Source organism: Nonomuraea roseola (assembly GCF_039535395.1).
GTDB classification, from domain to species: domain Bacteria; phylum Actinomycetota; class Actinomycetes; order Streptosporangiales; family Streptosporangiaceae; genus Nonomuraea; species Nonomuraea roseola.
The window spans coordinates 2741332-2854535 of the sequence record NZ_BAAAXC010000015.1 but is presented as its reverse complement, the minus strand read 5'-3'; the positions used below and the strand labels follow the sequence as shown (position 1 = coordinate 2854535).

Genomic DNA, 113204 nt, shown 5'->3' with positions numbered 1-113204 from the left:
GACCGCGGTCAACGCGGTGCTCATGCTGGTGGCCTACTACACGCTGCCCGCCGCGTACGTGGTCATGGGGCTGGCCTTCGCCTACGCGGTGGCTTACGCCCTGGGCGCAATCGTGGCCTGGACGCTGGCCAGCCGCCGGGTGCAGGGTCTCGGCGGTTGGGCCGTGGGCTCGGCGCTGACCAGGATGTACATCGCCGCGCTGCCCACGGCGGTCGTGGCTCTGGGGGCCGTCTGGGGGGTCCAGGAGCTGTTCGGGGCCCTGAGCCTGGTCAACTCACTGATCATTCTGGCCGTCGGCGGCGGGCTCGGCGGAGCCCTGTATCTGGTCGTCGCCCACAGGATGCGTATCCCGGAGGTCACCTCGATCGTTGGAATGGTGGCCGGACGGGTAGGCCGTTAGGGAACCCGGTGGGAACTGGCGCGGCACTAGCATGGTGCACTAGAGGCGGCGAATGGAGCAGGAGGGGCGTGGGCGGATCCACCCGGCATAGCGAACCTGCGTGGCCTTCGGCCGCGCGGGTGATCGAAGCATGAGCGCCTCCACCGTGGAACCAGGCACCCGCCTCGCCCAGCGATTCAGGCTCGAGGACCGCGTCAGCGAGTCCGAGGGCGCCACCCTGTGGAAGGCGATCGACGAGATCCTCGCGCGCCCTGTCGCGGTGCACACCTTCGACCCCGACTTCCCGCGCGTCACCGAGGTCGTCACCGCCGCGCGCGCGGCGAGCAGGCTCACCGACCCGCGCCTGACCCAGGTCTTCGACGCGGCCGAGGACGACGGGCTCGCCTACGTGGTGAGCGAGTGGGTCACCGGCGAGTCCCTCTCCGACCTGCTGGCTGGAGGGCCCCTCGAGCCCGAGCGCGCCGCCGTCCTGGTGGCCGAGGCCGCGGAGGCGCTGGCCCACGCGCACGAGCACAACCTCCACCACCTGTGCCTGCGCCCCGGCAAGCTCGTCTGGACCACCGGCAACACGGTCAAGGTGCTCGGCGTCGCCGTCGACGCCGCGCTGGAGGGGCTCACCACCGACGATCCCGCGCTCGACGACGCCGAGGGCCTGGGCCGCCTGCTCTACGCGGGCCTGACAGGACACTGGCCTGGCGACGAGGAGGAGGGCGGGCTGCCCGCCGCCCCGATGAGCGACGGCCACTTCTGCACGCCCCGCCAGGTGACCGCGGGCGTGCCCGGCTACCTCGACACCATCACCTGCAGGGCCGTGCTGCCCGAGTCGCGCAAGAGCCACAGCGCGCTGTCCACCCCCGGACAGGTGGCCGAGGCGCTCGCCGACGTGGCGAGGCCGCTGACGATCCAGTACACGCCGCCGCCTTCACCGCCGCCCGCCCCCGCCGTCGTCTCCCGCTCCGAGGGTCTCGACACCCAGCAGCGGACGTACGTCTCCCAACCTCTTCCCCCCCAGCAGCCCAGCACCCTCAACAGGGTGCTGATGACGTTCGTGGTCCTTTTGGTGATCGCCGCGGTCGGCGTCGGCGCCTGGACTCTCGGCCGTAAGCTCGGCAATCCCGCGCCTCCCGAGGTCGCGCAGAGCCAGCCGCCCCCTTCGGCGACCGCCGAGCCGCAGATCGTCAAGCCGTCGAACGCCACGGGCTTCGACCCTCTCGGCGACGACGGAGCCGAACATCCCGAGCTGGCCGACGACGCCGTCGACGGCAAGCCCGACACCTTCTGGCACACCACCAACTACAACAACGCGACCCTCGGCAACCTGAAGCCCGGTGTGGGGCTGCTGCTGGACATGGGGAAGCCGACCAAGATCGCCGATGTGATCGCGACGCTGTCCAGCGCCTCAGGGGCCAGCGTCGAGCTCAAGGTGGGAGACTCCCCCGACCTGTCCTCCCTCAAGACGGTGGCCAAGCAGAAGGACGCGTCGGGAAAGGTCACCCTGACGCCGGACGAGGCCGCAACCGGTCAGTACGTTTTGATCTGGTTTACTCGTCTTCCTGCGGATGCCGGGAAGTTTCGTGGCACCATCTATGACGTAGTGGTGTATTCCCCCGGAACGGCATAAACCTTGTGAATTCCCCACCTGAGCCACTCTCTGACGCCGAGCTGCTCACCCGGCACCTCGACGGGGATCAGCATGCGTTCAGTGAGATAGTCAAGAGGCACCGCGACCGCATGTGGGCGGTCGCCCTGCGCACGCTGGGCGACCCCGACGAGGCGGCTGATGCCGTACAGGACGCGTTCGTCTCCGCTTACAGGAAGGCGCACAGCTTTCGCGGCGAGGCGGCCGTCACGACCTGGCTGCACCGCATCGTGGTCAACGCCTGCCTCGACAGGATGCGCCGCAAGTCGGTCAGGCCCGTCGCCGACGACGAGCTCATCGAGGCGGCCGAGCGTGACACGCCCATGCCCGACCAGACCGGCGAGCGCGAGGTCTCCATGGAGGTTTCGGCTGCCCTCAAAATGCTTCCAGCCGACCAGAGGGCGGCGCTCGTCCTCGTGGACATGATGGGCTATTCCGTCGAAGACGCAGCTCAAGTGCTGTCCGTGCCCAGCGGCACCGTGAAGAGCCGGTGTGCACGGGGTCGCGCGAAACTTGCCCCGATTCTTTCGCATCTGCGGAACCGAACAGACCTGACCCGCGTCTCATCCGCGAAGGGAGCAGAACTTCGTGACGGGTGACACGCACTACGATCTGGAGATCTTGGCCGAGCTGGCCGAGGGTCTCCTGGACGCTGCCACGGCCGAACAGGTCCGCGAGCATCTCGCGGTTTGCGACCCCTGTGGGGAGCTCCTGGCGGACCTGGCCGCGGTTCGCGAGGTGCTCGCGGCGACTCCCACACCGGCCATGCCGATGGGTGTCGCGATGCGGATCGACCAGGCCCTTGCTCGTGAGGCCGCAGGTGGAGGTCTCGACCTCCTCGACGGTCCTGACTGGGAGGAACTGACCAGACAGACCCCCGAGCCCGTACGGCTCGGCACGGCCGCCGACGACGGCGACCTCGTCCCTGCCTACTCTTCGGGACGCGCCGCCTCGGGACACGGCTACTCCGGACACGGCGCCTCGGGGCACAGCGGTTCAGGGCGACGCCCAGGCGCGCGGCGACCAGCAGGGCAGCGACCTCCTGCGCAGCGTTCTCCTGGACGGCGCAGATGGGGGATGCCACTGGTGGCGGCGGCCGCGGCAGCGGTCGTGGTCGGCGCCGCGGGCCTCTCGACCGGACTGCTGGCGGGCGGATCCGATCCGTCGCCAGGCAGAAGCCTGCAGGCGCTGCCCCAGCCCTCGGTGTCGAAGCCGGCGCTGAGCTACATGGTGACCGACACCGACTACAACTGGAGCTCCCAGGACCTCAAGCAGCCGCTGAGCACCTTCCTGGGTGCGGCTCCTGGCTCCAAGGACGCCGGCGGTGTCGATCCCAAGGTGTCGGCGTGTGTCGAGCGGGTGGCGGCCCGGAGCAAGCTCAGGCCGTTCACGGTGGACCAGAGCGAGTTCAACGGCCAGGAGGCGCTGATCATCGCCTCGTGGAAGGACCAGACCGCGCTGCGGGTCAGGGTCGATGTGGTCGACCCGTTCAAGTGCAAGAACATCGTCAAGCCCACGCTGGGTAACTGGAAGTAGATCCCCTTTCCGACGCGAGGAGCCCGCCCTGTGCGGGCTCCTTTCGTTTGCCCCTGGCGATGTGGGTAGGGCTGGGAATCACGGACGCCTAGGATCTGTTGACGCCACTGGCAAACAGAGAAGGAAGGCGTGGAGCGTTGAGCGACGTCCGAAATGTGATCATCATCGGTTCGGGCCCCGCGGGGTACACCTCGGCCGTCTACTCCGCCCGCGCCGAACTCAAGCCGCTGGTCTTCGAGGGTTCGGTCACCGCGGGTGGAGCCCTGATGAACACCACCGACGTGGAGAACTTCCCCGGGTTCCCCGACGGCATCATGGGCCCCGACCTCATGGACAACCTGCGCAAGCAGGCCGAGAGGTTCGGCGCCGAGCTGGTGGCCGACGACGTGGTCGAGGTCGACCTCGAGGCCAACCCCAAGGTGGTCAAGACTCACACCGACACCTACTACGCCAAGTCGGTCATCCTGGCGATGGGCTCCGGCTACCGCGAGCTGGGCCTGGTCAACGAGAAGCGCCTGTCAGGACACGGCGTCTCGTGGTGCGCGACGTGTGACGGGTTCTTCTTCCGCAACAAGGACATCGTCGTGGTCGGCGGCGGCGACACCGCCATGGAGGAGGCGACCTTCCTCACCCGCTTCGCGCGCATGGTGACGGTCGTCCACCGCCGTGACGAGCTGCGCGCCAGCAAGATCATGCAGGAGCGGGCCTTCGCCAACGAGAAGATCCGCTTCGTCTGGGACTCCGAGGTCGTCGACGTGCTCGGTGGCGACAAGGTGACCGCCGTCCAGCTGCGCAACCTCAAGACGGGCGAGGAGTGCGAGCTGGCCGCCGACGGGCTGTTCATCGCCATCGGCCACGACCCGCGCACCGACCTGGTCAAGGGCCAGATCGAACTCGACGACGACGGATACATCAAGGTCGCGGCGCCCACCACCGCGACCAACATCCCCGGTGTGTTCGCCGCCGGCGACGTCGTCGACCACACCTACCGGCAGGCCATCACCGCCGCGGGCACGGGATGCTCGGCGTCACTCGACTCCGAGCGCTGGCTCGCAAGCAACGAGAACTAACGAAGGAGCCCACTGTGAAGGCAGTCACCGACGCCTCGTTCGAGGCGGACGTCCTCAAGAACGACAAGCCTGTGCTTGTCGACTTCTGGGCCGAGTGGTGCGGCCCGTGCCGCCAGGTCGCCCCGATCCTCGAGGAGATCTCGAAGGAGTACGGGGACAAGCTGGAGATCGTCAAGCTGAACATCGACGAGAACCCCAACGTCCCCCGCGACTACGGTGTGCTCCAGATCCCGACGATGAACGTCTACAAGGGCGGCGAGGTCGTCAAGCAGATCATCGGCGCCAAGCCGAAGGCCATGCTGCTGCGCGAGCTCGACGGCATCATCTAGCCCGACCCGCTTCGCCGGGCCCCGGGGGCTTCGCCCCTCGGGGCCTTCGGCTGTACGGCGCGGGCAGGTGCCGTACAGGATGGCCCGGGGGCTCGCGAAGCCCCCAGATCGCTCAGACGGGGCGCAGGGCGCGTTCTGGACTCATGGATCCCAGGAGCCGCTCCAGCGCCACCTCGACGTCTTCACGCCACGACACGGCGCTCTTGAGCTCCAGCCTGAGCCGGGGGAAGCGCAGATGCGGCCGAACCGTCTTGAATCCCACGGAAAGCAGGTACTCGGCGGGCACCACGCAGCTCGGCTCCTCCCACTTCAGGTCGCCGAAGGCCTCGATCGCCCGCACACCGCGCCTGGTGAGGTCCTTGGCCACGCCCTGGATGAGCATCCGCCCCAGCCCGCCGCCGGAGAACTCGGGGATGATGTGCGCGGTCATCAGCAGGACGGCGTCGGCGCTGACCGGCGAGGTGGGGAAGGCCACCGAGCGGGGCGTGTAGAGCGGCGGGCTGTACAGCACGAACCCGGCGGGCACACCGTCGACGTAAACGATCTTCCCGCAGCTCCCCCACTCGAGCAGGGTGGACGAGATCCAGGCCTCCTTCTCCAGCCCTGGATCACCCGTCTTGACGGCTCTCTCGCCGCTCACGGGGTCGAGCTCCCAGAAGACGCACTGCCGGCACCGTCGCGGCAGATCGTCGAGGTTGTCCAGAGTGACGTTGGCCAGCCGACGCGACAACTATTGCCCCAATCGTTGCTGTGCGGAAAAGCGCGCGAATACCGCGTCCCCAGCTGGCATCGTAACTCAGGGACGATGTCGGCAGCGGACTGTCCCGGTCGCGGCCGGGTCAACGCTCTGACGTACTCTGGTATCTCGGTTCAATGCCACACCTAGGAGGTGGACCGTGACAGAAGAGACGGATCACGGTCGGACGCCCGCGACCCAAGGGTCGCGTATCGACGCCTACGTCGATCGGTACGCCGCGCGAGCTACCGGGATGGTCGCCTCCGAGATCCGAGCTCTCTTCGCCGTCGCGTCGAGGCCCGAGGTGGTCTCGCTCGCCGGCGGCATGCCGTACGTCACGGCCCTTCCCCTCGATGTCGTGGGCGAGCTGGTGTCCGATCTGGTCGCCCGCCGCGGTCCCGTGGCCCTGCAGTACGGCTCGGCGCAGGGAGACCCGCACCTGCGCGAGCAGATCTGCGAGGTCATGCGCATGGAGGGCATCGACGCCAGCCCTGACGACGTCGTCGCCACCGTCGGCTCGCAGCAGGCGCTCGACCTGATCACACGGATCTTCATCGATCCGGGCGACGTGGTACTCGCCGAGGGCCCCTCGTACGTCGGCGCCCTCGGAACATTCGCCGCATACCAGGCCAAAGTGGTCCATATCGCTATGGACGATCAGGGCCTCATCCCCGAGTCACTCGCGCAGACCATCTACGCGCTGCGCGCCGCGGGCAGCCGCATCAAGTTCCTCTACACGATCCCGACGTTCCACAACCCCGGCGGCGTCACCCTGAACGTCGCCCGCCGCCAGCAGGTGCTCGACATCTGCCAGCGCGCCGGGATCCTGATCGTCGAGGACAACCCGTACGGCCTGCTCGGCTTCGACGGCGACCCCATGCGGGCGCTGCGCGCCGACAACTCCGACGGCGTGGTCTACCTGGGCTCGTTCTCCAAGACGCTGGCCCCGGGGTTCCGCGTCGGCTGGGCGCTGGCTCCCCACGCCATCCGCGACAAGCTCGTGCTCGCCATGGAATCGGCCGTGCTGTCGCACTCGACCTTCACGCAGCTGGCCGTCGGCCAGTACCTCGCCACGCAGCCGTGGCGGGAGCAGATCAAGACCTTCCGCGAGCTCTACAGGGAGCGCAGGGACGCGATGCTCAACTCCCTCGAGGCCCTGATGCCGCCGGGCGTCACATGGACGCGTCCGGGCGGCGGGTTCTTCGTGTGGGCGTCCCTGCCCGAGGGGCTCGACTCCAAGGCGATCCTGCCGCGGGCGGTGGCCGAGCGGGTGGCGTTCGTTCCCGGAACCGGGTTCTTCTCGGACGGCAGCGGCGCCAGGCACATGCGGCTGTCGTTCTGCTTCCCCGAGCCGGATCGGATCCGCGAAGGGGTGCGGAGGCTGGCGGGGGTGATCGAGCAGGAAGTGCAACTGCGCGACACGTTCGGGACGGGGTCGATCCTGGGGCACCACGGGCTGGACACACCTGGGCCCGATCTGGCCTGAGAGCCGTCGAAAACGTGAGCACGTCCGCTGCGGGCGTGCTCACGTTTTTTGTGTGAGAGCGATTCTGCGGGGCGGGGGTTTTCGGCGGGCAGTGGGTGCGAGGCGACTGAGAGCGCTCCTGAAACCCGTTTTTTCGCCGCCAGACGGCCTGCCACCCAGATTCCGGCCCTCACCTCTTCGCCTCTTGGCGGTCGCTCTCGCCTCTTGGCGGTCGCTCTCATCTCTGAGTGATGTCTTCATCTCTTGGGTGGTCGCCTCTTGGGTCGTCGCCTCTTGGGTCGTCGCCTCTTGGGTCGTCGCCTCTTGGGTCGTCGCCTCTTGGGTCGTCGCCATATCTCTTGAGTGACCGCCCTCGTCTCTTGAGTGGCCGCCCTTGTCTCTTGGGCGGTCGCCATATTTCTTTAGTGGCGGATTGAGTTCGCGCCGCCCGGTTCGCGTCTCCTCGGCTCAAGAGCTCGAAACTTTCGCGTTCCTCTGGCTCCCGCTTCCCCGGGAGCCCGTCCTTCTGGCGCCCACGCTTCCCGGCCCCCGCGTTTCCTCGACTGCCCGCTTCCCTGGCTCAGGGTCCAACCGTCGCTTCTGCCTCGCGCCACCCTCGCCGAGTCTCCGTTCCCCGTCTCCCGTCTTCGTTTCCCCGTCCCCGTCCTCCCCCGTCCTCAGTTCCTGTCTTCGTGTCCCCGCCCTGTCCTCCCCCGTCCTCGATTCCCGTCTTCGTCTCCCCGTCTCCCTCTCCTCGCCGTCACCTCTCCCCCTCCGTGTCCCTCCGCCTCCCCTTGTCTACCCCTTCTCGCCGCCGCCTCCGCTCCACGCTTCTCCGCCCCTCCTCGCCGCCGCCGTCTGACCGCCAACGTCTCACCCGTCTCACCGCCCAAGGTTCTCCGCATCCCCTTTCTCATCGCCGCCGTCTCAGCCACCTCTACACCCCCACGATTCCCCGCACCCCTCACCGCCGCTGAGCCACCATCTCGCCGCCGATCTCTCCATCCGCGTCCCCTCAACCTCCTCACCGCCACCGGGCCACCGTCTATCTCTCCACCCCACGTTCCTCGCACCCCGACCGCCGCCGTCTCTCCAAGGCCCTACGCTGTGCCGCCCCCACCTCCCCGCCCCACGTTCTCGGCTCCTGTCTCCTGGTTCCCTCTCTCCGTCCGCTGTCTCACCCACCCTGTTTCTCTCGTCCATGTCCCCTTCTCTTCCTCCGTAGCCGCGTTCTCTCGTTCCTCGGTCCTGTCTCTCGTGTTCCTCCGCGCTCGTCCCCCTCCCCTGGCGGCGGGGTTGGCGGTATCCGGGGGCGCCGTTGGGGCGGAGGTCCACCGCGCACGGGGAGCGTCCCTTGGACGGGCGGTCAGCGGTGACAAGGGAGGCGCTTGGGTGGCTTGCCGTACAGGAGAAAGATGGAGAGGACGGACCGCCGCGGGGCTCTGGTCAACCGGCTGGACGGGTACGGTGGAACATCGTGCGACGCCGGCGATCTACGGAGGGGTTTTGATGAGCGACCTGGGACATGTGCTCGTGCTTGCCGGCGGACTGTCCTACGAGCGCGAGGTCTCGCTGCGGTCCGGTCGGCGGGTGAGCGAGGTGCTGCGCGCGGCCGGCATCGACGTCGAGACCAGGGACACCGACGCCTCCCTGGTGCCGGCCGTTCTCGCGGATCCGCCGGACGCGGTGTTCGTGACGCTGCACGGTGGGGCCGGCGAGGACGGCGCGATCCGTTCGGTTCTCGAGCTGTTGGGGGTCCCCTACGTCGGGGCGGATCCGGACGCCTGCCGGGTGGCGTTCGACAAGCCGACTGCCAAGGCGGTGGTGAGGTCCGTGGGGTTGCGGACGCCTGAGTCGGTGACGCTGCCCAAGGAGACGTTCCACGACCTCGGCGCCTCGGCCGTGCTGTCACGCATCGTCGAGCACCTCGGGCTTCCCCTGTTCGTCAAGCCCGCTCGTGGCGGGTCGGCGCTGGGGGCTTCCATTGTGCGTACCGCGGAGGAACTGCCCGCGGCGATGGTGGGCTGCTTCGCCTACGGTGACACGGCGCTCGTCGAGCGGTACATCGAGGGCGTCGAGGTGGCCATGTCCGTGGTCGACCTGGGCGACGGTCCCGTGGCGCTGCCGCCCGTGGAGATCGTCCCCGACGAGGGGGTGTACGACTACGCCGCCCGCTACACCGCGGGGCACACGGAGTTCTTCGCCCCCGCACGCCTGTCACCTGAGGCGGCTGCGGCTTGCGCGCAGATGGCGGTGACGGCGCACACGGCACTGGGCCTGAGGGACGTGTCGCGTACGGACCTCATCGTGGACGCGGCGGGCGAACCGCACTTCCTCGAGGTGAACGTCGCCCCCGGCATGACGGAGACGTCGCTGCTGCCGATGGCGGTGGAAGCGGCAGGCAAGGACCTCGGCGCGCTGTGCCGAGGCCTCCTCGAACGAGCCGCCCACCGCTGACCCCCTCGTCCACGCCCCTCCCCGCTGCGGCGTCCAAGCCTCTGGAGACAAAGGCTCGACGGCCAGCGGTTCAGAGGCGCCGCTGGTTCGGAAGACCCACCGGTCGGAGATTCCACCGGTTCGACGAGTTGCCGGCTCGAAGGGTGCCCATCGACCGGGGACGCCACCGGTTCGGCGGTGGACAGATTCGGCGGCGAAGCCTCCCCGTTTTGACGCGGACGGCAGCCCGGGACGCCAAGCCCCAGCTCTCGCGAAACGAGCGACCCACGGGGCAAGGCTCGATAGACAAGCCGAGCCGCTCCCAAGGACAGCTCGTCCATCAGCTCTCCCACTGCGGCCGGGCAGCCTCCCCACGGGATCCCAACCGGAGGCTGTGCACCCGCTCCCTGGACGACGCCACCGGTAACCGACCTTCCACTCCCAGGGATCATCGCCAGACGCTGGCCCAGCATGTCACGCGGCCCCTCACTTAGAGGACAGCCCTTCGACCTCTCCCCTCGAGGAAGTCGTCCCACCCCCTCCCGCGAGAATCGTCTCAGCCTCCCAAGGAGACCCTTTCGGCCTCTCCCACTTCTCGCCGTCACGGAAACCCCTTTCTACCCCCTCCCAAGGCACACGGAGGAGACCCCGCCAAGAACGCGGGCGTCGTCAGCTCATTAACCTGGCGATGTGCTCATCGACTCGCTGTATCCCAAGAGCTTCGCCAGCGACAACCACGCAGGCGTCCACCCGGCGATCCTCTCCGCCATCTCCACCGCCAACGAAGGCGACGCCCCTGCCTACGGTGGCGACTCCTGTACCGCCGTCTTCGAGCGACACATCAAGGAAGAGTTCGGCGACCACGCGGAAGGGTTCGCGGTGCTCAACGGCGCCGGTGCCAACATGGTGGGCCTGGCCCTCATGCTCGGCCGCTACGACGCCATCATCTGCGCGGACACCGCGCACATCGCCACCCACGAGGCCGGTGCCGCGGAACGCCTGCTCGGCGTGAAGCTCATCACCGTCCCGACGACGGACGGCAAGCTCACACCGCAGGACATCTCCTCCCGCCTGAGCGGCCTCGGCAACTCGCACGAATCGCAGCCGCGGGTGGTGTCCATCTCCGAGGTGACCGAGCTCGGCACCTGCTACTCCCCCAACGAGATCGCCGCCCTCGCCGAGACAGCACACGAAGCGGGTCTCTATCTCCATGTGGACGGCGCCCGCCTCGCCAACGCGGCCGCCTTCCTCGACTGCTCCCTTCGCGAGATCACGACAGACGTGGGTGTCGACGTGTTCAGCTTCGGGGGGACGAAGAACGGCGCACTGGCCGCGGAGGCAGTGGTGGTGCTGGAGCAGTCGCTCGCCCGTGGGGTGCCGTTCCTCCGTCGCCAGTCACTCCAACTGGCCTCGAAGATGCGCTTCATCTCGACACAGCTTTCGGCGCTTCTCACGGACGAACTCTGGCGAACGAACGCGGCCCGCGCGAACGCGATGGCGCGACGCCTCGCTGAAGGAGTGGCCGCGCTTCCCGGTGTCGGGATCACCTATCCGGTCGAATCCAACGCCGTCTTCGCCTCCCTCCCGGAGAAGACGACGGCCGCACTGCAGGAGCGGTACCTGTTCCACGTCTGGGACGAGCGCACCGGCGTCGTCCGCTGGATGACCGCCTTCGACACCACCCCGGCTCAGGTTGACGACTTCATCGAAGACATCGAGAGACACCTGAGCGCCTAGAACCAGGAAGCCGCCAACCCTCCCCCTCGGTGCATCCCCTACGCGCCACGCAGCGCAGCGGGAAGGGCGGCGCTACAAGACGGCACCATTACTCGGGGACGAGACACCCGGCACCACGCGGAGAGCACAACGCATGGCGCCGCTCCAGGAGTGCACCGCATCGCATCACGTGGAGAGTGCAACGCACGGCACCACATAGATCGCGCACCGCATCGCACCACCCAGAGAGCATGACCCACCGCACCACGCGGTGAGCACGACGCACAGTGGTGTCGGAGAGGGACCAAGGCGCACCTGCTGCCATGCCGGACTCGCGGCTCTCTGTTTCACGTGAAACGGTGTTCTCTGCTCAGCCATGCTCATCTATCTACGGTGCGGTTTCACGTGAAACGGAAGGCCACAGGCGCTGGGCCACAGGCGCTGGGCTGCGCACACCAGGCTGCGGGCGTCGAGCTGCGGGCGTCGGCAACGGGCAGCCGAAGACAACGCGGCAGCGGCCAGCAGTCGAGGGCAGCGGGCACCGGACAGGAGGCATAGGGCGAGGAGCAGGGGTGGGCCATGCGAGTCGATTCGACCGGCGATGGGAACCTGTCGATCCCTTGGAAGCTGCCCTGTGAGGGAATCCACCTTCGCGCCTCGCGTCGTTTCACGTGAAACGCGATCCCCGCGCGAGCTTCCCGGTGCCGACCGCGTAAAAGATTTAGGGGCGTGGTTTCACGTGAAACCACGCCCCCAATATCAACCGTCTACGGTCTCCACTTTGCCGCCTGTCTCAGAGCTGCGTTGCCTGCAGGAAGGCAGGCCCAGCCTCCACCCAGGTGGAGCGAGAGGGCGGGCTAGGCCACCTCGTCGCCCTCCCGCATGGCGTGTGCCGCTTCCGGGGCCATGGCGCCGATGATGCGTTCCAGGTCGTCGATCGTGGCGAACTCGACGACGATGCGACCCTTCCTTCGCCCCAGGTCCACCTTCACCTTGGTCTCGAAGTGGTCCGAGAGACGGTCGGCCAGGTGGACGAGGCCCGGCATGGACGGGCGCTTCGCCGGGCGTTCCTTGGGTGCCGTCCCCGCTGCCTTGGCGCCGCCTGTCGCCACAATTTCCTCAACCGTCCGGACCGAGAGGCCCTCTGCCACGATGCGCTTGGCGAGGTACTCCTGCGCCCGGGGGTCGTCCAGGGCGAGCAGGGCACGGGCGTGCCCGGCGCTGATGACGCCTGCGGCAACCGTCAGCTGGACATTGGGCGGGAGGTTCAGGAGGCGGAGTGTGTTGGAGATGTGCGGACGCGAACGTCCAACCCGCTGGGCGAGCTGCTCGTGGGTGGCGCCGAAGTCGTCGAGCAGCTGCTGGTAGGCGGCGGCCTCTTCAAGCGGGTTGAGCTGCTCGCGCTGAAGGTTCTCGATCAGAGCGTCGCGGAGGAGATCGTCGTCCTGAGTGTTGCGGACGATCGCAGGTACGGGGTCAAGGCCGACCAGCTGGCAGGCACGCCAGCGGCGCTCCCCCATGATGAGCTCGTAGCTCCCGCCACCGATCGAACGCACCACGATCGGCTGGAGCAGACCCACCTCCTTGATGGAGGCAGCCAGCTCTTCCAGACGTTCCTCGTCGAAAACGTCACGTGGCTGGCGCGGGTTCGGGGTGATGGCCTTGAGGGCGATCTCCCTGAAGTACGCCCCAGCGACCGGTTGCGGGCCGTTGTCCTGTGTCGAGCCGTCAGATGGTGACACCGCCCCAGTGCCGTCAACGATCGGGCCGGTCGGGATGAGCGCCCCGAGTCCCTTTCCCAGTCCCCGCCGCTGCTGACTCACTGCGTCTCCTCATCCACCCGGCCGCTTCCGGTCACATCAGGAGAGGTTACCGTCGCAGGCGCATCCGAGTGCCCGCTCGCCACACGCAGTTCGGTCGGGTTTGCCACATCCCGCCCAAGCCGTACCTGGAGCCTGCGACTTCGGCGACGCGCGGACGGCACTGGGCGGCTCCTCCGGCGCGGTGGAGGCGTGGACGGTGACACCGACCCGTGGTCACCGGTCTGGAGCCCAAGGATCCAAGACGGCTGCGGACCACCTGTAGCGCGAAGACCGCAGAGGACAGATCGATCGCGGAGGAACGGATCGCTAAGGATTCACGGATGGACGAATCGCGGACACGCGGATGACAGACGCTCGGACGACAGACGCTCGGACGACAGACGCGGGCCGCGGACGGACGAATCACGGATGGACGTACCGACGACGCGCGGACGACAGACGCGCGGATCGCGGTGGACCACCACGAACGCACGGATCGCGGAGGATCAAGGACCGCAGGGCGTCGGGATCGCGTGAGTGAGACGCAGAAGACCGGCGGGTCACCGAGACGCCAGGCGCCCGCAGGAGACCGCGACGGCTGCGAGCCGGCGCGGCGGGCCAGGCGGGCGAGCACCGGGCGAGGAGGCGGCCCCCGGCGGGCGGTCACGGGCGAGGTAAGGAGGTGGGAGGCGATCCTCGCCGGACGACACAGGTGAAGCGAAAGGACCTGGATGCGGCCCTAGCGCGGTCAGGAGCGAGGCAGGGAGGCTGGAGCCACCCCAGCGGACGGCCCAGCAGAAGCATGGGGGCGGGCCAGGCGCGGATGAGCACGGCGCGGGTGAGCACAGCCGCGGGGTAAGGCGGTGGACCAGACGGGCGAGCAGGAGCGGGGGCGCGGGCAAGCGGGTGGCCCCCCTCTGGCCGAGGGGACAGTAGGAGGCGGCTCAGGCGGGCTGGGAGGCGCGAGGCGAGGAGGCGCTAGGGCGAGTGCGCGCGCGGACGGCGCGACAGGCAGCAGACCCCGGCGAGCGAGATGAGGCTGCGGCTCGGGCGAGTGCGCCCAGGGGGGCGTGGTGCGGCTTAGGTGGGCACCGCTCAGCGCGAGGCAGCTCAGGTGCGGGGCAGCTCACGCGAATGCGTGTGGGCAGGCGAGGCAGCAGCTCAGGCGGGCAGACACCGCTCAGAAGCGGGCAACTCACGTGAGAGGTGGCTCAGACGGGTGATGGCTCAGGCGGGTGATGGGCTCGGGCGAGTGCGCGCGGGCCGGTCTCGGTGCGGCTTAGGCGGGCGGGCGCGGGCGGCGCAGGCGGGAGGTAGCTCAGGCACGGGGCCCAAGCGGGCGCCGGTCCGGTGCGGGGTAGCTCAGGCGGGTGGCGGCTCGGGTGGGTGGTGGCAGCTGCGGATGAGTGCCGAGGCTCAGAGGGGTGGTGGCGGCTGAGGATGAGCGTCGAGGTTTAGAGGGGTGACGGGCGAGGGGTGCAGGAAGGGGAGAGTCTCGATCGTGAAGACTCCCCCGCTCTCAAGCCGCTCAGACCGTCACCGCCCGGTAGGCGATCTCCCTGGCCGCATCCATGTAAGCCATCGCCCCGCTGGACCCCGGGTCATACGTCATAACCGACTGCCCATAGCTGGGCGCCTCCGACAGCCGCACGCTCCTCGGGATGACCGTGTTCAGCACCGTGTCACCGAAGTGCGCCCGCACCTCGTCCGCCACCTGCGACGCCAACCGAGTCCGCCCGTCGTACATCGTCAGCACGATCGTCGACAGGTTCAACGTCGGGTTCAGGTGCGCCTTGATCAGGTCGACGTTGCGCAGCAGCTGCCCCAGCCCCTCCAGCGCGTAGTACTCACACTGGATCGGAATCAGCACCTCGTCAGCCGCCACCAGAGCGTTGACGGTCAGCAACCCCAGCGACGGCGGGCAGTCGATGATGATGTAGTCGAACTCGGCCTCGTACGCCGACAGCGCGCGACGAAGCCGCGCCTCGCGGGCCACCAGCGAGACCAGCTCGATCTCCGCGCCGGCCAGGTCGATGGTCGCCGGAGCGCAGAAGAGGCCCGGCATGTCCGGAACCGCCTTGACGATGTCCGCCATGGGAAGGTCGTCGACGAGCACCTGGTACACGTCGGGGACATCGCCACGGTGCTCCGTGGCCAGGGCCGTCGAGGCGTTCCCCTGGGGGTCCAGGTCGACGACGAGGACGCGCTCGCCGTTCATCGACAGGGCGGCCGCGAGGTTCACAGAGGTCGTCGTCTTACCGACGCCGCCCTTCTGGTTGGCGACGGCGATGACACGGCACTTGGAGGGACGCGGCCAGGAGCCGTCAGCCGGAGCGGCGGCACCTGACGCGGGGGCTTCCGACGGGGAGGTGTCCTGCGTGGGGGCGTCCGCCGTCTGGGTCGCAGATGTTTCACGTGAAACCACGGAGCTGAGTGCCTCTCGTACCAGCGGCGAATCGCCGGGGTTAAGGGGGGTCTGGGTCACGATGGCCATCCTTTCAACCAGCGGCCGGGTGCTGCCCGCAATGCTGTGCCGCGACACGTCCATTTCCGGCCAGCCGAGACCTGACGGGCTCTCGGGGCGGGCTTTACCCGGCCACCCGAGTCCGCTTGACGTGTCCGGCACAACTGTCACCTCTTTCGCTGGCGCCGTCCTGACGCCGGCGCGCGACCCGCGACTACTCGGACCAAAGTTGCAGGCGGCTCGACCTTACCGTGCCCGACCGAGATCAGCTCGGCCGTCCGCACCCCGCTGGCCCGCAATTGCGCGTCGGCGTCGGCGAGTTCCTCCGCGGCCCGCTCCCCCTTCATGGCGATGAGCTCGCCGCCTTCGCGCAGGAGCGGAAGGGACCACTTCAGAAGACGGTCGAGCGGAGCGACAGCCCTGGCGCTGGCGACGTCGAACTCGCGCTTGCCCGCCAGCTCCTCGGCCCTGCCACGCAGCACCTCGACGTTGTCGAGCTTGAGCGCGGCGACGCACTCCTCGAGAAACACGGTACGGCGAAGCAGCGGCTCCAGCAGCGTGACTGTGAGGTCCTGCCGTACGATCGCCAGGACCAGCCCGGGCAGACCCGCGCCTGAGCCGATGTCGACCAGGCGGACGCTCTCGGGAATGGCCTCGGCGACCACGGCGCAGTTGAGCAGGTGGCGGTCCCAGATCCTGGGCACCTCACGCGGACCGAGCAACCCGCGGACCACCCCCGGACCGGCCAGCAACCGTGCGAACTCCTGCGCCCTGTCCCACGCGTCGCCGGTGAACACCTCGCGCGCTATCTGCGGTGGAGCCGTCAGCTCGTCGCTCACTGATCCGGTGGCCTTTCCTGAATGTGCGGGTTGGGGGTGGGTGCCTACAGGAACGAAGACTAGCCGTCCGCGCAGCCACGCCGACCGAGGAGCGGATGGATGCCAGCAGAAAGGCCGCCAGCCCCAGAGGGGCCGACGGCCTGGCGCGTGCCTGCCGTACCCGAAAGACGGGATCAGACGGGCAGGACGACCACGAAACGGTGGGGCTCCTCGCCCTCCGACTCGCTGCGCAGCCCTGCGGCGGCGACAGCGTCGTGCACGATCTTGCGCTCGAACGGAGTCATCGGGTGCAGCGACTTGGGCTCGCCGTTGCGCCTGACGGTCTCGGCGACCTCGGTGCCCAGCTTGCTCAGCTCCGCCCTGCGCTTCTCGCGGTAGCCGGCGACGTCGAGCATGAGCCTGGAGCGCTCCCCCGTCTGCCTGTGGACGGCGAGCCGGGTCAGCTCCTGGAGCGCCTCGAGGATCTCGCCACTCTGGCCGACCAGGTCGGTGCCCTTGACGCCGACGACGGAGACCAGCGCCCGGTCCCCTTCGACATCCATGTCGATGTCGCCGTCGATGTCGGCGATGTCGAGCAGACCCTCCACGTAGTCCGCCCCGATCTCACCTTCCTGCTCAAGCGCCGCAAGATCCGGAGCCTTCTCCTGCTCGGCCTCGGTCACGTCGGGCCTCTCTTTCGTGCTGTGGATCGACGTCGTGATGTGGGTCAAGACTTCTTGCTGCCCGTGCGCTTGCTGCGGGGCTGCTTGCTGGGCTGCTGCCGGATGATCTTCGGTTCCGGCTTCTCCGGCGGCGCCTCCTCGGCGGCCGGCGCGCTCTTCCTCACCTTGGACAGCAGGCCGCTCTTGGGCGCGACGGGGATCACGTTGCCCTTGGCGTCGAACTCGGGCGCGGGGTTGCGGGAGTAGAACCAGTGCTGCTGGCCGAGCGTCCACACGTTGGTCGTGACCCAGTAGAAGATCAGACCCAGCGGGAAGTTGAGGCTGAAGAAGGCGAACAGCGGAGAGATGTACATCAGGATCTTCTGCTGCGATGCCATGGGGTTGTCGGGCATCTGCTGCATGGAGCGGGTGACGCTCTGCCTGACGGTGAGGAACGTCGTCAGGGAGCTGATCGCCACGAAGATCGCGAGCACGATCTTGGTCTGGACGACACCGGCGCCGAAGGCCTGGATCTGCGTGCCGTCCATCCAGAAGTTGGCGGGCAGCGGCGCGCCGAAGATGTGGGCGGCTCGCGCGCTGTCGACGAACTGCTGCGTCATCCCGAACTTGAGTTCGCCGTGCGCCATCGCGTTCAGCACGGTGAACATCGAGATGAAGATGGGGAACTGCGCGAGGACGGGCAGGCAGCCGCCCAGGGGGTTGGCGCCCTGGCCACGATAGAGGTTCATGACCTCTTCGTTCATGCGCTGCTTGTCTTTCGCGTAGCGCTTGCGGATCTCCTGCACCTTCGGCGCGAGTTCCTGCATCTTCTTCGACGAGCTCATCTGCTTGAGGAAGAGTGGGAAGATCAGCAGCCGCATGGCGACGGTGATCGTGATGAGGGTCAGCGCCCACGTGAGCCCGCTATCGGGGTCGAGGAAGGTGCTGTAGCCCTGGTGAATCCAGGTGAGGACTTGGGCGATGGCCGTGTAGAGCCAGTTAAGCCAGGACAGCTCCACCGAGCTAGCTCCCTTGCGTTTCGTGGGACCGAACCGGGCGTGGGGGCACCGGGTCAAAACCTCCGGGATGGAATGGGTGGCAACGCCCGATACGCCGGACAGTCAGCCATATGCCGCGCAAAGCACCATGTACGGCAATCGCCTCAAGCCCATAAGCACTGCATGAGGGGTAAAAACGGCAGCGTGGACCCAACATCGGGCTGATGAACGCCCGATAGAACCTGATCGGGGCCATGAGCGCCCGAGCAGTCAGGCCGGTCTGCTCCGTCATCGTTGTTCTCGCCTTGACAAACGATCCAGCGCGGCATCGAGTTCAGCGGCAAGGCGCTCGTGTCGCGCGGACGCGGCAGGTGGATTAGCGCGTACCACAAGCAGGCTACCTCGCGGCAGCCTTGCTAGACGGTCCCGCATCAGGTGTCGAAGCCGGCGCTTGACCTTGTTGCGCACGACTGCGCCGCCCACGGCCTTGCTCACCACGAAACCGACCAGTGGCGGTCCGTCCCCCGCGACTTTCAGATGCAGGACGAGGGTGGGGCGACCGGCGCGCGCTCCGCGCTTGACCGCGACGGAGAAATCCTCACCCCGCCGCATGCGGGACTCTTGTGACAACACGTCAGATCAGACGCCTATCGCCCGCCGACGAGAAGCGCCGGCGGGCGATCAAGCTGGGACAGGGCGACCGTCAGGCCGACAGCTTCTCGCGGCCCTTGCGGCGACGAGCAGCGAGGATCGCGCGGCCGGCCCGGGTGCGCATACGCAGCCGGAAGCCGTGGGTCTTCGCGCGGCGACGGTTGTTCGGCTGGAAAGTACGCTTGCTCACGAGTGGGCTCCAGGCTTGAAAGTGCACCCCCGCCTTCGAGCGGGAGCGCGTGACACACATGGCTGGCCTGCCGAAGTCGAGAGGGCATGCAAAAGAGCCGTCACGCGACAAGCCGACCGTCGTACGTTACGGGCCAGGCATGCTCCAGGTCAAACCGGCGGAGTTTTCCACGTTTCCACAGGCAACTTTTCCACCGGGGTTCGCGCGTCCACAGTCTGTGCACTCAGGTGCCACTAGTCTGTGGACAACGACCTGAACACAGGTGTGCACAACTCCCCGACCCCAGCCGTAACGGAGGGATCACTCTGTGCACAACTTGTGGATCTCCTGTGGAACACCTGGGGAGATCGCACATCGGACCGCCTGTGGATATTCGAGCAGTCAGCGATCATGGCTGCTGCTCTGTGTGGATAACAATGGAGGGGAAGCCACACCATGAACGGGGACGACCTCGGCACGGTATGGGCGCGCGCGCTGGCCAACTTCCTCAACGACAACCTGCCGATCCAGCAGCGCACCTGGCTGGCGATGGTCAGGCCGATCGCCATGGCGGGCGACACGATCGTGCTCGGCGTCCCCAACGAGTTCCTCAAGGACCTCATCGAGGGCAAGCTGCGCTCCCATGTGGGCCACGCGCTCTCCCAGGAGCTCGGAAGGCCCGTACGGCTGGCCGTGATGATCGACACCACCACTCCCGACCAGCCGATGGTGGAGTCTCATCCCCAGCCTGTGAATCCGAGTTTTCCCCAGGCGCCTGAGCCTGTGCAAAGTTATGCACAGCCCAGCTACCAGGCCCCGGAGGCCGCCCCCTTCTACGCTCCGCCGCCCGAGCCGCCTCAGGTATCCACCGAATATCCACAGGCGCAGCCCGAGCCTCCACAGAACCGCTGGGAAGCCAAGAGCACCAAGCCGAGCGAGCCGGCGAGGCTGAACCAGAAATACACATTCGAGACATTCGTCATCGGAGCCAGCAACCGCTTCGCCCACGCGGCGGCCGTCGCGGTGGCCGAGGCGCCGGCCAAGGCGTACAACCCGCTGTTCATCTACGGCGACTCGGGCCTGGGGAAAACTCACCTGCTGCACGCGATCGGCCATTACGCCCAGTCGCTCTACGACGGCGCGCGGGTGAGGTACGTGAGCTCCGAGGAGTTCACCAACGACTTCATCAACAGCATCCGCGACCACAAAGCCGACGGTTTCCGCAGCCGCTACCGCGCGATCGACATCCTGCTTGTGGACGACATCCAGTTCCTTGAGGGCAAGGAGCAGACGCAGGAGGAGTTCTTCCACACCTTCAACACCCTCCACAACGCCAACAAGCAGATCGTCATCTCCAGCGACCGGGCGCCCAAGCAGCTGATCACCCTGGAGGACCGGCTGCGCAACCGGTTCGAGTGGGGGCTGATCACCGACGTCCAGCCGCCCGAGCTCGAGACACGCATCGCGATCCTCAGGAAGAAGGCGATCCAGGAGGGCCTGGCCGCGCCGCCCGAGGTGCTGGAGTACATCGCCAGCCGGATCTCGACGAACATCCGTGAGCTCGAGGGCGCCCTGATCAGGGTCACCGCCTTCGCCAGCCTCAACAGGCAGGGTGTGGATCTGCAGTTGGCCGAGGTGGTGCTGAAGGACCTCATCACCACCGACGCCAGCTCCGAGATCACGATCGCCACGATCATGGCCAAGACCGCCGAGTACTTCGGCATCTCCATCGACGACCTGTGCGGCAGCTCGCGCAGCAGGGCGCTGGTCAACGCCCGCCAGATCGCGATGTACCTGGCCAGGGAGCTGACCGACCTCTCACTTCCCAAGATCGGGCAGCAGTTCGGCGGACGTGACCACACCACCGTGATGCACGCCGAGCGGAAGATTCGCTCGCTCATCGCCGAACGCCGCTCCATGTACAACCAGGTCAACGAGCTGACGATGCGCATCAAGCAGACATCGAAAGCCTGACTGTACACAGCCTGTGGATAACTCTGTGGACCAGCTCAGACGGCCTCTTCGGGCCCCGACGAAGATCAAAAAGCGCCGACGACGCCCACAGAGCCTGGGGATAAGGGTGGGGACATCTTGAGGACAACCTGGGGACAACTCGTGGACAACTTGTGGATGCCCTGTGAACAGGCGAAACGGGAGCCCCAGGTGACCCTCTTTTCCCCGTGGATAACCTGTTGAAACCCAGTGGATAACCGGTGGACGACGACCCCCTGATCTGGGGACGGCCTGTGGGTGACGCGGCGTCATCCCCAGGCGGCGAAGTTCTCCCCAGGCTTCGCCCACACCGGCAGTGGATGAATTCATCCGGGCTGAGCTGCGGAAACGTCGGCTGTCCACAACATCCACAGCCCCTATGAAGATGACTTCCTCTATCTCTAACTAAGAAACTCAAAGACCCATAGAGGGGTTCTCCCGGAGCTCAGGTGCGGGAGAGTGAACACTGAACAAGCAGCGACGACCAAAGCAGGAGGCTGATCCCCGTGATGTTCCGGATCGAGCGCGACGTGCTCGCTGAGGCGGTCGCATGGACGGCTCGCAGCCTCCCTGCGCGCCCGTCCGTGCCCGTCCTGGCCGGCATGCGCATGGAAGTCACCGACGCGGGCCAGTTGAAGCTCTCGGGCTTCGACTACGAGGTCTCCGCCGAGGTGACCCTCGAACCCCAGACCGGTGAGCCGGGTGTGGTGCTGGTCTCGGGCAAGCTGCTCGCCGAGATCACGCGCGCCCTTCCCGCACAGCCTGTGGATTTCGTGGTGGACGGCGCCAAAGCGGTCGTCACCTGCGGCAGTGCGCGGTTCACACTGCTGACCATGCCTGTGGAGGACTACCCGTCGCTCCCGGCGATGCCGCCCGCCGCGGGCAAGGTGGGCAGCGACGTGTTCGCCTCGGCCGTCGGCCAGGTCGCCGTCGCCGCGGGCAGGGACGACACGCTGCCGATGCTCACCGGCGTGCGCATGGAGATCGAGGGCGACACCGTCACGCTCGCGGCCACCGACAGGTACCGCCTGGCCGTACGGGAGCTGAAGTGGCAGCCCGGCCAGCCTGACTTCTCGGCGATCGCGATGATCCCCGGCAAGACGCTCGCCGACACCGCCAAGGCGCTCGGATCCACAGGCGCCGAGGTCGAGATCGCGCTCAGCTCGGCCGGCGGCACGGGCGAGGGGATGATCGGCTTCTCCAGTGCGGGGCGCCGCACCACCACGCGCCTGCTCGACCCCGAGTTCCCCAAGTACCGCTCGCTGCTGCCGACGGAGTTCTCGGCCAAGGCCGACCTGTCCACAGGCCCGTTCGTCGAGGCCGTGAAGCGTGTGGCGCTGGTCGCCGAGCGCAACACCCCCGTACGGCTGGCCTTCCGCGGCGGCGAGGTCGTCCTCGAGGCGGGCAGCGGCGACGAGGCGCAGGCCGTCGAGGTGCTGCCTGTGGATTACGAGGGCGAGGAGATGAACATCGCCTTCAACCACCAGTTCCTTCTCGAGGGTCTGGGCGCGATCGACTCCGATGTCGCCAGGCTGCAGATGACCACCTCGACGAAGCCCGCTATCCTCACTGGCGGCAAGCCTGTGGACGACGGTGGGGCTCCCGACTACCGTTACCTGATCATGCCCATCCGCTTGTCCAGCTGACACAGCCATCGGCGATGATGGAAGCCTGACAAGGGGGTTATCAACATGCAGATCGGCATGGTCGGGCTCGGCAAGATGGGCGGCAACATGGCCGAGCGGTTGCGCCGCGGCGGTCACGAGGTGGTCGGATACGACCGCGACCCGGCGGTCAGCGACGTCTCCAGCCTCAGAGAGCTCGTCGACCGGCTCCAGGCGCCGCGCGCGGTGTGGGTCATGGTTCCCGCCGGCGAGCCCACCCAGCTGACGGTCAACGAGCTCGGCGAGCTCCTCGACGAGGGCGACCTCGTGATCGACGGCGGTAATTCACACTATGTGGACGACCAGCGTCACGCCGAGGAGCTCAAGGCGCACGGCATCGGCTTCGTCGACTGCGGCGTCAGCGGCGGCGTCTGGGGCCTGCAGAACGGCTACGCGCTCATGTGCGGCGGCGACAAGGCCAGCGTCGAGCGGCTGATGCCGGTGTTCGAGACGCTCAAGCCCGAGGGCGAGGACGGCTTCGTCCACGCGGGCGACGTCGGCGCGGGCCACTTCGCGAAGATGGTCCACAACGGCATCGAGTACGGCATGATGCAGGCCTACGCCGAGGGCTGGGAGCTGCTCGAGGCCTCCGACATCGTCAAGGACGTCCGCGGCTCGTTCTCCAGCTGGCGCACCGGCACGGTGATCAGGTCGTGGCTGCTCGACCTGCTGGTCAGGGCGCTCGACGACGACGAGCACCTCGACGAGCTCAAGGGTTATGCACAGGACTCGGGCGAGGGCAGGTGGACCGTGCAGGCGGCTGTGGACCACGCGGTCCCGCTGCCGGTGATCACCGCCGCGCTCTACGCCAGGTTCGCCTCGCGCCAGGACGACTCGCCCGCGATGAAGATGGTCGCGGCGCTGCGCAACCAGTTCGGCGGCCACGCGGTCACCTCCGCGGCGGGCTCCACCGAGAAGGGCGCGGACTCCCCCGGGGCCGACGTCACCCCGCCGCGAGAGGCGCAGTGATCCCGCGGGCCATACTCGTTTTCCACAGGGGTGCCCGGCGTTGACCCCAGTGGTCGGTGTGGCCCACTAACCTTCGTGGGGTGCATGTCGCCCATCTCTCGCTGACCGACTTCAGGTCCTACGCCGCCGTGGAGCTAGGCCTCGAGCCTGGCGTCACGGCGTTCGTCGGGCCCAACGGGCAGGGCAAGACCAACCTGGTCGAGGCCATGGGGTACGTGGCGACGCACTCCAGCCACAGGGTCGCCAACGACGCCCCCCTCGTACGGCAGGGCGCCGCCCGCGCGATCGTGCGCTGCGCCGTCCACAGGGACGACAGGCGCGCGCTGATCGAGCTGGAGATCAACCCGGGCAGGGCCAACAGGGCGCGGCTCAACCGCTCCCCCGTGTCCCGCCCCCGCGACGTGATCGGCCTGCTGCGCACGGTCCTGTTCGCGCCCGAGGACCTCGCGCTGGTGAAGGGCGACCCCGCCGAGCGCCGTCGCTTCCTCGACGACCTCCTGGTGGCCCGTGCGCCGCGCTTCGCGGCCGTCAGGGCCGACTACGACCGCGTGCTGAAGCAGCGGGGCGCGCTGCTGCGTACGGCCGCCCAGGCGCGTCGTGGGCGCGGTGGATCACGCAGGGCCGAGAGCGAGTCCGCCTTCGCCGCGGCGGGCGCGGGCGACGTGCTGAGCACGCTGGAGGTGTGGGACGCCCACCTCGCCAGGCACGGCGCGGAGCTCCTCAGAGCGAGGCTGGATCTGATCGAGTCGCTGCGCCCGCTGGTCGCCTCGGCCTATGCTTCGCTGGCGCCCACGAGCGCCCCCGCCGAGCTGTCCTATCGCAGCACGTTGTCCACAGGTGGGGACGACGCGGAGGACGAACAGGCCGGTGGGGACGGATCTTCTGATGCACAGACGTTATCCACAGACCTGGGGATAACCCTTGAGTCGAGGTTGAGGGAGCGGCTGCTCGAGGTCCGCCAGGCGGAGCTGGAGCGGGGCGTCACGCTGGTCGGTCCACACCGCGACGACCTGATCCTGGGCCTTGGTGATCTGCCCGCGCGGGGCTACGCCAGCCATGGCGAGTCGTGGTCGTTCGCGCTGTCACTGAAGCTGGCCGCCTACGATCTGCTGCGCGCCGACGGCGGCGATCCCGTGCTCATCCTCGACGACGTCTTCGCCGAACTCGACAGCCAGCGCAGGCGCCGCCTGGCCGAGATCGTCGCTCCCGCGGAGCAGGTGCTGATCACCGCCGCGGTCGCCGACGACGTGCCCACGGAGCTGATCGGCTCCCGTTTCGATGTCGCAGGGGGGAGTGTGACCCGTGTCCGCTGAGGAGAACCCGACCGCCCGGGGGGCGGCGCTGGCCAGGGAGAAGCTCGCCCAGGCCAAGGCCGACGCCGCCAAGCGCGGGCAACTCCCCCGCCGCGAGCCGCGCAGGAAGGCGCAGAGGGACGCCGGCGACCCGCAGCTGTTCGGCAAGGCGATCATGGATCTGCTCGCCACCCGCGGCTGGGAGCGCTCGGCCGCGGTCGGCGGTGTCTTCGGCAGGTGGCCCGAGATCGTGGGCCCTGACCTGGCCGCCCACACCAAACCTGAGGCCTTCGAGGACGGCGAGGTGGTCATCGCGGCCGACTCCACGGCGTGGGCGACCCAGGTGCGGCTGCTGGCTCGCACGCTCATCCGCAGGCTCAACGAGGAGCTGGGCGAGGGCACGGTCAAAAAGGTCAAGGTCAGAGGACCACAAAACGCCCCTCGACCGATGGGCGGCCTGCGCGTCACGGGCAGCCGCGGACCGGGCGACACCTACGGGTAAATCCCACACCGGGCGATCAGATTGCCCCAGAGCCGCTGAGCACCTCTCCCAGAGGGGGGATGCTCGGCCGGGGGGAAAACGAGCTACAGGGCATCACAGGCGCGTTCAATGCCACTAACAGCCCTCAGAGCCGGTAGAATGAAAGCGGATTCCGGACACGTCCGCTTGCGTGTCACCCGCGGCATGCGAGCCGACTCCCCTGGGTGACCGCGCATCGGGGCACTCACGACGGTGACGGGCACGGCAGGGGCAACTGGCAGGTGTCGCCTCCCCCGCCGCGTGTCCGCGGCAGGAGGATTTCGCAGTTGTCCTACGACGCTAGCTCAATCACCGTACTCGAAGGGCTTGAAGCGGTCCGCAAGCGCCCGGGTATGTATATCGGATCGACCGGCGAGCGCGGTCTCCACCACCTTGTCTACGAGATTGTGGACAACTCCGTCGACGAGGCCCTCGCCGGCCACGCCGACCGCATCGACGTCACCCTGCTCGCCGACAACGGCGTGCGGGTCGTCGACAACGGTCGCGGTATCCCCACGGGCATCCACCCTGTGGAAAAGGTCTCCGCGGTCGAGCTCGTGCTGACGACGCTGCACGCGGGAGGCAAGTTCGACGGCAAGTCGTACGCGGTCTCCGGCGGTCTGCACGGCGTCGGCTCGGCCGTCGTCAACGCGCTGTCCACAGCCATGGACGTCGTGGTCAAGCAGAACGGCCACGTCTGGCGCCAGCGCTTCGAGATGTCGAAGCCCGTCGCTCCTCTGTCGAAGGACGAGGCCACCGAGGAGTCGGGCACCTCGATCACCTTCTGGGCCGACCCCGGCATCTTCGAGACCACGACGTGGAACTTCGAGACGCTCTCGCGCCGCTTCCAGGAGATGGCCTTCCTCAACAAGGGCCTGACGATCACTCTGACCGACGAGCGGCCCGACCACATCAACGGCGAGGTCCACAAGGTCGAGTATTTCTACGAGGGCGGCCTCTCCGACTTCGTCGCGCACCTCAACTCCAAGAAGGAGCCCGCGCACGCGTCGGTCATCGACTTCGAGGCGCACGGCGAGGGCATCTCCGTCGAGATCGCCATGCAGTGGAACAACTCCTACTCCGAGTCGGTCTACACCTTCGCCAACACCATCAACACCGCCGAGGGCGGCACCCACGAGGAGGGCTTCCGCGCGGCGCTGACCTCCATCGTCAACCGCTACGCGCGCGAGCAGAAGTTCCTCAAGGAGGGCAAGGACGACAACCTCTCCGGTGAGGACGTCCGCGAGGGCCTGACCGCGATCGTCTCGGTGAAGCTGGCCGACCCGCAGTTCGAGGGCCAGACCAAGACCAAGCTCGGCAACACCGAGGCCAAGTCGTTCGTCCAGAAGGCCTGCAACGACCACGTGCGCGACTGGTTCGAGCGCAACCCCGGCGAGGCCAAGGACATCATCAACAAGTCGCTGCAGGCCGCTCGGGCCCGCATAGCGGCTCGCCAGGCCCGCGACCTGACCAGGCGCAAGTCCCTGCTCGAGTCGGGCAGCGGCCTGCCGGGCAAGCTGGCCGACTGCCAGTGGAACGAGCCCGACAAGTGCGAGCTGTTCATCGTCGAGGGCGACTCGGCGGGCGGCTCGGCCAAGGGCGGCCGCGACTCTCGCTTCCAGGCGATCCTGCCCATCCGCGGCAAGATCCTCAACGTCGAGAAGGCCAGGATCGACAAGGTCCTGAAGAACAACGAGGTGCAGGCGCTGATCACCGCGCTCGGCACCGGCGTGCACGACGAGTTCGACATCGCCAAGCTGCGCTACCACAAGGTGATCCTGATGGCCGACGCCGACGTCGACGGCCAGCACATCAACACCCTGCTGCTGACGCTGCTGTTCCGCTTCATGCGGCCGCTGATCGAGGCGGGCCACGTCTACCTCTCCTGCCCGCCGCTCTACAAGATCAAGTGGGACCGTAAGGGCGACGACGCCTCCTACGCCTACTCCGACCCCGAGCGTGACGCGGTCATCGCCCAGGGCATCGCGGCCGGCAAGCCCGACCCCCGCCCGCGCGACAACGTCCAGCGCTTCAAGGGTCTGGGCGAGATGAACGCCGGTCAGCTGTGGGAGACCACGATGAACCCGGAGACGAGGCTCCTTCGCCAGGTCACGCTCGACGACGCGGCCCAGGCCGACGACCTGTTCAGCGTGCTCATGGGCGAGGACGTGGAAGCCAGGCGCGACTTCATCATCCGTAACGCGCGCGACGTCCGCTTCCTCGACGTCTAGCGGTAGCCGTACCACGAAGAAGGATTTTCACCTGTGACGGATGTGACAACTCCACCCCCGGCTGACCGCATCGAGCCTGTGGACATTCAGTCCGAGATGCAGCGCAGCTACATGGACTACGCGATGTCGGTCATCGTGTCCCGTGCGCTGCCTGACGTCCGCGACGGTCTCAAGCCCGTGCACCGGCGGGTGCTCTACGCCATGTACGACGGTGGCTACCGTCCCGACCGCGGCTACTTCAAGTGCGCCCGCGTCGTCGGTGACGTCATGGGCTCCTACCACCCGCACGGCGACACCTCCATCTACGACGCGCTCGTACGGCTGGCGCAGCCGTGGTCGCTGCGTTACCCGCTGGTCGACGGCCAGGGCAACTTCGGCTCGCCGGGCAACGACCCCGCGGCGGCGATGCGGTACACCGAGTGCAAGCTCGCGCCCATCGCCATGGAGATGCTGCGCGACATCGACAAGGACACCGTCGACTTCAGGCCCAACTACGACGGCAAGTCGCAGGAGCCCGACGTCCTGCCCGCGCGCATCCCGCAGCTGCTCGTCAACGGCTCGGGCGGCATCGCGGTCGGCATGGCCACCAACATCCCTCCGCACAACCTGCGCGAGGTCGCCTCGGCGGTCAAGTGGTGCCTGGAGAACCCCGAGGCCACCGACGAGGAGCTGCTCGAGGCGTCGATCGGCCTGGTCAAGGGCCCCGACTTCCCGACCAGGGCGCTGATCGTCGGCAGGCGCGGCATCGAGGACGCCTACCGCACGGGCCGCGGCTCGATCACCATGCGGGCCGTGGTCGAGGTCGAGGAGGACGGCAAGGGCCGGCAGTCGCTGGTCGTCACCGAGCTGCCCTACCAGGTCAACCCCGACAATCTGGCGCTCAAGATCGCCGAGCTGGTCCGTGAGGGCAAGCTCACCGGCATCGCCGACGTCCGCGACGAGAGCTCCTCCAGGGTCGGCCAGCGCCTGGTGATCGTGCTCAAGCGCGACGCCGTCGCCAAGGTCGTGCTCAACAACCTCTACAAGCACACCCAGCTGCAGGACACCTTCGGCGCCAACATGCTGGCCCTGGTCGACGGCGTGCCGCGCACGCTGCGTCTCGACCAGTTCATCAGGCACTACGTGGCCCACCAGGTCGAGGTCATCGTCCGCAGGACGCGCTACCTCCTGCGCAAGGCCGAGGAGCGCGCCCACATCCTGCGCGGGTTGCTCAAGGCGCTCGACCGGATGGACGAGGTCATCGCCCTCATCAGGCGCTCCCCCTCGGCCGCCGAGGCGCAGGGCGGCCTGATGACGCTGCTCGACATCGACGAGATCCAGGCCCAGGCCATCCTCGACATGCAGCTGCGCAAGCTCGCTGCCCTGGAGCGCCAGGCGATCCAGGACGAGTTCGACCACCTGATGACGCTGATCGCCGAGTACAACTCGATCCTCGACAGCCCCGTCAGGCAGCGCGAGATCATCAACGAGGAGCTCGCCGAGATCGTCGGCAAGTTCGGCGACGACAGGCGCACCGAGATCATCGCCTACGACGGCGACATGTCGATCGAGGACCTCATCGCCGAGGACGAGATCGTCGTCACCATCACCCGCGGCGGCTACACCAAGCGCACCAAGACCGACCTTTACCGGGCGCAGAAGCGCGGCGGCAAGGGCGTGCGAGGGGCGCAGCTGCGCCAGGACGACATCGTCGACCACTTCTTCGTCACCACGACCCACCACTGGCTGCTGTTCTTCACCAACAAGGGCCGCGTCTACCGGGTCAAGGCCTACGAGCTGCCCGAGTCCGGACGTGACGCGCGCGGTCTCCACCTGGCCAACCTCCTGGCCATGCAGCCCGACGAGACGGTCATGGAGGTCCTCGACCTGCGCGACTACCTCGTCGCGCCGTACCTCGTGCTGGCCACCCGCAGTGGCCTGGTCAAGAAGACCAGGCTGTCGGAGTACGACTCCCCCAGGACCGGCGGCCTGATCGCCATCAACCTGAGGGAGGACGACGAGGTCATCGCCGCCCGCCTGGTCTCCGAGGAAGACGATCTGCTGCTCGTCTCCAAGGGCGCCCAGTCCATCCGCTTCACCGCCACCGACGACGCGCTGCGTCCGATGGGACGCGCCACGAGCGGCGTCATCGGCATGAGATTCCTTGAAGGCGACGAACTTCTCGCCATGAATCGCTTGGCAGATGGTGAGGACGTGCTTATCGCCACGGAAGGCGGGTACGCAAAGCGGACACCCGTCGACCAGTATCCGTTGCAGGGACGTGGCGGAAGGGGCGTGCTGACTGCGAAGATTGTCACCTCTCGTGGCAAGCTGGTCGGAGCCGTCATGGTCAACCCGGAGGACGAGGTTTTCGCGATCACGTCCAACGGCGGGGTGATCCGGACGAGCGCCGGGCAGATCAAGCAGTCCGGCCGCCAGACCATGGGAGTGCGCCTGATGAATCTCGCCGAAGGCGACAGCGTCGTGGCCCTCGCTCGGAACGCCGAGTCGATGGAGACGTCGGTGGAGGCTGAGGAAGACGGGGGAGGAGAATAGTCCATGAGCGCCCAGGGCGGTTCCGCCAAAGCGACGCCGACTCGTGAGAACGGGCAGAAACCCGAGACCGAGGTCCTCGACATGATCGGGGACGAGACGGAGACGGAGCAGGAGCAGCAGGTGGAGGAGCAGAACGAGACGGTCCGCATCCGTCCGTCGCTGACCTCCGAGGCGCCTCCGCCCGCCGTCGAGCTGCCGAAGAAGAAGGCCGCAGCAGCCTCCCGCCTGCCTCGCAAGGCGCACCTGGTGCTGCGGCGGGTGGAGCCGTGGTCGGCGATGAAGTTCAGCTTCGTCGTCTCCCTGGTGTGCTTCGTGGTGCTGTTCGTGGCAGTCGCCGTGCTGTACGGCGTGCTGTCGGCCCTCGGAGTCTTCGAATCGATCGTCCAGACGGTCAACCAGCTGACCCAGGCCGACGGCCAGACGACGGGCAGCTTCGACGTGTCCAGCTGGTTCGAGCCTGTGCGGATCCTGGGATACACCGCGCTGATCGGCGCCGTGAACGTCGTGCTGATCACCGCGCTGTCCACGCTGGGCGCCGTCATCTACAACATCGCGGCCGACCTGGTCGGCGGCGTCGAGGTGACGTTCAGCGAGGCCGAGTAGTCCGAAGTCCTGCCCCTGCTTGCGTCTGCGGTCTGGCGGCGCGAGCAGGGGCCGGGACACGGTAAGCTTTTCTCCGTCGGAACAACCGGTTCGCCTCTGCACTGCAGATGCGATACGGTTCTCTGTGCGCGGGGCTATAGCTCAGACGGTTAGAGCGCTTCCCTGATAAGGAAGAGGTCCCAGGTTCAAGTCCTGGTAGCCCCACCCTTTTGACCAGCAAGAAGGCCGCTATCCGATCCTCGGAGAGCGGCCATTCTGCTGTCTGCGTGTCTATCTGCGTGACTACCGTTCCGGAGCGGTGCCTTCCCAGAGCTCTCTGGAGGGCTCAGACTCCTACGCGAGGGGAAGAACCGGCTCGGGGCTCCAAAGCCGGAGCACTTCCATGACGCGCTGGGCGGCAGCCCGTCCGGGACCGCGAGTGGTGGAGATCTTGTCGTCCACGATGATGGTTCCCTGCCAGATGGCGGCATCCCGACGCCAGTCAATCTTGGTAGCGAGCTCGACGTAACGCGCCTCGCGCCACGCGGGATCGGGGTTCTTCTCGATCTCGTAGGCGACGTGACCGATGATGACCAGGCCGGTGGCGGTCATGTTGACGTAGTGCCTGCGGAAGTCCACGACCTGGTTCGCGACACCACCCGTGGTGGGGAGACTGGCGACGTCCTTCCAGGGGGTCATGTGCTCGGTGAGCGTTGCCAGCATGGCGAGGGTGCGCTGTACGAAGGCATCCTGTGCCTCGGTCGTGCCGATCACCTGTGCGCTGCGCCCTGGGATGCTCGCCTCGCTGAGCGCATAGTCGCGGAAGAGGAGTTCCTTGACCAGCCCGCGCACCTGGTTCAGGAGGAATGCGGCGGGGGAGTTCTTCGAAAGGCTCTTGGAGGTCTCGTCGATCCGTCCACGGAAGAACGGAGACTCATCCACGATCTTGGTGAGAACCCTGTTCACCGGCTCGCGAGTGTTGAAGGCGGCCAGGAGACTAGCGGGGATCTGCTTGGTCTGAGCCGCATCAGCGAAGTCCTGGTGAATGCGAGCCAGGTCAGGCTCAACGACGATCACCACGGAGATGCTGTCGCTCAGGAACGTGGAGTCGTCAGACAGGCTCTCGCTCCGCTTGTGGATAGCGATGAGACGGTGCTGTCCGTCGGTGATGGAGAAACGGGTCTCGTCCCCGATCACGACGAACCCGACCGTCATGGCGAAGTTTCCCCTGGGGATGTGTATGGCGGGAACCGCCCGGACATTCAGCGTGACCGGCGGGAGGATGTAGTTGTTCTCGTTGTCGGCCAGATACTTGGCGATCGAGCGCACGTGGGACGTGTCGACCGGCCGGTTAGTGGCCATCCGGGGATTGCCGCCCTTAACGGCTGGCTCGGAGATGACGTGCTTGGTGAGGAAGGCGTAGGAGAAGGCCGTGGTCAACATCAGGCGCCCGCCCTGCCGGAACACCACGCAGGTGAAGACCCGCCCCCCCGAAGCGGACGCGGCCTCGCTTGCGGCGGCCTGGGCGGCCGTGAGCGAGTCGTGCTGCGTCAGCCCCATCTCGGCGAAGAACATGACACTTCCTTTCGAATCTTTGCCACTTCTTGACGAGAACAATACATGGAAAGATCAGCTACGTCCATATATCAACGTAGAACGCGCACTTCTCGCATCGCTTCTCGTGGGCGCCGCTCCGAATCGACTAGAACGGCGCCCTAGATGACTGAGGTGTCAGCCAAGGTCAGGGTTCTTTAAGAAAGATCCGATCCATGACCGTCGCACCTCCCTGGAGCACGGGACGGATCTGCTTGCGGTAGACCAGCTCGGTCACTGCCGTGCTGCTGTGCCCGACCAGCCGGGAGATCTCCTCCAGGGGTGTCCCCTGGTCAGAGAGCAGGGATACGAAGCTGTGCCGTAGCTCTCGGGGCGTCCACTCCGCAGGGTTCAGGCTGGTGTGCTTGATGACCCGGCGGAACGCGCGTCGTACGTTGGCCGCGTCCAGCTCGGTTCCGGCGTTGGACGCGAACACCAGGCCGTGGGCTGACCAGGCGTCGCCCTGCTCCTTCTGCTCGGCTTCCTGTTGCTCGATCAGCACGTCTACGCAGCGTTTGGGGAGTGCGAGCGTGCGCCGCGACTTGCGGGTCTTGGTGTCTCCCCCGTTCCGTACGGAGCGCCACACGGCGACGTACGGCGGGATCGGTGGAGTGCCGTCGAGGTTGCCCACGAGGTCCACGTGATCCCATCGGAGCGCGCGAAGCTCCTCCGTGCGCGCTCCGGTCAGGAGAGAGACCACGATGTAGGCGTACAGGCACTTGCCCTCGGCGGCCTTGAGCACCTCTTCGGCCTGAGCCATCGTGAGCGCCTTGGACGGGCGGCCTTCCTTGCCCTGTGGAACTCGGCACAGCTCAACGACGTTCCGGCGGACCTTGTCACGCGCCATGGCGCGCTTGATGATCCGATTCAGACACGAGTGGAGCCGCGCCACGGTGCTCGTGCTGTGCGTCTTGGCCTTGCCTGCCAACCACTTGTCCACATCCTGTGCACTGAGGTCGCGGAGCTTCCGCTTACCCAGGGCCGGGATGATGTGCGTCTTGACCAGGGTCGTGTTCGTCGCGACGGTGCTCGGGTCCAGGCCGCTGAGCCCGTAGGCAAGCCAGTCGTTCGCAGCCTGAGCGACGGTGGACTCCCCTGGCGCGATGGTCAGCCCGTCTTCGTAGTCCCTAAGCACCTCCTTGAGCTTCGTCTTGGCTTCGGTCTTGGTCTTGCCGCTCCCCCGCTTGATGATGCGCTTGCCGTCCGGGGCGAACCCTAGACTGGCGGTCGCGATCCAGCGCTGGCGCTTGTCATCCCAGTGGAGGCCGCCGTCTCCCCTGCTACGTCGCTTGGTCATCAGGCTGCTTCCTCTGCTTCCTTCTCCAGAAGTGCGATGTACTCGCGGATGCCGTTGGCGGTGATCAGGCGGGCGCGGCCTTGCTTGACCGAGCGCAGGCGGCCAGTCCTGATCTGGTCGTAGATCAAGCTCCGGCTGAGCCTCAGGATCTGCATGGCGTCGGTGATCCGGTAGAGCTGAGCGTCTTCAATGGCCGTGTTCATGAAGGGCCGTTCTCCTTGGCGGGGACAGCGGGGACAGTGGGCAGGGCGGATTGTCCCCGGAAATCGGGCGCGTTTGTGCTGGTCAGAGGCGGTTCGGGGACAGCGGGGACACCGGGGACACTTCCTGTGGGGTCTGTTCCCGGCAGGCGGTAGCGTCCGGCCGCGTCCACGCATACCTGGCCGTCGGTGGCCATGCGGGCGCATGTCCGCTTGACCGTGTCGCGGGACAGGCTGATGGCTTCGGCGATGTCCCTGGGCGGGCTGTTGGGATTGCTGCGCAGGTAGCGGGCGATGGCCGCGCGGGTCTCTCCGAGTTGGTGATCCTCGGGCGGGCCGGCGAGTAGGTGCCAGGTGCCGGTGTCGGCTTGGAAGGAGAGGGCGTGTTCGGCCTCTTCCACATCCCTGCCCGTGATGTGGAGCACGCCGTCGGCGGTCCCTCGGGCGCGCTTGAGCACCAACGTGGAGTCAGCGGCACCGGCCAGACCGTTGGTCCCGGAGACCTGCTCCAGGAAGTCGTCAGAGCCCATCTTGCGGACGTGGTGCACGAGTACGACGGCCACGCCGAAGGTGTCGGCCAGGCGCTTGGCGTAGCCCATCGCGGCGTAGTCAGCGTCGTAGGCCGACAGACCGGGCGGGGTGGTGCCGCGTACCTTGGCGAACACGTCGATGACGACCAGGCGGGCACCGACGTTGCGCTCCAGCCAGCGCGCGATGTGCTCCGCTCCGCCGCTGGGCAGCGTCGGGCACGAAGTCGCCAACGTGAGCTGGGCAGGTGCGGGAGCGCCATGAAGGATCTTGGCCATGCGGTTCTGGAGTCGGCGCGGGGTATCTTCCAAGGCCAGGTAGAGCACCGGGCCGGGTTCCACCGGGATGGAGCCGAATGCCTTGGTTCCGGCGGCCACCGCGATGGCGGTAGCCAGGGCAAGCCAGGACTTGCCGACCTTGGGCGGTCCGGCCAGCAGGCTGAGCCCTTCGGCGATGATGCCGGGCACGGCGTACTTGGGCTTGGGGAAGGTCATGGCCATGAGTTCGTCGGCGGTCCACGAGGTGCGGAACGGCACCGGCGACAGGTCGGACGCGTGGACGGCATCACCACGCACGAGGTGCAGGTGAGAAGGCTTGTCAGAGCTGTTCATGCGGCCACCGTTCGCGGCCTGCGGGCACCGGCGCGCAATCCTGAGCCGATGGTGCGGGATGCTTCGCCGTACCCCTGGCCGACGCTCTGAGCGGCGTTGAGCAAGAGCGCGCTCACCTCCTGCTCTGACAGCGCGCCACCGGCCACGAGCTGACCGAGCGCGACGGACGCCCGATAGAGCGCAACGTTGTGGCCGTGCTCGGGTGAGCTGGTCACACGCTCCAACTCGCCGTTGATGGCGGCCTGTAGGTAGGCGCTGTGCCGTTCGGTGCTGGCTAGGTCCACCACTACGGGGCGCTGTTCGGGCAGCGGGGCGGGAGTGAGCAGGTCGGCCAGCCAAGGCGGCAAGAGCGCGGGAGGTGCGGCGTTGACGACCTGGTAGGTGCCGTGGCCGTCGGTGGCGGTCACGGTGCTGCCGGGGCCGACGACGTATCCGCCGTTGGCGCGGGTGTCGATGAGCCAGCCGAGCCCGCCCTTGGCGCCGTTGGTGTTGGTCAGGGTGAGCCCGTCCGGCGGGGTGTAGTACAGGTGCATGCCGCCGCGCCGGGTGCGGACTTGGAAGGTCTCCAGCGGCAGCGGTTGCCCGGCGTCGGCGCACAGGGCGGCGAACACGTCGGCGCCCTCGGTGATGCCGGGCCGGTCCCACTGTGGTGGTGGGTTCTGGCCGTCCTTGGGGGTGTCGAGGTCAACCACGACTAGGCGGGAGGGGCCGGTGGCGATGCCGATGTTGTACGGCTGCCGTGCCCACCAGGTGCGGATGGTGTCGGGGTCGGTGGTGGCGCGCTCCTCCCAGCGGGTGAAGCCGCGGGGCGGCACCTTCCCGCCGGGAATGAGCGGGAAGGCGTGCCAGCCCCGGGCGGCGGCGGCCAGGGCGTAGCGCAGAGACGAGCTGGTCATGATGCGGTCCCTTCGGTGCGTGAGGGGCAGTCGCAGGCGGGTGTTGAACACCAGCCGGTGGCGTTGGCCCAGATGGGTTCGTAGATAGCCCAGCCGGACGGGCTGGCTCCTCCGGTGTGGACGGCGTTTTGGTGGCCGCAGCGGCGGCAGGGCTGCTGCAGGGTTGTCAGGGATTCCACGGACGGACCCTCCTGCCAGTCAGCGGGTGCCCTCGCGGCGTAGGCGGCGCAGGTAGTTGTAGAGGCGGCGTCCCAGGCGCAGGCGTAGGCCGGTGCCGTCGCAGCGGCGGCACCAGCGCTTGACTCGGCCGTTCGGCTTGACGGTTTTGCCGTGGCCTTCGCAGCGGCGGCAGGGACCGAACGGGGTGGCGGCACAGGCGCCGGCGTAGCCGAGCAACCACACCAGGACGGCGCCGAGCGCGACCAGGATGAGCCAGCCGAGCGCGGCGGTGGGGGTCGTGTTCGGGGTCGCGGCGGTGGTGGTCGCGGTCGCGGCCAAGAGAGTCATGAAAGGGCTCCAGAAGCTGCTTTTGGGTGTGGGAAGCCGAGCCCGCTACCCGCGACCTGCGGGTATTCGGGCTGATCAGCGGCTATATGGGAGGTCGCGGGGCGGGTCGCGCAGCCGCGACCGGTCGCGGGCGGGTCGCGACCCGGCGAACCCCTCAGGCGGGGTCCGCCGGGACGCTCGCGGGGCTATCCGGTGGTGATTTCCCGGCGGGTGATGGCGGCGGCGACGGCGGCCTTCTTGGCGCCCTTGAGCGCCTTGCCGTCCCGCTTGATGTCCACGCTCGGCACGCCGAGCGCGCGCAGCTGAGCCGAGATCGCCTCGGGAGTCAGGTCGGCGTAGTGCTCGGGGATGCGCTCGGCCAACCGGGAGGCGATCAGCGCCCACGGCAACCCGGTCTCACTGCCCTGGAAGACGGTGGCGACGTCGGCCAGCACGTCGCGCACCTCACGCACGGCGGCCTGTCCGGCGGCGAACCCGGACAGCGTCCCGGCGCGCTCACGCAGCTTGCGCGCGGCCAGCAGGATCTTCTCGGCGTCTTCGGCGTCGGCCAGGTAGAACCGCACGGTCGGGGTGTCGTCCCCGGCGCCGCGCAGGATGCCCACGCCCTTGTAGGACGGCAGCAGGGCGGAGGAGTCGAACCCCTCGGAGTAGGCGCCCGAGCCGAGCACCAGGTCGGAGACCTGCCAGGAGCCGGTGCGCAGCGCGATGCGGACCTGGTGGTTGTCGCGGAAGCTGGTGAAGGCGGTGGCCACGTCGCCGGTGCCGACCCCGCCGGGCTTCTGGGTGGCGTCCACCAGGATCACACCGGCGGCCGGGGCGACCTTGACCAGGAACACCATCAGGGATGCGATCTCCTTGTTCAGCTCCTTGTCGCCGGTGTCGAAGTACTCCTGACACTCGTCGATCACCACGAGCCGCACCGGCATGCCGTACCGCGGATCGCGGGCGATCTCGCGAGTGAGCTTGCCCTCGGGGCAGATGTCCACCGGCAGCTCCGACAGCTTCTGATAGCGAGCTTGAACGTCGGCCTTCAGGTCACGGAGCATCTGCACGAAGGTCTCCAGCGGGTCACCGTCACGGGTCAGGGTGAACCCGAAGGAACAGGAGTGCGCCACCAGGGCGAACTTGCGCCAGTCCGGCGAGCCCTTGCCGTCGAACACGTCCAGCCGGACGTAGGGGTCCAGCGCCGCGTACAGGGCCAGCAGGCGGGCGGTGAAGCTCTTGCCCTGCCGGGGCTGAGCACCCACGAGGATGGACACCCACAGCATCAGCAGCGCGACCTGACGACCGCGCTCGTCCACCCCGAGCGGGGCGGGCTGCCAGATGTCGGTCTCCTTACAGGCCAACAGCGGCGTACGGCCTGCTGGGGTGGCCAGCGGGTCGGCGTCGGCCACCCACAGCCAGTGCGAGCGGTGACTTTGCGGGTCGCGCGACAGGGTGACCTGCGCGAGCGCCACGTCCAGACCGGAGGCGATCTTTTCGCGGGCGTTGACGGCGTCGGCGAACGTCTTGCCGTAGGGCAGGTTGACCAGCACCTTCGAGCCGTCACCCTCGCGCGCCATCGCGGTGCCGAACTCGATCTGCGTGTTCGGCTTGTCCGGGTGGCCGAGCCCGGCGGCGTAGTAGGCCCTGAGCACGATGTCGCTGTTCAGCTTGCGGTAGCGGCGGGTGACCACGGCAGCCGGGACGATCGAGCGTCCGGCGGGCCGACCGTAGCGGGCCAGCACCGGCACCAGCACCGCAGCCACTGCGGCCTGCCACAGGGACGGCAGCCCGATGACCACCACGATGGCGACGGCCAGGGCGATGGCCTGGAAGAACAGGACCACGCCGCGCCAGCGGCGGGTGGCCTTGCCCTCCCGGTGCAGCTTGAGCCACATCGCCGGGTCGTTGTCGGAGGCGGCCTGCTGAAGCAGCACGTACTGTTCGTTGACCCACCACCAGCGCAGCTGCCGGGCGGCCAGCCGGAACAGGCCGACGACGGCGAACACGGCGATCTGAAGCAGGTACCACGGGGCGCGAAGGGTGTGGAAGGCGGACACGTAGGCCCACCGGCCTGCCGTGGTGCGGACGGTGGCGGGCAGGTTGGCCTTGTGCAGGCCGGTCGGGATGAGCGGGCGGCGGCCCTCTACCGGCGGCGACGTCGGTACCGCAGCCTCGGGCAGGTCCACCGGGACGGGGGCGGCGTCGGCGGGTGGCGGCTCGTCGAGTTCGATCTCGTAGGAGGTGTCACGGGCGGCGGTACGTCGCGCCGGGGCAGTGCGCTCGCCGGGCTCGCTGGAGGGGGCGGGCTCGCCGGCGTCGGCCTGGCGGGCGCGGCGGCGGGAGTCGAGCGGCACGACCTGGCCGCCCTCGGCGGGCTCGGTGTCGGTGGCAGTGCGGTCGGACCACTCGAATCCGGACATGTCGCCGGAGCGGTCCGCGCCGGGGTTGGGCTCGTGCGGCAAGTCGGTCATGATGTGGGCACCTCGTGTGCGTTGACGTGGGCGGGGTGGCAGGGCACGGCTTCGGTTTGGCGACTGGGGGCCGTGCCCTGTTCGGTCGAGAGCGGGGATGATGCGCGGTCGGACCGCGTCCCGGACGGGCGGGCGGTCATGGGGTCGGGCCGGTGTCGGACCACTGGCAGCGAGCGTCCGGTCCGCTGCCCGCGCACTCGACCTGCGGGGGGTCCTCGGCTGGCGGGGTCGGGTCGGTGTCGGCCCAGCGGCAGCGGTCGTCCTGGCAGAGGACGGGCGGCGGCGTGGAGTCATTGCCCGTGCCCTTGTCGGCAACGTGGCAGGCCGTGGGGGTCAGCCCGATCACGGCGGTCAGCACGGCGGATGTGAAGTGCCGCATGAGGGCGGGGGTACGCGGGCCGGTCATGGGGTCACCTCGCGGTTGGTGTCGGCCAGGTGCGTCCAGCAGGTGCGGCGGTGAGCCGCCATGGTGGAGTGGATCTCAGCGACAGTCCGGCGGCGGGTGACGAGCATCCGCACCCAGATGGAGACCGGGACGGCCAGGCAGGCCAGGGTGAGGACGATCGCGGGGGCGAGCAGGGTGAGCAGGCTGGACATGGCGGGTTACTCCTTGGCGTGGGTGGACTCGTTGCGGAGGGCGTCACGGACGGCGCGGGCGGTGTCCATGCCGCAGCCGAGCGCGCGCCGGATCTTGTCCGCGCCTGCGTCGGCGGGGAGGTGGCCGGTGGCCATCAGGTGCCGGGCGCGGGCGATCAGCGCGTCGGGGGCGGGGACGTTAGCCCTGTACGTAGGGCCGGTAGGGGTACCGTCGCCACCGTGGTCGAGGCGGGAGAAGGCGGCCAGGATGATGGGCAGGGCGGTGACGATGGCCACCGCGACGACCGGTCCCAGGACGTGCAGCACCAGTCGCGAGATGGTGAAGGGCGTACCTTCGGGCAGTCCCCAGGGCAGGTACGGCCAGGCATTCATGCCGAGAGTGAGTCCCAGGAACAGCCACTCGATCCGGGTCAGGGTGCGGTTGGTGAGCGGCTGGCCACGCGTGCCCATGTAGGCGCGGGCGCCAACAACCACGAGCAGGGCCATGGACATGAACGGCTCGACCAGCCAGGCGAACACCCAGCCCGGCGACCAGGCGGGGGCGCCATCGGCGGCGAACGCCTGCACCCCGGCGGTGGACCAGGCCAGCGCGAGCGTCAGCGACACCAGCGCGGCGGTCACCAGCAGGCGCCGCATCCGAGCGGCCTGCCAGGCGCGCATCTCGGGGTCTTGGGCCAGCGCGTGCAGCCTGGCGGCTTCCTGCGCGGCCTTGCGGCGCTTGCGCACCTTGGGGGTGTCGAGCATGAGCGGGGTGTCGTCGGCCTGGAGATCGGCCAGCTGGTGCGCTTCGGCCACCTCGGCACGCAGCCGAAGCACGCGCTTGGTCTCTCCCGGCGCCACGGGCGCGGGCGGGATGGCGGGCGCCTGGCCGGCCACGTGAGCCTCCAGTTCGGCCAGCCCGCGGGCTACCTCTTCGGGCGTCGGCTCGGGGATCGGGTCAGGGTTGATGGCGCTCACGGGCGCTCCCCTACTTTGGGGCGGCGGTCGCGGTCGGTGCGCTGGTTGCGGTTCATGCCGTGCCTGCGGTCGCTCTCCAGCCAGCCGTCGCGTCCGGCTTCGGGCTGATAGAAGGTCGGCAGCTTCTCGCCGTGCACGGTGACGCCGGGGCGCCTGCTGGTGTCGAGCATGCGGCGGCTCATGCGGCCACCCCTCGGGCGCAGTCCAGGCAGGTGCCCAGGTGCCGCGGCAGGACGTAGCCGACATCGGTACGGCAGCCAGGGCAGGTGCGGCGAGCTGCAGTGGCCTTGGCCAGGGCGGCCAGCTGTGCCGGGCTCGGGGTGCGCTTGGGCAGGGCGAAACGCCTGTAGTAGAGGTAGGCGGCGCGGACGCCGGGGGCGCCGTGCCGGGTGGAGGACCAGAGGATCTGTGCCTGCACGCCCTGCCCGCCGGGGCGTAGTCCCTCGGCGGCCAGCTGGCGTTTGGTGAGCAGGTGGGGCGGGGCCATCCGCCATGGGTAGGTGGGGATGCCGTAGCGCTGGCCGGTGGGGTCCCAGAAGCGGGCGCGGATGCGGCTCATGAGCGGCCCCACCCTCCCCAGCAGCGCGGGCAGCCTGGCCGGTCGCAGAAATTGGCCGGGTCGGCGGACCAGCAACTGATGACCATGTCCACCGGTTCGGCTCGGTGAACCATGAGGCGCATCACCTGGTGGAGCCGGTAGCGCTCCTGAGCGATGCGCACGAGGTCGCAGGTCAGCAGGCCGCCGATGAAGGTTCCGGCGTAGGTCAGGAACGTGAGCATGGAAGGGGCCTCCTTAGTGATCGAGGTGGGAGCGGTGGACGGTCCGGCAGGCACGGCAGCCGGGGGTCGGGCGGCAGGTCGCGCCGTGCACCGGGCAGTGCTGGGAGTGCCGTCCGGCGGTGGTGCCACAACGCGGACAGCCGATGACGTTTGCGGAGCGCTGGCCGCAGTCGAGGCAGCGGAAGCGGGCCATCAGGCCACCTCTTTCGGGAGGTCGATCCGAGCGAAGATGCGGGTCAGGGCGTTGATCTCGTCAGCGGTGTAACCGGCCCACACGCCGTCGCGGGGCCGGATGGTCAGGGCGTAGTTGAGGCACGCAGCGCGGGCGGGGCATCGCTCGCAGATGGCCTTGGCAAGGGCCTCGCGGCCCTGCCGTACCTGGTCGGTCTCGTCCTCCTCGGGACTGGTGAACAGGTCCGCGTCTTCGAGCTGGCAGGCCGGGTCCTGCTTGAGCAGATCGGCAAGCAGTCTGAGCGGCTGGCTTCCGCCGAACAGGGCGGGGAACGGGTCGGCGGTGGTGGTCACAGGGCCACCCCCAGCGCGGACAGCGCGTCGCGCAGGCAGAGCCGGGCGCAGGAGTGGCAGACGGGCGGGGAGGGCGGCTCACAGCCGGGCGCGGATTCCTCCGCGCCCTCGCAGATGCCGCACGTCCACTGGACTCCCCAGGCGTCGATGGGCTCGGGGTCGATCCAGGAAATACCGGCGTACTTGGACCGGTGGAACATGATGGAACTACCTCTCAGGTGATGGGAGGGCCGGGGACGGCTTCTTGTCTTGGCGGGCAGGGCCGTCCCCGGCGCGCAACGATGCGCGGATGATGTGCGGATGGAGGAGCGTCTAGTACTCCAGCGACATTTCGAGATCATGGGCGGGATCTGCGCTGGTAGTGGCAACGGCGGGCGATCGCCTGATGCCGTCGGCGCCAACTCGACCAGCGCAGGACCTGCTCGATCGAGCGTGTGTGGGTGAGCAGGAGTGCGGCCAGCAGGCGGCGGATCTCGGGCACGGTTAACGCGATGTGCTGGTTGTCGGTGGTTCGGGGCTGTTGGGCTGCCACGACGGCGAGGAAAGCTAGGGCGAGCATGGCCAGGGTGATGTGGCGGTGCCACGGGGTCCAACCGCGGACCTGGTAGTGGTCCAGGCCGACCTGGCCCTTGGCCGCCTGGAAGGACTCCTCGATGGCCCAGCGGATGCCGGCGATGCGCACCAACGTCATCAATGGCTTCGGGGTGGGTGCGTAGCAGCGGTAGAAGGCCAGTTCGCCGGTGGTCAGGTTGCGGCGGATCAGTAGCCACCGCCAACCGGGCCGGTGTTCGTCGATGCGGGTCCATGCCCAGGCATACAGGCGGTGGCCTTTGGCTCCTGCCCCGGCGCTGTAGCGGTGCCAGTGCCGGTCAGCCGCCATAGCGGCGATCTGGGCGACGGTCATCTCCGCCCCGTCCAGGCTGGCCCGGCGGTTGGCGGCGAAGGCCAGCACATAGCCGACCCGGCGATCCTCCAGCGCCGCGCGCAGGCGAGGGTCTTGGCCGTAGACCTCGTCGCCGCTCACCCAGGAGGTCGCGATCCCGGCGTCCAGCGCGGCGGTGATCATCGCAGTGGCCAGCGCGGGCTTGGTCGCGAAGGTGGTTGGGTCCGGGACTCCAGCCCGCCCGCAGCGCTCGGGATCGGCCAGCCACGAGTGCTCGGGCAGATACAGCCGACGGTCGATCAGGGCTCGTCCGGCACCGGTGGCATAGGCCAGGAAGACGCCGATCTGGCAGTTCTCGATCCTGCCCGTCGTGCCGGAGTACTGGCGCTGCACCCCGGCCGAGCCGGTGCCCTTCTTCTCGAAGCCGGTCTCATCCACGATCAGTACACCGCCCGGCCCCAGGTGCTCGACGACGTAGCTGCGGACATCGTCGCGGACCTCATCGGCGTCCCAGCGCGCCTGGCGCAGCAGGCGTTGCATGCCCTGCGGGCCGGTTGCTCCGGTGTGTTCGGCCAGGTTCCAGCAGTTCTTGCGGTCGATGTCGTCCAGCAGGCCGTGCACATAGGCGGCGGCGGTTCGACGTGGCTCGATGCGGCCGAACCTGGCCGCGATCCGGGCGAGGAGGTCGTTGAGGGTGACGGTCCATCGGTCAGGGTCTACGCTGTCGCCCACGGCCACTGCGTGATCTTCGGTTGTTCTCACAAACTCCGCATGATCTTGCAGTGGCCGTTCCCATGCGACCACAACACCGAAGATCGCGAAGTGTCACTGGAGTACTAGCCGTCGAGGCGGTCGGGCTCCAGCGAGAAGAACACGACGTTGGGCGTCTTCGCGCCGGTCTCGCGCTTGGCCAGCTCGACAACCTGTAGGTAGATGTCCAGGCGTGACGCACCCGCCGGAATGTCCACCGTGCTGGCCAAGGAGGCGCTGCCGAAGCCGCCGCCGGTGGGCCACTGCACGGCGATGACCCACATGTAGCGGGTCATCTGGTTGGTGGTGCTGGCGGACTGGGTGCCAATGGTGGCGGTGTCCATGGTGAAGATCTCCCTGAGCGGGTGGTGGAAAATGGATGATGACCAAGGTCTTTCGCCCGGTCGGACCGCCTTTTCAGGTCTGGGAGGCGGTGACCCATGCAGTTGTCTGAGCGGCTTGTGCGACAGCCCGTCGGCGTGCGGCCTGATGGCCGCCTTCCCAGGTCTTCCGGCTGTGCGGTGGGCGACTTGACCAGCTATGTGGCCTTGTTGCCCGTCGTCCGTCCCGCCTGACCAACTTGGCTAGGCAGGTCGTACAAGCATCATGTTGGATGGCCTGGCTAGTCATGTCAAGTGGCATGGCCAACTTGGCTAGGAATGTTGTTCAGGTGCCGCTACGATTGGCGGCATGAGACTCGATCCGGACGATCCACGTCCGCCCTATCTCCAGGTGGCCTCGCAGCTCAGAGCGGCCATCCTTACCAGGAAGTTCGCGCCGGGAGAGAAGCTCCCCTCAGGGCCGGAACTCGCCCAGACCTTCGGCGTGGCGCGGCAAACGATCCAGCAGGCCGTCCGGGAACTCCGGGATGAGGGCCTGATCGTGTCCCGCCAGGGCAGCGGCGTGTTCGTCCGAGAGAAGACAGCCCGCCCCGTTGGCCTGCGCCCCCACATCGAGCAAGCGTTCAAGCGACCTGAGGTCACCATCGACTTCGCCGGGTTCTCAGGGGAGACCTTGCACGGCGCGCTTCAGGAAGCGCTCGACAGCATCCGCGCCGGGCGCCTGTCCCCCGAGCGCATCTCGATCCGGCTCATCCTGCCGGACACGGATCGTCCATGGTCACTCCCCTGCCGGGTGGACAACGGGCAGGACGAGCCGCTGTTCAGACAACGTGCCGAGAAGATCACATCTCGACACGCGCAGGCCATCGTGGAATCCGTCCACGAGTTGCGCGACCTCGGCTTGGTCGCGCAGGCGTCGGCGGAGGTTCGGATCTCCGGAGAACCCCCGCGTTTCAAGATGTATGTCATTAACGGAGAAGAGGCGTTCTTCGGCTACTACGCCGTGGCCGAACACACCGTGGCACTAGGCGGGTCACCGGTCGCGATGTATGACCTGATGGGCAAGGACACAGAGCTGTTCCACTTCGCGCTCAGCGACGGTCTAGACTCCACCTCTGCGCAGTTCGTCCAGCAGTCGTCAGCATGGTTTGACGCCGTGTGGACCAGCGTGGCGCGCGAGGTGTCGTGATGGCGCTATCTGGGGCGGAAGCCGTGCAAGCCGCCATGAGCAAGGCTCAGTGTCTACTGCTGGACTTCGACGGGCCAGTCTGCGACATCTTCGCCGGACTACCAGCGCCCACGGTTGCAGCCCGACTCAGGGCCACCCTGGAAGGCGCCGGCGCCGTAGTGCCACTCGAAGTTCAGGCCACAGACGACCCCTTGGAAGTCTTCCGCTTCAGCGGCGGGCTTAGCGGTGACCTCAACGAACTGGCGCTGAGTGCTCTCACACGCCTGGAGACTGAAGCCGCAGGTACGGCACGGCTGACGCCGGGCGCTGCGGACCTTATGACGAGAGCGCGTAATCGAGGCCTGCCAATCGCGATCGTCAGCAACAACTCTGTGTCGGCAGTTGAGGCGTTCCTAGATCGGGAGGGGCTCGCCGCGCAGATCGCCTACATCTCGGCACGCTCGGCGGTGGACCCTTCGCTGATGAAGCCGAACCCGCACTTGCTTGATCAGGCACTCAGCCACCTCGGGGCAGATCCGTCGGCGTCCTTGCTGGTAGGGGACTCGGTTACGGATGTCGAGGCGTCCAAGCTGGCCGGGGTGGTCGCCGTGGGCTACGCGAACAGGCCAGGGAAGGTTGAACGGCTTGGCGCGGTCGGGGCGGATCTCATCGTTACCAGCATGGTCGAGCTAGCGGATGCGCTGAGGTAGTCAATCCCCCGTCGCGGGACCTGCGTCGATCTCCGAGCGTGCCAGTACCTCGGTACGGCCGTCGGCGTAGGTCACCACAAGCACCGGCTCACCCTCGGTCAGGCCCAGCTCGACACGTTCCTTGGCGGTCGGCATCCGGGCTCTGATCTTCGCGGGATTCTTCAAGCTCACCAACGTGAGCTCCGGCGGCGTGCGGACCGTGCTGCCCCGGCGGTTCTCCGTGTCGATGAGCCCTTCCGCGCGTAGCTGTCGCAGGGCCTGGCGAATGGTTGCCTTGCCTGTGCCGAACTCGTCTGCCAATGCGTCTTCGTTCTTGAGCTTGTCCCCAGGGCGGAGCTCACCGTCTTCGATCTGGGCGCGTAGGGCGTCGGCCACCTGGACATAGAGCGGCGTGAACGAGTTCGGATCAACGGGCACTCTCCCATGATTCTGTCGCTATAACGCTTCTGCACCTTTACGCTATTGCGTAATAGCGCATCAAGGGTGTGCGTTGACCGACTCCGTAGGGAAGCACTGTCATGACCACAAGCCTTCGCGTGCCGTACATCACGGCCTGGTCTGAGGAGACGGTGCCGCATCCGCTCGGGTTCGCATGGTCCGATGAGGCCGCCGGGCTCAGGCTCACCTACGCTGACCCACAGCCGCAGGATTGGATGTACGGCGTGCTGTGGGCGCGACAGGGACTCTCGGCTCACGGCCGCCCGGAATGGAAGCTCGTCAACACGCTCAGGCAGCGCCGGTGCATGCTGCACCGGCTGTGTCAGGTGTGCGGCGCGAGCGCCGTTGATCCCGTCAGCGGGCGGATATCGTGGCTGCTGGCCGACGATCCCGGCGGGAAGCCGGGAACCGCTGGTTACACCAACGCACCGCCCACCTGTCCGAGCTGCATCCCGCAAGCGCTCGCATCCTGCCCACGTCTTCGACGGGGCGCAGTGGTCTACACGGTGGGCGACTGCGAGCCGTACGGCGTCGTTGGCGACAGGTTCGAGCCTTCCGGCCGTCGCGGCGTTGTTCAGATACAGCGGAATGCGTCGATCCCGCTCGACGCATTCCAGCGACTCGAACGAGCGTTGGCCAAGCAGTTGCTGGTAGTTCTAAAAGATCTACATCGGGCTCCAACGCCCCGAGAGACCCGCTAGGGGCACTACGTGTCCCCGGTGTCCCCGCTGTCCCAGTTCATACTCTGACCAGGGAAAACGCTATGGGCTTGCGGGGACAGTGCCGGGGACATCCTGTCCCCGGTGTCCCCGGACGGTCGAAGTGGCAGCGTGAGGTGTGACTGAGCGCTTCAGTTGGCGGGAATCGCCCGCTGAAGCGCTAAGTCATGACAATCGATCGTTACGAGGCGCCGTTAGCCTGCTTCGAGAACGAAGAACAAGAAGCTCAGGAACCTCGTGCCGGTGATCTCGCGGAGCTCCTCAGGGAACACCTCGCGGGCTTCCGGCACAAACGGTGGTTCGCTGATGACGCTGATGCGAAAGCCGGCCGCGGTGAAGGCCTCGGTCATCGCGTGCAGCGGCCGGTCCCAGAAACTCATCTGGGCGGTCTGCCCGCCCATGGCCCATTCTTGGGTCCGGTTACGGATCTCGAAGTACGTGGGCTTCTCCCCGGCCATGTGCTGCAGGAGGGCGCCCACGAGTGGATGGTAGACCGAGATGAGGAGTCGGCCGCCAGGCCTGAGCACGCGTCGCCTGGACAACGCGCTGATGGAATCGCAGATCGGCCTCTACAAAACTGAGCTGATCAAACCCCGCGGGCCCTGGCGCAGCCTGGCCGAAGTGGAACTGGCCACCGCCGAATGGGTCGAATGGTTCAACACGACCCGCCTGCACTCCTCGATCGGCAACATCCCGCCGGAGGAGTATGAAGCCCTCTACTACGCTCAACACCAGCCCAACGAGACCGTTGGAATCAACCCCTGAGCTCTCCATCAAAGCCGGGACGGTTCAATCAGCCAGATTTGCATGTCGAACGTGTCGGCACGAACCTCTTGCACGGGCGGACCCAACGGTGCCGCGATGTCGATGCCCAATTCCTCTCTGAGCTCTCGAGCAAGTGCCAAGCCAGGAAGTTCCCCGGGCTCCACGTGGCCACCGGGCAGATCCCAGACGTCGGGATACCAACGGCGCTGGGGAGATCGGTGACAAAGCAGTACTCGGTTGCCGTCCCGCAGCAATGCCGTGACGATGCGAGCCTTGGGAGAGTCTTCCGCAGAGAGCGACACTGGCGCATTCTGCCACCCCTAGTGAGCCGTCATTATCGCTATGAGGGTTGACGCTGTTGCAGGTGAGTTGGTTCGTGGCGGACGTTGGGGCAGGTCAGATGCCCCCCCAGTGTTACAGCCTGAGTGTCCAACTGCGTGACAACGGTCAAGGTGGATCACAGACGTTGGTGGACGTTGGTGGACGGCCGCGCGCAGGTCACGGACACATTCGCCATGATCCGTATATGTGTTCGAGTTGCCTGATAAAGAAGAGGTCCCAGGTTCGAGTCCTGGTAGCCCCACCCAGCTCAAAGGCCATTTCCCATCAAGGGAAGTGGCCTTTTTTCATTGGCTGCGTGAATACGTTTCCCCGTTCTCGCGAGGGGAGATCGGGCTCCCTCGAGGAGCAGCGGGCGCATTTGCCTGCGATAGTCCACTTGTTACCGACGATCCGGGTGATGTCCTTCCACCGCCCCCCGGCATCCCGCATGAGCGATAACGCGGTTCTCGCGGTTTCCGCTCATCCGTCGCGAGGTCAGCCCGCTTGAGCATCACCTCCAGCCGCGATGAGCATCTGTCTGCGTCCTCGCTCGTCCTGGTGGCCGAGCGGCGCGAGCGCTGAGAAAGTAAAGCTCCCTTGACACCTGCATGGTGTCAAGGGTACTTTCCATTCGAGGGTCAAGGTAAAAGGAGCTTTACGTTGTGGACAACGACGTCAGGCAGTTGCGCAACGGCGCCGGGCTTTCCCAGCAAGCCCTTGGGGAGCGTCTAGGCGTGTCCCGGCAGACGATCAACGCCATCGAGCAAGGCCGATACGACCCTTCGCTTCCGCTCGCCATCCGATTGGCCCGCTTCTTCGGCCGATCCGTCGAGGAGATCTTCCACTGTGACGACTAAGCGCTGGTTCTTCCCGGTGTTCTGCCTCCTACTCGGCCTGCTGCTGGGCGTGCCGATCATGGCCCGCGGCGAGGTCGCCTTCGGGCTCGCGCTCATCGCGACCATGGCCGGTTACGGCACCTTCCTGCTGCTGACGCGCAAACGCAGCGAGACCACCGCGATGCTGAGCGGGGACCTGGGCGACGAGCGGCGCAGGCTCAACGAGCTGCGCGCCCGCGGCGCCACAGCCAACGTGCTCGTCACGGTGGTGGTCGGCGGGTTCTTCGTCCAGACCTGGCGCGGGGAGGACGCCATGCCGTTCACCCTGCTGGGAACAGTGGGAGGCGTGGCCTATGTGGTCGCGCTCGTCTACTTCTCCCGTCGCGGCTGATCATCGGAGCTGACCCGCCGCATCCCGGCGGCCACCTCCCGCTCGACCCCCGGCGTCGCTCCGTGGCCGGCCTCCCCCCAACCGTGTTTCCCGTGCGAGAGCCGCTGCTCCCGCGCCGCTCCGTGTGAAGGGCCCGGGTCGAAGAGGCTCGATCCGATCTTGAGAGGGGATGCGTTCCATGTTTCAGCGGAGTGGCCGGTGGCCGACACCGGGCAGGCTGACGTCCGCCCTGGTCGCGGCGGGGCTGGCCGCGGTCGTGGCCTTCGCGGCCGCGCCCACGCCGCCGCGGCTGGGGTCCGCGACGACCGGCGATCACGCGCTGGCCGAGGCCGTACGGCGAGCGGCCGGATCCGACGGTCACCGCGCGCTGTCCGTGGCGCTGATAGAGAACGGTGTCGTCCGCACGGCGGGGGTCGGCGACTCGGGCGGCCCCGCGCCGCGTCCGGTCGACGCGTCCACCCTGTTCGAGATCGGCTCGGTCGGCAAGGCGCTCACCGGCATGGTCCTCGCCGACATGGTCGCAAAAGACGGCCTCGACCCGCGCTCTCCTGTGCCCGGCCTCCAGGGCTCGATCACCTACGAGGAACTGGCCAGCCACCGTTCCGGGCTGCCCCGGCTGGCCGGCGGTCTCGGCCCGCTAATACGGGGGGCCACCGCGAACTACACCCACGGCAACCCCTACGCCGGACAGGACATCTCGGACGTACGCGAGGCGGCCAACTCCGCCGAGCTCTCAGGGCGCGGCACGGTCACCTACTCCAACCTCGGCATGTCCGTGCTCGGGCACGCGCTCGGCGAGCGGGCGAAGCTGCCGTACACCGAGCTGCTGAAGCGGCGGGTGCTCGAACCTCTCGGGATGAAGGCCACGACCACCGCCCCTCCGCCGGCGGGCCGGGCACACGGGTACGTGGAGGCCGGGCACGAGGCGGACCCATGGACGAGCGACGGTTACGCCCCGGCGGGCATGGGCGCCTGGTCCACAAGCGCCGACCTCGCCCTCCTCGTCGACGCGATGCTGAAGGGCGGCGCCCCGGGGAGCGACGCCGCGACGCCGCGCTTCACCGATGACGAGACCAGCCGCATCGGCTACGGCTGGTACACGACGAGGACCGCGAAGGGCGAGGTCACCTGGCACAACGGCGGCACCGGCGGCTTCCGCGCATATGTCGGATTCGACCGGGCGGGAGGGCGCGGCGTGGTCGTGCTGGGCAACACCGACAGGGACGTCGACCACGTGGGCCTGCGGCTGCTCGGCCACGAGGGGCCGCGGCCCGCCTCCGTGAATCCGCTCCTCCTCACGATCACCGTCGGACTGCTCCTGGCCGCGGTCGTGACCTCGTGGGAGCTGGCGACCCGCCGCACGCCGACCCGTAACCGCCCCCAGGCCGACCGGCTCGGGATCGTCAGCGTGACGGCCAACGCCGCCCTGGTGCTCTGGGTGGTCTGGATGGCCGGCGCCTGGGGCACGGTGCCTTTCGCCGTGTTCGCCCTCGTCGCGGCGGCCACCGCGGCGGGCACGGCGCTGCATGTGGCCCGCTGGCGAGAGCTGCCCACGGCGCGGCAACGCAGCCGCTGGCTGTCCACCGTCGTCGGCCTCGTCCTCGACGCGGTGATCGTCGCGCTCCTCCTCATGACCTGACGCCGAAGAAGGCGTGCCGACGCCCGGCGGGGCGGGCCGTCATGGCTCATCACGCTACGACGTACGGCCGAGGGGGACGACCACCGGCCTCCTCGCTTCTTCTCCTTCAGAAGCGATGAGCAGATCCAGGAGTTCGCGCGCGAGTCCTTCGAGATCGTGGACTTCCATGTCGTGGGGTCGGGCACGCTCCGATTCCGGTCTCTGACGTTGCGCCGTGGCCTCGGGACGGGCTGATCCCCGCGGTCTCGCCAGCGGCGGCCGCGGAAGGTCCGGCGATGCCCGCGTCGTCCGGCAGGCGGGTCAACTCCAGGCGCTGCCTGAGGTCGGTGAGCACGTCGTCGGGCACGTGGATCGGCGCGGGCTCCAACGGGAACGGCCGGGCCTGGGAACCGGTCGAGGGGGTGGCTTCGTGGCTCGTCGTCGTCTCCTCCAGCGTCCGGGATCTTGTGAAGGCGCAGCGTGGTCGGCAGCGATGTGGCGGCGTACGGGGGGTTTCCCCGGGTAAGCAGAGCGCGAATATCGCTGCCGCGGGTGGAGAGTGACTGATATGGGTGGAAGCATGATCTTCTCGAGGCGGGTGGTCGCAGTCGCTGTACTCACTCTGTTGGTCGTCCCGATCACCGCGGTCACCGATACCCAGGAGGCGGCGGCTGAGCCGCGCAAGCGGTCACAGGCCGAGGCGGGGGCGCTGGCCCGCCGCATGCTGGCGAAGGTGAGAGTCGCCAGGCCACTGTCGATCCGTGGATACAGTCACCGGCGGTTCCAGCCGCGATGGGCGCACCACAAGGGCAGGTGCGACGCGCGCGAGGTGGTCCTGGCCCGCGACGGGCGAGGCGTGCGCAGGAACGCGGCCTGCCACCCGGTCAGGGGCCGCTGGTACAGCCCGTACGACGGTAAGTGGCTGAAAAGCGAGAAACAGGTCGACGTCGATCATGTCGTGCCGCTGGCATACGCCTGGCGCTCCGGCGCGAGCAGGTGGAGTCAGGCGCGGCGGCGCGCCTTCGCCAACGACCTCACCCGCCCCGAGCTGATCGTGGTCAGCCACTCCGCCAACATCGCCAAGAGCGGCCAGGGACCGCAGAGCTGGCGTCCGCAGCGGCGCGGCTACTGGTGCCGCTACGCCATCTCATGGATCACCGTGAAGCACCACTACCGGCTCTTCGTGACCCGCAGCGAGAAGGTGGCGCTGCTCAACATGCTCAGGACCTGCCGAGGCTGACAGGAGGCATCCTCCGTTGTCGGCGGGGATGAGTAGGGTCGGCGCATGGATGTCATTCTGATTGCCGGATTCTGGTTGAACGCCTCCTCGTGGGACGGCGCCGTCCCCGCGCTCGAGGCCGCGGGGCACCGGGTGCACGCGCTGACGCTGCCGGGGCTCGCCTCGATCGACGACGATCGGACGGGCGTCGGCCTCGCCGATCACGTCGCCGCCGTCGTCAAGGTCATCGACGACATCGAGGGGTCCGTGGTGCTGGTCGGGCACAGCGGCGGCGGGGCGATCGCGCACGCCGCGGTCGACGCGCGGCCGGATCGGGTCGCCCATGTCGTCTACGTCGACTCTGTGCCGCTCGGCGACGGCAGTGTGATCAACGACGAGCTGCCCGTGGTGGACGGCGAGATCCCGCTGCCCGACTGGTCGGTGTTCGGGGCCGAGGACCTCACCGACCTCGACGACGAGCTGCGGGAGCGGTTCAGGGCGACGTCGATCCCCCAGCCGGTGGGGGTCGCGACCGACAAGCAGGTGCTGCGCGACCCGCGCCGCTACGACGTGCCGATCACGGTGATCACCTGTGAGTACCCGGCGGAGACGGTGCGCGAGTTGACGGCGAACGGCCACCCGTACACGGCGGAGCTCGCCAAGGTCCGTGACGCGAAGATCGTTGATCTGCCGACCGGGCACTGGCCGCAGTTCACGAAGCCCGCGGAGCTCGGCGCGGCGATCGTGGAGGCCCTCGCCTGAGTCCGCTGACCGGGTGCTCGGGCCGCTCGTCCTGGTCGAGCGGCGCCGCACCCGGTCCGTGGCCGCTATCGCTTGAGCACCTCGATCAGGCGGGTGAGGCTGTCCTCGCCGTATCCCTCGGCGGCGGCGCGGCGGAAGAGGTCGAGGACGGTCGCGGGCAGGGAGCCGTCCACGCCTGATGCCTCCACGGTGTGCAGGACGTGCTCCATGCTGGCCACGCCCATCGCCACCCTCTCCACCTGCCCCTCGTGGTTGCCCGCCGCGATGCGAGGGGCGTAGTACTCCAGGAAGTACCTGAAGTCCATGGTCTTCACGGCGTTGGGCAGGAAGCGCTCGGCCGAGATGCCGTTGGCCTCCGCCACCGCCTGGGCGTGCAGGTAGCTCACGAGGCCGGTCCAGAACATGTCCATCCCGATCTGGTAGAACAGCGCCGCCAGGCCGGGGTCCTCGCCGAGGTGGTCGATCCGCGTCAGCACCTCGAGGGCGGCGCGGTGGGTTTCGATCGCGTCTTCGGGGCCGCTGTAGTACGTCTCGGCGCCCTCCTTGCCGATGAGGGGAGGGGGGACCTGGACCCCGCCGGTGATCTGCACGGCGCCCCGCTCGGCCAGCCACGCCGCCGCCTTCCTGGCCTTGTCGGGGGTGTCGGAGGTGAGGTTGGCCACCGTACGGCCGGCGAACGCGGCAGGGGGCGCCTGCTCCAGGATGGCGTACACGGCGTCGTAGTCGGTCAGGCTCAGCACCACCAGGTCGTTGGCGGTCACGGCGGCCTCGACGCTCGGCGCGAGCCTGGCGCCGCGGGCGACCAGGTCGTCTGCCTTGGCGGCCGTACGGTTCCACACGGTCACGTCGTAGCCGCTGTCCAGGTAGGCGTGGGCCATCGCCTGTCCCATGGGGCCGAGGCCGATCACGGTCACGGAGTTCATGGCTGTCTCCTTCATGCACTAGAACGAACGCTCTATCTAGAACGAGGACACTAGCACGCCGCTAGAACGAACGCTCTATCCATTAGGCTGGAGCCATGGTGACCAAGCACGAGATCGGCACGCGGGAGCGGATCGTCCGCACGACCTCCCGGCTGCTGCAGCGCCAGGGGTACGGGGCGACGGGCCTCAAGGAGATCTCCCGCGAGGCCGAGGCGACCCTCGGCTCGGTCTACCACTTCTTCCCCGGCGGGAAGCGGGAGTTGGCGGTCGAGGCGATCCGACACGGCGACAAGGAGTTCGCCGAGGCCCTTGCCGCCTGGTTCGACCGCGTGGGTGATCCGGGCGCGGCCGTCATCGCCTGCACCCGCGAGCTGGCGGCGGGCCTGCGCGAGTCGGGCTGGCTCGACGGCTGCCCCATCACCACCGTGGCGCTCGAGAGCGCGGGGCACGAGCCGGACATTCAGCGGGCCGCGGAGGAGGCCTACGAGAACTGGCGCGCTCTGGTGCGCGACAAGCTTCTCAGGTCGGGCTTCACCGAGGACGTCGCGCGCGAGCTGGCCCACACGGTGATCAACACGTTGGAGGGCGCGGAGATGTCCGCGCAGGTCTCACAGAGCGAGGAACCGCTGGAGATCGCGGGAAGGCACCTCGCCAGGCTCATCGACTCCTATCGGTGACGCTCGCGTCCGTCCGCGGGCCGAGCGGGCCTCAGGGTCTCGCGCCGCCGCCGCGCAGGTACCCGACGATCATCTCGCCGACCATGCCGCGCTGCCTGTCGCGGTGCTCGGGCGCGGTCATGTCGCGGCCGAACAGCGCCCCGAACGTGTGCTGGTTGGCCACGCGGAAGAAACAGAACGCGCTGATCATCATGTGCACGTCGATGGCGTCGGCCTCGGTGACGAAGTCGCCGCTCGCGGTGCCCGCGTCGAGGATGCGCTCGATGAGGTCGAGCACCGGCGTGCCGAGGTTGGCCAGCGCCTCGGACTTGCGGATGTGCTCGGCCTGGTGGATGTTCTCGATGGCGACGAGCTTGATGAACTCGCGGTGCGCGTCGTGGTGGTCGAAGGTGAGCTCGGCCAGCGTGCGGATCGCCTCGACAGGCGCCAGGTGCTCCACGTCGACCGTGCGCTCGACCTCGCGCACCTCGGCGTAGGCCTTTTCCAGGACCGCGATGTAGAGCTGTTCCTTGCTGCCGAAGTAGTAGTAGATCATGCGCTTGGTCGTGCGCATGAGGGCGGCGATCTCGTCGACCCTCGCCCCCGCGTACCCGTGGCGCGCGAACTCGTGCTGGGCGACCTCGAGGATCTCCGCCCGCGTTCTGTCGGCGTCACGCTGACGCTCCCTGGTGGCGGGCTGCGAGGTCATTGGCCCATCTTAGGTGTTGTACGGCGAGCCGGACCGGGGCGTTGACCGCCCCGTATCCCCTGTAGCCACCGATGCGCTGGACGATCTCGAAGAAGACGCGTCCGACGGTGACGGTGTAGAGGTGCAGGAACTCGCCGTGCTCGTCGCGGTCGTGGAGGACCCCCAGCTCTCTCAGGGAGGGGTCGGCGTCGAGGTCGTCGTAGTAGTTGCAGGGGATCGGCAGCAGCAGCTCCGGATGCTCGGCGCGGAGCCTGCGAGCGGTGGCGAGAAGATCGCCGGTGGCCAGCGCGACGTGTTGCAGCGGCATGCTCTCCGCCCCGACCTGGGCGAGGTTGAGCACCACTCGGACCCTGCCGTCGGCGCTCGACATCGCCTTGCTGCGGAGCAGGCCGTAGGGGTCGGGCAGTTCCAGGCTCTCCTGCGGGCGGAGGCCGAGCACGGTGCGGTAGAAGAGCGTGGCCCCGTCGAAGTGGTGCCATGGCTGGGTGAGCGCCACGTGGTCGATGTGGGTGATGTCGCCAGTGGCAGGGAGGGAAGGGGCGAAGCCGTCCCGCCATGCCGCGTCGGGGAAGGAGTGCCTCGTGCCGTCGGGAGCTTCCATCGTCGGTGACAGCAGCGAAGCGGCGTGCTCGGTCGCCGCGGCCTGGTCGGGTGTCTCCAGGCCGACGGCGAGCAGCGAGGGGTCGGCCGCCGAGGTGTCGACCAGGAGGCGGGCCTCGCCCTGCTCCCACAGCTCGACCGGCTTGTCCGGGTGCGCGCCGGTCCTGGTGAAACCGAGCGCGGTCAGCACGCCGCCGACGGGCCCCGCGAGCTCGGCGAACGCGAAGCCGGTGGGCTCGGCGGGGTGGTCAGCGCCGCGCAGGGCCTGCTCCAGGGCGATGAGCGAGCGCATGCCGTCACGGGAGGTACGGCCGGCGTCGGCCTGCCGGAAATGGTCGTTGAACACCTCGAGCGACAGCGGACCCTCGTATCCGGCCTTCAGCACGTGGCCCACCAGGCCCGCCAGGTCGAAGGTGCCCTGGCCGGGGAAGCAGCGGTAATGGCGGCTCCACTGGAGCACGTCCATCGCCAGCAGCGGGGCGTCGGCGAGCTGAAGGAAGAAGATCTTCTCTCCGGGGATGGCCTCGATGCCGATGGGGTCGGAGCCGCGCGACAGGATGTGGAAGCTGTCGAGGCAGGTGCCGAGGTTGGGGTGGTCGGCCAGCCGTACGATCCGCCAGGCGTGCAGGTACTCGTTGACGTGCCGCCCCCATGCCAGCGCCTCGTAGGCGATCCTGATGCCGTGCTCGGCGGCCCTTTCGGCCAGGAGCCGAAGCTGGGAGGCGGCCAGCTCGTCGTCGTCGACCGCCTGGGGCGAGACGTTGGAGCAGACCAGCAGCGTGTCGGCGCCGAGCCGCTCCATCACGCGGAACTTGCGCTCGGCCCTGCGCAGGTCGGGCGACGGCATGGCCTCGAAGTCGCGGAAGGGCTGATAGAGCTCGATCGACAGGCCCAGGTCGGCGGCGCGCAGCCGTACCTCCTCCGGCGGGAGCGGGCAGGTCAGCAGGTCGTTCTCGAAGAGTTCCACACCGTCGAACCCGGCGGCGGCGATCGCGGCCAGCTTCTCCGTCAGCGTGCCGCTCACCGACACGGTGGCGATGGACTTGCGCATGGCTCCTCCTCAGGCGGCGACCAGATCGGTCAGGTGGGTGAGCATCCGCTCGGTGTCGGGAACGCGGCCGGTGAACAGGCGGAAGGCGTGCGCGGCCTGGAAGACGACCATGCCGCCGCCGTCCAGCGTTCTGCAGCCCAGGGCGCGGGCCTGCCGCAGCAGCTCGGTCTCCAGCGGCCGGTAGACGATGTCGGCGACCCACAGGCCCGGACGCAGCAGGGAGGCGGGCAGCGGCAGTCCAGGGTGGCGCGCCATGCCGGTCGGGGTGGCGTGCGCCAGGCCGTCCGCGCGGGCGAGCAGCTCGGGCAGGTCGGCCTGGACGGCGGGGCGCGCCCGCCCTGTGCCGAACCGGGTCTCCAGCTCGGCTGCCAGGGCCGTCGCCCTCGCCGGATCGGCGTCGACGACGGTGACCGTGTCGGCTCCCATGGTGAGCAGCGCGTGCGCCACGGCCGCCCCCGCGCCTCCCGCGCCGAGTTGGACGACCCGCCTGGTGGGCGCGTCGGGCAGGCCCCTGGCGAACGACTCGGCGAAGCCCGTCCAGTCGGTGTTGTGGCCGATGGCGCGCTCGCCGTCGAAGACCACCGTGTTGACGGCGCCCAGCATGCGGGCGTCCTCCGACAGCTCGTCCAGATGGGGGATGACGGCCTGCTTGCACGGATGGGTGATGTTGAGCCCGTCGTAACCGAAACGCCTGGCTGTGCGGACCAGCTCACCGACGTCCTGTCCGAGGACGTCGGTGTCGAGCAGTCGGTAGACGTAGCTCAGGCCGTGGTGCGCGGCCTCTCGCTCGTGCAGCGGCGGGCTGAGCGAGGGGCCGATGCCGGAGCCGATCAGCCCGGTCAGGTACGACGTCATGCAGTTAATGTACGGACTAGTACGTTACTTATCTAGAGCGTCTTGACATGTGACGCGCGTCACCTGCAGCATTGCGGCAGCGTTAATTAACTATCTAGTTCGTAAACACTGGTCGCGGGGGGACCGCCTCATCGAAGGAGCAACCGTGACCGACAGTTCACCAGGCGCCCAGCAGGGCACGCCGCGCAAGGCGGCCGTCGCCGCGTGGATCGGCAGCGCTCTGGAGTACTACGACTTCTTCATCTACGGCAGCGCAGCGGCCCTCATCTTCTCCAAGGTCTTCTTCGACGACTCCGACCCCGCGACCGCCACCCTGCAGTCGCTGGCCAGCTTCGGCGTCGCCTACGCCGCCAGGCCCGTGGGCGCCTTCTTCCTCGGCCACGTCGGCGACAGGTTCGGCCGCAAGAAGATCATGGTCTTCACGCTCGTCCTCATGGGTGTCTCGACGTTCCTCATCGGCTGCCTGCCCACGCGGGACCAGATCGGCGGCCTGGCGCCCGTGCTGCTGGTCCTCCTGCGGGTCCTGCAGGGACTGTCCGCCGCCGGTGAGCAGGCCAGCGCCAACTCCATGACGCTCGAACACGCACCGGCCGACCGCCGCGGCTACTTCACCAGCTTCACGCTGAACGGCACCCAGTTCGGCCAGATCCTCGCGACCTTCGTCTTCATCCCCGTGGCGGCCCTGCCCGAGGAGCAGTTGCTCAGCTGGGGATGGCGCGTGCCGTTCTGGCTCAGCGTCGCCGTCGCCGTCGCCGGCTGGATCATCCGCAGGAAGCTGGAGGAGACGCCGGCCTTCGAGCAGGAGGTCGCCAAGGGGACGGTCCCGAAGATGCCGCTGGCCGTGCTCTTCCGCGACCACTGGAGCAGCGTGCTGCGCGTGGTGGGCGCCGCCCTCATCGCCACCGTGAGCACGATCTTCACCGTGTGGGCGCTCAACTACGCCACGAGCGACGCGATCGGGCTCGACAGGGCCACGATGCTCTGGGTGGGCGTGGCCGCCAACGCGGTCGCCCTCGTCGCCATCCCGCTGTGGGCCAGGCTGTCGGACCGTATCGGCCGCAGGCCGGTCTTCCTCGTCGGCGCCGTCGGCAGTCCGATCATGATCTTCGCCTATCTCGCCGCGATCAACTCCAAGAACTACCCGCTGATCTTCCTCGTCGGGATCCTCACGCTCGGCGTCGTCTACAGCGCCTCCAACGGCATCTGGCCCTCCCTCTACGGCGAGATGTTCAGCACCAGGGTCAGGCTCTCCGGCATGGCGATCGGCACGCAGATCGGCTTCGCGATCGCCGGCTTCGCCGTCGCCTCCGCGGCGGGCATCGTCTCGCCTGAGGGCTGGCTCGGCCTGCAGGGCTGGACCGGCGTCGGGGTCTTCACCGCGATCCTCTGCGCCATCAGCGTGATCGCCGTGGCCACGGCGCGCGAGACCTACAGGGTCCCGACGGAGGAGCTCGGCCTGGCCGGGGGATCGGCCGCGCCTTCGCCCTCCCGCTGATCTCGAGCGGGCAAGGCGCGCAGGGCCCGTGCGCCCGCCCAACGCTTCGCCGGCTGCCGTCCTACGGGAGCGCAGGGAGTCTCAGCACCAGGCGGGCGCCGTGTTCGCTGTCGGCCACGATGAGCGATCCGCCGTACGAGCGGGCGATCTCCCGGGCGATCGGCAGGCCGAGCCCGGTGCCGCCGGTGTCGAGGCGGCGTGCGCTGTCGAGCCTGGCGAACCTGTCGAAGACCCGCTCCCTGGCCTCGGCGGGGATGCCCTCCCCGTCGTCGTGGACCTCCAGCACCGCCTGCCTCTGGGAGTGGTCCGTCCAGACGCTCACCTCGATCAAGGAGTGCGCGTGCCGCTCGGCGTTGGCCAGCAGGTTGCCGAGCACCCGCGCCAGGCGGAGCCTGTTGGCCTCCACGACCGTCCCCGCCGCCAGGCGGGTGACGATGGGCACGCGCCGGCGGTGCAGCTCCACCTCGGAGACGACCAGCTCGGCCAGGTCCAGGCGTTCGGCGGGTTGGAGGGCGCCCGCGTCGAGGCGGGCCAGCTCGAGCAGGTCGGCCACGATGTCGCTCAGCCGCTGGGTGTCGCGCAGCGCCGCCCGCACCGTGGACTTCCAGTCGGAGTCCTGGGGATCGTCGAGCGCGACCTCCAGCCGCGTCAGCAGTCCCGTGATGGGGTTGCGCAGGTCGTGGGAGGCGTCGGAGACGAATCGCCGCTGCTGCTCGGTGGCCTGCTCGAGATGCCCGAGCGTGTGGTTGACGGTCTCCGCGAGCCGCTGGATCTCGCCCGAGGCCTCGGGGACGGGCACCCGCCTGTGGAGCGCGGCCGTGCCGCTGATCTCGGCCATCTCCCTCGTGATGGCCTCCACGGGTCGCAGCGCGGTGCCGATCGTCGTCCACGTGGCCAGGCCGATCAGCGTCAGCAGGACGATCGCCATGACGGCGAGCAGGACGTTCACCTGCCATCCGCTGACGCCCGAGGGGAAGGGCACGGCGCCGTAGACCAGGACGGGCGTGCCGTACGCGGTCTGGCCCACCGCGATGCCGACGACGCGCACGCAGGTGGGGAGGGAGGAGGGGCACTCGGTGGTGTCGACCCTGCTGTCCGCTTCGAGAGGGCGGGCGCGGGAGATCGGCGGCAGGCCGCGCAGCGGGGGCGTGGCGCCGAGCACCCTGCCGTCGTCCGAGACGACCTGGAGCATGTTGGTCTCGCCCGGCAGCACCGGGATGGGATCGTTCACCGGCGTCACGGTGATCTGGAAGGCGACGTGCAGCGCCGCGTGGGCCGCCCTGGCGGAGGCGACGTCCTCCGTGGACAGCTGGAGGAGCGTCCTGACCAGGATCGCGCACACCAGGAGCACGGCGGCGGCGGCGCCCAGGGCGACGAGCGTGGCTCTGCCGCGCACCGAGCGGAAGAGCCGCGCGTGGAGGCGGCGGAAGGATGCTCCCTGGCCTCTCATCGGCCCTCCGGACCCCGCTGGTGACGGGCCTGCTGTGCTGCCCTCTGACGTGTCAGTCGTTCAGCGCCGCCGCCTCCCGGCCGTGCACGATGATCGCGTAGAGGACGAACACGTCCAGGGCGATGACGATGAGCGACCACCACGGGTTGACGTTGATCCATGCCATCTGGGTCAGCGCGTTGAGCATCACCAGGACCGCGGCGACCACCCTCGCCCAGGTCTGGCCCACCGACAGCGCGACGCCCGTGATCACCGCCAGGATGCCGAGGATCAGGTGGATCCATCCCCAGCCGGTGATGTCGAAGGCCAGCAGCCGACCGGCGGCGGTGACGTAGAGGTCGTCGCCGACGATTGCCAGCGACCCGGTCAGGATGTTGAACAGGCCGACCATGATCATCATCATGCCGGCGAACCAGACCCATCCGACCCAGCCGGTGACCCGTGCGTTGTATGCCATACCGTGCCTGTGCCCAGCGGATATGTGGTGATCACGCGGCTATGGGATACCTTGACCCGCTCGTGGAGTCGCCGCGACCCGAGGCCCGCGACGTGGGCGAGCGCGATGCCGGTCATGCCTCACGGCGACGTCTCCTCGATGAGCATCTGGGGCCTGCCCGTGACGAGCAGCCATGAGGGCAGCAGGGCCAGGCACAGCACGGGCCGCAGGTCGATGTCGGTGACGACGGTCGCGGCCATGAAGAGGCTGAGCCAGCCCCGCTGGGCTCACGGCGAGGGATATGCCGAGCACACCGCAGGTGATCGCCAGTGCGACCGGGACGCAGGGGACGAGGGCATGGGCGGCCAGGCCGAGCGCGACTCCCGCGAACACCGCAGGGAAGATCCTGCCGCCGACGAACGCCGTGCTGGCGGCGACCGGCAGCGCCGCCAGCTTCACCACGACGATGAGGGCGAGGGCCGCGGCGGTGTACGCGGCGGCGTTCGCGGTCAGCTCCTTCATCTCGTGCAGGCCCTTGAAGAGGTTGATCAGGCCGCCGATGACGCCGAGCAGGCCGAGCACGACCCCGCCGACCGTGTAGCGCACGAGCGGGTGCCTGATCCGGTGGAACAGACGGTGGACATGGGGGAAGGCGTAGACGACCGCCAGCCCGAGCAGCGTCCCGACCGCCGCGATGACCACGGCGCTGACCAGGTCGAGCGGGCCCATGGCGTAGTCGGGCACCTCGACCGACAGGACCGGGGACGCGACCAGCACGGTGGTGATCGCGCCGGCGCCCGCGGCGATCAGCGGGGCGAACAGGCGGTCCCACAACGGCGCGTCCTTCGGTCCCGTCGCCGTCTCCGACAGGATCAGCTCGCTGATCGCTGAGTGACGAGGAAAAGGTCCCCAGGGCGGCGACCGCCACGGTCGGCACACCCAAAAAGCACCGCGAATTGACCCTGCGGAGCTTTGGGGTAAATTACCGGGTCACTGATCATCCATGAGCCGTCAGGGCTGGAGGTCGAGGTCGTGAACGCGGACAGACCCGCGTGGGAACAGGCCAGCGCGGAGAGAGTCGTCGCGCCTGTCCAGCCCCGCAAACTGGCGAAAGTGCCCTTCGTCGAACTGGCGGACGGGCGGCTGCAGGGTGTCGTGTCGAGCGGTTCCGACATCGAGCGGGTGTACGTCTCCTCGATCACCGCGGGGACGCTCACCATCAACTGCAGCACGAACAACAACCGCCCGTGCGGCGGTCTGAGGGGATCGGCGTGCAAGCACCTGCACGCCCTGCGCGACGAGGCGGTGCTGCAGTACGGCGTCGACAGGGTCGCGCGCTACCTCAGGGCCGAGGAGGGCGCCCTCCTCAGCGGTCAGCCCGAAGCGGCGCCCGCGGCCATGGTGTTCAGCCGCTTCCTGCGGCACCTGGCCTACCTGGAGCTGCCTGAGTCCACCGTGCCCATCCCCGAGATGCATTGGTTCCGTTGATGCGAATGGACGCTCCCTCGGAGGGAGTCGAAGAGGCCCTCGAGGTCGTGGCAGGGTTCGACGAGGCGCTGACGCATGGCTTCGCGAGGCTCGCGGGAGACCAGCTGAGAGACCTGGCGGGCGCGCTGGCGAGCACACCGCTCGGGCAGCGGGCAGCCGAGGCCGCGGAGAAGATCGCCGCGGGGTCGGTCGCGGAGGAACACCTGACGGTGCTGGCCGGTGGGCGTGCCGCGCTGCTCGGCGCGGTGCACGACGCGCTGCTGTCCCAGCTCGACACGGCCATGGGCAGGCGGAGAGCGGAGTACGTCGCGGGCGAGGGCCTCTCGGCCGCGGGCGCGGGCTGCCGGTCGTGGCTGGCCGAACTGGCCATCACGGGGTGGAAGGGCGTCGACCACGACCTGGTCTCCGCCTCGGCGCAGCCGATCGAGGCGCTGCTCGCCGACCCGGGCATGCGCAGGCTGGCCGTCCTGCTCGACGGGCTGGCCGCCGAGCTGAGCGCGTCGTGTCCCGTCGCGACGATGGAGCGGCTGCCCAGGCGCAGGTGGGCGGACTTGTGGACAAGGGCGCTGCTGCTGTCGCAGGGCGGCTGGCCCGAGCCCGCCGTCGAAGAGGTGTCGGGGACGCTGCTGATCCTCGGCGTGGACGTGCAGGAGCACGGCACCGCCGTACAGGTGCAGGTGCACGGGGTGCTGGACGAGCGGCTGGTGCGCACCAGCGTGACCGTCGCGAAGGTCGACACCATCGTCGGGCTGGCCGTGTGGCCGCTGCTGAGCGGATATCCGAACCTGGTCAGGGCGCTGGCCGAGCAGCGGGCCGTCGAGGTCAGGGACCTGCCGCTGCTGGGCGGAGGCGACCTGGTCTGGCACGAGGACCGCGTCACGCTCAAGGACCCCGTCGACCCGTTCGTGACGGCGAGGGTGGCGCTCGCAGGAGCCGTGGCGCCGGCCGTGCCCCCGCTGGAGCGCCACCCCGTGCGCATCGCCGAGCCCGTGCTGGTCGAAGGCGATCTGAGCGGCTACACCTTCGACAGGCTGACCCCCTCGGGCCCGATCACCGAGGACGTGCTCAAGGGCGCCTCCGCGTGCGTCGGGCTGATGAGGTGGGACGGCGGGCAGTGGACACTGCAGCCGCTCGCCGTGCAGAAGGGCAAGAAGAAGCCGCACAACGCCGAGCTGGCGCTCAGCCCCAAGGCGGCCAAGGCGGGCGAAGCGGTGACGGTGCTCAAGGAGCGAGCAGGGCGGTTGCTGCGCAAATGAGCGACGAGAACCGGCGGCAGGTCCTCTACTGGCGCCTCATGGCGCGGCTGTTCGAGCCCGACGAGCAGCCCGCACTCGAGGCGGCCAGCGTGGCCATCGTGGAGGACATCGGCCTCCCCGCGGCGCTGCTCGACCCTTCGGTGTCGATGGACAACCTGCTGCAGCGCTTCCCCGAGATCGACCTGGAGGACCCCGACCCCGTTCGCAGGGCCGCCGTGGTCTCCAAGCTCCTGCTCAACGTCTTCAACACAGGGTCGGGCACGGTCACCGCCACCCAGCTGGCCACCTGGAAACGCGACGCCGCCTGTTTCCAGCAGGTGATGGGCGAGGGCCACGGCCTCAAGGAGATCGAGGCCGACCTGGTCAAGCGCATGCACCTGCGCGAGGTCCTGGCCGATCCGCAGCTGGCGGGCCAGCTCACTCCCAGCATGTCGCTCATCGAGCAGCTGCTGCGCGACAAGGCCAACCTGTCGGGCATCGCGCTGGCCAACGCCAAGGCGCTGATCCGCAGGTTCGTCGACGAGGTCGCCCAGGTACTGCGCACCCAGGTCGAGAAGACCAGCTCGGGCGTGATCGACAGGTCGGTGCCGCCCAAGCGCGTCTACCGCAACCTCGACCTCGAGCGGACGATCTGGAAGAACCTCACCAACTGGAGCCCCGAGGACGAGCGGCTCTACGTGGACAAGCTCTTCTACCGGCAGACCGCGAAGAGAACCACGCCCGCCAAGCTGATCGTGGTCGTCGACCAGTCGGGTTCGATGGTCGACGCGATGGTCAACTGCACGATCCTCGCCTCTATCTTCGCCGGCCTGCCGAAGGTCGACGTGCACCTGGTCGCCTACGACACCAGGGCGCTCGACCTCACCCCCTGGGTGCACGACCCGTTCGAGGTGCTGCTGCGCACGACACTCGGCGGCGGCACCAACGGCACCGTCGCGATGGCCCTGGCCAGGCCCAAGATCACCGATCCGCGGAACACCGTCATGGTGTGGATCTCGGACTTCTACGACAACCGCTCGCTGATCACCGACTTCGAGTCGCTGCATCGCTCGGGCGTGAGGTTCATCCCGGTCGGCTCGGTGAACAGCTCGGGTAACGCGAGCGTGGACCCATGGTTCAGGCAGCGGCTCAAGGACCTGGGCACGCCCGTGATCTCGGGCCACATCCGCAAACTCGTTCTCGAGCTCAAGAGCTTCCTCGCCTAGGAGACCCCTGTGCTGCGCGCCCCCGCTGAATCCAAGTACGCCGAAGAGCTCGACTACCTGGAGTCGATCGACCAAGGACACAAGCCGTTCTCGTGGCGGCTCAGCCCCCGCATGGTGCGGATCTTCGTGCTGGGCTCCGAGCGCTCGGACGGCCTCGACCGCGAGATCCCGCAGAAGTGGTTCGGTGACCGCAGCTTCGTCGAGCGCAGCATCGTCACGCTCGCCTCCGACCGCGGCCTGCTGCTCATCGGCGACCCCGGCACCGGCAAGAGCTGGCTGGCCGAGCTGCTCGCCGCCGCGATCTGCCGCAACTCGACCATGGTCGTGCAGGGTACGGCCGGCACCACCGAGGACCACATCAAGTACTCGTGGAACGTCTCGATGGTCATCGCCAAGGGCCAGTCGCGCGAGTCGATGATCCCCTCGCCGATCATGACGGCGATGGAGAAGGGCGTGATCGGCCGCTTCGAGGAGCTGACCAGGTCCACCAGCGACGTGCAGGACGCGCTGATCTCCATCCTCTCGGAGAAGTACGTCTCCATCCCCGAACTGGGAGAGGGCGAGGACAACATCGTCTTCGCGCAGCCCGGCTTCTCCATCATCGCCACCGCCAACAGCCGTGACAGGGGCGTCAACGACCTGTCCTCGGCGCTGAAGCGGCGCTTCAACTTCGTCCGCATCCCGGTGGTGACCAACAAGAAGAGCGAGGCGGAGATCGTCCGCTTCCGCACCACCGAGCTGCTGCGCAGGCACCAGATCGACCTGGACGTGCCGCCCACGCTGCTCGACATCCTGCTGCAGAGCTTCGCCGACCTGCGCGCCGGCGCCGCCTCGGCCACCAGCGACGACCAGAAGCTGGAGTCCGCGCTGTCCACGGCCGAGCAGATCGGCGTGCTGGAGGACGCGATCCTGCACAGCCAGTTCTTCGGCGACAGCACGCTGCGGGCGGCGACGCTGGCGAGCTCGCTGGTCGGCTCGCTGGCCAGGCGCACTCCTGAGGACCTGGCGATCCTCAACAAGTACTGGCACGGTGTCGTCGAGCCGCGCAGCAAGAAGGACGGCGGCGAGTGGCCCGAGTTCCTCGAAGGCGGCCGTCAGGCGATCGCCACGCTCTCATGAGCCCTTTCGACCCGCTGCGCGAGCAGCTCGCAGGCGCGGCCGCGGCCTTCGGCACCGGCCTGGTCGACGACGTCGAGCAGGCGCTGAAGGCCGAGCTGGAGATCTTCCCCGTCTGCCACCACTCGCCCGCCTCCGCGCTGGCGATGGCGCGCAGGCTGAGGGAGAAGCAGCCCAAGGTCATCTACCTGGAGCTGTGCGAGGACCTGCGGCCCGTCCTCGACGAGCTGCGCAACTGCCGCCTTCCCGTGGCGCTGCAGGCCTTCGCCACCGACATCGAGGGCTTCCCTCCCGAGTGGGCGCCGCTGAGCGTGATCGCGCCGATCACCGAGTCGTCGGCGGAGTACCAGGCCATCGCCTACGCCCTCGACACACCTGGCGTCGAGATCGTGCTCGTGGACCGCTCGGTCGACCACGTCTTCCAGTGGGAGCCGCGCGAGCGGGGCGAGGCCGTGGGCGTCGAGATCGGCGACCTGCGCCCGCGCTTCGCCGAGCTGGAGGAGCACCTGCTCCACCACGGCAAGGTGCGCCACTGGTCGGAGTGGTGGGACCAGTACGTCGAGCAGCCCCTCGTCGGCGCCGACTATGACACCTACCGGCAGGTCATGGTGCTGATCGGCAGCCTGTTCAGGCGGCTGAGGCCCCAGGGCAACGAGATGGACGAGGACCGCGAGCGCTACATGTGGACGCGGATGCGCGAGCACCTCGCCGCCACCGGCGCGGACCCCGACACCTGCCTCTACGTCTGCGGCGCCTTCCACGCCGCCAGCCCCGTGATGGGCGAGCACCTCGACATCACCCCGCGTACGGCGACCCGCTGGCTCTACGGCCTCATCCCCTCCAGCCACTCGGCGATCGAGGAGCAGTTCGGCCTGGCGCCGGGCTCGGTCTCGATCGCCTCGGCGACCTGGAGTAAGGCGGTCAAGCGCAGCGGCGTCACGCCGTACCAGCTGGGGAGCAAGAGCAAGGCCCGCGCCCTGCCGCCGCCCGCGCCCTTGGAGCGGGACGACAGGCTGTCGGGCTTCCTGACCCAGCCTCCCGCCCTCGACGGCTTCGACGAGGCCGAGCTGCTTGGCTGGTGCGTCGACATCGTCAGGCTGGCCAGGCGCAACGGCTACCTGGCCAGCACGGCCGACGCCATCGCGATCTACGAGACCTCCATCCTGCTGGCGGGCATGCGCAACAGGAAGCGGCCCACGCCCTACGACTTCCAGGACGCCGCGGTCACCTGCATCGAGAAGGACGTCGTGCCCGGCAGGCGCGACGTGCGCCGCCTGTGCGAGATCATGCTGGGCGGCGACAGGATCGGCCAGGTCGGCTACGACTCGCTGCCGCCGCTGGCCCGCGACGTGCTCGACCGCCTGGAGCCGCTCGGGCTCGACCTGCAGAAGCGCACCCTGTCCAGGGCGCTGATGAACCTCGACCTCAACCCGGAGCTGGCGCCCTGCTCCGACCTGCTGTGGATGCTGCGCTACCTGCTGCCCGAAGGGGCGGTGAAGCCCATCATGGGCTCGCGCAGGCTGGGGGAGCGGTCGATCCAGGAGAGCTGGGACCTCTGGCTCGGCAAGCACCAGCGCGAGCTGATCGAGCTCGGCTACGAGGGCGTGACCATCGAGCAGGTCATGGAGCAGCGGCTGCGCCGCGCCGCGTGGGACCCGAAGGCCACGGCCGCCGTGGTGCTGGGCGCGGTGGAGGACTCCATCCTGTTCCTCGGCAGCCGCAGGTTCACCGACGAGCTCGGGGCACGGGCGGTGGAGCTGCTCTCGGCCGAGCGGACCGTGGACGACGCGCCCGAGGTGCTGCGCAGGATCAGGCGGCTGCTGGCGCACTACCGGTCGTCAGGCGGCGCGCTGCCCGGCTGGTGCGAGGCGTTCGTCACGGCGGGCTACGCGCACTACTGCACGCTGCTGCCGAGCGCCTTCGTCGACGAGGACACCGGCGTCCGCCAGGTCGGCGCGATGCTCGGGTTCCTGTTCTCCATGGAGAGCCTGGCGATCTCGCTCGGCTGCGACAGGGCCCAGCTCGAGCTCGCGGTACGGCAGTCGCACCCCGAGGCGCCCGCCAAGGTGGCGCTGGTGTGGGCGGCGCAGTTCCAGCTGGGGCTGCTGACCATGGCGGACCTGCGGTCGCGCTGCGACGACCTGCTGAACAACCCGCTCGTCGTGCCCTCGGTGCCGCTGTACATCACCGGGTTCGTCCAGGCGCTCGAGCCTGCCCCCGTGCTGACGCCTTTCGTGGTGGAGGTGCTGTCGGGCGCCTTCGGCAGGCTGCCCGACGACGTGCTGCTGCCGTGGCTGCCGAATCTGATCACGACGCTCCGCAAGGAGGCACCCGAGCTGGTGCCCGTGCTGGTGCGGGAGGCGGGCCTGACCTACCCCGCGAGCCTTGCCGCCGTCGACGCGTGGGTGCCGCCGTGGTCGGCGCAGTCCGCGAAGGGCACCAGGGGCCGGGCTCCCGTGGTGGCGGGGCCCGTCACCGGCCTGCTCGCGGCCCACCCCGCGCCGACCGACGCCGTCGCCGCGCTGCTCGGCTGCTCGGGCGAGTGGCAGTCCGGTGACACCGAGAGCGGCGGCCCCGGGCACGCCGAGGTCGCCGCCCTGCTGAAGGCGCATCCCGAAACAGCCGGCGCCGTCGCGGCCCTGATCTAGGGGAAGGCGCCGAGCAGCTCGCCGCTGCGCGGCCTCACGGCGAGGTGAGGCCGCGCACCCCCGGCGACGTCAACGCGGCCAGCCCGCAGACCACCACGATCACCGCGCAGCCGACCAGCGCGGGGCCAGGGCCGATCGCGACGGCGACGGGGCCCGCCACCAGCAGGCCGATCGGGCCGAACATCAGCGATCCGAGCGCGTCGTAGGAGCTGACCCGCGACAGCGACTCGGCGGGGATCTCCCGCTGCATCGTGGTCTGCCACAGCACCCCGAAGACGTCCATGCTGACGCCCATGATCACCGCGCCGAGCACCACCGTCCACAACGGCGCCCCCACCCCCAGCAGCAGGTACGGCAGCGCCGTGGGCAGCGTCAGCAACGTGCCGAGGAAGATCGGCCGCCTGGGCCGCAGCCGCATCGCGACCACCACCCCGCCGATCATCCCGACCGCCTCGCCCGCCAGCACGGCCGACCACGCGGGCGCCCCTCCGAGGCTCTGCTTGGCCAGCAGCGGGCCGAGCACGCCGTGCGCCGCCTGCATGGCCATCACCAGCACGGAGAACTGGGCGACGACCACCCACAGCCACTGCCGCGAGACGAACTCCTTCCAGCCGTCGCGCAGGTCGGCCAGCACCGAGTGCCTCTCCTCCGCCAGCCGCTCCACGGGCTTGAGCCGCAGCACCGCGATGAGCCCTGCGCCCGCCGCGAACATCAGCCCGCTGACCACCAGCGCCCAGCCGCCGCCGATCAGCGCCACGGTCGCCCCGCTCAGCACCAGCCCCAGCACGCGGGCGGAGTTGGCGCCCAGGCCGAGCAGCGCATTGCCTGTCTGCAGCCGCTCGGGCGGCACGACGTCGGGGATGATGCCGGCCAGCGCGGGCCACATCATCGCCACCGCGATGCCGCTGATCGCCGCGACGATCACCAGCGCGGGCATGGGTGTCCAGCGGCTCAGCAGCATCACGCCGAGGGCCGCGAAGGCCAGGGCGCTCATCGTGTCCGCCGCGAACATCACCCTGTTCCTGGGCAGCCGGTCCGCGATCACCCCACCGACCAGCATGAAGACCACCATCGGCACCGCCTCGGCGGCGAGGACGACCGACAGGGTCGTGGCCGTGGCGCCGGGCAGTTCGAGGATGCCGAAGGCCAGCGCGACGGGCGCGAAGGAGCTGCCGAGGACCGAGACGGTCCTGGCCGAGAACAGCAACGCGAAACGGCGATCGCGAAGCAGGCCGAGATCGCCCGCCATAGTCCCCCCAGGTATCAAAGGGACAATGGTCTCACCCGCAGCGCGGGAACGAGCCGCCGCAGTCCCTCTCCGATCCGCTCCAGCGGGATGCCGCCGTAGCCGAGCACCACGCCCTGCTCGGACGGCCCCGCGTAGTAGCTCGGCAGGCTCTCGACCGCGACCTCGGGGGCCCGCGCGGGATCCACCTCTCCCTTGGCGCACAGGTGCAGGCCGGCGGCAGACGGCACCAGGTCGAGGTGCTCGCGAAGGAACGCGCCGATCAGCGCGTGCCTGGCCGCGTACTGCCTGGTCGCCTTGCGCACGTGCCTGGCCAGCAGGCCCTCGTCGATGAACCTGGCCAGCGCCGCCTGCGCGGTCGTCTCGCTGTGCCAGTCGGTCAGCTGCTTGGCGACGCGCAGCGCGGGCTGCAGCGAGGCGGGGGCGACGAGGAAGCCGAGACGCAGCATCGGGGCGAGGGTCTTGGAGAAGGAGCCGACGTAGATCACCCTGCCGCTGCGGTCCAGACTCTGCAGCGGCTCCAGCGGACGGTCCTCGAAGCGGAACTCGCTGTCGTAGTCGTCCTCGATCACCACGGCGTCGCGCTGCCGCGCCCAGGACAGCAGCGCCGTACGGCGGGCCAGCGACATCGGCGTGCCCAGGGGGAACTGGTGCGAGGGCGTGACGTAGACCAGCCGCGCCGCGCGCGGGATGGCCGTGACGTCCAGGCCCTCGGCGTCGACGGGCACCCCCGCCACGCGGGCGCCGAGCGAGTGGAACAGCCGCCGCGCGGGCGGGTATCCCGGCTCCTCCACCGCCACGCAGTCACCCGGCTCGATCAGCACCCTGCCGACCAGGTCGAGCGCCTGCTGGGCGCCCTGTGTGACGATCACGTCGTCGGGCGCCGCCCGGACCGAGCGTGAGACGCCGAAATAGCGGGCGATGGCGACGCGCAGCCCTTCGTGCCCCTCAGGAGCGAGATAGCCGGCCGCCGTCACCCGCAGCTCGCGCGTGACCAGGCGCCGCCAGCTCTCCAGCGGGAACAGGTTCAGGTCGGGGGTGCCCACCCTGAAGTCGAACGCCGGCCGGCTCCTTCTCATCTCCATCGCGGCGATCTCGCTCCACACCCCACGCGGCCTTACGCCGCTCCCGTGTGGCGCCCTGCGCTGCGTCGAGGGCCTGACCGGCGCGCTGACGAACGTGCCCGCGCCCGCCCTGCCCTCGAGGAAGCCGTCGGCGGTGAGGCGTTCGTAGGCGACGGCCACGGTGTTGCGGGCGACGTCGAGGCCGCGGGCCAGCTCCCGCGTGGGCGGCAGCCGCTCGCCCTGCCTGAGCCGTCCGTCGAGGATCGCGTCGCGCAGCTGCCGGTAGATCTGTGCGGCGAGCTCACCCCTGCCCTCGAGGCTGATGTGGAAGTCCATCTTGGCCCAATCAGATCGCTAAGAATTGGAGCTTACACTCGGCCAACCCTCGCCTCTAACCTCTCCTCATGACGCAAAGGATGGAAATCGGCACAATGCTCCCGGACGCCTACAAGGCGATGGCAGGGCTGGAGAAGGTCATCGGGAAGAGCGGGCTGCCCAAGCCCCTCCTCGAGTTGGTACGGCTGCGCGCCAGCCAGATCAACGGCTGCGCCTACTGCGTGGACATGCACAGCGCCGACGCCAAACAGGGAGGGGAGAGCGACGCCAGGATCAACGCGGTGGCCGTCTGGCGGGAGGCGCCCTGCTTCACCGAGCAGGAGCGGGCCGCGCTCGCGCTGACCGAGGCGGGCACCAGGTTGAGCGAGGGCGGCGTGTCCGACGAGGTGTGGGCGGCGGCGGCCGAGGTGTTCGCCGAGGACGACCTGGCCGCCCTGGTGGTCCAGATCGCCACCATCAACGCGTGGAACCGCATCGGCGTGATCACCCACATGACCCCGGAATCGTTCAAGTAGATGAATCCCCGCCGCGTCCTCACCGTCGCCCAGCTCACCAGCTCGATCGGCGACGGGGCCTACATCGTCACCTCGACGCTGTACTTCGCCAGGATCGTCGGCCTGTCCCCCTTCGAGATCGGCCTCGGCCTGACCATCGGCTGGGCGCTCGGCACCGTCGCGGGCGTCCCGCTGGGGAACCTGGCCGACCGGAGGGGGCCGCGCGGCGTCGCGGTGCTGCTGGCGGTGGCGACGGGCGCGGGGGTCGGCACGTTCCTCGTGGTGCGCTCCTTCCCGATGTTCGTGCTGGCCGTCTGCCTCTACGCCGGCGCGCAGAGCGGGCTGTCGGCCGCTCAGCAGGCGCTGCTGGCGGGGCTGGTGCCGCCCGCCGAGCGCACCAGGGTGCGGGCGGTGCTGCAGTCCACGCTCAACGCGGGGATCGCGGTCGGCGCCGGGCTCGGCGCCCTGGCGTTGCACTTCGACACCTCGGCGGCCTACCTCACGGTCTTCGCGGTGGACATGGCGAGCTACCTGGTCGCGGCGGGGGTGCTCGCACTGGTGCCCGCCGTGGCGGGCGTGCCGGCCGTGAAGGGGGAGCCGCGCCTCGCCGTGCTCAGGGACCGGCCCTACGCCGTGATCACCTTGCTCAACACGGTCATGCTGCTCTACAGGCCGCTGATCAGCCTGGTGCTGCCGCTGTGGATCGTCCAGCGGACCGACGCGCCCGCCTGGACCGTCTCCGCCGTGCTGGTGCTCAACACCGTGTGCGTCGTGCTGTTCCAGGTGCGCGTCGCTCGCAGGGTCCGCGACCTGGCCTCCGCCTCCCGTTTCGTACGGCTGGCGGGCCTGGTGCTGTTCGCCTCGTGCCTGGTGTTCTCGCAGGGGCACACCGTGTTCGTCCTGCTGGCGGCGGCGCTGCTCCTGGTGCTGGGGGAGATGATGCTCTCCTCGGGCGCCTGGGAGATCAGCTTCGGGCTGGCTCCCGCCGGCAAGCAGGGGCAGTACCAGGGCTTCTTCGGCACCGGCACGGCGATCGCGAGAATGGCGGGCCCGGTGCTGCTCACCAGCCTCGTCATCGGCTGGGGCACACCGGGCTGGGTGGTGCTCGGGGCGTTGTTCGCGGCGGCCGGCGCCGCCATGACGCCGGCCGTCCGCTGGGGCCTACTTGAAGCCGCGAAGACGCAGGCTGTTGGTGACCACGAAGACGCTCGAGAAGGCCATCGCGGCACCGGCGATCATCGGGTTGAGCAGCCCGAGCGCGGCTAGCGGCAGCGCCGCCACGTTGTAGGCGAAGGCCCAGAACAGGTTGCCCTTGATCGTGGCCAGCGTCCTGCGGGAGAGCCTGATCGCGTCGGCGGCCACCCGCAGGTCGCCGCGGACCAGCGTGAGGTCGGAGGCCTCGATCGCCGCGTCGGTGCCCGTGCCCATCGCCAGGCCCAGGTCGGCCTGGGCGAGCGCGGCGGCGTCGTTGACGCCGTCGCCCACCATGGCGACCGACTTGCCCTCGGCCTGCAGCCGCTTGACCACGTCCACCTTGTCGGCGGGCAGGACCTCGGCGATGACCTCGTCGATGCCGACCTCGGCCGCGACCGACCTCGCCACCTTCTCGTTGTCGCCGGTGAGCAGCACGGGAGTCAGACCCAGCGCCCTCAGCTGCTGGATCGCCTCCTTGGAGGTCGACTTGATGACGTCGGCCACCACGAGGACCGCGCGCGCCTTGCCGTCCCATCCGACCGCCACGGCGGTACGGCCGGCCGCCTGCTCGCGCTCCAGCGCCTCGGTCAGCTTCTCGGGCAGGTGCTGGGACCACTCGGCCAGCAGCCTGGGGCGGCCCACGAGCACGGCGTGCCCGTCGACGACGCCCTGCACGCCGAGGCCCTCGACGTTGGCGAAGTCCTCGACCGTCGCCTTGGAATCGGCGGCGCGGGCGATGGCCTGCGCGATCGGGTGCTCCGAGGCGTGCTCCAGCGCTCCCGCGAGGCGCAGCACCTCCTCGCGCTCCTCGCCCTCGGCCAGGTGGACGCCGGTCAGCGTCATCCTGCCCTCGGTGACCGTGCCGGTCTTGTCCAGCACGACCGTGTCGATCTTCCTGGTCGACTCGAGCACTTCGGGGCCCTTGATCAGGATCCCCATCTGGGCGCCCCTGCCGGTGCCGACCAGCAGCGCGGTCGGCGTGGCCAGCCCCAGAGCGCAGGGGCAGGCGATGATCAGTACCGCGACCGCGGCGGTGAAGGCCGCGCCCGCGCCGCCGCCGGTGCCCAGCCAGAAGCCGAGCGTGCCGATGGCCAGGGCGATGACGATCGGGACGAAGATGCCGGAGATCCTGTCGGCCAGCCGCTGGACCTCGGCCTTGCCGGTCTGCGCGTCCTCCACGAGCTTGGCCATCTGGGCCAGCTGGGTGTCGGAGCCGACCCTGGTGGCGCGGACGATCAGCCTCCCGCCGGCGTTGACCGTCGCGCCGGTCACCGCGTCGCCAGGGCGGACCTCCACCGGGACCGACTCGCCGGTCAGCATCGAGGCGTCGACCGCGCTGGTGCCCTCGTCGACCACGCCGTCCGTGGCGATCTTCTCGCCGGGACGCACCACGAACCTGTCGCCGACCTTCAGCTGGTCGGTGGGGATGCGCCGGCCGTCCGCCAGTTCGACGTCCTTGGCGCCCAGCTCGAGCAGGGCCCGCAGCGCGGAGCCCGCCTTCCGCTTGGACCTGGCCTCGAAGTAGCGGCCCGCCAGGATGAACGCGGTGACGCCCGCGGCGGCCTCGAGGTAGATGTTGCCCGAGCCGTCGGTCCTGGCGATCGTGAACTCGAACGGGTGCGTCATGCCAGGCGTGCCGGCCGTGCCGAAGAACAGCGCCCACAGCGACCAGGCGAAGGCGGCCAGGGTGCCGATCGAGACCAGCGTGTCCATGGTCGCCGCGCCGTGGCGCAGGTTCGTCCAGGCGGCCTTGTGGAACGGCCAGCCCGCGTAGACCACGACGGGCGCGGCCAGCGTCAGCGACAGCCACTGCCAGTTGGTGAACTGCAGCGGCGGGATCATCGCCATGGCGATCACCGGTACTGCCAGCACCACGGAGGTGATCAGGCGGCTACGGAGTGGGCGGAGCTCGTCCTCCGGCTCCTGCTCGCCGGCGGCCGTCTCGCTCTTGGGCGGGGCGGGCAGCGCAGCGGTGTAGCCCGCCGACTCCACGGTCGCGATCAGCTCCTGCGGGTCGACTCCCTCAGGAAAGGTGACCTTCGCCTTCTCCGTCGCGTAGTTGACCGTTGCGGTCACGCCCTCGAGCTTGTTCAGCTTGCGCTCGATCCTGTTGGCGCAGGACGCGCAGGTCATGCCGCCGATGGACAGTTCGACGGCGCCGTGGGGCTTGTCGTCGGTGAGGGGAGACATCACCTCTCCTTTCTTACGTCGCGTTCCTGCGTCAGTGGCCGTGCGGGGTGGAGTCGTGGTCGGAGGCGGGACTCGCCGACGGGCTGGCCGTGGGGCTGGCCGCCGCCGTCGCGGCGCCTGCGCGGGCGGTGAAGTCCGCGGTCCGTACGGTGCCGTCGTGCTGGAAGTCGAGGAACAGGCGGTAGTCGCCGGTGCTGGGCACCTCGGCGTAGAAGACGATCTCGGGGCCGGCCTTGGTCTTGCCGTCGCCGGGCGTGCCGTCGGGGTGGACGTGGAGGTAGGCCAGGTCGCCCGCGCGCAGCGCCACCAGGTGGCCGTAGGCGCCGAGGTAGGGCTGCAGGTCGGTGACCGGCTTGCCGTCCTTGCTCACCTTGAGCGTCAGCTTGCTCGACTTGCCTGGGGTCAGGTCTCCGTCGAGGGTCACAGTGTAGCCGTCGACCTCGGCGGTGCGGCTGGCCTGCGGCAACGCCTTGGGGGCGTAGTCGCCGGCGGCGAACAGGTCGGTGCCGAGGGTCAGCGCGCTCGCGCCGGTGGGGAGGATGTCGGCGTAGGCGCGGTAGACGCCGGCCTCGGGGAGGGTCAGCTTGACCGTCCAGACGCCGTTGGCGCCTTCTTCGGGGTGCAGGTGCTGGAAGGTGGTGAGGTCGCGGGAGACGACGATGAAGTGGACCTTCTTGTCGTGCTGGACCTGGTAGTCGGTGACGGGTCTGCCGTCGGGGGCTGTCACGGTGAAGGCGAAGTCGGTGGGCTCGCCGGGCTTGATCGTCGCGGTGAGCGGGGTGAGGGTGTAGCCGTTCTGGGACACTTGGAGCCCCCCGGGGGTATCCTGTGCAGCTGCTTGTGCGGGTTTCGTGGTGGCGCTGTTCTGGTCGCCGTTCTGGTCGCCGTTCTGGTCGCCGTGGCCCGTGCTCTCGCCGTGGCCCGTGCTCTCGCGGCCCGCGCCACCGTCCGTGCTCTGGCCGGCGCTCTCGCGGGACGCGGAAGCCTGGGGAGGGGCGCCGACCTCGCCGACCTCGCCGACCGCGCTGCCCACGCCGAGGGCCGCGCCGAAGACGACGGCGAGGCCCGCGACGTAGGTGACGAGCTTGGCGGGGGTGTTCACGACCGGTCCGCCACTTCGTATCCGGCGGCCTCGACCGCGGCGACGATCCGGTCGGTCTCGACGGGGCTGTCGCTCTCGACGGTCAGCAGGCCGCTGGCCAGGTCGACCTCGACGCCGGTGACGCCGGAGACCTCGCCGACCTCCTCCTTGACCGAGCTGACGCAGTGGCCGCAGGTCATGCCCTTGACGGTGTAGGTGGCGGTGCTCATGTCATATCTCCTCGGTGCTTGGTGTGCGGACTGCTAGGAACGGACGAGTCTGGCGATGGCTTCGGTTGCTTCCTTGACCTTCGCGTCGGCCTCGGGGCCGCCCTTCAGGGTGGCCTCGGCGACGCAGTGGGCCAGGTGCTCCTCGAGCAGGGAGAGGGCGAAGGACTGAAGGGCGCTCGTGGTGGCCGACACCTGGGTGAGAATGTCGATGCAGTACTTGTCGTCCTCCACCATGCGCTGAAGGCCTCTCGCCTGGCCCTCGATCCGGCGCAGCCGCCGGAGGTGGTCTTGCCTGGTGCCGGTGTATCCAGCCATGGTCCCCGCCTCTCTCTTCCTTCAGCATAACACCCTACCCCCCTAGGGTATTCCACGGGTCTGATGATTTTGCCTTCCGTGACGGGGCTCAGCCCCGTGCGCTCGCTTGCCGTATCCCTGGACGGAGGCCGGCCACGCGCCTTGGGTGGCGCACTCGGCGGCTTGCCGTACGGGGGGATCTAGACGCGCGCGGGCTGCTCCTGCGGGACCTGCGCCGGCCGCCGCATGAGGACCAGGGTGAGCAGCGCGCCCGCCGCGGCCACCACGCCCGCGCCGACGAAGGCGGCGTCGAATCCGTTCTCCTGCGAGGTGGCGATCGCGGTCATGACGGCCAGTCCCAGCGCCGACCCCACGTTGTAGGTGGTGTTGACGATCCCCGAGGCCAGCCCGCTCTCCTCGGGCCGCACCCCCGACAGCGCCGACATCATCGCGGGGATGTACGCCAGGGACATCCCGACCGCGGCGACCAGGCTCGCAGGCAGGAAGGCCGAGCCGCTGAAGGCCAGACCGCCGACGCCGACAGCCAGGACGGCCAGCCCGAGCACGATGAGCGGCTTGGCGCCGAACCGGCCGAGCAGCCGCGCGGTGATGCCGATCATGAAGATCATGACCGCGACCGTCATCGGGAGCAGCGCCGCGCCGCTGGCGAAGGCGCCGTAGCCGAGGTCCTGCTGCAGGAACAGGTTGAGGAAGTACCACATCGGGATCCAGGCGGCCCCGAGCAGCGCCATCGCCAGGTTCGCGGGGGCCAGGCCGGGGGTCTTCCAGATCTTCAGCGGCATGAGCGGCTCGCGCACGCTGCGCTGGGTCAGCAGGAACGCGACGAGCAGGACGATCGCGCCCGCGGCCTCGATCAGCGTCGTGGTCAGCGACTGCTCGGGGGCCTTCACGATGGTGTAGACGGTCAGGGCGATGCCCGCTGTAACGGTGATCGCGCCGAACACGTCCACCGAGCCCCGCTTGCCCTGCGTGGCGGGCAGCAGCGCCGGGATGGCCGCGAGGGTGATCAGGCCGATCGGGATGTACACGATGAACACCCACGGCCAGCTGAGGTACTCGGTGATGACGCCGCCGAGGAACACGCCCGCCGTACCGCCCGCGGGGGCGGCCGCGCCGTACAGGGCCATGGCCTTGCCCAGCTCGCGCGGGTTGTGCCCGAACAGCATCATGAGCAGCGTCATCGCGGCGGGCGCGATCAGCGCCCCGCCGACACCCTGGACGGCGCGCCCGAGAATCTCCACCCACGCGGACGTGGCGAAGGCCGCCACGACCGAGCCCGCGGTCAGGACGACCCAGCCGATGGTGAAGATCTTGCGGGCGCCGAACAGGTCGGACAGCCTGCCGCCCAGCAGGAGCAGGCCGCCGAAGGCGACCACGTAGGCGTTGAAGACCCACTGCAGCCCGCCCGGACTGAACCCGAGGTCACGCTGCATCTCAGGAAGGGCGACGCCGATGATCGACGTATCCATGATCACCATGAACTGCGCGGTGGCGAGCACGACCAGCGCCCACCACCTGTTGTGTTGCGGCATGTCCACTCCTCTGCTCAGTACCCCCTGGGGGTATCTTTGACGCCGGTGAACGTAACATACCCCTAGGGGGTTTGCAAACCCTTCGGCGTGGCTGTGCGTACCGTCGTATCGGAAGATTGGGTAGAACTGGATAGGTCCGCACCCGGGGGAGCACGGCCAAGCCTTGCTAGGCTGCCTTGCAACCGTTGCAACCGGGCGTTGTCTCACCCCGGCAGGTGAGACCGTCGAAGAAGTGGGGTCACACCGTGAAGAAGGTGCTCGTTCTGGCGCTGCTCGCCCTTGGGGGGCTGCTCATCTGGCGCAAGGTTCAGGCCGACCGCGCCGAGCTCGACCTCTGGACCGAGGCAACCGGCAGCGAGAACTAACGATCGTGGCGACGAGGGTATGACCGACATCGGCCCCATCAAGCTGGTCTGTCTCGACCTCGCCGGCACCACGATCGGCGACATCGCCACGGTCGAACGAGCTTTCGCCGAGGCGATCGCCACCCAGGGCATCGTCCCAGGGACCGGTGCGTACGCGCGGGCCATGGTCCACGTGCACCGGTCCCGAGGGTGCCCGAAGATCGAAGTCTTCCGCGGGATCTTCCCGGGGAACGAGGCCCAGGCACAGGCCGCGAACCTGACGTTCGAACGCTCCTACGAGGGCGCGATCGAGCGGGCGGGTCTCGTCCCCATGCCCGGAGTCGTCGAGGTCTTCGACAAACTCAGGGGCGCGGGGCTCCACGTCGCGTTAGTCACAGGCTTCAGCAGAACGACCCTGAGCAGGGTGCTGAGCGTGCTGGGCTGGCACGACAAGGTCGACCTCGCCATCTGCCCCGAAGACGCCGGACGCGGGCGTCCATGGCCCGACATGATCCTCCACGCGGTGCTCCGCCTGGGGATCGAGGACGTCAGGCAGGTCGCGGTGGTGGGCGACTCCGAGAACGACATGCTGGCGGGGCGAAGATCGGGGGCCTCGGTGGTGGGCGGCCTGATGACCGGCGTCCACAGCCGGGACCGCCTGGTGAACGGCGGCGCCACGCACCTGCTCCACGCGCTGGCGGAGCTCCCCGAGGTGGTCCTCGGGGGAGAGCACAACTATGACCCACAGATTGCGAAAGCGCGTGGTTAGTCACTCTCTGTAGTCGGGTAGACCGCGTTGCGTGATCTCTCACTGATCACCACGGACTCACCTGTGAGAGGTGCCTCATGCGTCTTCCGCACGTTTCCGCTGTGCTTGTCCTCGGCACGGCCAGCCTGTTCGCCACCCCCGCCCACGCCGCGACTCCCACCTACGGGTGCCTCGAGATCCTGCAGGAGGACGTGTCCTTCGCCATCATGGGGGTGCACTGCGAGTCCTACGAGGGAGCGCCCACCACCGGTGAGCTCCTGACCGAGTTCAGGATCGTTCCGAACGACTCCGAGTCGTCCGGCTACCTCTGCCGCATCCCGCCGGGCAGGACGGTGTCCGGCTACGCCGGTGGGTACCCCAGCTCGGTCCTCGGACTCTCGTGCAGGGAGGAAGGAGCCGGGAAGACGCCCTCCCTCACGTTCTCGCTCGCCCCCTCGCCCTCGCCCTCGCCCTCACCCTCGCGCCCGAACCAGGCAGGCGCGGATCCTGCCTCCTCCGAATTCTTCAGGCCGTTCGGGCTGTACCTCGGCTTGGGGTCGTTGGGTCCTGTCGCCTTCCGCTGATCAGGGCGCGCCTTGCCTTGGTGGGGGCCTGTGCCGCATGGGATGTCGCCCAGGCCGCCTTGCCTGGACAGGAGCGGCGGCGCAAGTTGCCGTCAGCTACTGGTGGTGCCGTCCTCGGAAGCATCGACATCGATCACGTATTCGAAGATGTATCGATCGCCGACAACAACGGAGTCGAGGAACTCGAGCGGAACCCCCTCGGTATCTCGGGCCAGTCGCTGCACGTTAACGACCGGCACACCCGGGCCCAGCTTCAGCATCGCGATCTCCTCCGGCAAGGGCATCCGCATGCTGAGGCGCTCGACGAACTGGGAAATCCGCCGCCCCATTTCGTCCTCGATATAGGCCGCCACGCCGCCCCGGACCCGACGGGCCTCGCTGATAGGTGTCGCGGCGAACATGCTCGCGGGGTAGTAGCCATCCGTTCGTTGGACCGGCTAGCCCTCGACAGTGAACATCAGTCGCCCAACGATCACCTCGGTGTCTTCGTCGAGTCCGAGCTGTGCTGCGATCTCGGGCGCCGCTGTGATCGTGTCCACACGCAGGAGTTCCTGCCTCGCCTCAAGACCCCGAGCGGTCATCTCTGCGTTGAAGTTGGGCGCACCGCTCCTGCGCCGAGATCGCCGGACGGCGCCGGTGGACTGCATGAGGATTGGCGCTCGACGTTTGATGTACGAACCGCTGCCTTGGGAGCTGTCGATCCGACCCTCGCTCCGAAGGACAGCCAAGGCCTTGCGCACGGTCGCGCGCGTCGTGCTGTACCGCGCCGCCAGGTCGTGCTCTGTCGGTAGCCGCTCACCAGGAGCCAACTCGCCCGTAACGATCTGCCTCCGAAGGTCATCGGCGATACGACTGAACAACGCTTCGGCGGCCATCACCTTCGCTCCCTTCCCTCTGCGCTACTCGCTGTAGGACCATCCTCTCCACTGGTCGACCGTGATCGCGACGACAGGGCCTTCTGGCGGGTGATCCCTGTACTGGTGGTAACGCTCGGCCAGGCGGTCGATCCATCGGGACCGGCCGGCGGGGTCTTCCACCATCGAAGCTCTGCCGTCCGCTCGTGCCCACCACAGCCGTTCCCAGTCCTCCTCGTAATGGTCCACGAGCAGGCATACGCGCTCATTGGCGGCGATGTTCCTGAGTCTGCGCAGGTTCATCGTGTTCTTTGGCTTGTGATCCACGGCGAACGCGATCACGTTGCTCTCGACGGCAAACACGATCGGGACGAGGTGCGGTGCGCCTTCGGCATCTGCTGTCGCGAGCTTGGCGGTTCGCGCTGCCACGAACCTCTCTCGGGCAAGAGTCTCGTCCATCTCCCCATTGAACCAGCAGGATTTCTGGACGATCCGCTTGCATATACAAATCCGCACGGCCCACAGGCAAATTTGTATATGCAAATGACCGCCCTCGCGTTCGGCCTGGAGGCCCGTCCAACCAGGCGCCGCGCTGCCTCTACGCCGGTCGTCACGGTGCGCGAGCCCTGCTACAGCGAGAAGCACCCGCCGCTGGCCATGGGCTGTGCCAGGTGCGGGCACCCGCCCTACCTGCACGGCTGCGACGTGATCGGCGAGCACGAGTACGTGGTCCCATCGGCCGAGCTGATGGCCGAGCGGTTGAGCCTGTACGTATCCCTCGGCCTGCACCGCCGTCGTATGTCCGACGCGCAGCCGATCCGCGACCACCAGTGTGCGCGCGCCACCGTCGAGCTGGTCGAGGAGATCACCGAGGTGCTGGACGATGTCGAGGCCGAGCTGGGGCTGTCGGCGGCCGCTGCTGACGACCCCGAAGTGGAGCGAGAGCTCGTCGACGAGCTCGGCGCCGCGGTGCTTGGTGCTTGACGAAGCGACCGCGAGCCCGCCGGTCCTTGGCCAGGCCGTCGCGCGCCGTACACCGAGCGCACCCAGACCACAGCATCCGTTCCCCCTCGAGGCGAGCACACGCCAGCGATCGCCATCTCGCGGGAGGCGGACGGGTAGGCGCCGGCGGCGGCCGCCGACGACCGCGGCGAGCTCGGGCGGCGCCTGACCGACCGCCGCACGCAACGCGGGCGCTCAGTCCCCATCACGTCGTGGACGGGCGAGGGGTGGCGCTGTCATGAGGCCGTACGACCTCGGCCTCCGCCCGATTGTCAGTCCTGAGGGCTGGCTGCGGTTCTCCAACTCGCAGGGCAACTGCATCGAGGTCTGCCAGGACTGCGAGTCCGGCAGAGTCCGGATCCGGGAGACCACGCTGCCCAGGCACGTGGTCGAAGTGCACTCGGGTGCGTGGGACGACTTCTTGCGGCGGTGCCGATCCGGGTTCGTGCCAGAGGTCTACCCCGATGGCGGAATGGTCGCGATGTTGATCGTGGATGTGTACGGTCCTGGCCGCTGGCACCTGCTGATCACAGATGAGCGTGATCAATGCGCTTACGCCCGCGAACAGCACGCTGATGTTCATGATCTGGCGCCGGTTGCGCTCGGCGAACTCGTCGCGGGTGACCGTGGTGCGTTCGAGCGCGTCGAGGCGCTCCTCGACCGCCTTGGTGCCGGCGGCTGTGGCGGCGCTGTCCTCTTCTACGCGGCGCACGAGGTCGGCGTGGCGGGCATCGACGTGGTCCAGGCGCTGGATGACGAGCGCGATCTGGCCGTCCAGCCGGGCGAAGCCGGTCTCGACGATGCCGCGCAACGCGGCCAGGGCGACGTCGACGCCGCCGGACTGCTCGATCACGCGGGCTCCTCTCTCGTGGTCCTTGCACGTTCCACTAACCCGCGTGAAGATCAACCGAGCGTGTGAACCGACTTCCGATCACCAATCGACAACTTGGAGACGCCGTGTCCTATCCACAGGACCCCTACGGCCAGCAGCCACCCCATGGCCAGCAGCCGTACGGGTATGGCCACCAGCAGCGGCCGCCCGGATACGGCTACCAGCCGCCCCCGCCCCCGCCGCCTCAGCGCAACATAGGTGTGATCGTGCTGTTGGCTGTCGGGCTGCCGCTGCTGCTGTTAGCGGGCTGCGCCGCGGTGGTCATCACCATCGGCGGCAACGCCGATCGGGTCGTGACTACAGCAGACGAGCCGAAAGCCAGGGTGGATCTGAGCGCCCCTAGCCAGCAGCCGACCTTGGCCACGCAGGCAGCTCCCGAGACGGGAGCTACCGATCCAGCCGGCGTCCCCACCTCGTCGCCACCGAGCCAAGCCGCGGCCGCGCGGGTCGGTGAAGCCATCACCCTGGCGGGTAGGGACCCGGGGCTGCAGGTGGCAGTCACCGTCAACCAGGTGTTCGCCACCGCCACCTCCGCCAACAGTTTCTTGAAGCCGAAGACGGGTTACCGCTACGCGGCCGTCCAAGTGACGCTGAACCCGACGGGGCAGGCCGTGTACAGCGATGCTCCCTCCAACGGCGCCCGCCTCATCGACAGCGAAGGGCAGCAGTACGACTCCACCGTGAGCCAGGTCAGCGAAGGCCCGTCCCTCGGAGGGTCGGTGACGGTGAGCCCGGGCGACAGCCGCAAGGGCGTGATCGTGTTCGAGGTGCCGGAGAAGGCGGTGCTGGTGAAGTTCCAGTTCGCCTTGAACAGCGGTTTCGCCGACCAGAAGGGCGAATGGCTGCTCAACTGATCGGGAGCTCACCCTTGAGGGGGCTGGTGATCTTGCCAAGCTTCCAGCCAGACTCGTATATCCACAAATAACAATCATGTATTTTGGAGCTCGCTTGATTCCCCGCCTCGCTCTGCTCGCATCACTGTTTCTGCTGGTCCTTGCTAGCGCCAGCTGCTCTAGAAGCGGATACGGTGCTGAGGAAGGAGAGTGCTTCAAGGATAAGAAGGGGAACTATGAGGTCGTTGACTGCACATCGCCCGACGCAGACAGGAAAATACTGAAAATCTTGCGAGGTTCGTCGCTCAGCATCACCGACTGCCCCAACGGCACCCACGCCATGCGGGAATACGATGGAGAGGGCCGCTGTATCGGGACGCCATGACAGGTTGGACGACGCGGACCGGGCATCACTTGCCAGCCTCCCGTCGATCACCTTGGACCACATGCTAGATAGGTCTGGCATTCCGCCCGCAACCGGCACCGTTGGCAAGCGCAAGAAGCTGCGGCCCGTGAAAGCGCCTTGCTGACTGTTGCTCGGTCTTTGCTGACTGCTGTTCGATGTGGAATCCCACCTCCATCACGTTGGCGTGTGAGGCGGACCGCGACTTTGCTGCATGCAGAACTACTCCAAGACGGCCATGTGGAGGGCGGCTTACCATCAACGACTTGGATGAGCGGCTGATCATGGCGATGACTGCGCGTCTAGTTCTTGCCCGTCCACTTCACCGACAGGAATGACGGGGAGTTGTCGAACATCTCCAGTACGGAGAGGCTGGCTCCGCTGTCCTGAAAGCCCAGGACTTCCAGATAGTCACCTACGGCAAGCTGCACGAACGTGGTGGTGGAGGCCTGCCCGTAGCCTGGCCGTCGACAGCATCGCCGATGTGCTCTCCTGGCAGGATCGTGGTCCCGTTCTTACGGAACCATGCGCCCCTGCCACCCGTGGCGTTGTTGGAGAATGCGAACACTGTGTGACATTCGAACCAGCCGGCTGGCTGTGCGGTGTATCGGCTTGGGCCCGAGCTGTTGCTGTGCCCGCTGTCGTTGTCGTACTGCAAGTTGTCCCAGTCGATCGAGATGCAGCTCCCAGAGGGAAGCGCCGGGGAGTCGCCTGCATCTGTAGCAGCGCTCGCGGCGGGGACAGCAGGAAGTTCAATGCGTCACGAACGTCGGTGTTGATCTTTGCGGCCGTCAGCAACTCGCCCACGGTCCAGGTACGTGGATTGGGTACGGTCGCCATCAGCGTGCTCTCGATCGCCCTCGGCGATGATCCACTTCCATAAGCGGGCCAGGGCCCGATACTTCTTGTGGGCGCTGACTCCGCTGGTGCGGTCGATCTCGGCCTTGAGGAAGGCGCGGATGTGGGTGTTCTCCACGCCCTCGGTGTCGGTGGGCAGGTCGTGCTCGATCAGGTAGGCCGGCAGGTCGTTCGCCGAGCCGATGTAGGCCTCCAGGGTGCGCTTGCTCTTGTCGGCCTCCTCCAGGGCCAGCCGCCAGGAGGGAATGATCTGCGCGAGCGGAACGCCCGCAGGCTGAGCCGCCGGGCGGCGCGAGCGCTTGGGCGAAGGCTTGCCGGCGCCGGTGGCGGCGGCCGCGCGTGGTGCTCGGCGGGTGCGTGTCGACAGCGGAATCGAGGTTGCCAGACATGAGGGCCTCCAGGGACAGCCCAGGCGACGCCTGGGGGTCGAAGTGCGGAGCACCAAGTGGCGAGAAAGCCTATGCTGTTGATACGGTGTGCAGCCGGAGCGATTTGCACCGCGCGGGCATTTCCGCAAGTCAGACGCGTTTTTGAGGGGCCTTAGCTCAGTTGGCAGAGCGCCTGCTTTGCAAGCAGGATGTCAGGAGTTCGAATCTCCTAGGCTCCACCTCTCTTCACCTGCAAAAAGCCCAGGTCAGACATGATCGTCTACCCTGGGCTTCTTTGTGTCTGGGAGGAATTCGGGAGGCGTGCCCGTCACGTGCCCGATCGGTTCTTGAGTGCTCCTCGGGCGAGGTCGTCGAGCTTGCGCGCCACTTCGCGTTGGCGTTCGTCGGTGGAGTGCTGGTAGATCATCGCGGCGCGCGTGCTGGAGTGGCCCATGCGGGTCATCAGCTCGCGGATCGAGGCTACTTCGACTGAGAGTCGAGTTGCCGGAACTCTGTGGCGATGCGACCGAGCAGCGCTCGCAGTTCCTCCCCGTAGACGGCGACCCTCGCGAACGCGTCGAAGGTCTCCCCGTGAACCCGTACGTCATCGACGTCGGTCAAGGTCTGCTCAGCAGTCAGGCTCTCCACCATGCTGGCCGAGCCATCGAAGATCGTGAACCCGTGGAGGGGGAAGCGCGGCACCTGCGCCGACCAGGGCACCACACCGACCTGCACGTGCGGCAGCGTCGACGCCTGACCTAGTCGATCAATCTGTGCCTGCATCAGGGACGCCGGCCCTGGCCACGTCCTCACAGCCCCCTCTGTGAGGACGAACGAGAACTCCCGCTCCGGCTGGAAGAGAATGCTCTGCATCTCGACGCGTACAGCCACGGCCCGTCACACGGCCTCTTCGTCGACGTTTCTCCCAATCGAGAGGGCCAACCGCGCATACTCGGCCGTCTGGAGCAGGGCCGGAATCATTGCCGATTGGAACGAGGCCACCCGATGCGCCGCTCGCACGCGGGCCGCGTTCGCCGGCTCCCGACCCGCCAAGCCACCCTTCAGCCGCGAGACCTCGTCCCGCAGGCGCTTGAGGAGACCGTCCAACTCGACTCGCGCCTCACGGGAAAGCTCCAGAGCTTCAACGAGACGCTCAACAGTCTCAGGCAGCGGAAGCAACTGCCCCGTTTCGATCTGCGAGATCGTCGGCTGAGTCACACCAGCCCGCGACGCCAGATCCTTCCCTGTAAGGCCGGCATCCTTGCGTAGCCGTCGGAGCAACTCACCCAGTGCCCGCAGGCGGTCCCGACGATCGTCCACATCCAGCGTTCTACCACCCGCAAGGCGATCGGTTCAGACGCTGATCCGGATCACTGCCGAATTGTTCTCATAGGTATCAAGGGCGGCGCTCCGCGCCGCCACGCGGCCCGAGCTTGCGGGCCGCACGCTGCGCGTGCGGCCTGGGGGCCGTTCTCGCGCGCACCCGCCACTCGGACCGCGCAGAGGTACGAGCGCAGCAAATCTACTGATCTCAACAGCACAGCAACGGCTATGACTCTCCGCCGTGACGCCGCCGGCCGAACTCGCTTGCGCTCGCCCTTCGGGTGCCTACGGCATTCCGCCGGCCGCGCTACTTCGAACAGACTTAGTCCTTTATGCCTCCGGCGGGGGCCTCGGGATCAAGGATGATCGCGACGAGCACCAGGCGGTCACTGACCAAGGTGGAAGTCTGATCGTCCCGTCACCATCACCCCAGGACAAGCCCAGCAGACCAGGGGCCAGTGGTGAAGGTCGTTCTTCCAGCGGGGAGCTCCACCTCCACCACTGGCCCCTGGCCCGCTTCCCTGACGGGTGGGATGACGGTGATGGGAAGATCAGACAGGGGGAGCCGTCCGGAGCGGACACTCAAGCTCCGGGACATGTGCCGTATCCCCGGACACCATCAGCGCTGTGTTCTCCTGCCGAGACAGTTCGCTTCTCCGGGTTTACCAGTGAAAGGCCCTGACACGGGCTGCCGCCGGGATCGCCCAGGTGTGCAGGTGTCCGGCGATCCGCAGCAACGGCCCAGCCATCAGATAGGCGCCCACAGCGAGGCCGTAACCGAGGTAGATCCACTGGCCGACGGTCAGGAGCTTGATACCCGCGACGAACGGATACCACAGTGCGCTGAACTCCGGCGTGTAGAAGCAGATCGGAGCCTCGTAGTGGCCGGCCCCGTCAGGCCAGCAAACCTTGGGAACGTCAACGTCTCCGAACACCGCCCCGTTGAGTCCAACCCAGATCGACAGCCCGAGGACCACGACTGTGACGAGGTCGGCCAGGGCCGAGGCATCCGACTGGTAGCAGCGTACGGCCAGCGCGAACGCCGCAGGAACCGCCGCGAACAGCAGATACCGCGGTCCCCAAAACGATGAACCGCTCCACGACCAGTACATCCCGTAGAGCAGGAGCAGACCGATCACGAACGCCAGCCATAGATCGTAGAGCTGCCGTCCGGCGGCCAGGTGGCGCAGGCGCTGCCTGACGGGCAGGAACAGTCCGGGCGCGAAGAAGAGGAGGCCTTTGCCAAAGGAGAAGATCAGCGACAGCACCCCGAAGAAGATCGGATAGCTGAGGCCTGGCAGGCCTGAGTACGGCATGATCGTGCGGCGCCCCTGGTTGTCGGCCTCATAGCCGGTCTCGAGTGGACTGCCACGCCTCAGCCACGCCTCCGCCATCACCAGCGCGACCGCCGCGCACACCGCCAGTACCCAGCGCAGTCGCCGGACGTCCCAGATCCACTTGGCGGTCATCAGGGCCATCGCGGGCAGAGCGGCGGGGGTGCTGGCGACCCCGACGGCGACCGTGAGCCATGCCGACCGCGTTCTGCCCCCGAGGAGCGCAACGGTTCCGATGAGAACAAGGATCGCGGTGAAGACCTCGCCGTTGTATCCCAGCTGGTGGTGGGCGAACATCGACGCGAAGACCAACAGCAGGATGAATCGCCGTAGGAGCGGCCGGGGCAGTCGGTCACGCAGCGCGAACCAGACGAACGCCACTCCCCCCATGAGCAGAAGGGGGTTGTAGCGCAGCGTCCACCAACTCGGCGCCTCTACGAGCTTCCCGATCAGCCAGAGCGGCGTCGAGAACAGCGGTCCGATCATCGAGTATTTCTCTTCCGGCACCGTCCCCTGCGTGAGCAGACCCGTCAGCTGGAAGTAGCGGATCGAGCCGTCACCCCACTCCAGACGCGGCAGGAGGAAGAGCATGCCGACGAACCCTGCGATGATCAAGCCTGTCTCGACCCTGGCGGCCAGGCGATTGTCTTCCTTGGCAGGCTTGTGGACTTCTGGACGCTCTTCAACTCTGATGCTCACGCTTCAGACCATTGCTGGTGGCCGCTCAAGAGAGAGCCAAAGACACGGCCTGGCAACATCACAAGGCGGCTGGTATCTGCCTAAAGCCGGTTCGAACCCGCAGTTCGAGCGCCCTGCGATGAGCTATGAAGCGGTACAAGAGCGTCGGATGTGATGAGAGCCGCACGTTCGGTGGGGGACGGCGGCTCAGCAACACGAACCAGTGGCACCCTCAGCACCGCGCCCTGAGCTGACCGCACGGTGCCAGTTCACGGAGAGATGCCGTTCTTCTTGCCGTCCGGATCCACACGCCGAACGGCGAAAGGCCCCGCCTCCGGTTCCAGAGGCGGGGCCTTTCGTGATTCTCAGTCCGGCCAGCGGGCCGGAACACCTAGCCGGTTACTCATAGGTATTCCATGATCCGGCCGGGATTGGGGCCCACCATGGGCGGGCCTACCCGAGGCCGGGAATCGGATAGCTGGGGAACTTGTCCCACCATGGGCGTATCTTCTCGAGGCCGGGAATCTGAGGGTCGGTCGGGAACGGGCCCCACCATGGGCGACCCTGCTCGAGGCCGGGCATGTGATCGCCGGGCTTGTCATCACCAGGCTCGTGATCACCAGACGTCGGATAGCAGGGCTCGTGATGGTCGGCCTTGTGCTCATCATGCTTCGGATAGCCGGGCTTGTGATGGTCAGTCTTCTGCTCATCATGCTTCGGATAGCCGGGCTTGTGATGGTCAGGCTTGTGATGGCCGGGCTTGCAGGGCTTGGTGGGCTTCGGAGTCGGTGTGATCGTCGGTGACAGCGTGGGCGACGGGCTCATCGTCGGTGACAGCGTGGGCGACGGGCTCATCGTCGGTGACAGCGTGGGCGACGGGCTCATCGTCGGTGACAGCGTGGGCGACGGGCTCATCGTCGGTGACAGCGTGGGCGACGGGCTCATCGTCGGTGACAGCGTGGGCGACGGGCTCATCGTCGGTGACAGCGTGGGCGACGGGCTCATCGTCGGTGACAGCGTGGGCGACGGGCTCATCGTCGGTGACAGCGTGGGCGACGGGCTCATCGTCGGTGACAGCGTGGGCGACGGGCTCATCGTCGGTGACAGCGTGGGCGACGGGCTCATCGTCGGTGACAGCGTGGGCGACGGGCTCATCGTCGGTGACAGCGTGGGCGACGGGCTCATCGTCGGTGACAGCGTGGGCGACGGGCTCATCGTCGGTGACAGCGTGGGCGACGGGCTCATCGTCGGCGACAGCGTGGGCGACGGAGTCGGCGTCGATGTGTCGCATTCAGAGACGGTGAAGACGTTGCTATCGAGGGTGACTGCGCCGTTACGGGCCAGTGCTCGGCCGTCGACAGTGGTGTTTGTTGTCACCGTAATCGATGTCAGAGCAAGGATGTTGCCCACGAAGTGGGAGCCCGTTCCCAGCGTCGCGGAGCTGCCCACTTGCCAGAAGACGTTGCACGCTTGAGCGCCATTGATCAGATTGACATTGCTGGCTGATGCTGTGATGAGCGTCGAGGCGATCTGGAAGATGAAGACGGCGTTGGGATTTCCTTGCGCGTCGAGGGTGAGCGTGCCGCTCAGCGCCAAAGGCCCTGAGGACGCGTAAACGCCTTCAGTGAGTGTCTGACCGACGAGATCGCCGGAGACGGTGGCGGTCGGAGCTCGGCCGGCGGCGTCGTTGTATGCGATGACCAAGTCGGATTGTGCTTGAGCTGCGTGGGCATCGTTGAGGTGCTGCGTCCCGAGCACTATGCCGGGAGGGAATCCGGTTACTGAGGTAGCTGGACCCGGACTCACGCCCAGGTCTCTACCGAGGATGGTGGGCCCGGTGTTGGTGACCGCGCTCCCACCCAGAACCGAGTAGCTTTCGGTAGTTCCCAGGTCGACTGGGGCTACTTGCGCGGCGCTCTCCCTGGATTGCGCAACCATGAGCACACCTAGGACGAGGAGAATCGCGAGACCCGCTGCCACGCGGGAAAATCCAGGTCGGCTAAGAAATGTGTGCATAGAGATAGCTTTCATTCAGCACGTCAGTCTCCTATGTAAGGGCATGGGATAGATCCGACCGTCGCGCCTGCAGAGGGCGAAGACGTCCGGCTGCGCGAGTCATCACCAACCGAACATGCCCCCGTAGAGCGATTGGTGGTTCGTGAAGCCCGAGAGGCCTTACCTCGCGATTCGCCACACTATCCGGAGACGTCCACAATTGCGGAATGCCGACCGCTAAAACGGCATATAGTAATCGCCAAATACTTGCCTGTCGCCCCTTAGGACACTTATGAACGATTTCAGATACTTTGCCCACTTTGGATGGTCGTAAAGCTACTAAAAAGGGCATTTAGCATTCTAAGGTTCAAAACCCACCGAATGCGCCTATTGGGCCGCGCGACGCTGATGTCGATGGGAGAATGGACGTGTCATTGACGTCCTGTCGGGAGCCACGACCACGTGTAGCCATCCGCTGGAGTCACCGGACGGCCGCCAGGGCATAGTTGGCGAACCCGCCAGCAAAGGGGTCGTTTCGCCCTACCTGAAGGCGCAGCGGGCGCTAATCGGCCAGCCGAAGAACTGCGGCATGAGCCACATTTTTGGTTACCGTGGCGAACCGATGCCAACGCGGACAGCTTTTAACCGTCTCCGGCGAGAGAGGACTCTGGCGATCATCCTCACAAGAGGGCTGCGATCGGCCCTGTCAGGTCATCTCCAGCTCCTCCGCCTGAGCAACGGGATCGCCTGACAGGACTGATCGGCGCTGAGGTTGCCTGCCAGGGCACTGATTAGCAGATGGTCTGCACTCCCCTGGGAGGCGACGGCGTGGTCATGGATGTCAGGAGCGCTGACGGCCCTGGCAGCCATACCGTCGTCACCCACCGAGACTGTCTGAGAAGCCGTCTCCATGACTCGAGCATCGAGCACGCGCGTGTCGACTGGGTGGGCCGGGACTGAGCGATAGCTGCATTGGTGGTCGTCATCTTGGATCCGCGCTTCGCGATCACACGGCAATAGGGCTGGTGTAGTTGCAGTTCTGGGTGCAATCCGGTCCCGTACAAAGCCGTCTCATGGAGACTGTCGCGGCCAGATGGACCAGGTGGAACCGATCGGGACGGGCAAGATCCGAGCTGCTAATGCGGTTTGGGTAGGACGCCGGTGCCGCGTCCGTTGCGTGCCCGTCAGGAGGGTGAGCAAGGGGAAGCCCGAGCGGGGCACAAGTAGGGCACACGAGCCGGAGAGTCCGTGAGAAACGCCGAGATCCGTCGAGGGGTAACGTCCAGGCCAGGGGGCATCGTACGGGTATCGCCGCAGCGCAAGCACCTGCCCCATCTGTTCCTGCGCAACAAGCGCACGGAGTGGCGCGACTACCGCCGCCACGTCACCATGCAGCCTGGGGCCGGTCAGAACCTGGGCCGTACTCGGGCCGTGTTCGAGCAGAGCAGCAAGGGTGCCTACAAGATGTGCAGGTTCGTCGGCTCAGGTCAGGAGGGGCAGACCGGCCAGGACACTCGTGCCAACCGCCCACGCTGTTTCGATTCCAGCGATAACGATCAACCTGCCCATGCGATCTCCCCTTTCCTCCGTAGCCGACTCCTGAGTGTTCCGCTTCTCTAGCAACACCAGACATGCGAGCCTTGCAGCGATGAGTACGAGGGCGATCAGAGCGAGTGTCCTAATCTGAGTCGAACAGATACCTCCCCACCCTGACCTCAACCGACGAACAACTCCATTCTGCCTCAACTGGATCATGCTGATGCCTCCGGCGGGTGATCCCAAGGGTGTACTCATGCCGCTGGCCTGTCGAGAGCTGAGGTAGGAGCCTGCTCGGTCGCGCGGGTACTCTCTGGCCGTGCCCGTCGCGTGCCCGATGGAGCGGGAAACGAGGGGGAACAGCGGAGAGTCACGGGGAACGCGATCAGTGCTGTGAGCTGCTTGTTTGCTGGTCGACCAAGATTGGAATGCGTCTTTGCAAGCAGGATGTCAGGAGTTCGAATCTCCTAGGCTCCACTCTCCTCTCGGACACAAAAGCCCAGGTCAGGTATGTTGCTGTGACCTGGGCTTTGATCTTCATTTGGCCTTCTTGCTCCCGTGCCCGTTGCGTTCCCGATCCCTTTTGATTGAGTGCCCCACGGGTGAGATCGTCGAGTTTCCGAGCCGCCTCCCGCTGCCGCTCATCGGTCGAGTGCTGATGGGTCATCAGCCGGATGTCAGGCGTAGGTGAAGCGCTTACGCCGATCGTCCCATCCGGTCCGCCACCGGAACCGATTGCCCTCGCACCAGACGACCAGTCCCACCCAGACCGACACCAGCGCCAGACCGTACCCAGCGTGGACGTCGACGAAGATCTCTTGCCGCTCAAGTTCGGCTTGCAGCGACTTGGCCGTCTCCAGTGGCGAGATGCCTCCCGCTATGAAGACTGCATCCCCTGGTCTTGCGTGGGCTGTTCTGTCGGCATCCTAGCGACCGCGACGATTCGCTCCAGCGCCGCCGCGTGCCGCTGGAAAGCATGCCTCCCTGTAGGGGTGAGCTGCACGTAGGTGCGCCGTGCCCGCTTGTCCTGTCCCTTGCGCACCGCGACGTACCCGGCGGAGGCCAGCGCGGAGACCTGCTTGGACAGTGCCGAGTCGCTGGTTCCGATCGTGTCTCTGAGGAAGCCGAAGTCGACCCAGTCGGCCGGTGCCAACAGCGCGACGATCGACAAGCGTGCGGGAACGTGCAGGAATTCATCGAAAAGTGGATCCATCAGCGGCCCTTGTCGTCCTGCTGCATGATCGTCTTCATAGCCCGGCGGGCCAGGGGTGTGATCGCAACATATGTCACGGCGGTCACGGTGCCGGCGATGGCGGCCTGGGACAACAGTCCGTGCGGCGGCACGCCGAACAAGAAGAAGGCAGCGATCCGGGAGATGCCGAAGACCAGCAGGAGAACGGCCGACAGCGCCAGATAGATCCCCATCTCCTGGCCGGTGGGCTTTCTGCGGACGGAGGCCCAGTGTGAGTACACGATTCCGATGCCCGCGTACAGGCCGAACCCGAGCAGATTACCGATGATGGACCAAGGGCGCGGGAGATCGATCGATGCGAACCCGGCGAGGATCCCGAGCGCCGAGATGGCCACATAGGGCAGCGGGAACATCCGGCGGACGATCTCCTCACGGGTCTTGTCCTGGAGGCGGCGGATGTTGTCGAGGGAGGACTGAGCGTCCTGAGGGTTCATGGGCCATCCTGATGTCGACTACTTTCCTATGAGGAAAGTATCACCTAGTTTCCTCATAGGAAAGTGGTAAACCCGCTGTGGACCCAGTCGTGTTCACCTCCCAAGATCGGGTCCTGAGCCGGTACCACCCGACGATCGCCTTGCTATGGCTAACGCTCATACATGGCGGGGAGCGATCGACGGGCCAGGGCTGAGGTACGAAGCCCTGGCCCACCGAGTGTTTAGGTGACGGCCGGACAGAGGTTCTCCGTCGTCAGCTCGAGCAAGAGCAAGATCCGGAACATGTGCGGATCGGGGTTGATGGATCGGAAAGGACGGGAAGGGAAGGGAAGGGAAGTTCCATGTCGATGCCATCGTGCGCCTGAAGACAACCTTCCACTTCTAATCCGCAGGTTCCCAGGTCGACTTGCTTCCCGTCATCGAGAGTGGTGACGGCCTCCGGTGCTATCCAGCATCCCCGGCGTCGTGCCCGATCGCCTACGGCTCGGCGCGCCAAGCTGTACCCCATGCGGGGAGGCGCGGCGCAATGCCGGAGACCATCCCAGCGAGGGTACCGCCGTGCCTGTTCTGGTCACTGAGCCTTTTCATCCTGACCGTCGGCTACCCGGCGCATGTTGCGCAGTGCTCTGTCGGCGACACTTACGAGCTTGTGACCTGTGGCGTCACAGCTGATTTCGGCACGTACGGACCTCCAAGGCAAGTCCCATGAGCTGCGCGAACGGAGGATGAAAAAGGCTCGCTGTTCTCGGCAGAGGGCCTTTCTGGAATCCAAGGCTTTGTGGTTGCAGGCCTAGTCGCTACAGCTAAGCGCGGCGAAGCGTTCGGCTGGCGGCGGCGATCACGGTGGTGGTCAGCACCCAGCCGCTCATGACGAGCACCATCGTGACCAGCTTCGATACGCCGAGCGGGTCCCACGCTTTCTCGTGCCCGAGGTCCACGAGCGGTATCAGTAGGTCAAGGGAGTACAGCCACGGATCCCAGCTGGGATGTTCATCTGCCTTGACGGGGCACAGCCCGGGGCTGGCGGGGAGGCAGCCGTCCACCCCGATGGAGAACCAGAGGCTCGCTCCCACCAGCAGCAGCCCGAAGATTGCGAGTGCCCGACTCGGCGCGTAGCCGTACCCGATCACCGCGTCCTGCAGGCCGCCCCACAGCCGGATTATCAGGTTCTTGGACTGGTGCGCCCGCCGGATCGAAGCCAGACGTACAGCGCGGGCGTCCCCGTCCCGGCCGGCCAGGTCGAGGCAGGCGGCGAGCTCCTCGTACGGCCCCGCTGCGTAGGTGGGGGTTGCGCGTTCGAGCCACACCAGCCGCTCGGCCACGGGTACCTCGGAGTGGAGGCGTTCGTAGTGGAAGCCGGAGATGTTGATGGCTGCCGCCACGGGCCAGGAAGTGGCCCCGTCGGTCAGTTCCTGGACGTTCGCCGATGCCAGCGAGATGGCGTGGACAGGCTGGACGGCGGGTTTCAGCACGAGCGTATCGGCGGTGAACCCGTCAGCCCGCAGCGCGGACGGGCCCTCGGTGGCGAGGTGGGTGCCTTCAAGGTGGACGGTGCGGCCGACGGTCACGCTGTCAATCACCAGCTCCCGCTTCAGGTTGGCGCCGCGCAGGTCGATGTCGCCGCCTATCCGTGATCCTGTGCACCGCACGGCCAGACCACGCCATTCTCCCTTGGTGTCGACCGCGGAGCCGCGGGACGACTCGTCGGCACTGAGGCCCGTCAGGGTGGCGTCAACGAGGCGTAGGTCGCCGTCGAGCACGCTGCCTGCAAGGTCGACCAGCCCTTCCACGACACAGCGGTCGGCAATGAGGTCACCGGTGACGTGCAGCCCGGAGGCGGCCAGTGCTCTGCCGCGCGGGTTCTTCAACGTCGCGTCCGTCAGCCTGAGATCGACGGCGACGGTGGCGTTGGTGAGTTTGACTGATCCGACGGCGGTGAAGGAGCCAGTGGCTTCCAGGGATCCTCTGAGGACGGCGCGGCGTAGGTCAAGGGCGGTGGCCGAGCCGTTGACGATGGTGGCGTCGATGAAGTTGGTGTTGCCGTCGATCTGGATGGCGGTCAGGATGACCGCGCCGTCAGAGGCACAGTTCCTGGCTATCAGATGGTTGCCGACGCGCGCTCTGTCGGCGTTCAGCGCCGCCGCCGTGCCGGAGGCGGACAGCTTGGCGCCGGCGATGGAGAGATTGCAGTCGATCCTGGCGCCATGCAGGTTGAGGGGGCCGGCCAGGTCGAGGTCGGCGAACAGCGCGGATCCCTCGACTTGCAGGTGGTCGGCGCGGACGGCCTCCTCACCCTTCTTGATGTCGCCGACCTTGGCGCGCTCCAGGCTGATCTGGCAGCCGACCACCATCTGGTGGAAGCGCACTGTGCCGCGGATGCGGGCGTCGTCGCACTTGAAGGCCAATGCGACGCGAGAGTGGTCGAGGGCGAGCGCGATCTCTAAGGGTCGCGACACCTCCAGGCGGTTCAGCATCACGTTGCCCTCGAACGTGGAGCCCTCCAAGAACACGCCGCCCGTCACCTGCACGCCTGTGTGCCCGATGAGAGAGGCGCCGACTGCGAGCTTGGGTGCATAGAGCGCCCATTGGCCTGGTTGGACGAGTTTGGCGTTGTTCAGCAGTAGGTCGCCGTCGATCCGTACGGTGTCCATGCTGAACATGCCGGTGACGTGGACGGCGCACATGTCGAGGTCGCTGGCGACGTGCGTGCCGTCGAGTCCGATGGCCCACTTGGCTTGCCCCGCGTCGATCGTCGAGCCCGTGAGGAGGAGGTCTCCGCCGATCTCGCCGTCCTGCATGTGGACGGGGCCCAGGACGCGGTTGCCGCTCAGCCACGCGGGACCCGAGCATCTGATCCGTTGCGCGTCCAGCCCTGGCAGCAAGCAATTGGTGAAGCCGATGAACTGCGCCGTCGCGTCGTTCAGGAAGGGAGCTCGGTCGAAGACGCATTCACTGAAGTTGAACGACTTCAGTTCGGCGCATCCGACGTCTATCCAGCCGGATACCCGCGCTCCCTTGAGCATGAGCCTGGCGGGCTTGCCCGGGAACTGCTCGGGGCCGTGTATGAGGAGGTGGCTGATGACCTCAGCGCGAATGATCCGTTCCGGCCCCCAGTACTCGCTGCCGGGTGAGCCGGTGACAGGACTCGGCCCCTCCAGGTCGAGCAGGGCCCCCTCGCGGAACGCGGTCCAAAGCCGTTGCTCCGACGAGCTCCAGTCGTCCGGGGGTGATAGGTCCGACGGTTGGGTCATCCGCACCTCCACAGCGAGCCGTGACGATTACTGGCGAATCCCCGAAGATACATCGAGCTGAGGACGGGCCCGATCATCCCGCTCGCCAACGACCGCGACAAGCCGAGCAGGAATCACCCGGTACTAGATCGTTCGTCCGTGAGGCGCTCCAACTGGTACCCGTAGCCCTGACCCGCGCCGGCCTATCAGGCGAGGCAATCGGCGATCTCTACATGTTCTGCCCGCGTGATCACATCACGAGGCCGCCCCGGCTCCATGCTGACTTCCACGGCGTTCATGGTGGTGTTGACCCGGTTGAACTGGGTCTGAAAGACGGTCCCATCTCTCGGGATTGCCTCGGTGACCTGCTTCGCCTGGCCGCGGTGGCTCGCGGCTACCGTCTGGTTTCACAGCCGGGAATAGGCGACGGAGGCCCGCAGGTGCAGCGCTCCCCACATCGCCTTGATCGTGTTGTTGGCTCGATTGTCAGCCCGCAGCCGGAGGCCAGCGCCTGACGGATGAGAACTTTCTCCACGGTTTGGAAGCGGCCCGCCTCCGGCGGCCCGTCGGTCGGCCAGCCGGCCATGCTGCAGTTCCTCGGCCGGTCCCGGCCGTCACCGTCTGACGTGACAAGCACCGGGCTCGATGGGAAGAGGGTGCCTGGCCATCTCACGGCGTGGTCCCGCTTGACCTTGACACAGTGACAAGGTCTTCACTGCAGCCGAGGAGGTGGTCCCGATGACCATGCCGAATGAGGACACGAACACGATGCGAGTTCTCCAGGGGCTGGAGAGCAGCTCGTCAGTGCGGCTGCAGGCAGCGCTGGCGGTCGGCACGACCCCAGACCCGCGGTTCATCGACAAGCTCATCGAACGATGCGCGATCGAACCCGATTTTTACGTACGCGACATGCTTACGTGGGCACTCACCCGGTACTCATCGTCAATGACGGTCCCAAAGCTCGTCGATGAACTTCGCTCGGAGCGTGCGCAGGCACGGAGCCAGGCGTTGCACACGCTGTCCAAGATCGGGGATCGGCAGGCGTGGCCGGCGATCACACGGGCCCTTCTGACCGATGCCGACGACGAGGTGGCGCGGAGCGCCTGGCGAGCAGCGGTCGTACTCGTGCCCGAAGGGGAAGAACCCGAGTTGGCCGGAGTGTTGGCGACACAGCTCGGGCGCGGCGAGCGTGAGACGCAGTTGAGCCTCAGCCGGGCGCTGATCGCGCTCGGCGAAGTGATCATGCCGGCCCTGCGCGCCGCGATGACGGATCTCGACCCTCGCGTACGTCAGCACGCGATCGCCACGGAACGGCTGTTGCGCAACCCGGATGCCGGATTCGAGTTCGCGATCGAGGAGGCGAAGCGCATCGTAGCTCTCGGCACGACCAGCCAGGAGGAGTGATAGGCAGTGTTGATCGGTGATGTGGCACGACGGTCCGGGGTCAGCGCCCGCATGCTCAGGCATTACGACTCGCTCGGCCTGGTGCAGCCGACGGGTCGTACCGAGGCTGGCTATCGCGAGTACTCCAGCGAGGACATCCGGCGAATCTTTCATATCGAGATCCTGCGGTCATTGGGGCTGTCGCTGCGTGAAGTCGGGCGCGCGCTGGATGATCCCGGCTTCACGCCCTCAGCGCTCGTCGACGACCTCATCCGCCAGACGCGAGAACGCATTGCGGCTGAGACGGAGCTGCTCACGCGACTTCGTCGGATCGGTGCCGCGGAACCCGCCAACTGGGAGGACGTCCTGCAGATCGTCGCACTCCTCCAGGCCTTGGGGGCGGAGAACGCTGGGAAGCGCCAGCGCGCGGCCTTGTCCTCAGTCGAAGAGGCTCCGATGCCAGTGGAAGCACTGGTCGAGGCAGCGCTGAGCGAGACGGACCCGAACGTCGCCGGAGCCCTTCGATGGGCTCTGGCGCAATCGGGCGATGGCGGATTGGCGCTGCTGGCGGAGGGCCTCGGCTCACCAGTAGCCGAGGTGCGCACACGTGCCGTCCAGTCCATCGCCGAGATTCCGAACGGCGAGGCGACCACACTGCTGCAGGACGCCCTCACGAATTCCGACATCGTGGTCCGCAGGTATGCAGCTCTGGCGCTCGGGGCACGTGGGATAGCCGACGCGATCCCGACGCTCATCGACATGATCGTCGAGGGGACGAACGACGCCGATGCAGCCGACGCCCTGAGCGCGCTGGCGAGTGATCCCGCGCTGACGGATCAGATCGCTACCACGCTCGTCGACTGCCTCGCCCCCGGCACCATTGAATCGTCTGCACGTCGACGGCTGACACAGGCGCTCGCGGACATCCCGGGACCCACAGCGTCACGAGCCCTCGCAGATCTCGCACGTGACGAAGACCGTGCCGTTGCGCTTACCGCGACATACATTCTCAAGCTGCGCAACGCACGGTAACGGACAGTCATGCCGTGTGCCATTTCCGGTCCTGAGTCTGGTGCGTGCAGCCCAAGATGAGGACCTGCCGTCAGGTTGCCGGCTCGAACAGTCGACCAGTCGGGAGCACCATCGCTGAGAAGTGCGGCGGCTTTCGCCTTGTCGGCGGGCGCACCCCAGTTGTGGTCGGCCCACCGTTCGCGGAAGGTCATGAGCCGGTGGACCAGCCGCAGCGTGTGGTCCGGGCGGACCTGGCCGTCCATACCGGCGGCGTCCGCCAGGGTGAGCGAGCCGGCCTGGCCGTACGGGTCCACGGTGCTCAGCCCTGTCTACTGAGCCGGCTGGGCCTCGTCGGCCGATCCGGTCTGCCCGTCGCAGAACACGGCCTTGACGAGCTCCTGCTTCACCTTCTCGAATGCCGCGGACATGGCGACAAGGTCGAGCTCGGCTTCCCCGGTGGTGATCGAGGCGGTCAGGGTCTTCCTGCCGTCGGGGGTGCTGTACATCAGCGCCGCCCAGCCCCAGAAGCCGCCGTTGTGATGAAGGACGGTTCCGCCGCAGTCGGTGTCCTCCACGAACACCCCCAGGCCGTAGCCGATCGTGGGGTCGGGCTTACGCATCTCGGCCAGCAGTGGGGCCGGCAGGAGCTTTCCGGCGTTCAGCGCGGAGAAGAACGTGTGGAGGTCCTGGGTGGTCGAGATCATGTCACCGGCGGCGGAGATCCAGGAGGGGTTGAAGCGCGTGGTGTCGACCGTCTTCCACTGGTCGGCGTCCTGGTAGCGGTAGTAGCCGTGGGCGTGCGGCTCGGGGATGTCCGGTGAGGCTTCCGGCACCACCGTGCCCGACAGGCCGAGCGGCCGCAGGATCCGCGCCTGCATCTCTTCGGCGTACGAGCGGCCGGTGACCTGCTCGACCAGCAGCCTGGCAAGCACGTAGTTGGTGTTGGAGTAGCTCCAGCCCGCCCCCGGCTCGAACCGCGCCGGCTTGGACAGCGCCAGCCGTACCAGCTCCTCCGGCTGGTAGGTGTGGAACTGGTTGTCCACCACCCACTCCTTGCCCAGTCCGGGGATGCCCGGCGCGAACGTCCCATCGGGGTAGTACTCGCCGGTGAAGTTGAACACTCCGCTGGTGTGCTGCAGCAGCATCCGGACCGTGATCCGCCGGTCCAGCCCGAGCTCGGTCAGGTGGTCGGCGACCGGGGCGTCCAGCCCGATCGTGCCCTCGGCCACTAGCTGCAGCACCAGGGTCGCGGTGAAGGTCTTGGTGGTGCTGCCGATCCGGAACAGCCCGTCCGTCGACGGCTTGGCGCTCTCGCCCAGCTGGCGCACCCCGGCGCTGCCGACCCACTCGCCTCGCTCATCGTTCACGCGCAGCTGCACCCCGGCGGCCAGGCCGGAATCGACGAACTCCTGGATAGCCTTCTGCAGCTCCGGGCGAGCCTGGTCGGTGGTGGTCATGGTGGTGCTCCTTCGAATCTGATACTTCGGTTGAACGGGCGGATGATGAAGTGCGGCAGGCCGTCAGGCGGCGTCGAGCGCGGCGGTGATCTTGCGGATCATGTCGGCCAGGGTGGGGCTGGGCTGGCCCTGGTGGGTGCGGGCGGCTGCCTCGATGGCGACGATGACGGTGCCGCGGAAGTTGTCGGCCTCCGACGGATCCTGCTGCTTGAGCAGGCTCATGGATTCCGTCAGGGCCGGCAGCACCTGGTCGGCGAGTTCGGCCACGGTCTTGCCGTACTTCACGCCCTTGGGCGCCTTGCTGAGCACGTGCCCGACCACGCCGGTCGCGGAGGTCAGGGCGATGGAGCCGTGGGTGGCGACCTTGTGGGCCGACTCGGCGATGCCGGCGGCGGACATCAGCGAGACAGCGCCCCACGCGGCGAGGCGGAGGGTGGTCTTGTCCTGGTCGGTCAGGGTGACGGACATGATGGTGTGCTCCTTCAAATCTGTTACGAGATCACTGGAAAGGACGGATGCTGGAATGCGGCCCTGCTGGGAGCTCAGGTCGCAGTCGCTGAACCTTTCATGGATCCACCATCGCCGGCCGCGCTGATATAGGGCCGTTGCCGTCCTGACGTGGCTGCTGACACGACACCGCCGGGGCGAGGACGTCCGTGAGGTTCCGTGGCTGGCGCCAGGTCTGCTCCGGCGATCGGCTTCGGTGAGTACCGCTGACCGGCGTCTGCTGCTGGGGCGAGGAGGCGGCACGGACGCCGACGGCGATAGAGGCGGCAGTGGCCCCGAAAGAGGCCAGCCACTTCCGGTCAGTGACACCGGCGCCGACCGCGCCCAGGGCCGTACAGCAAAGCCCTCGCACGTGCTCATAAAAGCAGCCCTCCACGTGGCGCCAACGTGACCGCGAAGCAATCAGTGGGCCATCAGTGGTGGTCAATAGCGGTCACTTGTGGAAGCCCGCGGCTGTGTGGCTCAAGATCGGACCGATGCGCCAGGTGTTCGAACTTCCTAGCTTCCGCCCGTAACTGCAGAGTTTTCGGGCCCCAGCGCCTCTCAAGGGGGATGTGGCCGCTGAGTCATTGACCGGACACGGGCTGTTTCGTACGTTCATGGGGCTCGTCGGACCGGCATCGCCAGGAGGCGCTCATGACGGAACTGTCCAGCACCACATGGCCATGGCCTGACCTTCCGCCAGGGCCGCTCGGCACTGCCTCCCCCGACCTGGCCCGCAGGCTCGCCGAGGCTTCGACGGAGCCCATCACGATGCCGAGTGGAGACCAGGTGCCCATGATCGTCCGTTATGAGGACGTTCGTGCCGTTCTCTCCTCGCCGGCCAGCAGCCGCAACCTGCGGGCGCCCGGCCTTCCCCGGATGGTCAGCGGCACCTCTCTCGAGGACGACCCCTCGGCACTGATCAACCAGGACCCGCCGGAGCACACGCGATACCGCCGCATCATGCAGGGCACCTTCACACCGAGACATATCGAACGCTGGCGGCCTCGCGCAGCGGCGATCGCCAACGAGCTGATCGACGCCGCCGGTCAGGAGTTCGACCTGGTCGCCGATTTCGCCCTGCCGCTGCCCGCGCGAGTGATCTGCGAGATGCTCGGCGTCCCGATGGACCGGTTCGAGCAGTTCCGCGGTTGGACGGAGATGTTCCTGTCCACGTCCGAGGCCAGCGCCGAGGCCAGGGGAGAGGGTTTCGCCGCGTTCATGGCGTACGCAGGCGAGCTGATCGCCGAGCACCGGGTCACGCCGGGCGACGACCTCATCGACCTGCTCATCGGGGCGCGCGACGAGGGGGACAGGCTCAGCGAGCCGGAGCTCACCCACATGGTCTTCACGCTGATCATGGCAGGGCACGAGACCACCGCATCGATCATCATCCGAGGCGCATTCCGCCTTCTGTGCCACCCTGACCAGTACGCGCAGCTGGCGGCCCGTCCCGAACTCCTGGAACCGGCGGTGGAGGAGATCCTGCGCCGCGAAGGTCCCGGGGGAAACGGCCTGCTCAGGCTGGTCACGGAGGACATCGAGCTGTCCGGCGGCGTGATTCCGAAGGGCACCGTCGTGCTGCCCAACCCCACGGGCGCCAACCACGATCCGTCGGCGTTCGACGACCCGCTGCGGTTCGACATCCAGAGGTTCGCAGGGACGGCGCCGCCCAACCCGCACCTCGCGTTCGGCCACGGTCCCCACTACTGCCTGGGGGCGAATCTGGCCAGGATGGAACTGCAGGAAGCCTTCCGCGCCTTGGTGACGCGGCTGCCCTCCCTCCGCGTCCAGGAGGACTTGTCGACGCTGCCCTGGACCAATGACGGACTGATCCATCGCCCGCGCCGGCTCCCGGTCAAGGGAGGCTGAGGCCGGACGACCACCTGACCGCGGACGGCGTCGGCGGCACCGTCATGGGGACTCTTCGCACCTGATCGAGCACGAGGGTTCAGCCTGGCCCAGGAGCCGTACTTCGAGGGTCTCGGCCGGGACGGCCCGTGATCACAGCACGCTTGCCGGCACGCCGTGGTGAACCTGATCAAGTTCCAGGTCGCCGCCCGCGCATGCTGAGCGGTCGCGTGCTGGTGGATCGGGAGCGACGATGGGCGCCAAGCAGGTCGCCGTCCTCAGCGGTCGAGCCGGTAGAGGCGGAAGAAGTCGTTCTCGACGGGCAGCACGGTGCACCGTCCGAAGCCCGCCTCCGAGGCGTACCCGCTGACAGTGTCGGCCCGCAGCACGGTGCCGACGGCCGCCGAGGGCTTCTCGACGAGTTGGGTGGGCAGGCAGTGCGTGACGCTCCAGCCGTACATCATCCGCTCCACCTCGTCCCCTGGCGCGGTGAAGCGTTCGGCCACCCGCTCGTCGGCGACGAGGACCACGCCGTCCTCGGCCAGGGCGTCGCGTATCGCCCGTAGCGTGTCCACCGGCCTGGACAGATCGTGCAAGACCTCCATGAGGAGCACGAGGTCGTACGGTCCCGTGTCGCGCAGGGACGTCGCGTCGGCGTGCAGCAGGCGGACGCGGTCACCGAGACCGGCCTGCTCGGCGTGGGCGCGCGCGTCGGCGATCGAGGAGGCGTCCGCGTCCAGGCCGTCCACCACCGCGTCGGGGAAGGCGCGAGCGACCGCGATGGCCGACCAGCCCTGCCCGCAGCCGACGTCGGCGATGCGCGGGTGAGGCGCCGCCTCCAGCCGGGTATGGACGTCGGGCATGGCGGCGATCCAGGTGCCTGCCAGCTCGTGGGTGAAGGCGGGCCGGTTGATGTGACCCTGGCCGTGGCGGAAGGCCCTCCCGTACTCCTCGTACGGGACGCCTGCGCCGGTGCGGTAGGCCTGCGCGACCTGGGAGATGACGCCACCGATCCCGGCGAGCATGTGCGCGAACGGCGCGGCGTGCGCGGGATCGTCGGCGTCGGTCAGCACCCGGGCGTGCGCGGGGTCGAGCCGGTAGCAGCGCTCCTCGCCTGGGGCGTCCGGATCGGTCTCCACCAGTCCCGCGACGGCCTGCTGCTCCAGCCACTCGGTGGCGTAGCGGGGCGCTATACCGGCCTGTTCGCTCAACTGCGCCGCCGTCAACGGGCCGTGCTCCTGGAGAGCGCGGTAGAGGCCGAGTTCGCCGCCCAGGTAGACAGAGAACAGTTCGAGGGCGCCCAAGGTGCTCTCGAACAGGCGCTCGACGAGCCGGTCGGTGCGCTCGGCATCGGTTTTGGTGGCGGTCTCCAAGGCGTTCATGATGACTCTTTCCGGATGAAGAACCGGGCGGTCGCCAGGGTCTCCCCGCGGGTGCCGTGGCGGTATGAAGGAACGCGTATCCCAGGGCCGAGCCTGGCCGGGCCTCTTCGGGCGGGCCGGCGCGTGAGGCCACTACAACCTACGGTAACGGGGTGGGCGGCGGATCGACACCCTTCTACGTGGGCAAATGCCCGGACGGCCCTCTTCGGCGATGTCGAGGACATGCGCCGCCGTTAGCCGCACTTGTCCGCGTCACTCGATGAGACTGACCCGCTCGCCTGAGCGCCTGGATCATCGCGGGCCGAGGCGACGACCTGCCGGCTGCACGCCGTGTACGGCTGAGCGGGCCCTGCTCGCACAGACCACCGACCGCCACCGCCGAGAGCCGAGAACCGTGCAGTCCCACCCTCCAGCGCGCTGACGGGGCGAGGCCCTCCGCAGGGGTCGTGTGATGGACCGTGACATGCGGAAGCGCCCCGCAGCCCAATGAAACGAGGGCTTTCCGCCTCGACTGCCGTATCGCTACTATCAGGCACCAATCGCCTACTTTGGCGATTTTTCGTCATGGACGCACCGACCAATGAGGAGAGTGTCCTGCACGTGGCTGGATTGGGCAGGGTCGGGCGACGACGAAAGGGAGCCGTGAGCGAGGAGAACGGGTTAACAGGGGCGACCAGCGGCCGGTCACGCCGGCTGGGTGGCTCCCGCCGCCTGCCCTTGCGCACCGTGCTGATCATCGTCGTGTTCGTGCCGAGCATCACCTTCGCCCCGCTGTTGGCCTCGGGCATGTACCAGCTGTCCTCCCAGTGGCGGGCGGAGGAGGCCCAGCTGGACCTGGCCACCACCACCGTCGGCGGACCCGCGGCCAACCTGTTCTTCAGCCTTGATCAGGAGCGACGGCTCACCGCGGAGGTGCAGGCCGCTCCGCACAGCACCACCCGCGACAAGCTCGCCAAGCAGCGCGCGGTGACCGATCAGGCCGTGAACGCCTTCCGGCCGCTGGCCGCCCTGAAGCCCGCCTACGCGCAGGAGGGGCTCACCGACGCCATCGCCACAACCGAACGCGGCCTCGGCCTCCTCGACCAGCAGCGCCAGGCGGTGGACGCCGGTTGGTCCAGCGAGCAGAAGGCGTTCGACTACTACAGCGGCGTCCTCGAGTCGGATCTCAGCGTGTTGAGCGCCCTCAGCCAGACCGATCACGCCGAGGTGACCAGCAAGGCGCAGACGCTGGTGGACCTCTTCTGGGTCGTCGACATGATCGGCCGCCAGGACGCCGTTCTGGCCCGCGGCTGGGAGAAGGGGCACCTGACGAGGGAGGAGTACGGCCTTGTCGCCGACGCCATCGGCACCAGGAAGCACCTCCTGCGGTCCAGGGTGATCCCCAGTCTCACGGGCAACGAGAGCAAGTACGCCACGCTGACGACCAGCAAGGCGTGGGAGACCATGACCGCCCTGGAGGGGCGGCTGGTCACCTCCGGGACCGGCGTCGAGAGCGACCAGCTGGCACTCCGCGAGGTCGGCCCCGCATGGCGCACCTCGGTGGACACCGTCACCAAGCAACTGGTGGAACTCCTCAGCCTCCGGCTCGAGAACGTCGCCAGGATCGGTTACAGCCACGCCTACCAGATTTTCGTGATCTTCATCAGCATCACCTCCATCGGCCTGCTCGCCCTGGGCCTGGTGATCTTCACGAGCTGGCGCCTCACCTCCATTCTTCGCCGGCGCATCCTCCACCTGCGCCAGAACGCCCACGAGCTCCAGGAGCGGCTGCCCGACGTGGTCTCCAGGCTGGAGCGCGGCGAGGACGTCGACGTGGACGCGGAAGTGCGCGTCATCGAGCCCACACCTGACGAGCTCGGCGAGCTCGGGCAGGCCCTCAACCTGGCCAGCCGCAGCGCCGTGCTCACCGCCGTACGGCAGGCCGAACAGCACCGTGGCTTCCAGCGCATGCTTCAGCGCATCGCCCGCCGTACCCAGATCCTCATCGGCCTGCAACTGAAGAAGCTGGACGAACTGGAACGCAGGCACGAGGACCCCGAGGTGCTGGAGGGCCTGTTCGACCTGGACCACCTCACCGCTCGACTGCGCCGCTACGAGGAGAACCTGGTGATCCTCGGCGGCGGGCAGCCGCAGCGCCGCTGGCGCAAGCCGGTACGCCTGCTCGACGTGCTGCGCGCCGCGCAGGGCGAGGTCCAGGACTACCGAAGGATCGCGATCGAGGTCGACGGCGACCCCTGGGTGGCCGAGCGCGCGGTGGGTCCGCTGGTCCACGTCCTGGCGGAGCTGATGGAGAACGCCACTGCCTTCTCCAAGCCGCTGACCCCCGTCGAGGTGCGGGCCGCACCTGTCAGCAGGGGCATCGCCGTGGAGATCGAGGACCGCGGCCTGGGCATGGAGCCCGAGCAGTACGCCGCCGCCAACGCCCTGATGCTCTCGCCGCCGCAGCTCGACGTGATGACCCACGCCGACGACGTGCGGTTCGGTCTCTACGTGGTCGCCCGGCTCGCCGCGGGGCTGGGCCTCCAGGTGGAGCTGCGGCCGTCCGCCTTCGGCGGCACCCGTGTCATCGTGCTGCTCCCTGAACCGCTGGTGGTGGAGCGCCCTCGCGCGGTACCCGCGCCGCCGGCCGAGCTCTCCGAGGAGGTCCCCCAGGGTGGCCCCAGTGGTCCGCGGCCCCGCCCGCAGGAAGGTACGGCCGGTCCTCGCCCGCCGTACGAGGACGCGCAGTTGCCGACTCGCTCCAGAGGACGCGCGATGGCCTACGTGACAGCACCCGCCGCCGGATCGCCGGATCGGGACGACACACCCCCGTCGCCCGACCTCCAGCCGCTGCCCCAGCGGGTCCGCCAGGCCAACCTGGTCACCGAGCTCAGAGTTCCGGCGGACAGGGACGAACAGGCGGACCAGGACATCTGGGCCGTACGGGACCGGCCCAGCCGATCCAGTGCCACGATCGGCGCGTTCCAGAGGCAGTCCCGCAGGCGCCGGACCGGCGACGACGCCTTCCAGCCCCGGCCGGACGGATCCCCCGAGCCCGGTTCCCCTACGACGGAAGATTGAAGATGACGCAGCGAACCACCGCCACCGACGCAGGCCTGGACTGGCTCCTGGACGGCCTGGTCAATCAGGTCGCGGGCACCCGGCACGCCGTCGTGCTGTCCGACGACGGCCTGGTGATCAGCCGGTCCCAGACCATCGAACGCTCGGACGCCGAACGCCTCGCCGCGATCGCCACCGGCCAGCAGAGCCTGGCTCGCGGTGTGGGGCAGCTCTTCAGTGGCGGACCGGTCCAGCAGGTCATCATCGAGATGGCCGACCTGTGGTTGTTCGTCACGGCTGCGGGCCGCGGCACTCATCTGGCCGTGGTCGCGTCCCAGGAGGTCGACGCCGAACTGATGACCGTCGCGATGCACACCCTGGTCCAGCAGGTCGGCCAGCGGCTGGGAACGGACGCGCGTACCCCGCAGCCCGATGACGCGGGGAGACACGCATGAAGCACTGGACGGAGGGCTTCGACGACGATGACGCCGACGAGTCGCTTGTCCGTCCCTACACGATCACCGGCGGACGGACCACGCCCGAGCGCGACGACCTGACCCTGATCACCCTGGTGACGACGATGTCCGAGGTCTCGTCGGACACCGGACACGGCCTGAGGAGGATGCAGCCGGAGCACCGCACCATCCTTGCTCTGTGCGCGCGGCCCCTGGCGGTGGCCGAAGTCGCCTCCGCGCTGAACCTCCCTGTGTCAGTGACCAAGATCCTCATAGGCGATCTGATCGAGGCAGGTCAGATGCGGTCCCGGCCACCGCTCGCCTTCGCGCAGGCAGGCGGCTTCCCCAGCATGACGATCCTTGAGGCGGTGAGGGATGGGCTACGCAACCTCTGACCACGGGGACGCTGCTCCCCTGGCAGTGAAGATCCTTATCGCCGGTGGATTCGGCGTCGGGAAGACGACCCTGGTCGGCGCGGTGAGCGAGGTCGCCCCCCTGCGCACCGAGGAGTACCTGACCCATGCCAGCGTCGGCGTGGACGATCTGGAAGGGGTGAGCGGCAAGTCCACCACTACCGTGGCACTGGACTTCGGGCGCATCACCATCAGCAGCGAGCTCGTGCTCTACCTGTTCGGCACCCCGGGGCAGGAACGCTTCTGGTTCATGTGGAACGACCTCGTCAACGGAGCCATGGGCGCGGTTGTCCTGGTCGACACCCGTCGGCTGGATGTGAGCTTCGCGTCGATCGACTTCTTCGAGAGCCGCGGTATCCCCTTCGTCGTCGGCGTCAACTGCTTCCACGGTGTCAGGGACAGGACACAGGAGGAGATCCGCAGGGCACTCGATCTCGACCCCCAGGTGCCGCTGATGCTCTGTGACGCCCGCGACCGGACGGCGGGCCGCGACGTGCTGCTCGCGCTCATCGACCACCTGATGGCCGCTCGGTCCCGCACCGCCCCGCACCCCGTGGCCTGACCCGGCCGGCTCACGCACGTCGCAGACCCGCCCAGATCTGCCCAAACCGTCATATCGGTCGGCTGAGGAGTGCTGATGAGACGACACGTACGCATTCCGCTGCCGGACGGCGGTGGGCTGGCGGCGACGGTGGCACTGCCGGAGGGAACCGCACCCGTGGACGGCTGGCCTGGAGTGGTGGTGGTGCACGAGATCTACGGCGTCGAACCGGACATGCTGGATGTGGTGGACCTGTTCGCCGAGCATGGATACGCGGCGGTCCTGCCTGATCTGTACAGCCACGGCACCAGGACCGGGTGCCTGGCGCGCGCCATGCACCAGCTCGCGACCGGGAGGCCAGGTCGCCCGGCCGCCGACATCGACGCGACCAGGCGATGGCTGGCCGGCCGTGAAGACGTCGACGGTGGCCGCCTCGGTGTGATCGGATTCTGCATGGGCGGCGGGTTCGCCCTCGCGTACGCGGCGAGTGCGCCGCCCGGCGTGCGAGCCGCATCGGTGAACTACGGCGTGGTCCCCAGGGATCAGGAAGCGCTGCGGTCGGTGTGTCCGGTCGTGGCCTCCTACGGCGGTCGCGACCAGGGCTTCCGGTCGCACGGCACTCGGCTGCGGGAGCACATGCGGGCGCTCGGCATCGAACACGACGTGGAGATCTATCCGACCGCCGGACACTCCTTCATGACGGACGGCCATCACCCCACCGCGAAACTCGCGCTGTTCCCGCTGCGTCACGGCCTCGTCCGCCCGGCAGCGGACGACGCGTGGCAGCGCACCTTCGCCTTCTTCGACGAACACGTCGCCAACCACGGGTAGCGCCGGCGAACACGGCGGACCGGACGCCGGTGTCACTCACCCGCACCTCATTGCCTGTTCAGCGACCGTGTGACGGCGGCGACGATCGTGGTCGCGAGGATCCAGCCCGACAGGACGAGAGCGTAGGCGAGCCACTGCCACGGACCGGTCGGGTTGAAAGCGCGTTCCTGGCCGAAATCGATCACGGGAAGTAACAGATCCAGCGTGTAGAACGGCGGGTTGAACGCGGGCGCCTTACCGGCCTCGAGCGGTTTCGGCGGGTTCAGCGCATAGACGGCCGTGCCTGCGACGAGCAGGCCGACCAGCCACGCCGCCGCACGCAGGGGCCGGAATCCGTACCCGACGGTGACGTCCTGGAGACGGCCCCACGCCCTGCCGTACCAGGGCAGCTCGACGCGGCCACGGCGGTGTTCGATCAGCAGGACCTGGCGGGCCGCCGCGTCATCGCCGAGGCGGCGGTAGACGGCGGACAGATGCTCGTAGGGCTGGCGCAGCCGGTGCCCGTTCGTGTCGCGGCCGATCCAGGCGAGGCGCTCCTCGACGGTGGCCGGCGCGACGAGGGCGTCGTAGGTGAATCCGTCCAGGCGAAGGTGTTCGGGCCAGGAGCTCAGATCATCGTCCAGGTTGCCGACGTGGGCGTGCCTCATGTCCACGGTTCCCACGATGGGCTTTCGGGTGCGGAGCCTGAGCACGGCCATGGTGGCGTCCGAACACGTGAGCGCGTGACCGTCCGGGTTGCTCAGCAGCGCGCCGTCGAGGGTGAAGGCCGCCCCGATGCGGGCCCCGCCCAACCGGATGCTCCCCTCGGCCGTGAACGTGCCTCCGCAGTGCAGCAGCGACTCCACTTTCAGGCCGTCGAGCGCGAGAGCGGTGGCGCCGGGATGGTCCAGCCGCGCGTTCATGAAGCTCAGCATCCCGCCCACGGTCGCCCGGTACATCAGGATCGCGCCCCGTACCTCGGCGTCACTGAAGAGGACGCTTCCGCCTGTGGTGAGGCCGTCCTCGGAGATCACAGCGCTGCCGCCGGGGTTGTCCAGGCGGGCGCCGATGAAGACGAGCTGGCCCGTCACGTGGGCGGAGTACAGCTTGATCTCTCCATGCGTGGTGACCCGCGAGCACAGCATGCTGCCACCGACGTTCAGGTGTTCGGCGTCGAGGACCGTACCCGCGGCGTCGTCCATGGACGCGTCCGAGAGGACGAGATCGCCGGTGACGCTCGCGTTCCTGAGCCGGACCTCGCCCGCGAAGGTCGCTCCCTCCAGGTACACGCTTCCCGCGACTCTCGCCCCTTGCAGGCGGACCTCCCCTGTGCTCACCAACCCTTGTCTCCCGATCAGGTCCGCCTCCACGAGGAGCCCCGAGCCGTCGAAGGCCACGTCGCCGGGCGGCGACAGCCGACTGCCTGAAAGGTCGAGCTGTCCGCCGACGCGGGCACCGGAGAGATCCGCCCTCCTCGTGATCACGGACGACGTCAGCGTGACGCTCCCCTCGACCTGGGCGAACCTGGCGGTGAGACCGGGTACGGCACAGCCGTCGAGTTCCACCGTACGGAGGCGGGACCAGGTCAGATCGGGCGTATGGGTGAATGAGCAAGCGGTCAGGAACAGCGGGATCTCGACGTCGGCGTGGGAGAGGTCCAGCACGCCGCGGATACGCGCACCAGCGAGGCGGACCGCAGCCACCTCGCCCGGCACTCGCTCGACTCCACCGAGCAGCACGGCCCGAAGCGTCTCCGCCGGTACCGTGCGATCGGCGTCCCAACGGTCGGAGCCCATGACATCGTCGCCGCCCGGGTCGCCCGTCCGCAGGTCGACGAGGACGCCGCGGGCGGCCGCTTCCCGCAGGCGGTGCAGCAGGCTCCCCATCGCATCGTTGGTCATTCCGCGAGAATCTCCCAGGCGTCGCCGAAGATCAATCGCCGGAGGGCCGGGTCCGACGGCTTCCACGCGCCTCCTCCTGACGCGCAGGGCACGGCCGAGACACGGATACCGCCGGATGAGGGTGGAATTCTTCTCCGACTCGCATTCACCCCGATCAGTGGGGTGAGGCTTTTCGGAATGCGCTCCTCCGGGTCGCTGACCGCTGGATCGCACAGGATCTGCGCCGCGGTCGCCCGTATCCTGGCCCGGCGTCCACCCGGAGCTCCGGCATGGGAGAAGACCATGTCGGGGGGAGAATGGTCGTGCGTATTTCCCCGGAGCCTCTCGGCGGCCGCTCCCCTCTGAACGTGCGCCTACGAGCCGGGACGCGTGGTCACCTGCAGCAGCGGTCGGTCCTGACGGGTGAACGCCTCGTAGGGGCAGGTGATCAACTCCTGATCGCGCGACTCCCAGCCCTGCAGCCACTTGCGGAACTGCGGGTTGTCTATCTGGAGCGAGCCGTCGGGAAGCAACCGCCCGACCGTGTTGGCCGGGTGGGAAAGGCCGACCGTGCATTTGCCCAGACGGCCGTCCGCGCGCACCAGCAGCGAGTTGGCTCGGGAGGCGTAACACACCTCCTCCGGCTCGAACAGTCCATCGCTTCTTTCGCCGCCGAGCACGATCTCCTCCAGGGCGGCGAGTCGCTCGTCGTCGGGGTCGCACACGTCCATGGACGAATCGTTGGGGCCGCCCAGGCGTACCACCCGCTTCAGGTACACCAGGAACCTCGGATCGGCGAGGAACACGTCCCTGAGCCGGGTGAGGAACGACGGCATCGCCGACAGGTTGGCGGGGGTCAGATGAACGCGCAGCAGGATGCGCGCGTTCACCGAACTGTCGCGGATGGACAGCAGATTGCGCCAGATCTGTTCGAACGAACCTCTGCCGTCCGCGCGCACACGAGTGCGATCGTGGTGGTGGCTGGGCCCGTCCAGCGACACCTGATACCTACGGATGCCCAGTTCGGCCAGCCGTTCGGCGGCCGAGCCGTCGAGCAGATATCCGTTGGTGGTCATGTCGCTGTCGTACAGCAGATCTGTCGACTCTCGCTGCACCGAACTCGCGTGGGACGCCACCTCCTCGACGACCGAGCGGGCCAGCATCGGCTCCCCGCCGAACCATGAGATCTGCAGATGCGTCAGATCCCGGCCGCGACGGTCGATGAGGTTCTTGACGCCCTGAACGACCTCGGGCCGCATCCGCCCGATGGCGAAATCCTCGTAACAGTAGGTGCACCGGAAATTGCACTGCTCCGTCGGCAACAGAATCAGATGCAGCCGGTCGTTGCGGAACGAGGTGACCATTTCCCTGTCGAATGTGGACAGGGGCGTTTGTTGATTAACGCTCACCTTGCGGCACAACCCGAGGTGCAGTTGCCGCCGAAACAATTGTTGGCGCTGTGGCCGGGGCTGTGGCCGGGGTGGGGTGTCAGCCGCAACCCACTCACGACGGCCGCCATGGCCTGGGCGACGGCTGGATTCTGAATCGTGACCTTACCCTCTTCGTCGACGCTCACATCGTCCATTCGGACGACCATGGCAGGTTCCTGACCGGCCATCGTCACTCCTTTCCTGTTTTCGGCCGAGGTTCGCATCTCGGCCGCCGAGGTCGCTGAGCATGCGAATGTCCGAGAGCATGCACGGCTACTCGG

Annotated in this window: 108 protein-coding genes, 2 tRNA genes and 3 pseudogenes (1 of these 113 running past the window's edge); 51 read left to right on the top strand and 62 right to left on the bottom strand. The window is 68.0% G+C overall.

Annotation, left to right across the window (positions count from 1 at the left end; translation table 11 throughout):
• The 6 genes from murJ to trxA all read left to right on the top strand — a co-directional run.
• Window positions 1–400, top strand: the final stretch of a protein-coding gene (murJ, locus tag ABFX55_RS36830) for a murein biosynthesis integral membrane protein MurJ (RefSeq protein WP_346127565.1). It extends 1208 nt beyond the left edge of the window; 400 of the gene's 1608 nt are visible here — the last part of the coding sequence; its start codon lies beyond the left edge, outside the window; the stop codon is at window positions 398–400.
• A gap of 130 nt (window positions 401–530) precedes the next feature.
• Complete coding sequence (locus tag ABFX55_RS36825; protein WP_346127563.1) at window positions 531–2021, top strand: protein kinase family protein; 1491 nt, start codon at window positions 531–533, stop codon at window positions 2019–2021.
• Between the two features lie 5 nt (window positions 2022–2026).
• Window positions 2027–2638 carry an RNA polymerase sigma factor SigM gene (sigM, locus tag ABFX55_RS36820; RefSeq protein ID WP_376773230.1) on the top strand — a complete coding sequence of 204 codons (612 nt, stop codon included), beginning with the start codon at window positions 2027–2029 and terminating at the stop codon, window positions 2636–2638.
• Entirely contained in the window at window positions 2628–3575 is a 948-nt protein-coding gene (locus ABFX55_RS36815; protein WP_346127561.1) for an anti-sigma factor family protein, read from the top strand. Before sigM ends, ABFX55_RS36815 begins: the two co-directional genes overlap by 11 nt.
• A gap of 137 nt (window positions 3576–3712) precedes the next feature.
• On the top strand, window positions 3713–4645 hold the full coding sequence (gene trxB / locus ABFX55_RS36810) for a thioredoxin-disulfide reductase (RefSeq protein ID WP_346127559.1): 933 nt from the start codon (window positions 3713–3715) through the stop codon (window positions 4643–4645).
• Between the two features lie 14 nt (window positions 4646–4659).
• Window positions 4660–4974, top strand: coding sequence for a thioredoxin (trxA, locus tag ABFX55_RS36805; protein WP_312895737.1), 315 nt, complete (start codon window positions 4660–4662; stop codon window positions 4972–4974).
• 112 nt (window positions 4975–5086) lie between these two features.
• Here the strand turns inward: trxA and ABFX55_RS36800 are convergent, their stop codons facing one another.
• Window positions 5087–5704 (bottom strand): GNAT family N-acetyltransferase, encoded by a 618-nt coding sequence (locus tag ABFX55_RS36800; protein ID WP_183653177.1) that lies wholly within the window; start codon window positions 5702–5704, stop codon window positions 5087–5089.
• A 259-nt stretch (window positions 5705–5963) separates the two neighbouring features.
• Here ABFX55_RS36800 and ABFX55_RS36795 point away from each other — a divergent pair, with 259 nt between their 5' ends.
• From ABFX55_RS36795 to ABFX55_RS36785, 3 genes are all read left to right on the top strand, one after another.
• On the top strand, window positions 5964–7196 hold the full coding sequence (locus ABFX55_RS36795) for an aminotransferase-like domain-containing protein (protein ID WP_346131367.1): 1233 nt from the start codon (window positions 5964–5966) through the stop codon (window positions 7194–7196).
• A gap of 1488 nt (window positions 7197–8684) precedes the next feature.
• The gene (locus tag ABFX55_RS36790; RefSeq protein ID WP_346127557.1) at window positions 8685–9632 is read left to right on the top strand and encodes a D-alanine--D-alanine ligase family protein; all 948 of its coding nucleotides are present in this window, start codon (window positions 8685–8687) and stop codon (window positions 9630–9632) included.
• A gap of 669 nt (window positions 9633–10301) precedes the next feature.
• Window positions 10302–11348, top strand: a complete 1047-nt coding sequence (locus tag ABFX55_RS36785) for a threonine aldolase family protein (RefSeq protein WP_346127555.1) — start codon at window positions 10302–10304, stop codon at window positions 11346–11348.
• A gap of 836 nt (window positions 11349–12184) precedes the next feature.
• Here the strand turns inward: ABFX55_RS36785 and ABFX55_RS36780 are convergent.
• From ABFX55_RS36780 to rpmH, 8 genes are all read right to left on the bottom strand, one after another.
• Window positions 12185–13150 carry a ParB/RepB/Spo0J family partition protein gene (locus tag ABFX55_RS36780; protein ID WP_346127553.1) on the bottom strand — a complete coding sequence of 322 codons (966 nt, stop codon included), beginning with the start codon at window positions 13148–13150 and terminating at the stop codon, window positions 12185–12187.
• Between the two features lie 1507 nt (window positions 13151–14657).
• Window positions 14658–15623 (bottom strand): ParA family protein, encoded by a 966-nt coding sequence (locus ABFX55_RS36775; RefSeq protein WP_346127551.1) that lies wholly within the window; start codon window positions 15621–15623, stop codon window positions 14658–14660.
• Between the two features lie 137 nt (window positions 15624–15760).
• Window positions 15761–16432 (bottom strand): 16S rRNA (guanine(527)-N(7))-methyltransferase RsmG, encoded by a 672-nt coding sequence (rsmG, locus tag ABFX55_RS36770; protein ID WP_346127549.1) that lies wholly within the window; start codon window positions 16430–16432, stop codon window positions 15761–15763.
• Between the two features lie 173 nt (window positions 16433–16605).
• Window positions 16606–17094: a Jag family protein gene (locus ABFX55_RS36765; protein ID WP_346131365.1), complete on the bottom strand. Its 489-nt coding sequence runs from the start codon at window positions 17092–17094 to the stop codon at window positions 16606–16608.
• A gap of 44 nt (window positions 17095–17138) precedes the next feature.
• Window positions 17139–18092, bottom strand: a complete 954-nt coding sequence (yidC, locus tag ABFX55_RS36760) for a membrane protein insertase YidC (protein ID WP_346127547.1) — start codon at window positions 18090–18092, stop codon at window positions 17139–17141.
• 4 nt (window positions 18093–18096) lie between these two features.
• Window positions 18097–18363 carry a membrane protein insertion efficiency factor YidD gene (gene yidD / locus ABFX55_RS36755; RefSeq protein WP_183653157.1) on the bottom strand — a complete coding sequence of 89 codons (267 nt, stop codon included), beginning with the start codon at window positions 18361–18363 and terminating at the stop codon, window positions 18097–18099.
• The gene (rnpA, locus tag ABFX55_RS36750) at window positions 18360–18704 is read right to left on the bottom strand and encodes a ribonuclease P protein component (RefSeq protein WP_183653154.1); all 345 of its coding nucleotides are present in this window, start codon (window positions 18702–18704) and stop codon (window positions 18360–18362) included. The genes yidD and rnpA overlap by 4 nt, the downstream gene beginning before the upstream one ends.
• Before the next feature lie 70 nt (window positions 18705–18774).
• On the bottom strand, window positions 18775–18912 hold the full coding sequence (gene rpmH / locus ABFX55_RS36745; RefSeq protein WP_043614899.1) for a 50S ribosomal protein L34: 138 nt from the start codon (window positions 18910–18912) through the stop codon (window positions 18775–18777).
• 435 nt (window positions 18913–19347) lie between these two features.
• Between rpmH and dnaA the strand changes: the two genes are divergently transcribed.
• The 9 genes from dnaA (at window position 19348) to ABFX55_RS36700 (ending at window position 30901) form a co-directional block, all read left to right on the top strand.
• Window positions 19348–20865 carry a chromosomal replication initiator protein DnaA gene (dnaA, locus tag ABFX55_RS36740; protein ID WP_346127545.1) on the top strand — a complete coding sequence of 506 codons (1518 nt, stop codon included), beginning with the start codon at window positions 19348–19350 and terminating at the stop codon, window positions 20863–20865.
• 524 nt (window positions 20866–21389) lie between these two features.
• Complete coding sequence (gene dnaN, locus ABFX55_RS36735) at window positions 21390–22529, top strand: DNA polymerase III subunit beta (protein ID WP_183653151.1); 1140 nt, start codon at window positions 21390–21392, stop codon at window positions 22527–22529.
• A 45-nt stretch (window positions 22530–22574) separates the two neighbouring features.
• Window positions 22575–23516: a phosphogluconate dehydrogenase (NAD(+)-dependent, decarboxylating) gene (gene gnd, locus ABFX55_RS36730; RefSeq protein ID WP_183653148.1), complete on the top strand. Its 942-nt coding sequence runs from the start codon at window positions 22575–22577 to the stop codon at window positions 23514–23516.
• A gap of 80 nt (window positions 23517–23596) precedes the next feature.
• A complete protein-coding gene (gene recF / locus ABFX55_RS36725; protein ID WP_346127542.1) occupies window positions 23597–24829 on the top strand; it encodes a DNA replication/repair protein RecF in 1233 nt (410 codons plus the stop codon).
• Window positions 24819–25310, top strand: coding sequence for a DciA family protein (locus ABFX55_RS36720; RefSeq protein WP_312895736.1), 492 nt, complete (start codon window positions 24819–24821; stop codon window positions 25308–25310). The genes recF and ABFX55_RS36720 overlap by 11 nt, the downstream gene beginning before the upstream one ends.
• Window positions 25311–25615: 305 nt before the next feature.
• Window positions 25616–27559, top strand: a complete 1944-nt coding sequence (gene gyrB / locus ABFX55_RS36715) for a DNA topoisomerase (ATP-hydrolyzing) subunit B (protein WP_346127540.1) — start codon at window positions 25616–25618, stop codon at window positions 27557–27559.
• 33 nt (window positions 27560–27592) lie between these two features.
• Window positions 27593–30094, top strand: coding sequence for a DNA gyrase subunit A (gene gyrA / locus ABFX55_RS36710; RefSeq protein ID WP_346127539.1), 2502 nt, complete (start codon window positions 27593–27595; stop codon window positions 30092–30094).
• Between the two features lie 3 nt (window positions 30095–30097).
• Window positions 30098–30697 (top strand): DUF3566 domain-containing protein, encoded by a 600-nt coding sequence (locus ABFX55_RS36705; protein ID WP_346127537.1) that lies wholly within the window; start codon window positions 30098–30100, stop codon window positions 30695–30697.
• A 130-nt stretch (window positions 30698–30827) separates the two neighbouring features.
• A tRNA-Ile gene (locus ABFX55_RS36700) sits at window positions 30828–30901 on the top strand.
• A gap of 129 nt (window positions 30902–31030) precedes the next feature.
• On the opposite strand, the gene ABFX55_RS36695 is transcribed toward ABFX55_RS36700, so the two are convergent.
• From ABFX55_RS36695 to ABFX55_RS36615, 17 genes are all read right to left on the bottom strand, one after another.
• Window positions 31031–32251: a DNA sulfur modification protein DndB gene (locus ABFX55_RS36695; RefSeq protein ID WP_346127535.1), complete on the bottom strand. Its 1221-nt coding sequence runs from the start codon at window positions 32249–32251 to the stop codon at window positions 31031–31033.
• Between the two features lie 166 nt (window positions 32252–32417).
• On the bottom strand, window positions 32418–33566 hold the full coding sequence (locus ABFX55_RS36690) for a tyrosine-type recombinase/integrase (RefSeq protein WP_346127533.1): 1149 nt from the start codon (window positions 33564–33566) through the stop codon (window positions 32418–32420).
• Window positions 33566–33769 (bottom strand): helix-turn-helix domain-containing protein, encoded by a 204-nt coding sequence (locus tag ABFX55_RS36685; RefSeq protein ID WP_346127531.1) that lies wholly within the window; start codon window positions 33767–33769, stop codon window positions 33566–33568. The genes ABFX55_RS36690 and ABFX55_RS36685 overlap by 1 nt, the downstream gene beginning before the upstream one ends.
• Window positions 33766–34905: an AAA family ATPase gene (locus tag ABFX55_RS36680; RefSeq protein ID WP_346127530.1), complete on the bottom strand. Its 1140-nt coding sequence runs from the start codon at window positions 34903–34905 to the stop codon at window positions 33766–33768. Before ABFX55_RS36680 ends, ABFX55_RS36685 begins: the two co-directional genes overlap by 4 nt.
• Window positions 34902–35801 carry a bifunctional DNA primase/polymerase gene (locus tag ABFX55_RS36675; RefSeq protein ID WP_346127528.1) on the bottom strand — a complete coding sequence of 300 codons (900 nt, stop codon included), beginning with the start codon at window positions 35799–35801 and terminating at the stop codon, window positions 34902–34904. The genes ABFX55_RS36680 and ABFX55_RS36675 overlap by 4 nt, the downstream gene beginning before the upstream one ends.
• A 198-nt stretch (window positions 35802–35999) precedes the next feature.
• Window positions 36000–36308, bottom strand: a complete 309-nt coding sequence (locus ABFX55_RS36670; protein WP_346127526.1) for a hypothetical protein — start codon at window positions 36306–36308, stop codon at window positions 36000–36002.
• 185 nt (window positions 36309–36493) lie between these two features.
• Complete coding sequence (locus ABFX55_RS36665) at window positions 36494–38764, bottom strand: hypothetical protein (RefSeq protein ID WP_346127525.1); 2271 nt, start codon at window positions 38762–38764, stop codon at window positions 36494–36496.
• Window positions 38765–38900: 136 nt separating this feature from the next.
• Entirely contained in the window at window positions 38901–39170 is a 270-nt protein-coding gene (locus tag ABFX55_RS36660; protein ID WP_346127523.1) for a hypothetical protein, read from the bottom strand.
• Entirely contained in the window at window positions 39167–39361 is a 195-nt protein-coding gene (locus ABFX55_RS36655; RefSeq protein ID WP_346127521.1) for a hypothetical protein, read from the bottom strand. The genes ABFX55_RS36660 and ABFX55_RS36655 overlap by 4 nt, the downstream gene beginning before the upstream one ends.
• Window positions 39362–39367: 6 nt before the next feature.
• On the bottom strand, window positions 39368–40318 hold the full coding sequence (locus tag ABFX55_RS36650; RefSeq protein WP_346127520.1) for a hypothetical protein: 951 nt from the start codon (window positions 40316–40318) through the stop codon (window positions 39368–39370).
• The gene (locus tag ABFX55_RS36645; protein ID WP_346127518.1) at window positions 40315–40500 is read right to left on the bottom strand and encodes a hypothetical protein; all 186 of its coding nucleotides are present in this window, start codon (window positions 40498–40500) and stop codon (window positions 40315–40317) included. Before ABFX55_RS36645 ends, ABFX55_RS36650 begins: the two co-directional genes overlap by 4 nt.
• Window positions 40497–40877, bottom strand: a complete 381-nt coding sequence (locus tag ABFX55_RS36640) for an RRQRL motif-containing zinc-binding protein (RefSeq protein ID WP_346127517.1) — start codon at window positions 40875–40877, stop codon at window positions 40497–40499. Before ABFX55_RS36640 ends, ABFX55_RS36645 begins: the two co-directional genes overlap by 4 nt.
• Window positions 40874–41098, bottom strand: coding sequence for a hypothetical protein (locus tag ABFX55_RS36635; RefSeq protein ID WP_346127515.1), 225 nt, complete (start codon window positions 41096–41098; stop codon window positions 40874–40876). Before ABFX55_RS36635 ends, ABFX55_RS36640 begins: the two co-directional genes overlap by 4 nt.
• Window positions 41099–41290: 192 nt before the next feature.
• Window positions 41291–41623, bottom strand: a complete 333-nt coding sequence (locus ABFX55_RS36630; protein ID WP_346127513.1) for a WhiB family transcriptional regulator — start codon at window positions 41621–41623, stop codon at window positions 41291–41293.
• Window positions 41620–41823: a hypothetical protein gene (locus ABFX55_RS36625; protein ID WP_346127511.1), complete on the bottom strand. Its 204-nt coding sequence runs from the start codon at window positions 41821–41823 to the stop codon at window positions 41620–41622. Before ABFX55_RS36625 ends, ABFX55_RS36630 begins: the two co-directional genes overlap by 4 nt.
• 137 nt (window positions 41824–41960) lie before the next feature.
• Complete coding sequence (locus tag ABFX55_RS36620; RefSeq protein ID WP_346131339.1) at window positions 41961–43238, bottom strand: IS701 family transposase; 1278 nt, start codon at window positions 43236–43238, stop codon at window positions 41961–41963.
• A 104-nt stretch (window positions 43239–43342) separates the two neighbouring features.
• A complete protein-coding gene (locus ABFX55_RS36615; protein WP_346127510.1) occupies window positions 43343–43600 on the bottom strand; it encodes a hypothetical protein in 258 nt (85 codons plus the stop codon).
• Window positions 43601–43946: 346 nt separating this feature from the next.
• Between ABFX55_RS36615 and ABFX55_RS36610 the strand changes: the two genes are divergently transcribed.
• Window positions 43947–44786: a GntR family transcriptional regulator gene (locus ABFX55_RS36610; RefSeq protein ID WP_346127508.1), complete on the top strand. Its 840-nt coding sequence runs from the start codon at window positions 43947–43949 to the stop codon at window positions 44784–44786.
• 35 nt (window positions 44787–44821) lie between these two features.
• Window positions 44822–45475 (top strand): HAD family hydrolase, encoded by a 654-nt coding sequence (locus ABFX55_RS36605; protein ID WP_346127506.1) that lies wholly within the window; start codon window positions 44822–44824, stop codon window positions 45473–45475.
• Here ABFX55_RS36605 and ABFX55_RS36600 read toward each other — a convergent pair whose 3' ends face one another.
• The gene (locus tag ABFX55_RS36600; RefSeq protein WP_346127504.1) at window positions 45476–45892 is read right to left on the bottom strand and encodes a GntR family transcriptional regulator; all 417 of its coding nucleotides are present in this window, start codon (window positions 45890–45892) and stop codon (window positions 45476–45478) included.
• Window positions 45893–45993: 101 nt separating this feature from the next.
• Between ABFX55_RS36600 and ABFX55_RS36595 the strand changes: the two genes are divergently transcribed.
• Window positions 45994–46614, top strand: a complete 621-nt coding sequence (locus ABFX55_RS36595; RefSeq protein WP_346127502.1) for a hypothetical protein — start codon at window positions 45994–45996, stop codon at window positions 46612–46614.
• Between the two features lie 212 nt (window positions 46615–46826).
• Here the strand turns inward: ABFX55_RS36595 and ABFX55_RS36590 are convergent, their stop codons facing one another.
• Window positions 46827–47111: a hypothetical protein gene (locus ABFX55_RS36590; protein ID WP_346127500.1), complete on the bottom strand. Its 285-nt coding sequence runs from the start codon at window positions 47109–47111 to the stop codon at window positions 46827–46829.
• 55 nt (window positions 47112–47166) lie between these two features.
• Here ABFX55_RS36590 and ABFX55_RS36585 point away from each other — a divergent pair.
• Window positions 47167–47397: pseudogene (locus tag ABFX55_RS36585) on the top strand (integrase core domain-containing protein); the annotation flags it as partial.
• An 8-nt stretch (window positions 47398–47405) separates the two neighbouring features.
• Here the strand turns inward: ABFX55_RS36585 and ABFX55_RS36580 are convergent.
• Window positions 47406–47699, bottom strand: a complete 294-nt coding sequence (locus tag ABFX55_RS36580; protein WP_346127498.1) for an NUDIX hydrolase — start codon at window positions 47697–47699, stop codon at window positions 47406–47408.
• A 681-nt stretch (window positions 47700–48380) separates the two neighbouring features.
• On the opposite strand from ABFX55_RS36580, the gene ABFX55_RS36575 reads away from it, so the two are divergent.
• The 5 genes from ABFX55_RS36575 (at window position 48381) to ABFX55_RS36555 (ending at window position 52544) form a co-directional block, all read left to right on the top strand.
• Window positions 48381–48575, top strand: a complete 195-nt coding sequence (locus ABFX55_RS36575; protein ID WP_183653137.1) for a helix-turn-helix transcriptional regulator — start codon at window positions 48381–48383, stop codon at window positions 48573–48575.
• On the top strand, window positions 48565–48945 hold the full coding sequence (locus ABFX55_RS36570) for a hypothetical protein (RefSeq protein WP_346127496.1): 381 nt from the start codon (window positions 48565–48567) through the stop codon (window positions 48943–48945). The genes ABFX55_RS36575 and ABFX55_RS36570 overlap by 11 nt, the downstream gene beginning before the upstream one ends.
• Before the next feature lie 178 nt (window positions 48946–49123).
• On the top strand, window positions 49124–50584 hold the full coding sequence (locus tag ABFX55_RS36565; RefSeq protein ID WP_346127495.1) for a serine hydrolase domain-containing protein: 1461 nt from the start codon (window positions 49124–49126) through the stop codon (window positions 50582–50584).
• Between the two features lie 559 nt (window positions 50585–51143).
• Entirely contained in the window at window positions 51144–51803 is a 660-nt protein-coding gene (locus tag ABFX55_RS36560) for an HNH endonuclease family protein (RefSeq protein WP_346127493.1), read from the top strand.
• 45 nt (window positions 51804–51848) lie between these two features.
• Window positions 51849–52544, top strand: a complete 696-nt coding sequence (locus ABFX55_RS36555) for an alpha/beta fold hydrolase (RefSeq protein ID WP_346127491.1) — start codon at window positions 51849–51851, stop codon at window positions 52542–52544.
• A 65-nt stretch (window positions 52545–52609) separates the two neighbouring features.
• On the opposite strand, the gene ABFX55_RS36550 is transcribed toward ABFX55_RS36555, so the two are convergent.
• Window positions 52610–53467 carry an NAD(P)-dependent oxidoreductase gene (locus tag ABFX55_RS36550; RefSeq protein WP_346127489.1) on the bottom strand — a complete coding sequence of 286 codons (858 nt, stop codon included), beginning with the start codon at window positions 53465–53467 and terminating at the stop codon, window positions 52610–52612.
• Between the two features lie 95 nt (window positions 53468–53562).
• Between ABFX55_RS36550 and ABFX55_RS36545 the strand changes: the two genes are divergently transcribed.
• Window positions 53563–54144: a TetR/AcrR family transcriptional regulator gene (locus tag ABFX55_RS36545; protein WP_346127487.1), complete on the top strand. Its 582-nt coding sequence runs from the start codon at window positions 53563–53565 to the stop codon at window positions 54142–54144.
• A 31-nt stretch (window positions 54145–54175) separates the two neighbouring features.
• On the opposite strand, the gene ABFX55_RS36540 is transcribed toward ABFX55_RS36545, so the two are convergent.
• From ABFX55_RS36540 to ABFX55_RS36530, 3 genes are read right to left on the bottom strand one after another with little or no spacing between them, the layout of a single operon-like run.
• A complete protein-coding gene (locus tag ABFX55_RS36540; RefSeq protein WP_346127486.1) occupies window positions 54176–54832 on the bottom strand; it encodes a TetR family transcriptional regulator in 657 nt (218 codons plus the stop codon).
• Complete coding sequence (locus tag ABFX55_RS36535) at window positions 54795–56483, bottom strand: sugar phosphate isomerase/epimerase and 4-hydroxyphenylpyruvate domain-containing protein (RefSeq protein WP_346127484.1); 1689 nt, start codon at window positions 56481–56483, stop codon at window positions 54795–54797. The genes ABFX55_RS36540 and ABFX55_RS36535 overlap by 38 nt, the downstream gene beginning before the upstream one ends.
• A gap of 9 nt (window positions 56484–56492) precedes the next feature.
• Window positions 56493–57338, bottom strand: a complete 846-nt coding sequence (locus ABFX55_RS36530) for a shikimate dehydrogenase (protein ID WP_346127482.1) — start codon at window positions 57336–57338, stop codon at window positions 56493–56495.
• A 145-nt stretch (window positions 57339–57483) separates the two neighbouring features.
• Here ABFX55_RS36530 and ABFX55_RS36525 point away from each other — a divergent pair, with 145 nt between their 5' ends.
• Entirely contained in the window at window positions 57484–58833 is a 1350-nt protein-coding gene (locus ABFX55_RS36525) for an MFS transporter (RefSeq protein WP_346127480.1), read from the top strand.
• A 61-nt stretch (window positions 58834–58894) separates the two neighbouring features.
• Here ABFX55_RS36525 and ABFX55_RS36520 read toward each other — a convergent pair whose 3' ends face one another.
• Genes ABFX55_RS36520 through ABFX55_RS36510 form a run of 3 tightly spaced genes read right to left on the bottom strand, consistent with a single transcriptional unit; the run spans window position 58895 to window position 61553 of the window.
• On the bottom strand, window positions 58895–60283 hold the full coding sequence (locus tag ABFX55_RS36520) for a sensor histidine kinase (protein WP_346127478.1): 1389 nt from the start codon (window positions 60281–60283) through the stop codon (window positions 58895–58897).
• A gap of 52 nt (window positions 60284–60335) precedes the next feature.
• On the bottom strand, window positions 60336–60740 hold the full coding sequence (locus ABFX55_RS36515) for a DUF7144 family membrane protein (protein WP_346127476.1): 405 nt from the start codon (window positions 60738–60740) through the stop codon (window positions 60336–60338).
• Between the two features lie 39 nt (window positions 60741–60779).
• Window positions 60780–61553 carry a chloride channel protein gene (locus tag ABFX55_RS36510; RefSeq protein WP_346127474.1) on the bottom strand — a complete coding sequence of 258 codons (774 nt, stop codon included), beginning with the start codon at window positions 61551–61553 and terminating at the stop codon, window positions 60780–60782.
• Window positions 61554–61751: 198 nt separating this feature from the next.
• On the opposite strand from ABFX55_RS36510, the gene ABFX55_RS36505 reads away from it, so the two are divergent.
• The 5 genes from ABFX55_RS36505 to ABFX55_RS36485 are packed head-to-tail and all read left to right on the top strand — an operon-like array spanning window position 61752 to window position 68432.
• A complete protein-coding gene (locus ABFX55_RS36505) occupies window positions 61752–62207 on the top strand; it encodes a hypothetical protein (RefSeq protein WP_183653099.1) in 456 nt (151 codons plus the stop codon).
• Window positions 62208–62212: 5 nt separating this feature from the next.
• Window positions 62213–63463 carry a hypothetical protein gene (locus ABFX55_RS36500; protein WP_346127472.1) on the top strand — a complete coding sequence of 417 codons (1251 nt, stop codon included), beginning with the start codon at window positions 62213–62215 and terminating at the stop codon, window positions 63461–63463.
• Window positions 63460–64668, top strand: coding sequence for a VWA domain-containing protein (locus ABFX55_RS36495; protein WP_346127470.1), 1209 nt, complete (start codon window positions 63460–63462; stop codon window positions 64666–64668). Before ABFX55_RS36500 ends, ABFX55_RS36495 begins: the two co-directional genes overlap by 4 nt.
• 9 nt (window positions 64669–64677) lie before the next feature.
• The gene (locus ABFX55_RS36490; RefSeq protein ID WP_183653089.1) at window positions 64678–65787 is read left to right on the top strand and encodes an ATP-binding protein; all 1110 of its coding nucleotides are present in this window, start codon (window positions 64678–64680) and stop codon (window positions 65785–65787) included.
• Window positions 65784–68432, top strand: a complete 2649-nt coding sequence (locus tag ABFX55_RS36485; protein WP_346127468.1) for a DUF5682 family protein — start codon at window positions 65784–65786, stop codon at window positions 68430–68432. Before ABFX55_RS36490 ends, ABFX55_RS36485 begins: the two co-directional genes overlap by 4 nt.
• Window positions 68433–68466: 34 nt before the next feature.
• Here the strand turns inward: ABFX55_RS36485 and ABFX55_RS36480 are convergent, their stop codons facing one another.
• Window positions 68467–69681, bottom strand: coding sequence for an MFS transporter (locus ABFX55_RS36480; protein ID WP_346127466.1), 1215 nt, complete (start codon window positions 69679–69681; stop codon window positions 68467–68469).
• Between the two features lie 14 nt (window positions 69682–69695).
• Complete coding sequence (gene pdxR / locus ABFX55_RS36475; protein WP_346127464.1) at window positions 69696–71078, bottom strand: MocR-like pyridoxine biosynthesis transcription factor PdxR; 1383 nt, start codon at window positions 71076–71078, stop codon at window positions 69696–69698.
• Window positions 71079–71158: 80 nt separating this feature from the next.
• Here pdxR and ABFX55_RS36470 point away from each other — a divergent pair, with 80 nt between their 5' ends.
• On the top strand, window positions 71159–71593 hold the full coding sequence (locus ABFX55_RS36470; RefSeq protein WP_346127463.1) for a carboxymuconolactone decarboxylase family protein: 435 nt from the start codon (window positions 71159–71161) through the stop codon (window positions 71591–71593).
• Complete coding sequence (locus tag ABFX55_RS36465) at window positions 71594–72838, top strand: MFS transporter (RefSeq protein WP_346127462.1); 1245 nt, start codon at window positions 71594–71596, stop codon at window positions 72836–72838.
• On the opposite strand, the gene ABFX55_RS36460 is transcribed toward ABFX55_RS36465, so the two are convergent.
• The 5 genes from ABFX55_RS36460 to ABFX55_RS36440 all read right to left on the bottom strand — a co-directional run bounded on the left by ABFX55_RS36460 (window position 72734) and on the right by ABFX55_RS36440 (window position 78114).
• Complete coding sequence (locus ABFX55_RS36460; protein WP_346127460.1) at window positions 72734–74956, bottom strand: heavy metal translocating P-type ATPase; 2223 nt, start codon at window positions 74954–74956, stop codon at window positions 72734–72736. The genes ABFX55_RS36465 and ABFX55_RS36460 overlap by 105 nt on opposite strands.
• A gap of 31 nt (window positions 74957–74987) precedes the next feature.
• A complete protein-coding gene (locus tag ABFX55_RS36455) occupies window positions 74988–76058 on the bottom strand; it encodes a hypothetical protein (RefSeq protein ID WP_346127458.1) in 1071 nt (356 codons plus the stop codon).
• The gene (locus ABFX55_RS36450; protein ID WP_183653068.1) at window positions 76055–76267 is read right to left on the bottom strand and encodes a heavy-metal-associated domain-containing protein; all 213 of its coding nucleotides are present in this window, start codon (window positions 76265–76267) and stop codon (window positions 76055–76057) included. Before ABFX55_RS36450 ends, ABFX55_RS36455 begins: the two co-directional genes overlap by 4 nt.
• A gap of 33 nt (window positions 76268–76300) precedes the next feature.
• Window positions 76301–76582, bottom strand: coding sequence for a metal-sensitive transcriptional regulator (locus tag ABFX55_RS36445; RefSeq protein WP_346127457.1), 282 nt, complete (start codon window positions 76580–76582; stop codon window positions 76301–76303).
• 179 nt (window positions 76583–76761) lie between these two features.
• Window positions 76762–78114, bottom strand: a complete 1353-nt coding sequence (locus tag ABFX55_RS36440) for an MFS transporter (protein ID WP_346127455.1) — start codon at window positions 78112–78114, stop codon at window positions 76762–76764.
• Window positions 78115–78359: 245 nt separating this feature from the next.
• On the opposite strand from ABFX55_RS36440, the gene ABFX55_RS36435 reads away from it, so the two are divergent.
• From ABFX55_RS36435 to ABFX55_RS36425, 3 genes are all read left to right on the top strand, one after another.
• A complete protein-coding gene (locus ABFX55_RS36435; RefSeq protein WP_312895735.1) occupies window positions 78360–78479 on the top strand; it encodes a DLW-39 family protein in 120 nt (39 codons plus the stop codon).
• Window positions 78480–78498: 19 nt separating this feature from the next.
• Window positions 78499–79227 carry an HAD-IA family hydrolase gene (locus tag ABFX55_RS36430; RefSeq protein WP_346127453.1) on the top strand — a complete coding sequence of 243 codons (729 nt, stop codon included), beginning with the start codon at window positions 78499–78501 and terminating at the stop codon, window positions 79225–79227.
• A 101-nt stretch (window positions 79228–79328) separates the two neighbouring features.
• A complete protein-coding gene (locus ABFX55_RS36425) occupies window positions 79329–79790 on the top strand; it encodes a hypothetical protein (protein WP_346127451.1) in 462 nt (153 codons plus the stop codon).
• 92 nt (window positions 79791–79882) lie between these two features.
• Here the strand turns inward: ABFX55_RS36425 and ABFX55_RS36420 are convergent.
• The 3 genes and pseudogenes from ABFX55_RS36420 to ABFX55_RS36410 form a co-directional block, all read right to left on the bottom strand.
• Window positions 79883–80215 (bottom strand): annotated as a pseudogene (locus ABFX55_RS36420) (UTRA domain-containing protein); the annotation flags it as partial.
• A gap of 12 nt (window positions 80216–80227) precedes the next feature.
• The gene (locus ABFX55_RS36415) at window positions 80228–80665 is read right to left on the bottom strand and encodes a GntR family transcriptional regulator (protein ID WP_346131363.1); all 438 of its coding nucleotides are present in this window, start codon (window positions 80663–80665) and stop codon (window positions 80228–80230) included.
• Window positions 80666–80689: 24 nt separating this feature from the next.
• On the bottom strand, window positions 80690–81103 hold the full coding sequence (locus ABFX55_RS36410) for a TIGR03668 family PPOX class F420-dependent oxidoreductase (RefSeq protein WP_346127449.1): 414 nt from the start codon (window positions 81101–81103) through the stop codon (window positions 80690–80692).
• A gap of 84 nt (window positions 81104–81187) precedes the next feature.
• Between ABFX55_RS36410 and ABFX55_RS36405 the strand changes: the two genes are divergently transcribed.
• On the top strand, window positions 81188–81628 hold the full coding sequence (locus ABFX55_RS36405; protein WP_346127447.1) for a hypothetical protein: 441 nt from the start codon (window positions 81188–81190) through the stop codon (window positions 81626–81628).
• 223 nt (window positions 81629–81851) lie between these two features.
• On the opposite strand, the gene ABFX55_RS36400 is transcribed toward ABFX55_RS36405, so the two are convergent.
• On the bottom strand, window positions 81852–82499 hold the full coding sequence (locus ABFX55_RS36400; protein ID WP_346127445.1) for a hypothetical protein: 648 nt from the start codon (window positions 82497–82499) through the stop codon (window positions 81852–81854).
• Window positions 82500–82744: 245 nt separating this feature from the next.
• Here ABFX55_RS36400 and ABFX55_RS36395 point away from each other — a divergent pair, with 245 nt between their 5' ends.
• Window positions 82745–83392, top strand: a complete 648-nt coding sequence (locus ABFX55_RS36395; RefSeq protein WP_346127443.1) for a DUF4352 domain-containing protein — start codon at window positions 82745–82747, stop codon at window positions 83390–83392.
• 76 nt (window positions 83393–83468) lie between these two features.
• The gene (locus ABFX55_RS50045) at window positions 83469–83756 is read left to right on the top strand and encodes an LppU/SCO3897 family protein (RefSeq protein WP_428834780.1); all 288 of its coding nucleotides are present in this window, start codon (window positions 83469–83471) and stop codon (window positions 83754–83756) included.
• Window positions 83757–84076: 320 nt separating this feature from the next.
• Here ABFX55_RS50045 and ABFX55_RS36390 read toward each other — a convergent pair whose 3' ends face one another.
• Both ABFX55_RS36390 and ABFX55_RS36385 read right to left on the bottom strand, forming a co-directional pair.
• Entirely contained in the window at window positions 84077–84205 is a 129-nt protein-coding gene (locus tag ABFX55_RS36390; protein ID WP_346127441.1) for a hypothetical protein, read from the bottom strand.
• A 329-nt stretch (window positions 84206–84534) separates the two neighbouring features.
• Complete coding sequence (locus ABFX55_RS36385) at window positions 84535–85077, bottom strand: hypothetical protein (protein WP_346127439.1); 543 nt, start codon at window positions 85075–85077, stop codon at window positions 84535–84537.
• Between the two features lie 89 nt (window positions 85078–85166).
• Here ABFX55_RS36385 and ABFX55_RS36380 point away from each other — a divergent pair.
• Window positions 85167–85239, top strand: a tRNA-Ala gene (locus ABFX55_RS36380).
• A gap of 89 nt (window positions 85240–85328) precedes the next feature.
• Here ABFX55_RS36380 and ABFX55_RS36375 read toward each other — a convergent pair.
• The 7 genes and pseudogenes from ABFX55_RS36375 to ABFX55_RS36345 all read right to left on the bottom strand — a co-directional run bounded on the left by ABFX55_RS36375 (window position 85329) and on the right by ABFX55_RS36345 (window position 96803).
• The gene (locus ABFX55_RS36375; RefSeq protein WP_346127437.1) at window positions 85329–85463 is read right to left on the bottom strand and encodes a hypothetical protein; all 135 of its coding nucleotides are present in this window, start codon (window positions 85461–85463) and stop codon (window positions 85329–85331) included.
• Window positions 85464–85480: 17 nt separating this feature from the next.
• Window positions 85481–86320 (bottom strand): annotated as a pseudogene (locus ABFX55_RS36370) (helix-turn-helix domain-containing protein).
• Between the two features lie 665 nt (window positions 86321–86985).
• A complete protein-coding gene (locus tag ABFX55_RS36365; protein WP_346127436.1) occupies window positions 86986–88356 on the bottom strand; it encodes a hypothetical protein in 1371 nt (456 codons plus the stop codon).
• Window positions 88357–88788: 432 nt separating this feature from the next.
• Window positions 88789–90273, bottom strand: coding sequence for an ice-binding family protein (locus tag ABFX55_RS50040; RefSeq protein ID WP_428834779.1), 1485 nt, complete (start codon window positions 90271–90273; stop codon window positions 88789–88791).
• A 2470-nt stretch (window positions 90274–92743) separates the two neighbouring features.
• Window positions 92744–93079 carry a winged helix-turn-helix domain-containing protein gene (locus tag ABFX55_RS36355; protein WP_346127432.1) on the bottom strand — a complete coding sequence of 112 codons (336 nt, stop codon included), beginning with the start codon at window positions 93077–93079 and terminating at the stop codon, window positions 92744–92746.
• Window positions 93079–93552, bottom strand: a complete 474-nt coding sequence (locus ABFX55_RS36350) for a hypothetical protein (RefSeq protein ID WP_346127431.1) — start codon at window positions 93550–93552, stop codon at window positions 93079–93081. Before ABFX55_RS36350 ends, ABFX55_RS36355 begins: the two co-directional genes overlap by 1 nt.
• Window positions 93553–94355: 803 nt before the next feature.
• Entirely contained in the window at window positions 94356–96803 is a 2448-nt protein-coding gene (locus tag ABFX55_RS36345) for a hypothetical protein (protein ID WP_346127429.1), read from the bottom strand.
• 717 nt (window positions 96804–97520) lie between these two features.
• Here ABFX55_RS36345 and ABFX55_RS36340 point away from each other — a divergent pair.
• Window positions 97521–98186: a HEAT repeat domain-containing protein gene (locus ABFX55_RS36340; RefSeq protein ID WP_346127427.1), complete on the top strand. Its 666-nt coding sequence runs from the start codon at window positions 97521–97523 to the stop codon at window positions 98184–98186.
• 6 nt (window positions 98187–98192) lie between these two features.
• Window positions 98193–99197, top strand: a complete 1005-nt coding sequence (locus ABFX55_RS36335) for a HEAT repeat domain-containing protein (RefSeq protein ID WP_346127425.1) — start codon at window positions 98193–98195, stop codon at window positions 99195–99197.
• Window positions 99198–99505: 308 nt separating this feature from the next.
• Here ABFX55_RS36335 and ABFX55_RS36330 read toward each other — a convergent pair whose 3' ends face one another.
• Complete coding sequence (locus tag ABFX55_RS36330) at window positions 99506–100633, bottom strand: serine hydrolase domain-containing protein (RefSeq protein ID WP_346127423.1); 1128 nt, start codon at window positions 100631–100633, stop codon at window positions 99506–99508.
• A gap of 63 nt (window positions 100634–100696) precedes the next feature.
• Complete coding sequence (locus tag ABFX55_RS36325; RefSeq protein ID WP_346127422.1) at window positions 100697–101101, bottom strand: hypothetical protein; 405 nt, start codon at window positions 101099–101101, stop codon at window positions 100697–100699.
• Window positions 101102–101776: 675 nt separating this feature from the next.
• Here ABFX55_RS36325 and ABFX55_RS36320 point away from each other — a divergent pair.
• Window positions 101777–102994 (top strand): cytochrome P450, encoded by a 1218-nt coding sequence (locus tag ABFX55_RS36320; protein ID WP_346127420.1) that lies wholly within the window; start codon window positions 101777–101779, stop codon window positions 102992–102994.
• Window positions 102995–103251: 257 nt separating this feature from the next.
• Here the strand turns inward: ABFX55_RS36320 and ABFX55_RS36315 are convergent, their stop codons facing one another.
• Complete coding sequence (locus tag ABFX55_RS36315) at window positions 103252–104355, bottom strand: methyltransferase domain-containing protein (RefSeq protein ID WP_346127418.1); 1104 nt, start codon at window positions 104353–104355, stop codon at window positions 103252–103254.
• A 642-nt stretch (window positions 104356–104997) separates the two neighbouring features.
• Between ABFX55_RS36315 and ABFX55_RS36310 the strand changes: the two genes are divergently transcribed.
• From ABFX55_RS36310 to ABFX55_RS36290, 5 genes are all read left to right on the top strand, one after another.
• Window positions 104998–107415, top strand: coding sequence for a sensor histidine kinase (locus ABFX55_RS36310; RefSeq protein ID WP_346127416.1), 2418 nt, complete (start codon window positions 104998–105000; stop codon window positions 107413–107415).
• Window positions 107416–107417: 2 nt separating this feature from the next.
• Complete coding sequence (locus ABFX55_RS36305; protein WP_346127414.1) at window positions 107418–107849, top strand: roadblock/LC7 domain-containing protein; 432 nt, start codon at window positions 107418–107420, stop codon at window positions 107847–107849.
• On the top strand, window positions 107846–108244 hold the full coding sequence (locus ABFX55_RS36300) for a DUF742 domain-containing protein (RefSeq protein WP_346127412.1): 399 nt from the start codon (window positions 107846–107848) through the stop codon (window positions 108242–108244). Before ABFX55_RS36305 ends, ABFX55_RS36300 begins: the two co-directional genes overlap by 4 nt.
• On the top strand, window positions 108225–108824 hold the full coding sequence (locus ABFX55_RS36295; protein WP_346127410.1) for a GTP-binding protein: 600 nt from the start codon (window positions 108225–108227) through the stop codon (window positions 108822–108824). The genes ABFX55_RS36300 and ABFX55_RS36295 overlap by 20 nt, the downstream gene beginning before the upstream one ends.
• Window positions 108825–108899: 75 nt before the next feature.
• A complete protein-coding gene (locus ABFX55_RS36290; RefSeq protein WP_346127408.1) occupies window positions 108900–109634 on the top strand; it encodes a dienelactone hydrolase family protein in 735 nt (244 codons plus the stop codon).
• A gap of 47 nt (window positions 109635–109681) precedes the next feature.
• On the opposite strand, the gene ABFX55_RS36285 is transcribed toward ABFX55_RS36290, so the two are convergent.
• The 3 genes from ABFX55_RS36285 to ABFX55_RS36275 form a co-directional block, all read right to left on the bottom strand.
• On the bottom strand, window positions 109682–111514 hold the full coding sequence (locus tag ABFX55_RS36285; RefSeq protein WP_346127406.1) for a translocation/assembly module TamB domain-containing protein: 1833 nt from the start codon (window positions 111512–111514) through the stop codon (window positions 109682–109684).
• Window positions 111515–111867: 353 nt separating this feature from the next.
• Entirely contained in the window at window positions 111868–112857 is a 990-nt protein-coding gene (locus ABFX55_RS36280) for a radical SAM protein (protein ID WP_346127404.1), read from the bottom strand.
• A 41-nt stretch (window positions 112858–112898) separates the two neighbouring features.
• Window positions 112899–113111, bottom strand: a complete 213-nt coding sequence (locus tag ABFX55_RS36275; RefSeq protein ID WP_346127403.1) for a hypothetical protein — start codon at window positions 113109–113111, stop codon at window positions 112899–112901.
• Window positions 113112–113204: the final 93 nt, after the last annotated feature.

Bases quoted from the DNA above. Each gene is read 5' to 3' on its own strand.
- ABFX55_RS36625 (WP_346127511.1), bottom strand. From the start codon at position 41,823: ATGTTCCACCGGTCCAAGTACGCCGGTATTTCCTGGATCGACCCCGAG.
- ABFX55_RS36535 (WP_346127484.1), bottom strand. From the start codon at position 56,483: ATGCGCAAGTCCATCGCCACCGTGTCGGTGAGCGGCACGCTGACGGAG.
- ABFX55_RS36285 (WP_346127406.1), bottom strand. From the start codon at position 111,514: ATGACCAACGATGCGATGGGGAGCCTGCTGCACCGCCTGCGGGAAGCG.
- ABFX55_RS36290 (WP_346127408.1), top strand. From the start codon at position 108,900: ATGAGACGACACGTACGCATTCCGCTGCCGGACGGCGGTGGGCTGGCG.
- ABFX55_RS36430 (WP_346127453.1), top strand. From the start codon at position 78,499: ATGACCGACATCGGCCCCATCAAGCTGGTCTGTCTCGACCTCGCCGGC.
- ABFX55_RS36615 (WP_346127510.1), bottom strand. From the start codon at position 43,600: ATGGACACCGCCACCATTGGCACCCAGTCCGCCAGCACCACCAACCAG.
- ABFX55_RS36545 (WP_346127487.1), top strand. From the start codon at position 53,563: ATGGTGACCAAGCACGAGATCGGCACGCGGGAGCGGATCGTCCGCACG.
- ABFX55_RS36315 (WP_346127418.1), bottom strand. From the start codon at position 104,355: ATGAACGCCTTGGAGACCGCCACCAAAACCGATGCCGAGCGCACCGAC.
- ABFX55_RS36530 (WP_346127482.1), bottom strand. From the start codon at position 57,338: ATGACGTCGTACCTGACCGGGCTGATCGGCTCCGGCATCGGCCCCTCG.
- ABFX55_RS36695 (WP_346127535.1), bottom strand. From the start codon at position 32,251: ATGTTCTTCGCCGAGATGGGGCTGACGCAGCACGACTCGCTCACGGCC.
- ABFX55_RS36320 (WP_346127420.1), top strand. From the start codon at position 101,777: ATGACGGAACTGTCCAGCACCACATGGCCATGGCCTGACCTTCCGCCA.
- ABFX55_RS36775 (WP_346127551.1), bottom strand. From the start codon at position 15,623: ATGGCCATCGTGACCCAGACCCCCCTTAACCCCGGCGATTCGCCGCTG.
- ABFX55_RS36500 (WP_346127472.1), top strand. From the start codon at position 62,213: ATGGACGCTCCCTCGGAGGGAGTCGAAGAGGCCCTCGAGGTCGTGGCA.
- ABFX55_RS36305 (WP_346127414.1), top strand. From the start codon at position 107,418: ATGACGCAGCGAACCACCGCCACCGACGCAGGCCTGGACTGGCTCCTG.
- ABFX55_RS36470 (WP_346127463.1), top strand. From the start codon at position 71,159: ATGGAAATCGGCACAATGCTCCCGGACGCCTACAAGGCGATGGCAGGG.
- ABFX55_RS36375 (WP_346127437.1), bottom strand. From the start codon at position 85,463: ATGACCCGCATGGGCCACTCCAGCACGCGCGCCGCGATGATCTACCAG.
- ABFX55_RS36550 (WP_346127489.1), bottom strand. From the start codon at position 53,467: ATGAACTCCGTGACCGTGATCGGCCTCGGCCCCATGGGACAGGCGATG.
- dnaA (WP_346127545.1), top strand. From the start codon at position 19,348: ATGAACGGGGACGACCTCGGCACGGTATGGGCGCGCGCGCTGGCCAAC.
- ABFX55_RS36330 (WP_346127423.1), bottom strand. From the start codon at position 100,633: ATGACCACCACCGACCAGGCTCGCCCGGAGCTGCAGAAGGCTATCCAG.
- ABFX55_RS36405 (WP_346127447.1), top strand. From the start codon at position 81,188: ATGACCGCCCTCGCGTTCGGCCTGGAGGCCCGTCCAACCAGGCGCCGC.
- ABFX55_RS36795 (WP_346131367.1), top strand. From the start codon at position 5,964: ATGGTCGCCTCCGAGATCCGAGCTCTCTTCGCCGTCGCGTCGAGGCCC.
- ABFX55_RS36300 (WP_346127412.1), top strand. From the start codon at position 107,846: ATGAAGCACTGGACGGAGGGCTTCGACGACGATGACGCCGACGAGTCG.
- ABFX55_RS36515 (WP_346127476.1), bottom strand. From the start codon at position 60,740: ATGGCATACAACGCACGGGTCACCGGCTGGGTCGGATGGGTCTGGTTC.
- ABFX55_RS36635 (WP_346127515.1), bottom strand. From the start codon at position 41,098: ATGCTCACGTTCCTGACCTACGCCGGAACCTTCATCGGCGGCCTGCTG.
- ABFX55_RS36275 (WP_346127403.1), bottom strand. From the start codon at position 113,111: ATGGCCGGTCAGGAACCTGCCATGGTCGTCCGAATGGACGATGTGAGC.
- ABFX55_RS36480 (WP_346127466.1), bottom strand. From the start codon at position 69,681: ATGGCGGGCGATCTCGGCCTGCTTCGCGATCGCCGTTTCGCGTTGCTG.
- ABFX55_RS36660 (WP_346127523.1), bottom strand. From the start codon at position 39,170: ATGACCGGCCCGCGTACCCCCGCCCTCATGCGGCACTTCACATCCGCC.
- ABFX55_RS36495 (WP_346127470.1), top strand. From the start codon at position 63,460: ATGAGCGACGAGAACCGGCGGCAGGTCCTCTACTGGCGCCTCATGGCG.
- ABFX55_RS36350 (WP_346127431.1), bottom strand. From the start codon at position 93,552: ATGAACCCTCAGGACGCTCAGTCCTCCCTCGACAACATCCGCCGCCTC.
- ABFX55_RS36655 (WP_346127521.1), bottom strand. From the start codon at position 39,361: ATGTCCAGCCTGCTCACCCTGCTCGCCCCCGCGATCGTCCTCACCCTG.
- ABFX55_RS50040 (WP_428834779.1), bottom strand. From the start codon at position 90,273: ATGGTTGCGCAATCCAGGGAGAGCGCCGCGCAAGTAGCCCCAGTCGAC.
- gnd (WP_183653148.1), top strand. From the start codon at position 22,575: ATGCAGATCGGCATGGTCGGGCTCGGCAAGATGGGCGGCAACATGGCC.
- ABFX55_RS36605 (WP_346127506.1), top strand. From the start codon at position 44,822: ATGAGCAAGGCTCAGTGTCTACTGCTGGACTTCGACGGGCCAGTCTGC.
- ABFX55_RS36690 (WP_346127533.1), bottom strand. From the start codon at position 33,566: ATGACCAAGCGACGTAGCAGGGGAGACGGCGGCCTCCACTGGGATGAC.
- ABFX55_RS36685 (WP_346127531.1), bottom strand. From the start codon at position 33,769: ATGAACACGGCCATTGAAGACGCTCAGCTCTACCGGATCACCGACGCC.
- ABFX55_RS36460 (WP_346127460.1), bottom strand. From the start codon at position 74,956: ATGTCTCCCCTCACCGACGACAAGCCCCACGGCGCCGTCGAACTGTCC.
- ABFX55_RS36705 (WP_346127537.1), top strand. From the start codon at position 30,098: ATGAGCGCCCAGGGCGGTTCCGCCAAAGCGACGCCGACTCGTGAGAAC.
- ABFX55_RS36345 (WP_346127429.1), bottom strand. From the start codon at position 96,803: ATGACCCAACCGTCGGACCTATCACCCCCGGACGACTGGAGCTCGTCG.
- ABFX55_RS36465 (WP_346127462.1), top strand. From the start codon at position 71,594: ATGAATCCCCGCCGCGTCCTCACCGTCGCCCAGCTCACCAGCTCGATC.
- ABFX55_RS36450 (WP_183653068.1), bottom strand. From the start codon at position 76,267: ATGAGCACCGCCACCTACACCGTCAAGGGCATGACCTGCGGCCACTGC.
- yidD (WP_183653157.1), bottom strand. From the start codon at position 18,363: ATGACGGAGCAGACCGGCCTGACTGCTCGGGCGCTCATGGCCCCGATC.
- ABFX55_RS36445 (WP_346127457.1), bottom strand. From the start codon at position 76,582: ATGGCTGGATACACCGGCACCAGGCAAGACCACCTCCGGCGGCTGCGC.
- ABFX55_RS36355 (WP_346127432.1), bottom strand. From the start codon at position 93,079: ATGGATCCACTTTTCGATGAATTCCTGCACGTTCCCGCACGCTTGTCG.
- ABFX55_RS36295 (WP_346127410.1), top strand. From the start codon at position 108,225: ATGGGCTACGCAACCTCTGACCACGGGGACGCTGCTCCCCTGGCAGTG.
- ABFX55_RS36565 (WP_346127495.1), top strand. From the start codon at position 49,124: ATGTTTCAGCGGAGTGGCCGGTGGCCGACACCGGGCAGGCTGACGTCC.
- ABFX55_RS36610 (WP_346127508.1), top strand. From the start codon at position 43,947: ATGAGACTCGATCCGGACGATCCACGTCCGCCCTATCTCCAGGTGGCC.
- ABFX55_RS36665 (WP_346127525.1), bottom strand. From the start codon at position 38,764: ATGACCGACTTGCCGCACGAGCCCAACCCCGGCGCGGACCGCTCCGGC.
- ABFX55_RS36645 (WP_346127518.1), bottom strand. From the start codon at position 40,500: ATGAGCCGCCGCATGCTCGACACCAGCAGGCGCCCCGGCGTCACCGTG.
- ABFX55_RS36340 (WP_346127427.1), top strand. From the start codon at position 97,521: ATGACCATGCCGAATGAGGACACGAACACGATGCGAGTTCTCCAGGGG.
- ABFX55_RS36520 (WP_346127478.1), bottom strand. From the start codon at position 60,283: ATGAGAGGCCAGGGAGCATCCTTCCGCCGCCTCCACGCGCGGCTCTTC.
- ABFX55_RS36440 (WP_346127455.1), bottom strand. From the start codon at position 78,114: ATGCCGCAACACAACAGGTGGTGGGCGCTGGTCGTGCTCGCCACCGCG.
- ABFX55_RS36680 (WP_346127530.1), bottom strand. From the start codon at position 34,905: ATGAACAGCTCTGACAAGCCTTCTCACCTGCACCTCGTGCGTGGTGAT.
- ABFX55_RS36595 (WP_346127502.1), top strand. From the start codon at position 45,994: ATGACCACAAGCCTTCGCGTGCCGTACATCACGGCCTGGTCTGAGGAG.
- ABFX55_RS36555 (WP_346127491.1), top strand. From the start codon at position 51,849: ATGGATGTCATTCTGATTGCCGGATTCTGGTTGAACGCCTCCTCGTGG.
- ABFX55_RS36670 (WP_346127526.1), bottom strand. From the start codon at position 36,308: ATGACTCTCTTGGCCGCGACCGCGACCACCACCGCCGCGACCCCGAAC.
- ABFX55_RS36825 (WP_346127563.1), top strand. From the start codon at position 531: ATGAGCGCCTCCACCGTGGAACCAGGCACCCGCCTCGCCCAGCGATTC.
- ABFX55_RS36790 (WP_346127557.1), top strand. From the start codon at position 8,685: ATGAGCGACCTGGGACATGTGCTCGTGCTTGCCGGCGGACTGTCCTAC.
- ABFX55_RS36640 (WP_346127517.1), bottom strand. From the start codon at position 40,877: ATGAGCCGCATCCGCGCCCGCTTCTGGGACCCCACCGGCCAGCGCTAC.
- ABFX55_RS36280 (WP_346127404.1), bottom strand. From the start codon at position 112,857: ATGGTCACCTCGTTCCGCAACGACCGGCTGCATCTGATTCTGTTGCCG.
- pdxR (WP_346127464.1), bottom strand. From the start codon at position 71,078: ATGGACTTCCACATCAGCCTCGAGGGCAGGGGTGAGCTCGCCGCACAG.
- ABFX55_RS36560 (WP_346127493.1), top strand. From the start codon at position 51,144: ATGATCTTCTCGAGGCGGGTGGTCGCAGTCGCTGTACTCACTCTGTTG.
- ABFX55_RS36325 (WP_346127422.1), bottom strand. From the start codon at position 101,101: ATGTCCGTCACCCTGACCGACCAGGACAAGACCACCCTCCGCCTCGCC.
- ABFX55_RS36415 (WP_346131363.1), bottom strand. From the start codon at position 80,665: ATGGCCGCCGAAGCGTTGTTCAGTCGTATCGCCGATGACCTTCGGAGG.
- ABFX55_RS50045 (WP_428834780.1), top strand. From the start codon at position 83,469: ATGTATTTTGGAGCTCGCTTGATTCCCCGCCTCGCTCTGCTCGCATCA.
- ABFX55_RS36410 (WP_346127449.1), bottom strand. From the start codon at position 81,103: ATGGACGAGACTCTTGCCCGAGAGAGGTTCGTGGCAGCGCGAACCGCC.
- ABFX55_RS36540 (WP_346127486.1), bottom strand. From the start codon at position 54,832: ATGACCTCGCAGCCCGCCACCAGGGAGCGTCAGCGTGACGCCGACAGA.
- ABFX55_RS36485 (WP_346127468.1), top strand. From the start codon at position 65,784: ATGAGCCCTTTCGACCCGCTGCGCGAGCAGCTCGCAGGCGCGGCCGCG.
- ABFX55_RS36675 (WP_346127528.1), bottom strand. From the start codon at position 35,801: ATGACCAGCTCGTCTCTGCGCTACGCCCTGGCCGCCGCCGCCCGGGGC.